The following is a 99,113-nucleotide window of genomic DNA, read 5'->3' as shown; positions in this document are numbered from 1 at the left end:
ACAACGCGGATGATGCGCCTGCGCGAGCGGGCCAAGCGGTGCGGGCCCGACCGGCAACGCGGATGATGCGCCTGCGCGAGCGGGCCAAGCGGTGCGGGCCCGACCGGCAACGCGGATGATGCGCCTGCGCGAGCGGGCCAAGCGGTGCGGACCCAGCGGTGCGAGCGGGCCGGCGCACCGGGCGGGCGAGCAGTGCGGGCGCCCCTGGCCGAGCGAGCACGCCGGCGCGGCAAGGAAACCGCCTCAGCGGGTCAGGCGTGCCTCCGCCGCGTCCCAGTCGCCCGCTCCCGATGGCTCATACCGATGGACCTCCTGCGTCTCCCGCACCAGAGCCCGCATCGCCGCCAGATCCGGCAGGTCCTCCCCCAACGCCCGAGCCTGGACCAGCACGTTCCCCAACGCCGCCGCCTCGACCGGGCCCGCCAGTACCGGCACCCCGCACGCATCCGCAGTCAGCTGGCACAACAGCGAGTTCCGCGCCCCACCCCCGACGATGTGGACCACGTCGACCGTACGGCCCGTCACCGCGGACGCCGCCCGAAGCGTCCGGCGGTACGCCAACGCCAGACTGTCCAAAATGCACCGGACCACCTCCGCCCGCGACGACGGCGGACGCTGACCCGTAGCCGAGCAGGCCGCCGCGAGACGGGCTGGCATGTCCCCCGGTGGCAAGAACTCCGGCGCGTCGATGTCCACCACCGCCGCCAAGCCCGGTGAATCGGCTGCCGCGCGAAGCAACCCCGGAAGGTCCGAAGTGGACCACGTCCGCAGACTCTCCGACAGCACCCACAGGCCCATCACGTTGCGCAGGAACCGGATCGTGCCGTCGACGCCGCCTTCGTTCGTGAAGTTCGCCGCCAAAGCCGCGTCGCTCAGCTCCGGCGCGGGTAGCTCCAAACCCGCCAGGGACCACGTGCCCGACGAGATGTAGGCGAAGTTCGTCCCCGGGGACGCCGGGACCGCGACCACCGCCGACGCCGTGTCGTGCGAACCCACCGCCACCACCGGCAGCCCGGACAGCTCCGCCGCTGTACCCACCATCGTGCCGGGGTCGCGCAACGGCGGCAGCAACCGGGGCGGGATCCCGACCTGTGAAGCAAGCGACGTAGCCCACGTCCGCGCGCGCACGTCGTACAGCTGGGTCGTCGACGCGTTGGTGCGCTCCGCACCGACCGAACCCGTCAGCCAGTAGTTCAGCAGGTCCGGGATGAGCAGCATCGTCCGCGCCGCGTCGAGCCGGTCGCCCTCGGACACCAGCTGGTACAGCGTGTTGAACGGCAGCTGCTGCAACCCCGTGACGTCGTACAGCTTGCGGGCGGACACCGACTCGGCCACCGCGGCCGGCACCCCGTCGGTCCGCGAGTCGCGGTAGTGGACGGGGTTGCCGAGCAACGCGCCCCGCTCGTCCAGGAGGCCGTAGTCGACCGCCCACGAGTCGATCCCGACGCCGTCCAAGGGACCGGCTTCGCGGATCCCCGCCAGGGTCTCGCGGTAGAGACCCAGGACGTCCCAGTACAGCACCGGGCCCGCCCGCACTCCGCCGTTCGCGAACCTCCGTACTTCGGACACCTCCAGGACCGACGGCCCCACCGTCCCGGCCATCACCCGCCCGCTGGACGCGCCGAGGTCGACGGCCGCGACTCGCTTCACGCGCGCACCACGGTCAGCTCCAACCCGAGCAGGTCCGCGACGGCCGTCAGCTCGGCGACTCGGTGACCGGTGCCGAGCGCCCAGTGGTGGGCGATCCCGCTGGCCGACCACGCGTCGGTCCACTCCCCCGGGTCGCACCCGAAGTCGACGCGGGACGTCGTGTTGCCGATCCGCAGCAGCGGGCCGGGCACGACCGTGCCTTCGGACGCGACGAGCTTGAACGTCCCGTCGAGTCCCTGCGCCAGCCCGCACAGCGTCACCGGCCCGTGCTTGACGTCGAACTCCACCGACACGCCCCAGCCGCGCTTGCCGTGGTAGACGCCGAGGCCGCGCAGCAGCGGCTTGCGCGCGCTGATGCCGAGGTGGGCCGGCCCGTCGTGGCCCATCTCGACGACGTCGTCCCGGAAGTTCAGCGCCTGCAGCTCGGTGAACGAGCCGCCCGCGCCGAGCCGGTCCATGACCAGCATCGCCAGCGACGTCCGCAGCTCGTACTCGCCGACCGCCGGGATGCCGCGCGCGGTGAGCAGCGACGCGCCGAGGATGAACCCGGCGCCGACGCGTTCGTGCGTCTCGCCGTCGAGACCGCGGTGGTAGTAGGCCAGCGAATCCAGGTCGAAATCCGAAACCAGCCGGTCGAGTGCCACGGAAACCCTTGCGCCCCAAGCGAAGTCTTCGTCCACCACGGACTCGTCCACGGTGAACACGTCGCGGGCCAGCGCGACCCGGGCCGCGGTCTCGTCGTCGGTGACCTTCTCGACGCGCACGCGCAGGTCGTCGATCTCCAGGATCTCGACGTGCCCGCCGAGCTGGCCGGACACCAGCGTCGGGTCGGTCGAGACGTCCATCATGCCCGGGTAGAGGTGCCCGAGCAGGCCGTGCCGCCCGTGCCGCAGCGCCGCCCGGACGCCCGCCGCCTTGATCCACCGCTCGATCCGCGTCCACGCCCGCGGGTCCTCGAGGTAGCCGGACACCGAGCGGAACTCGACGCCGACGCGGCGGAACGCGTTCGCCATCTCCGGCAGCGGGCAGGCCCCGCAGTAGGCCAGCCACGCGCCGGTGTCGAAGGACTCGTGGTCCATCGCCTCGGTCGGCTGGAGGTTCAGCAGCAGCACCGGCGCGCCCGAACGTTGCGCTACCGGCGCCAGCATGCTGGACGTCAGGTACGTCGTGAGGAACCCGACGATCAGGTCGCACCCGGCCACCCGCAGCTTCTCCGCGGCGGCCGCGCCCTCCTGCGCGTCCGACACGAAGCCGACGTCGACGACCTCGCAGTCCATTTCGGACAGTCGGTCGGACACGCGCCGCGCCGATGCCCGCAGCTGCGGCAGCAGGGCCGGGAACTGCGGCCAGTAGGCGCCCAGGCCCCCCGCGACGAGGCCGACGCGGGTCCGGCGCGGGGTGATGCGGTCGAGCGTCATGACTTCTCCTTCAGCGCAGGAACGCGGCGGCCACCCCGGCGTCCACCGGGACGTGCAGGCCGGTGGTGTGGGTGAGGTCGCCGCCGGTCAACGCGAACACCGCCGCCGCGACGTGCTCGGGCAGCACCTCGCGCTTGAGGATGGTCCGCTGGGCGTAGAACTCGCCGAGCTTCTCCTCCTCGACGCCGTACACCGCGGCACGTTGCGCGCCCCAGCCGCCGGCGAAGATGCCGGAGCCCTGGACGACACCGTCGGGGTTGACGCCGTTGACGCGGATGCCGTGGGCACCCAGTTCGGCGGCCAGGAGCCGCACCTGGTGGGCCTGGTCGGCCTTGGCCGCGCCGTAGGCGACGTTGTTCGGGCCCGCGAACACCGAGTTCTTCGACGAGATGTAGACGATGTCGCCGCCGATCCCCTGGTCGATCATCGCCTTGGCCGCCGCGCGAGCGACGAGGAACGAGCCCTTGGCCATGACGTCGTGCTGCAGGTCCCAGTCGCGTTCGGTGGTCTCCAGCAGCGGCTTCGAGATGGACAGCCCGGCGTTGTTGACCACCAGGTCGATGCCGCCGAAGGCGAGCACGGTGGCGTCCACCGCGGCCTGCACGGCGGCCGCGTCGGTGACGTCGGCGGTCACCGCGACACCACCGATCTCCGCGGCGACTTCCGCAGCGGCGTCGCCGTTGAGGTCGGCGATCGCGACGCAGGCACCTTCGGCCGCGAGCCGCAGCGCGATGGCCTTGCCGATGCCCGACCCGGCGCCCGTCACCAAGGCGATCCGCCCGGCCAGGGGCTTCGGCTTCGGCATCCGCTGCAGCTTCGCCTCTTCCAGCGCCCAGTACTCGATCCGGAACTTCTCGCTTTCGGCGATCGGGGCGTAGGTGGAGACCGCTTCGGCGCCGCGCATGACGTTGATCGCGTTGACGTAGAACTCCCCCGCCACGCGCGCGGTCTGCTTGTCCTTGCCGAAGGAGAACATCCCGACGCCCGGCACCAGTACGATGGCCGGGTCGGCGCCGCGCATCGCGGGCGAATCCGCGACGGCGTGCCGCTCGTAGTAGGCGCGGTACTCCTCGCGGTAGGAGGCGTGCAGCTCCTTCAGCCGCGCGACGACGTCGTCCAGCGGCGCGGTCGCCGGGAGGTCCACGACCAGGGGCCGGACCTTGGTGCGCAGGAAGTGGTCCGGGCACGACGTGCCGAGAGCGGCCAACGCGGCGAGCTTCTCGCGGGCCAGGAACTCCAGCACGACGTCGCTGTCGGTGTAGTGCCCGACCTGCCGCTGGTCGGTCGAGGCGAGCCCGCGGACGACGGGCGCCAACGCGGCGGCACGGGCGTGCCGCTCGGGTTCGGGCAGCGCCTCGAAGCCCGGGACGACCGGGCCGAACGGCTCGGCGACCCCCCGCGAAGCGAGGAACGCTTCGGCGGTCCGGATGATGTCGAGGGAGTTGCGCTCGCACTCTTCCGAGGTCGCGCCCCACGCCGTGATGCCGTGCCCGCCGAGGATGACGCCGATGGCCTGCGGGTTCGCGGCCTTGACCGCGGCGATGTCGAGGCCCAGCTGGAAGCCGGGCCGCCGCCAGTCCACCCACGCGACGCGGTCGCCGAAGCACTCCTTCGTCAGCGCGGCGCCGTCGGCGGCGGTGGCCAGGGCGATGCCGGAGTCCGGGTGCAGGTGGTCGACGTGCGGGGCCTCGACCAGGCCGTGCATCGCGGTGTCGATCGACGGCGCCGCGCCGCCCCGGCCGTGCAGGCAGTAGTCGAACGCGGCGACCATCTCGTCTTCGCGCTCGACGCCCGGGTAGACGTCCACCAGGGACCGCAGCCGGTCGAGCCGCAGCATGGCGAGCCCGGACTCCTTCAGCGTGCCGAGGTCGCCGCCGGATCCCTTGACCCACAGCACCTCCGTCGGCGCGCCGGTCACCGGGTCGGTGACGGCGCCCTTGGCGGAGGTGTTGCCGCCGGCGTAGTTGGTGTTGCGCGGGTCGGCTCCGAGCGCGTTGCTGCGCGCGATGAGCTGCTCCGGCACGGTCATCGTCATGCTCCCCATCCGGCCTGCGTGCCGCCGGCGCGCTCGGCCACGATCTTTTCCTGGTAGCCGCTGCGGTGGTAGGCCGCGACGGGGTCCGGGTCGAGCCCGGAGTCCTCGCGCAGCTCGGCCAGCAGCGGCCGGACGTCGGTGTTGTAGGCGTCCATCAGCACGGCGTTCGCGCCGAGCACGTCCCCCGCCTGCTGGGCCACGCGCAGCGCGGGGCGGTCGACGAGCAGTGCCTTGGCCGTGGCCTCCTGGACGTTCATCACCGATCGGATGATCGCCGGGATCTTGGCCTCGATGTTGTGGCACTGGTCGAGCATGAACGCGATGCCGTACGCCGGGTCGAGCGCGTCGCCGCGGACGATCTCGTACATGATCCGGAACAGCTGGAACGGGTCCGCCGCCCCGACCATGAGGTCGTCGTCGGCGTAGAAGCGCGAGTTGAAGTCGAACGCGCCGAGCTTCCCGGCCCGCAGCAGGAACGCCACGATGAACTCGATGTTCGTGCCGGGAGCGTGGTGGCCGGTGTCGATGCACACCGTCGCCCGCTCGCCCAGCTCGATGCAGTGCGCGTACGACGTGCCCCAGTCCGGGACGTCGGTGGCGTAGAACGCGGGCTCGAAGAGCTTGTACTCCAGCAGCATCCGCTGGTCCGGGCCGAGCCGGTCGTACGCCTCGCGGAGCGCCTCGGCCAGCCGGTCCTGGCGGTCGCGGATGTCGTCCTGGCCCGGGTAGTTGATGCCGTCGGAGAACCACAGCTTGAGGTCGCGCGAGCCCGTCGCGTCCATGATGGAGATGGCTTCCAGGAGGTGGTCGGTGGCCTTGCGGCGGATGCCGGCGTCGGGGTTGGTGACCGAGCCGAGCTTGTAGTCCTCGTCCTGGAACACGTTGGTGTTGATGGCACCGATTTCGACACCCGCGTCACGCGCGTACGCCGTCAGGGCGCCGTAGTCGTCGACCTTGTCCCACGGGATGTGCAGCGCGACCACCGGGGCGACCCCGGTGAAGCGGTGCACGGTCGCGGCGTCGGCGATCTTCTCTTCGGGTGTCCGCGGGACACCGGGTTGGGGGAACACCTTGAACCGGGTGCCCGAGTTCGCGTACGCCCACGACGGCGTTTCGATGCGCTGGGCCCGCAGGGCCTGTTTCACGGCCGTCAAGTCGCCCACGGCGATCACTGTCCTTCCGCGACGGTGGGGGGTTCGAGGTGGAAGACCTCTTCGAGCAGCTGGAAGCCTTCGTCGGGCGGACGGGAGTCGAGGCCGGTGAAGAACTCCGCCATCTCCGCCTGCCAGCGGGCGTTGACCTCGGTCTTCGCCATGGCCGCCTGCGCGGCGTCGAGGTCGTCGGCTTCGACGTAGCCGATCAGGAGGCCGTCCTCGCGCAGGAACAGGGAGTAGTCGCGCCAGCCGGTGTCGAGCAGTGCCTGCCGCATCTCGGGCCACACCGCGCGGTGCCGCTGCGCGTACTCGGCTCTCCGGTCCGGCTTCACCTGCAGGCTAAAGCAGTAACGGGGCACAGTCAGTCCTTTGTGGAACCCGCGGCCGGACCGGGGCGGCGATCCGGTCCGGCCGCGGAGACTCGTCAGAAGTTGAACTTGTCGATGTTGTTCGCGTCGAACGTCGTCGGCGGGCCGAGGACGATCTCACCGCTCGCGCCGATCTTGTAGTCGCCGAGCTTGCCCGCCTTGAACGTTTCACCTTCCTTGCCGCTGATCTGGCCGGAGCTGAGCGCGACGCCCGCGTAGGCGGCGAGGTAGCCGATGTCGGCCGGGTTCCACAGCGCGAACTGCTTGACGGTGCCGTCCTTGACGAAGGCGCGCATCTGGTTCGGCGTGCCGAGCCCGGTCACCGCGACCTTGCCCTTGTAGCTGGACGAGCTGACGTAGCGCGCGGCCGCCGCGATGCCCACGGTGGTCGGCGAGACGATCACCTTGAGGTTCGGGAAGGACTGCAGCAGGCCCTGGGCCTCCTGGAACGACTTCTGGTCGTCGTCGTTGCCGTAGGCGACCTTGTCCAGCTTGATGTTCGCGTACTCCGGCTTGGCCAGCTCCTTCTTCAGGACCTCGATCCAGGCGTTCTGGTTGGTCGCGTTCGGCGTCGCCGACAGGACCGCGATCTCGCCGGAGCCGCCGGAGAGGTCCTTGGCCTGCTTGGCCAGCGCCTCGCCGATGCCCTGGGTGGTGGCCTGGTTGATGAAGACGTCGCGGCAGTCCTTGGCGGCGTCGGAGTCGAACGCGACGACCTTGATGCCGGCGCTGCGGGCCTGGTTGAGCGACGGGCACACGGCGTTCGGGTCGTTCGCGGCGATGCCGATCACGTTCTGCTGCTGCTGGATCAGCGTGTTGATGTAGCTGACCTGTGACGACGCGCTGGCGTCGTTCGGCCCGACGAGCTTGTACTCGCCCTTGAGCTCTTCGAGCGCGGCCTTGCCCCCGCTGACCTCGATGTCGCTGTAGGGGTTGTTGAGCTGCTTGGGCAGGAAGGCCATCTTGACGCCTTCCTTGGCCGCGGCGTTGGGGTTCGCCGTGGCGGACGGCTGCTGCGCGCCGGAGCCGCTGCTGTCGTCCTTGGTGGTGCCGCCGCAGGCGGCCAGCACGAGCACCAGCCCGGCCGACACTGCGCCGGTGAGGAACCGTCGGGACATCTTCGTCACCTTTCTGGGGAAACCGGAGCAGTCGCCCGGCTCCGGCGGCGTAGAGCCGTCCGGGCCGAGGAGACGATGTTGGGCAGCAGGACCGACACGATGAGGAGCACGCCGGTCACGATGTTGAGTGCCTCGTTGGAGACGTCCTGCAGGCGCAACGCGTTCTGCAGGGACGCCAGCAGGACCACTCCGGCGAGCACGCCGGGCAGCGTGCCCTTGCCGCCGAAGATGGACACGCCGCCGAGCAGCACGGCGGCCACGACGGCCAGTTCGATGCCGTAGCCGTTGTCGGCGCGGGCACTGGAGTAGCGCAGGGTCCACAGGATCCCGGCGAGCCCCGCGACCGCGCCGCTCACGACGTACAGCCAGAACTTGAGCCGTCCGGTGCGGATCCCGGCGAACCGGGCCGCCTGTTCCCCCGCGCCGGCCGCGAAGACGCCGCGGCCGATCGGGGTCGCGTGCAGCACGACCCCGAAGATCAGGGCCACCACGAGCAGCGGGACCAGCACGTTCGGGATCGGCCCGTCGCCGATGGTCCCGGTGACCCAGGTGGTGTAGGCCCGCGGGAAGTCCGCGACCGCGCCGTCGCCGAGCACGACGAACGCGAGCCCGCGGTAGAGGGCCAGGGTGCCGATCGTGACGGCCAGGGACGGCAGCTTCAGCACGGTGACGAAGAAGCCGTTCAGCGCGCCGAGGACCGCGCCGAGCAGGATGCAGAGCGGGATGATCGTCTCGATCGACAGGCCCGCGTCCCACAGCGACCCCATCACCGCGGACGTCAGCCCGAGCGTGCTCGCCACCGAGAGGTCGATCTCGCCGGTCACGATGATGAACGTCATCGGCAGCGCGACCAGGGCGATCGGCAGCAGGTCGAGCAGCAGGAAGGTGAAGTTGCGGCTGGTGCCGAAGTTGTCGACGGCACCGGAGGCGATGATCAGCACGATGACCGTCACCAGGACGACGGCGGCGTCCCAGCTCAGCAGCCGGCCGAGCCGGTTCCCTTGGTCAGACATGGGAGTCCCTCTTCTTCAGTGCCTTGGCGACCCGGACCGCGACGAGCCGGTCGGCGCCGATGGCCAGCAGGATCAGCGCGCCGACGATCGCCTGCTGCCAGAACTGGTTGATGTCGAGCACGGCGAGGGCGCTGCCGATGACCGTCAGCAGCAGCGCGCCGAGGCCCGCGCCCCAGACCGAGCCGCTGCCGCCGAACACCGCGACCCCGCCGACGACCGCCGCGGCGACCACGTTCAGCTCGTAGCCGGTGCCGGCGGCCGCGTCCACGGTGCCGAACCGGGCGGCGAACAGGACTCCGGCCACGCCGGCGAGCGCGCCGCTGACCAGGAACGCCGCGGTGGTGTTGCGGCCGACCCGGATGCCGGCCAGCTGCGCGGCCTGCGGGCTCGACCCCATCGCGTACAGCTCGCGCCCCGCCGGGTAGCTGCGCAGCACGATCCCGGCGACGACCAGGACGAGCACGGCGATCAGCACCAGCCACGGCACGCCGAGCACCGACGAGGTGCCGAAGTCCAGGAAGGACGCGGGCAGCTTGTCGGCGTTGATCTGCTGGCCGCCCGCCCAGAAGAAGCTGACGCCGCGGAAGGCGTAGAGCGTGCCCAGCGTGACGACCAGCGCGGGTACCTGGCCGAAGCGCACCAGCGAGCCGTTCACGAGTCCGCAGACCGCGCCGACGCCGAGACCCACGAGCAGCGCGACGATCACCGGCAGGCCGGGGTTGTCGCGCATGAGCGAGCCGACGGCGAAGGCGGCGAGGCCGAGCACCGAGCCGACCGACAGATCGATGTTGCGGGTGATCATCACGATCGCCTGCCCGACGGCGAGCACGGCCAGGATCGCCGTGCCGAGCAGGATGTCGCGGATGCTCTGGCCGGACAGGAACCGCGAGTTCTGCGTCGCGGTGAACACGACCAGGACGATCAGGGCGAGGACGATGCCGGATTCGCGGGCCTTGAAGACGTTCGCGGTCCACGACTGTCGCTTGTGGACGGTCGGTTCCCCGGTCACGGGGGCCTCCTTGGTCACGGTCATGCGGCGGCTCCCTGGCCCATCGCGGCGAACATGACGGCGTCTTCGGTCGCGTCGGCGCGCGGGAGCTCGGCGACGAGCCTGCCCTCCCGCATCACGAGCACGCGGTCGGCCATGCCGAGCACCTCCGGCAGCTCCGAGGACACCATGACGATCGCGACGCCTTCGGCCGCGAGGGCCGACATCAGCCGGTGCACCTCGGCTTTCGTGCCGACGTCGATCCCGCGCGTCGGCTCGTCCACGATCAGCACCTTCGGCGCCATCGCGAGCCACTTGGCGAGCACGACCTTCTGCTGGTTGCCGCCGGAAAGCGTGCCGACGGGGTCGCCGAGGCGGCGGTACTTGGTGCGCAGGCGCTCGGTCCAGTGCCGGGCCTCCTGGCGTTCGCTCGCGCCGGTCAGGAAGCCGAGCTTCGAGAGCGCGCGGGACCGCGGCAGCGTCACGTTCCGCTCGATCGAGAGGTCCATGATCAGGCCCTGCTGGCGCCGGTCTTCGGGGACCAGCGCCATCCCGGCGGCCATCGCGGCCCGCGACGAGTGCGCCTTGAGCTTCTTGCCGCCGATCTTGACGACGCCGGCGTCCCGTTCGTCCACTCCGAACACGGCCTGGACGACTTCGGAACGCCCGGACCCGACGAGCCCGGCGAACGCGACGATCTCCCCCGCGCGCACCGAGAAGGAGATGTCGCGGAAGACGCCTTCGCGGGCCAGGCCTTCGACCTCGAGGACGACCGCGCCGGGCTCGACGTCCTTTTTGGGGAACAGGGCGTCGAGGTCGCGGCCGACCATGCGCTTGACCATGTCGTCGACCGTGACGTCGGCGACCAGGTCGGTGGAGACGTGCTTGCCGTCGCGCATGATCGTGACGCGCTGGCAGAGCTCGGTGATCTCCTCGAAGCGGTGCGAGATGAACATGATCGCCGCACCTTCCTGGCGCAGCGTCCGCGCGACGGTGAAGAGCCGGTCGACCTCGACGCGGCTCAGCGCGGCGGTCGGCTCGTCCATCACGAGCACGCGGGCGTCGGCGCTGAGCGCCTTGGCGATCTCCACGATCTGCTGGTCGGCGATCGACAGCCCGCGCGCCGGGCGGGCCGGGTCGATCCGGACGCCGAGCCGGGTGAAGAGCCGTTCGGCCTCTTCCCGGATCGCCGCGCGGTCGATGCGGCCCATGCTCTTGCGCGGGTGACGGCCCATCACGATGTTCTCCGCGACCGACAGGTCGGGGAACAGCGTCGGCTCCTGGTAGATCACCGCGATGCCGGCGGCCTTGGCGTCGGCCGGTGAGCCGAACTCGACCGGCCGGCCCTGCAGCAGCAGCGTGCCGTCGTCGGGCTTGTGCACCCCGGCGAGCATCTTCACGATCGTGGACTTGCCGGCGCCGTTCTCGCCGACGAGCGCGTGGGCTTCGCCGGGGTAGAGGCCGAAGCTCACCCCGGCGACCGCCGCGACGGCGCCGAACGACTTCGTCACGCCGCGCACCTCCAGCAGAGGCGGTCGGTCCGAGTCCTGCCGCGTCATCGCGACCTCCGGATTGAAAGGTTTCACAAATCTGGTGCGGTGACGCTACTATGCGAGCGAAGAACAAGTCAATGAATCAGCCGAACCGTGGCCGAACGTCTTCAAGGCCGGACTGTTCGTGGCGATGTTACGTTTCAATGAGGGGGTTCCATGTCGGTCCAGGAGTCCGGTGCCGAGCCGAAGTCGGCAGGCATGAAGGACGTCGCCGCCGCCGCGGGCGTCTCCCTCGGCACGGTGTCCAACGTGCTCAACCGGCCCGACCGCGTCAGCCCCGCCACCCGCGTGAAGGTCGAGACCGCGATGGCCGAGCTCCGGTTCGTCCGCAACGAGTCCGCGCGGCAGCTGCGGGCCGGGCGCAGCCGCGTGCTCGCGTACGTGATGCTCGACGGCAGCAACCCCTTCTTCACCGACGTCGCGGCCGGCATGGAAGACACCGCCGACGCCGGCGACCTCTCGCTGTTCCTCTGCAACAGCGCCCACCAGGCCACGCGCGAGGCGGCCTACCTCGGCCGGCTCGAACAGCAGCGGGTGCAGGGCATCCTCATCACCCCGGTCGACCCGGACGCCCCGCTGCTGCACGAGATCGCGCACCGCGGGACGCCGGTGGTCGTCGTCGACCGGACCCCCGGCGGCACCGCGCACTGCTCGGTCGCGGTCGACGACGTCTACGGCGGCGAGATCGCCGTGCGGCACCTGGTCGAGCAGGGCCACGACCGCATCGCGTTCATCGGCAACCACACGACGGTCGGGCAGGTCCGCGACCGCAGGCTGGGCGCGTTGCGGGCCCTGCGCGCGGCCGGTCTCGGCCCGGACCACCTCGTCGACCTGACGACGACGGCCCTGACCGTGGCCGACGGGCGCGGCGCGGGCGAGCGGCTGGCGGGGCTGCCGGCCTCGATCCGCCCGACCGCGGCGTTCTGCGCCAACGACCTGGTGGCGCTCGGCCTGCTGCAGACGTGCGCGAACCTCCGCATGCGCGTCCCGGAGGACATGGCGATCGTCGGGTACGACGACATCGAGTTCGCGGCGGCGGCCGCGGTGCCGCTGACGTCGGTCCGCCAGCCCCGCCGGCGCCTCGGCCGCACGGCGGCGGAGCTGCTGCTGGCGGAGTCCGAACCGGATCACGAGCACCGGCAGGTCGTTTTCACCCCCGAGCTGGTGGTCCGCGCCTCGACTCTGCGCTGAGAGCCAACCCTTTGATCGCTTGTCACGTCTGAGTGGTGAGAAGCGATTCCCGGGTAGGACACCGAGCACGGAGGTCGTCGATGGCCGAGGAGAAGCCGCGCCTGACGCGGCGTGGGTTCCTCGCCGCCGGCGGGGCCGCGCTGCTCGGGGTGGCCGCCGTCGGCTCGGCCGGACACGCCGCTCCCGGTCCGGACAGCGTGCGGCTGGGCGATTTCTGGCTCTTCGGGCGGTATTCCGACGGCTGCACCGACCTCGGCTTCGACGAGATCGACCTCTCCCCCGTGCAACTGCCCCACTGCGTGACCCCGCTGTCGTGGACCGGCTGGGACCCGGCGTCCTGGCAGGACCGGTGGATCTACCGCAAGCACTTCACCGCGACCGCGGCCGAGCGGTGCGCCGCCCGCTTCGACGGCGTCATGACGAACGCGGCGGTGTTCCTCAACGGCACCCTCGTCGCCACCCACGAAGGCGGCTACCTGCCCTTCGAGGTGGGTCTGCCCGGGGTCGTGGACGGCGACAACGTGCTCGCCGTGGTCGTCGACGGGCGGTGGGCCCTGGACGTGCCGCCCAACCTGCCGAACAGCGCGGGCCCGTCGGTGATCGACTTCTACCAGCCGGCCGGGATCTACCGCCCGGCCACGGTCGGCCCGGTGCCGCGGACCCGGCTGGCCGACGTCTTCGCCCGGCCCGACGACGTGCTCTCCCCCGCCCGGTCGCTGCACGTGGAGTGCACGCTCGACGCGCCGGCCGCGGCCCAGGTCAGTGCGTCCGTGCGGCAGGCGGGACGCGAGCTGGCCCGCGGTGGCGCGCCGGTCCCGCCGGGCAGCCGCACGGTGGCGTTCGACATCGGCGGGCTCGGCGCGGCCCGGCTGTGGGACGTCGAGGATCCGGCGCTGTGCGAGGTCGTCGTCACCGTGCGGTCCGGGCCCGTGGTGCTCGACCAGCGGACGGTGCGGATCGGGTTCCGCGAAGCCGCGTTCACCCCGGACGGGTTCTTCCTCAACGGGCGGCGGCTCAAGCTGTTCGGTCTCAACCGGCACCAGTGGTACCCGTTCGCGGGCGGGGCGATGCCCGACCGCGTGCAGCGGCGCGACGCCGAGATCCTGCGGCGCGAGCTGAACTGCACCATGGTCCGCTGCTCGCACTACCCGCAGTCGAGCGCGTTCCTCGACGCCTGCGACGAGCTGGGCCTGCTGGTGTGGGAGGAGATCCCCGGCTGGGGCCGGATCGGGGACGCGGCCTGGCAGCAGCAGAACTTCCGGGACGTCTCGGGGATGATCACCCGGGACCGCAACCACCCCAGCATCATCGTGTGGGGCACCCGCGTGAACGAGGCCAACGGCACGACGGCGATGTACGACCGGACCGGGCGGCTCGCGCGGAAGCTCGACCCGTCGCGGCCCACGAGCGGCGCGCTGGCCAGTTCGACGGGCGCGCGGTACGCCGGCAGCGACGTCGAGATCCTGGCCTACAACGACTACACCGCCCGCCGCGGCGCGCCCTTTCAGCTGCGCCCGCCGCACGCGGGAGTCCCGTACCTGGTCACGGAGACGATCGGCACCATCGCCGGCTCCCGCGCCTACCGCCGGACCGACCCCGACGCGACCCAGCAGCTGCAGGCCGAGCTGCACGCGAAGGCCCACGACCTGGCCGCGGCCGACGACCGCTACTGCGGGCTGTTGGCGTGGTGCGCGTTCGACTACCCGTCGGGCTGGCAACGCTCGGTGGGCGGGTCGAAGTACTGCGGCGTCTCGGACTTCTTCCGGATCCCCAAGCCCGCGGCGGCGTTCTACGCCTCGCAAGGCGACCCGCGGGCGCGGGCGGTCGTCGAACCCGGCTTCGCCTGGGACTTCACGGCGTCGCCGTCCGGGCCGGGGCGGGCCGCGACGATCTGGTCGAACTGCGACCGGCTCCTGCTGTTCCTCGACGACCGGCCCGTCGGTGCGGCGCGCAGCCGGCGGACGGAGTTCCCGCACCTGAAATACCCGCCGTTCGCCGTCGACCTGACGGTGCCGCGCGGGCAGCGTCCCCAGCTGCGCATCGACGGTTACGCGGGTGACCGGCTGGTCGTCTCCCGGCGGTTCAGCGGCGACCGGAGCCGGGACGTGCTGGGCTGCCTCCCGGACGACACCCAGCTCCGCGCGGACGGCGGCGACGCGACCCGGGTCGTGGTGTCGGCCTTGGACCGGTTCGGGACGATCCGCGCGGGCGCGACCGGCCCGGTGACGCTGACGCTGACCGGCCCGGGCGAGCTGGTCGGAGACACCAGGATGGACCTGGGCGCGACGGGCGGCGCGGCGGCGGTGTGGCTGCGGCCGTTCGCGGGCCCACCGGGGACGCTGACGCTGACCGCCCACCACGACACCCTGGGAACGGCGACCGCGACGGTGACGACGACGGCGAGTGGCTCGGAAACCGGGCCGCGCACATGACCGGCCGCAGCGAGGTCTCGGGCATCGCCGCCGGGGGCCCGCCGCGACTTCGCCGCCGGCCGAGCGGTGGGCTCGCCGCGGACCGAGCGGTGGCTCGCTATGGGGGCCTCGTCGCCCACCGCCTGGCGGTCCACCTCGCCGACCAGCCGCAAGCTCGCGGCGACCTCCCCGTCACCCGCCGCCGGTGAGGATCTCCGCCAGGACCGCCGCCTGGCTGATCGGGGGCGACCCGCTCGCCGTCAACAGCGTCACCGGGCCACCCGCCGCCAGCTCTCGCAGCCGCTCCAGCGCCGCCGCTCGGTGGGGCTCCCGCAGCTCCGCCCGGTATCGCGAAGCGAACTCCGCGAACCGCTCGGGGTCGTGGCCGTACCAGGTGCGCAGCTCGTCGGAAGGGGCCAGCCCGCGGTACCAGCCGTCCAGGACCACCGCCGTGCGGGCGGTGCCGCGCGGCCAGAGGCGTTCGACGAGCACGCGGACGCCGTCGGCGGGCCCGGCCGGGTCGGCCAGGCGCGCCACCCGGACGACCGTCGGCTGCATGCGCGCATTCTGCGTCGCGCCCGGCCGCGCCGCCACTCCGGAAGGCGGGTGACCTGGTGCGCAACCGCGTGACGCCCACCGGAGCGATCGTCGACGTCCCGCTGCGCGGCGCCTGGACCGGCAACCGGGGCGTCCTGCACGAGGGCCGCGAGATCGTCCGCTTCCACGGCGGCGACCTGTGGATCACCTGCGCGCTCGCGTTCCGGGGCCGGTGGCGCGAGCAGTGGCTGCCGAACCGCTACACGCACCTGTACTTCCACGACGAGGCCGTCTCGTTCGCCGCCGGGCACCGGCCCTGCGGCGAGTGCCGCCGCCCCGCGTACACCGCCTACCGCGACGCCTGGCCCGGCACGCCGTCGGCGACCGCGATGAACCGGCGGCTGCACGCCGAACGCCTGGTCCGCGGAACGCACGACAGGCGTCTCCACGAAGTGGGCTGGGCCGATCTCCCGGACGGCGTCTTCGTCCTCCGTGGCGACCACCCCGAGCTCAAGGTCGACGGGCACCTCACCCCGTGGACGACTTCGGGCTACGGCCGGAAACAGTTGCTGCCCACGGCAGGGACCGTCCCGGTGCTGACCCCGCCGGCCACGATCGCCGTCCTGCGGGCCGGCTACCCCGTGCAGATCGACGACAGCGCCCGCTGAACGCGCGAAGGGCCACCACGGCGACCGGGGGTGGAAGGTCGCCGGGGTGGCCCTACCCCCAGCTCGCGCCGCCTGAGGGAGCGGCAGCCCGCCGATCCGTGCCGGCGAGGTGAGCCGACCGCGGACATCGTCGGGGTGATGTCCGTCGACCGCGCCAGCATCATCGATCAAGCTTGCACCCCGCTTGCAGTACGGTGGTCCCCCGGCCGGGTGAACGGAGGTGACGGGGTGGAGTTCCGCGTCCTCGGCACCGTCGAGGCGACGGCGGACGGCGCCCCGGTCGACCTCGGTTCCCGCAAGCAGCGGCTCGTCCTCGCCGTCCTGCTCCTCGAAGCCGGCCGCCCGGTGTCGCTCGACCGGCTCGTGGATCTGCTCTGGCCCGTCGCTCCCCCGGCGAGCGCGCGCAACACCGTCCAGGCGCTGGTTTCGCGACTCCGAGCGGTGTTCCGCGCCGCCGACGGCCCCGAGCTGGCCACCGAAGGTCCTGGGTACGTCCTGCGCGCCGACTCCGCAGCGATCGACGCCCACCGGTTCACCGCGCTCGTCCGGCGAGCCCGCGAAGCCGGCGACGAAACCGCCGTGACGCTGCTCGACGAGGCGCTCGCGCTGTGGCGGGGCGACGCCTTGGCCGGCACCGCCTCCGCCGACCTCGCCGACCGGCTGCTCGCGGGGTTGCGCGAAGCCCGCTGGAGCGCCCTGGAAGACCGGATCGACGCGCAGCTGCGGCTGGGCCGCGGCCGGGACGTGCTCGCCGAGCTGACGACGCTGGTCGCCGCGCACCCGCTGCGGCAGCGGTTCGTCGGCCAGCTGATGCTCGCCCTGCACCGCGAAGGCCGCACCGACGCCGCCCTCACCGCGTACCGCGGCCTGCGGACCCGCCTCGCGACCGACCTCGGCCTGGACCCGTCGCCCGAGCTGGCCCGCCTGCACGACGCCGTCCTCGCCGCCGACCCCGCCCTGGAGACCGTCCCGGTCCGCCCGGCCCAGCTGCCGCACGACGTCCGCGGCTTCACCGGCCGTACCGCGGAGCTGGCCCGGCTCGACGAGCCCGCCGACGCCGGCCTCGACATCCGCGTGCTCACCGGCACCGCGGGCGTCGGCAAGACCGCGCTGGCCGTCCGGTGGGCGCACCGCGTCCGCGACCGCTTCCCCGACGGCCAGCTCTACCTCGACCTGCGCGGCTTCGACCCCGACCACGAGCCGCTCACGCCGGCCGTCGCCGCCGCGCAGCTGCTGCGGGCCCTCGGCGCCGACCCGCGCGCGATCCCGCCGGACCCGGCCGGCCGCACGGCGCTGTGGCGCTCGCTGCTGGCCGACCGCCGGGTGCTCGTCCTGCTCGACAACGCCCGCGACAGCGCACAGGTGACGCCGCTGCTGCCGCCGTCGGGCACCGTGCTGGTGACCAGCCGCCAGCGGCTCGGCGACCTGATCGCCCGCACCGGCGCCCGCCCGGTGCCGCTGTCCGTGCTGCCGGCGGACGACTCCCGGCAGCTCCTCGAAAACGTCCTCGGCGAGCCCGCCGTGGCGGCCGAACCCGCGGCCGCCGCGGAACTCGCGCGGCTGTGCGGGCACCTCCCCCTGGCCCTGCGGCTGGCCGCGGCCAACCTGGAAGCCGGGGACGGGATCGCCGAGCTCGCCCGCGAACTCGCCGACGGCGATCCGCTGTCCGGGCTGAGCGTCGACGGCGCCGAGGAAAGCGCCGTCACGACGGCGTTCTCGGTGTCCTACCGCGCGCTGCCCGCCGAGCACCGCGTGCTGTTCCGGCGGCTCGCGCTCGTGCCGGGCCAGACGTTCACCGTGCCCGCGGCCGCGGGCCTCGCGGACGTCACCGAGGGGCGGGCCGGGCAGCAGCTCAAGGCGCTGGCCGCGGCCCACCTCGTCGAACGGCACCTGCCCGGGCGCTACCGCTTCCACGACCTGCTGCGCAGCTACGCCACCGGCCGGGTCGCGGCCGACGACTCCCCCGCCGACGCCGGGGCGGCCCGGCGGCGGCTCCTGGACCACTACCTCACGACGGCCGACGCGGCCGGGCGGCGGCTGATCCCGCACTTCCTCCGCCTGCCGCGGCCCGATCCCGAGCAGGTCTTCGACGGCACCGAGGACGCGCTGGCCTGGCTGGACACCGAGTGGCCGAACCTCGCGGCCGCCGTCGAACACCCCGCGGCCCGCGAGTACGCCTGGCACCTGGCCGACGCGCTGCGGGCGTTCTTCCACCACCGCGGTCACCACACCGAGTGGATCGACACGGCGACGACGGCGCTGGCCGCGGCCGAAGCCGCCGGGGACCGGCAGGCGCAGGCGGCGATGCGCCTGTCCATCGCGCTCGCCGGCGTCAACAACGGCCGCTACGCCGACGCCCGCACCCACCTGACGACCGTCCTGGACGGAGGGCTGGCGGCGGACTGGCCGGCCGGGCGCGCGGCGGCGCTCAACAACCTGAGCGCGGTCCACCAGCGGCTCGGCGACCCGCATGAGGCCATCGCGTGCGGCGAGGAGTCGTTGCGGCTGTGCGAGGAACTGGCCATTCCGGGGGTCACGATGGCGCTGGCCAACCTCGGCTTCGCGTGCGGCCAGGTCGGCGACCTCGACGCGGCCCTGCGCCACTTCGGCCGCGCGCTGGAGATCGCCGAACGCGACAATGCGCGGTTCAGCGTGGCGGTGGTGCTGGTCGACCTCGCCCACATCCACCGCGACCTCGGGAACGCGTCCGCCACCGAACTCTACGAGCGCGCGCTGACGGCCAACCGCGAACTCGGCTACCAGTACGGCGAAGCGGCGGCCCTGTCCGGACGCGCGGTCCTGGAGGCACGGGCGGGCGACGGAACGCGGGCACTGGCCGACGCGGCCGAAGCGGTGGAGCTGACCCGCCGCATCGGCGACCGGGGCACCGAGGCGTCGGCGCTGGCGGCGCTCGGCGAGGCTTCTCTGCGGCTGGGCGCGCCGGCGGCCGAGCCCTTGACCGCGGCGCTGGAGATCGCCCGCGAGACCAGCTTCACGTGGTGCGAAGCGGCGGCGTTGACGGGCTTGGCGGAGGCCGCGCTGGCGACCGGGGACGCCGGCCAGGCCCGGCTGCACGGCGAGGCGGCGGCGAAGCTCGCGGCCCAGGCGGGGTACCGTCCGCTCGAGACGCGAGCGGCACAGGTTCTCGCGAAGCTGCCCGGCTGAAGAACGCGGTGCCGAGTCGGCCGCCGGGAACGCGCCGGGCGGCCCCAACAGCATCCCCGCGGTCAGCGGCGGCGGGCCACTCTTGCAAGTCGGCCCATCGCGATCGAGACTGCCGGGATGGACCAGGACCTCGTCGACCGCGCCCGGCAGCACTCGCTCGGTGATCTGCTTCGCCGGACCGCCTTGCGCCTCCCGGGCAAGCTCGCCGTCGTCGACGGTGACGTCAAGCTCACCTTCGCCGAGTTCGAAGCCGCCGCCAACGCTGTGCCCACGCGCTCGCCGCGCGGGGACTGCGCAAGGGTGACCGGCTGGCGCTGCTGAGCCACAACTGCTGGCAGTACGGCGTCCTCGCCTTCGCCACCGCGAAACTCGGGGTCCTCCTCGTGCCGGTCAACTTCATGCTCGGCGCCGACGAGATCGCCTTCATCCTCCGCCACGCCGAAGTCCGAGCGTTCATCCCCGAGGACGCTCTCGAAGCGACCGCCGCCAAAGCCCTCGAACTGGCGGAGCTGACCGACGTCGTCCGCGCCCGGATCCCGAAGAGCAGCGGCGGTGCGTGGGAGGACATCGGCACCTGGCTGTCCGAAGGGGACACCGCGGCGCCCGACGTCCTCGTCGCCGACGACGACCCGCTGCGGATCATGTACACCTCCGGCACCGAATCGCGCCCGAAAGGGGTGCTGCTGTCGAGCCGGTCGCTGCTCGCGCAGTACGTCTCGTGCGTCATCGACGGCGGCATGAGCGCGGACGACGTCGAGGTCCACTCGCTGCCGCTCTACCACTGCGCCCAGCTGGACTGCTTCTTCTCCGTCGACGTCTACCTCGGCGCGACCAGCGTGATCCTGCCCGGCCCGGACCCCGCCGCGCTGCTCGCCGCCGTCGAGCGGGAGCGCGCGACGAAGCTGTTCGCGCCGCCGACGGTGTGGATCTCCTTGCTGCGCCACGAAAACTTCGACCGGACCGACCTCTCCAGTCTGCGGAAGGGGTACTACGGCGCGTCCGCGATGCCCGTCGAGGTGCTGCGCGAGCTGCGCCGGCGCCTGCCCGACGTCGCGCTGTGGAACTTCTACGGCCAGACGGAGATGGCGCCGCTGGCCACGATCCTGCGCCCGCACGAACAGCTCGACCGCGCCGGCTCGGCCGGGCGGCCGTCGCTCAACGTCGAGACCCGGATCGTCGACGACGAGGACAACCCCGTGGCGCCGGGCGAGGTCGGCGAGATCGTGCACCGGAGCCCGCACGCCACGCTCGGCTACTACCGCGACGAGGCCAAGACCGCCGAAGCGTTCCGCGCCGGCTGGTTCCACTCCGGCGACCTCGGCGTCGTCGACGAAGACGGCTACCTGTCCGTCGTGGACCGCAAGAAGGACATGATCAAGACCGGCGGCGAGAACGTCGCGAGCCGCGAAGTCGAAGAAGCGCTGTACCTGCTCGACGGCGTCGCCGAAGTCGCCGTGTTCGGGATCGGCCATCCACACTGGATCGAAGCGGTGACGGCCGTCGTCGTGCCGCGCGAAGGCGTCGTTCTCGACGCTGCGCGAGTGGTCGACCACGCAAAGGCACACCTCGCCGGTTACAAATGTCCCAAGTACGTCGTGTTCGCGGACCGGCTTCCCAAGAATCCCAGTGGGAAGATCGTCAAACGGGAACTGCGGGAGCGGCACAAAGGACTCGCGACCGAGGGCTGAGCCACCGAAAACTCCTTGCGTGCCAGGGAAGACCACGGATACCGTCGGGTCACCGGCGCCGCTTTCCGAGGAACGCGGGACGACTGTCCCACCAGGGCCGACCGGCCCGGAAACGAGATAGCCAAAAGCCATGGCGCGCGACGTCCGTCGGGTCTAGTAATGAGGCCGTTCCTCGTTCCCGAACCCCGAAAGGATCCTCCCGTGTCCGTTTTCCTCGCCGTTCTGCTCGCCCTGGGCGCCGGGCTGTTCGTCGGCAGCCGCGTCCACAGCGCCCGCGAGGCCCGCGCCAACTACTCCGCCTACCGGGCCCGCACGGCCAAGGGGTTCGGGGAGATGATCCGGTCCGGGGTTTCGGCCCTGCTCGCGGTGGCCGGCGCCCTCGTCCTGCTCTTCATCCTGCTCAACGTGCTCCAGCAGGCCTAATTCACCGAACCCGACTCATGGCGGGTTGTTGCCGCCCCGGCGGCAGCGCACGCTTCTCCTGGCCCCGACCGGCGGGGCCGGGAAAGGACTCCCCCATGAGATCGAGGGTGCTTTCTGCTGCGCTCAGTGCCGCTGTCGGCCTGCTGGGCGCAGTCGTCGTCGCCGCGCCGGCCGAGGCCGCCGCGGTCTGCGGTGACCAGGTCGTCGGCAACGGCGGGTTCGAGAGCGGTACCACCCCGTGGACCCAGACCAGTGGCGTGATCTCCGCCGCCACCTCGGCGGAGCCCGCGCACGGCGGGACGATGGACGCCTGGCTGGACGGCTACGGCAGCACGCACACCGACACGCTGTCCCAGGCGCTGACGCTCCCGGCCGGCTGCGCTTCGGCGTCGCTGACCTGGTGGTCGCACATCGACACCAAGGAGACGTCGACGACCACGGCCTACGACAAGCTCGTCGTGCAGGCCGGGACCGACACCCTCGCGAGCTATTCGAACCTCGACAAGAACACCGGCTACGTCCAGCGCACCGTGGACGTGTCGCGCTACCTCGGCCAGACCGTGACCCTCAAGATCACCGGCACCGAGGACTCGAGCCTCGCGACCAACTTCCTCCTCGACGACTTCTCGCTGACCACGACCGGCACGAGCAACCCGCAGTCGCCGGTCGTGACGTCGCCGGGCGCGCAGTCGAGCGCCGTCGGCCAGGCCGTGTCGCTGCAGGTCCAGGCCAGCGACCCGCAGAACGACGCGCTGACCTACACCGCGACCGGGCTGCCCGCCGGGCTGGCGATCGGCGCGAGCACCGGCAAGATCACCGGCACGCCGACCACCGCCGGGACGTCGTCGGTGACCGTCACGGCCAAGGACCCGGCCGGCAACAGCGGCAGCGCCACGTTCGCCTGGACGATCACGACGGCGCCCGCGGACTCCACGCGGACACCGATCAACCCCGCCTACACGGTGAACCTCACCTCGAACACCGCCGGCACGACGTGGACCGGCCACCAGAGCGTGAGCTTCACCAACGGCTCGGCGTCCACGCTGCCCGAGGTCTACCTGCGGCTCTGGGACAACTACCACGGCAGCTGCCCGACGACGCCGATCACGGTCACGAACGTCACCGGCGGCACGGCGTCCGCGCTGAGCGTCGACTGCACCGCCATGAAGATCACGCTGCCCAGCCCGCTGGCGCAAGGGCAGTCGGCGACGATCGGGTTCGACCTGAGCATCGTCGTGCCCAGCGGCGCCGACCGGTTCGGCCACGACGGCGCGTACAACATGATCGGCAACGCGCTGCCGGTGCTGGCGGTCCGCGACGGCGCGGGCTGGCACCTCGACCCCTACACCAACAACGGCGAGTCCTTCTACACCGTGATCAGCGACTTCGACGTCACGCTGGTGCACCCGACGTCGCTGCTGACCCCGGCCACCGGCTCGTCGACCGAGACGACCAGCGGCACCACGACCACCACGCACGCGACCGCGTCGAAGGTCCGTGACTTCGCGTGGGCCGCCGGGCCGTTCGCCAAGATCACCACGACGTCCGGCAAGGGCGTGCGGGTGAACGTCTACTCGGTCAGCGGGATCTCCACGAGCAGCGCCAACCAGATGCTGACGCTGGCCGCCGACTCCATCGACGTCCACTCGGGGCGCTTCGGCGACTACCCGTACGGCGAGGTGGACGTGGTGCTGGACAACAACTTCTGGTTCGGCGGCATGGAGTACCCGGGCTTCGTGCTCGACCTCGTGTCCACGACGGCGCTCCCGCACGAGCTGGCGCACCAGTGGTTCTACGGGATCGTCGGCGACGACGAGTACAACTCACCCTGGCTGGACGAGAGCTTCACCGACTACGCCACCGACCTCTACCGCGGGGTCACCGGCAGCGGCTGCGGCATCACGTGGCAGTCGAGCGCGGAGAAGCTGACGAACTCGATGGCCTACTGGGACGCGCATTCGTCCCGGTACTCGACCGTGGTCTACAACTACGGCAAGTGCACGCTGCACGACCTGCGGCGGCTGATCGGCGACACGGCGATGGCGAACCTGCTGAAGTCGTACGCCCAGTCGCACTGGTACGGCGTGTCCACGACGGCCGAGTTCAAGGCCGCGGCGCAGGCGGCGGCCGGGTCGACCGACCTGACGTCGTTCTGGGCCACGCACCGCGTCGAGGGCTAAACCGGTTGGATCCCCGCCCCTGCGTCCGGCACGCTGGGCGCATGGGCGGGGAACGACTTTTCTGCGACATCGCGCTGGCGGCGCGGATCGAACGCGCCGAAGCGCGGCTGACGGCGGAAAGCAGCGACGCCGCGCGGGCACGCCGGGGTGACGCGGTCGGGTTCGCGCGGCCGCTCGCCGGTGGCGTCGCCAGCTTCGCCGAAGCGGACTCGCCGTTCAACAAGATCATCGGGCTCGGCTTCGACGGCCTGCCGGACGCACTCGACGAGGTCGAAGCCGCTTTCGCCGAGCTGGGCGCGCCGGTGCAGGTCGAGCTGTGCCAGCTCGCCGACTCCTCGGTCGGCGCGTTCCTGACCGGGCGCGGCTACCGCCTCGAGTCGTTCGAGAACGTGCTGGGCCGGCGGCTCGACGACGCCGATTTCCCCGGCGACGTCCGGCTCAGCCGCGACGACGAGCTGGAGCTGTGGCTGTCCGAGGTCGCCGACGCCGTCGCGGTGGCCGACACCGAAGGCCTGCCTTCGCACGAGGACTTCCCGCGCGAGACCGTCGTCAACGCGATGCGGGACATGGCCGGGGTGACGCGGTACGCCGCGTGGCGCGACGGCGAGTTCGCCGGCGGCGCGAGTTTCCGCGTCACCGACGGGATCGCGCAGTTCACCGGCGCGGCGACCGTGCCGGCCCACCGCCGCCGCGGCGTGCAGACGGCGCTGCTGCGGGCCCGGCTCGCGGCGGCCACCGCGGCCGGGTGCGACGTCGCCGTCGTCACCACGCAGCCGGGGTCGAAGTCGCACCAGAACGTGCAGCGGCAGGGGTTCGACCTGCTCTACGCCCGGGCGATCCTGGTGAAGGGCACCTCGGCGACGAGGTCGTCCGGGGCGGAGAGCCGCCAGGCCTCGTAGATCAGCTCGGCGACCTCGTCGGGCTCGACGCCGTCGAGGTACACCACGACCCAGCCGAAGCCGCCCGCGGTGAACTGCACCTCGAAGACGTCCGGGCGTTCGGAGACCAGGGCCAGCTGCTCGGAGATCGTCTGCTTCAGGCCGAGGGTCCGCGTCCGCGGCCAGTAGTACCCGAAGCGCTTGCCACGCACGCTGAACGACGAGTAGTCGCGCGCTTCGGACCGTTCGACGTCCGCCAGCTCGCCGAGCACCCGTTCGAAGTCCTGCACCGGCCCACCGTAGCGCGCCGGTAGCGTGCGGGACATGACCGTGCCCATGGCCCGCCTCACCGGGCACTCCGTCACCGAGTGGCGTCCGATGGCGGGCGATCTCCGCGAAGCCGTCCTCGACGACGGCCGCGTCGTGGTGGTCAAGCGCGGGCACGGCCCGGGCGCGATCGCGGCCGAGGCGGCGGGCCTGCGCTGGCTGGCTTCGGCGGAGGCGGTCCCGGTGCCGTCGGTGGCCGGCCACGACGAGAACCTGCTGGTCGTCGACCGGGTCACCACGGGCCGGTCGTCGGCGCCGGCGGCCGAACGGCTCGGGCGGGGTCTGGCCCGGCTGCACGCGGCCGGGGCGCCGGCGTTCGGCGCGGCTCCCCCGGGCGGGCCCGCCGACGCGTGGATCGGCCGGGCGCCGATGGCGAACGTGCCCGGGGAGGACTGGGCCTCCTGGTACGCGTCGCACCGCGTGCTGCCCTACGTCCGGCGGGCGTTCGACGCGGGGACCTTCGACGCGGACGACGTGACGCTGTTCGAGCGCGCGTGCGAGCGCATCCCGGCGTCGGCCGAACCCCCGGCGCGGCTGCACGGCGACCTGTGGACCGGCAACGTCCTGTGGGACGGGCGCGAGGCGTGGCTGATCGACCCGGCCGCCCACGGTGGGCACCGCGAGACGGACCTGGCGATGCTGCACCTGTTCGGCTGCCCGCACCTCGGCAGCGTGCTGGGCGCGTACGAGGAGGTCGCGCCCCTGGCCGAGGGCTGGGCCGGGCGGATCGGGCTGCACCAGCTGTTCCCGCTGCTCGTGCACACCGTCCTGTTCGGACGGTCGTACGCCGGGCAGGCGGTGGCCGCGGCGCGCTCGTTCTAGCAGTGCCCGAGCATGCTTTCGAGGGCCGTCTTCTCCGGGACGGTGATCGTGAGGGCGTAGGCGTTCTTGACCACGATCCAGTCGGTGGCGTAGGTGCACCAGTAGGAGACCAGCGGCGGTTTCCACTGGTCCGGCGCCTTGTCGCTCTTCTGCTCGTTGAGGTTGTCGGTGACGGCGTGCAGCTGCGGGCGGGTCAGGTCGTTCGCGAACTGCTCGCGGCGCTCCTGCGTCCACGACTTCGCGCCGCTGACCCAGGCCTGGCCGAGGGGCACCATGTGGTCGATGTCCACATCGGACGCCTTCTTCCAGGTCTCGCCGTCGTAGGCGCTGACCCAGGTGCCGGACTTCGCGGCGCACTGCGCGTCGGTGGTGACGTCCTTGCCGTCGCGCTTGAGGACCTGTTCGCGGGTGTCGCAGGCGCCCTCGACCTTGTCCCAGTGCGGGAACTTGTCGCGGCTGTAGCCGTCCATGGTGCCGCGCACGGCGACCTTCAGCTTCGCCAGCTCGGCCCGCGCCTCGGCGGGCGCGACCGGCGCCGCGGCGGCGGTGCCGGTGCCGGTGGGCTGGGCCCCGGTGGACCCGGACGCGAGTCCGTCGGGCACCTTGCAGCCGGTGAGGGACGCGCCCGTGAGGACGGCCAGCAGGACGAGCGCTCGGGTGCGCGGCATCGTGAACCCCTTTCACGTCTACCGGGAGGTGCCCAGGCGACGCGGCGGGGAAACGGTGCAGATGGCCTAGTTGGCGCGAAACTCACGAGCCGTGGAAGACCTGTGCGACGAAAACGGCGGCGATCACGCCCACGGTGACGAGCAGGCCCAGCACGAAGAGCAGGCCCCACGGCACCTCCCGGATCGGCCGTTGCCGGGGGAAGACGGCCGTCCCCCGCTTCGGCAGCACCCGCGGCCCGGGCACCTCCTCGACAGCGGGTGCGGGCGGATCGGGCGGCAGCGGCACGACGGCGGGCAGTACGGGGAGCGCGGACCGGATGGGCAGCCGGGCGGGAAAGCCATCGGCGAGCAGCGCGGCCCGCGGCGGGGCGAGGTGGGCGAGGGAGAGGGCGTAGCAGGCGTCGAGGACGTCGTCGGCCGACCAGACGGTCCGCCACCGGTTGTGCTGCCCGATGATCCGCCGAAGTCCCCGGGGATCGGCGAGCACAACGGCGACGCCGGGGATGGAGGCTTCCGGCCAGAATGGGTCGGGGGCGTGGTGGTCCGGGTCCGGCTCGCGCCAGACCGAATCCGGGTCTCGCTCACCTGGTCCCGGGAGAAGCGACTCCGCCGGGGGTTCTCGGGGCTCGGGGACTGCGGCGGGCAGACCCTGCGCCGAGTTGTGCTCGGCTGGCTCGGCCACTCGGTCTTGCTGCTCCGGTACCGCGCCACTCTCGCCCGGCTCCGCTGCCCGGTCTCGTTGCTCCGGCACCGCGGCCGCCTCGGCCGCAGCCACCTCAGCCGCAGGCGGACCCGCCGCGAAGTCGCGCTCACCCGACTCGGCCACCCGATCTTGCTGCTCCGGCACCACGGCCGCCCCAGCCGCAGGCGGACCCGCCGCAAAGTCGCGCTCGGCCGGCTCCTCCACCCGATCCGCAGCCCCAGCCGCCGCCTGACCGGCCGCCGAACCGTTCTCGCCTGGCTCCGCCACCCGATCTTGCTGTTCCGGCACCACGGCCGCCCTAGCCGCAGGCGGACCCGCCGCAAAGTCGCGCTCGGCCGGCTCCTCCACCCGATCCGCAGCCCCAGCCGCCGCCTGACCGGCCGCCGAACCGTTCTCGCCTGGCTCCGCCACCCGATCTCGTTGCTCCGGCACCGCAGCCGCCCCAGCCACAGGCAAGCCCGCCGCCGAGTCATGCTCCGGCACTGCAGCCGCCGGCTGTCCCGCCACCGAACCGCCCTCGCCCGGCTCCGCCACCCGGTCCTGCCGCTCCGCCACCGCCACCACCGCCGGCGACCCCGACTCCGGAACCACCGCCACCAGCCCCGTCACATACCTCCCACCGTCATGCGCCGCCAATGCCCCTTTTGCCGCCGCCACTCCGGCCTCGGCTCGCTCCGCCGGTCCCGGCGACAGGCCCGGTGAGTGCGCCGCGATCACCACCACCCCCGACCGGGTGAACACCAGCGCGTCCACGAAGCGAGGCCCGAGACGGCTCGGCAGCGTGATCCCAGCCAGTGCCAACCCCGTCAAATGTGCTGGTCCCGGCCCCCAGGAACGCAGCAATCCCACCAGGTGCGCCGCCGCGGCGGGTAGGCGCCGCTCGTCGCCAGTGCGCTGGAAGCTCACGAGCACCGCCGGTCACTCCCTCCCGGGAAAACAACTCCCTCGACGGTAAGAGCCCGACCCGTCGCCGCCCCAGCAGCCGAACGAGTGGTCGAACGCCACCGTGCGTGACCGGGGGCATGCTGGAGCCGGCACCCGCACCCGCACCCGCACGAGGGAGACCCCGATGCCCCCAGCCGCCTACCAAGGCCGCGCGCTCGACGTCGACCGGCCGTTCTACCGGCGGCTCGCCCAGGACGAAGGCCGGCGGCTCACCGAGTCCTTCGAAATCCCCGTCCGCTCCGGCCGCGCCTGGCGGGTCCCCCGAGGGCACCTCTGCCGGCTCAGCACCGTCGAAGGCCCGCAGGTCGGCGACCTCAACCTGTGGCACGCCGACGACCCCCGCGAGCGCTTCTGGGCCGCGCGCACCCGGCAGCTCCAGCGCGCCCACGTCAGCACCTTCGACCGGCTCTGGTCGACACTCCCCTTCCTCCGCCCGCTCGCGACCATCACCGCCGACACCCTCGAGGACCACGGCGAGGACTCCGACGGCGGCCGCGTGCACGACCTGCTCGGCACCCGCTGCGACCCCTACGTCAACCGGCTGCTCACCGGCGAGGACTTCGACTTCCACTGCCACTCGAACCTCGTGCGCGCGGTCGCGCCGTTCGGGCTGACCGAGTTCGACGTGCACGACGTCCTGAACGTCTTCCAGTGCACCGGTCTCAACGACGAAGACCGGTACTTCATGAAGGCCTGCCCGGCGCGCCCGGGCGACCACTTCGAGTTCTTCGCCGAGGTCGACCTGCTGTGCGCGCTGTCCACCTGCCCGGGCGGCGACCTCTCCGTCCCGCTCTGGGGACCGGGCGCCCGCGACCCGATCGACGTCTGCCACCCGATCGGCGTCGAGGTCTTCGAACCCCGCCCCGACCTGCTGGAAGGCTGGCGAGAACCGGAGCGCGCGGCCTACCGCGGCCTGCACGGCGTCCGGCTGCCGGAGTGGGCCGACCTACCCGATCGGACGGGTCGGCGGGCCGGGACGGCGAGGTAGCCTGGCCGGAAGTCATCGCCGACGCGTCATCGGGAGTGCCCGTGGTCCTCACTCGCCGGCCCTCGCCCTCCCGGGTGGCCGACGACGGCGGCGCCTGGCCGGACACCGGCCTCACCCAGCCCGCCGGCCTGTACAGCGCCGCGGCACCGGCGGCCGAGCCCGAGGGGCTCGCCATCGCCAAGTTCCACGCCCCCGAGATCATGTTCGGCGACGGTGCCCTCACCGAAGCCGGCCACGTCGCCGCGCGGCTGGGCGCGCGACGCCCGATGCTCGTCACCGACGCCGGGCTGCTCACGACGCCGTGGGTCGACGAGCTGATCGGGCACCTGCGTGCCGCCGGGCTGACGCCGACGGTCTGGGCGGACCCGACGCCGAACCCGAAGGACCACGAGATCGCGGCCGGGCACGCGCGCTACGCCGAGGCGGGCTGCGACGTCATCATGGGCCTCGGCGGCGGCTCGGTGATCGACGCGGCCAAGGGCGTCGCGCTGCTGGCCGCCAACGGCGGCGACATCCTGGACTTCGAAGGGGTCGACCGCAGCCGCCAGCCGATCCCGCCGATGGTGATGATCCCGTCGACGGCGGGCACCGGCGCCGACGTCTCGCAGTTCTGCATCGTCACCGACACCACGCACAACACCAAGATCACCATCATCGGCCGCACCCTGGTGCCCGACGTCTCGGTGACCGACCCGCGGCTGCTCACCACGATGCCGGACTGGCTGGCCGCGGCGACCGGGCTCGACGCGCTGACGCACGGCATCGAGGCGTTCGTGTCGAAGGCGCACAACCCGCTCACCGACCATCACGCGCTCAACTCGATCGCCCTGGTGCACGGCAATCTCGTGCGCAGCATCGACCGGCGGGGCGAGCGCTCGCCCCGGATGCTGATGGCCCAGGCCAGCCTGGAGGCCGGACTGGCGTTCACCAACGCGATCCTCGGCGCCGCGCACGCGATGAGCCACCAGGTCGGCGGGCTGCTCGACCTGCCGCACGGCGTGATCAACGGGGTGCTGCTCCCCCACGTCGTCCGGTTCAACGCCCGCGCGCACCCCGAGCGGTACGTGCCGATCGCCCGCGCCCTCGGGCTCGCGCCGGACGGGACGCCGCCGGAAGAGGCCGGTCTCGCCGTCGCCGACCAGGTACGGGCACTGGCCGACGACGTCGGCGTGCCGAAGGGGCTGGGCGAGCTCGGCGTGACCGCGGCCCACGTGCCCGTGCTGGCGCGCAACACCCTGCACGACGCGTGCCTGGCGACCAACCCGCGGACGGCCGACGTGGCCGAGATCGAAGCCCTGTTCCGGGCGGCCCTGTGACCCGCGCGCCGCTCGGCGACCACGACCGGCCCGGGTACCTGGCCGAGCTGACCGGCGTCCGCTCGGGCAAGCGGTCGTTCTACCCGGCGTACGTGACGTCCATCGAGCGCCTCGAGGGCGTGATCCACGCGCTGGACCGGATTTCGCGGACGCTCGTGCGGTCCGTGGAGCAGCAGGACAACCTGCTGCGCGCGACCGTCCGGACGGCGGCCGAGCACGTCGACGCGGAGTACGCGCTGTTCGCCGTCGCCGACTCGGTCCTGCCGGAGGCCGAGCCGCGGTGCACGATCATCGGGCCCGGCGGCCGTCAGCTGTCCACTGTGGACCCGATGCCCGGCTACGTGCGCAGCTGCCTGACGCGGATGCTCGCCGGCCGGCTCGACTTCGAGGCGCCCGACAGCCAGCCCGGCCGGCACCTGCGCGTGCCGGTGACGCTCGACCGCGAGGTCGTCGGCGGGCTGCTGCTGTGGGCGCCGCACGGGCGCGAGATCGACACGACCGACGAGGCCGTGCTGCGGATCCTGGCGAGCCAGAGCGTGGTGGCGCTGCACAACTCGTCGCTGCACCGGCGCAGCGAACGCGCCCAGCAGGAGCTGCTGGCCGCCCGCCAGCGCGAGGTGATCGACTCGGAGCGGCACCGGATCGCGCGCGAGCTGCACGACAGCGTCACCCAGTCCGTGCTGTCGGCGGGCATGCAGGTCGAGCTGTGCCGGACCGAGGCCACCGGCGAGGCGGCGGAACGGCTGACCGTCGCCAAGGACCTCACGCGCGGCGCGGTCGACCAGCTGCGGTCGGTCATCCACGCGCTCAGCCACGACCGGGACGGCCCGCACACCAGCCTGCCCGAGCTGCTGGAACAGCTGACCAGCGTGCACCTGCCGACGGAGCTGGTGGTGGAGCTGCGGATCGGCGGCAAGCCGGTCGACCTGCCCGCCGCGGCCGAGCACTCGCTGTTCCGGATCTGCGGGGAGGCGTTGTTCAACAGCGCGGTGCACGGCCACGCGCGTCGCGCGCTGATCCGGCTGAACTACCGCACCGACGAGGTGGTGCTGGCGGTGTCCGACGACGGCTGCGGCGAGCCCGAGGTGCTGCGCCGGGTGCTGCAGGTGGCCGGCGGGCACGACCTCGACGGCGCCCACCGCGGCCTGGCCAACATGGACGCCCGCGCCCGCGAGCTGGGCGGCACGTTCTCGGTGCGGCGGTCGCGGATCGGCGGCGTCAAGATCGTGGTGGGGGTGCCCCTTGGCTGAGCCGATCACGATCGTGCTGGTCGACGACCACGCGATCCTGCGCCAGGGCCTGCGGTCGGTCCTGGAGCGCGACCCGCTGTTCCGCATCGTGGGCGAAGCGTCGACGGCGTCGGAAGCCCAGGCGGTGATCGCCGCCCACCGGCCGGCGGTGGTGCTGCTGGACCTGAAGCTGTCGATGTCGTCCGACTCCGAGGGTCTGGTGCTGTGCCGGTCGTTGACGGCGGCGTACCCGGCGCTGGCGGTGCTGGTGCTGACGACGTTCCTCGAAGACCACCTGGTGATGGAGGCGGTCCAGGCTGGCGCCCGCGGGTACGTCGTCAAGGACGTCGACACGACGGCGCTGGCGAACGCGATCAAGGCGGTGTCCCGCGGCGAGAGCGCGTTCGACTCGCGGAGCGTGACGTCGGTGGTCCGGACGCTCTCGGGGCGGCCCCAGCCGGACGTGCAGCGGCTGACCGACCGGGAGCTGACGGTGCTCAAGCTGCTGGCCCAGGGGTTGTCGAACCAGGCGATCGGCGCCGAGCTGTTCATCTCGCCCACGACGGCGAAGTTCCACGTCGGGAACATCATGCGGAAGCTCGAGGTGGGCAGCCGGGCGGAAGCGGTGTACGCGGCCTCGAAGCGGGCGTTGATCTGAGCGTGCCCGGGGTCGTGAGTGAGAAACAGGGTTAGAACACTGTTTCTCACTCACGACCGACGTCGAGGACCAGCCAGCCGCCGTGGTGCTCGAAGACCGTGAACGGCACCCCCGATGCCCGGCCCCACTCGCGCAGTGCCGCGGCGTCGAAGCACCGCACGTGGCCGAACGCCGGGTTCGGCTCGCGCTCGAACGGGACCGCCACCACCACCCGGCGCCGCGCCACCCTGAGCATCTCCCGCAGCACCGCCCTTCCGTGCTCCGGCGGCACGTGCTCCAGGAGGTGGATCGCCGTCACCGTGTCGACGCTGTGCGAAGCCAGCGGGACCGCGGCCGCGTCGCAGGCCAGGACCGGCAGCGGAGTCCCGAACCACGACGACACCCGGGACAGCAGCCCCATCGAGCCAGGTGAAATGTCCGACGCGATCGGCCGCAACCCGCGGGAAGCCATCTGCAGCGGCAAAAACCCGAAGCAGGACCCCAGATCCAGCACCAAACGCCCGCGCACCAGCTCCAATGCCCGCGAGTGCACCGGGGCGAACGATGCGATCGCGCCCACGGGACCCGGGCGCCGCAAGGCCGCCAACGTGTTCGCGTAGAACACCGTCCACGCCAGCAGCGGGTCGTGGACCGTCGTGCGCACCACCCCCGTGAAGAGCTCCTCGAAGTGCGCCGCGAGGAACCCCAGCTCGGCCGCCAGGTGGCCGGCCAGGTCGTCGTCCAGTTCGTCACCGCGGTAGCGGTGCGACACCACCGTCCGCCGCCCCAGCGAGTACACCCGGAAATGCGACGTCACGTGCGAAGGCGCCAGGCGGGCGGTCAGCGCGTTCGGCACCGCCACGCCGTCCTCGTGGCAGACCAGCAGCTCGCCGCTCTCCCACCAGCCGCGGTGACCCGGGGCCAGCGGGTCCAGGATCGCGGTCATCGGCCGGTCCTGGCGAAGTCGGTGGCCGCACTGTCCAAACCGGACAGGTCGCGCACCACGCGGACGCGGTCGCAGAACTCCGCGTACGCCGGCAGGTCGCACGGGCCGAGCCCCCACGAGTAGCGCGGCTCCTGCGTCAGCCAGATCGTCTCGCGGGCCCGGCGGGTCAGCTCCTCGAACGCCGGCAGGTTCGGGTCGTTGCCGTTGCCGCGGCCGTCGCCGAGCACCAGCACCGTCGTGCGGCGGGTGACCGATGAGCCGTACTCGTCGAGGAACGCGCCGAAGACGCGCCCGTAGTCGGAGTTCGCGTCGATGTCCAGGACGTCACCGCCGAACACCAGCCCCAGCGCCTCCTCGACGTGGTACTGCCCGAACAGCCCGGTGATCTCGGCCAGGTCCGCGACGAACGCGAAAGTCCGCACCGGCCCGAACATCCCCTGCAGCCGGTGCACCAGGTGCAGCGTGAACCGGGCGGTCGCGCGCACCGAGAGGCTGACGTCGGCGAGCACGACCAGCCGCGGCTTGTCCTCGGCCTTCGCGACCGTCACCGGCCGGAACGGGACGCCGTCGTAGCGCAGGTTCCGGCGCATCGTCCGGGCCGAGTCGACGCGCCCGCGCGCCGCTTCGCGCTTCCGGTGCGTCGGGGCGCCGCGCAGGCTCCGCACGAGGCGCCGCACCGCGGCTTCGAGCTGGTCCTGCTCGCGGCCGCCGAGCTCGCCGACCGGTGCGACGCGGCGGCCTTCCACCGTGTGCTGCAGCGTCATCAGGTACTCGAGGTGGCGCTTCAGCGCTTTCGGCAGGCCGACCAGCACCCCGGCGAGGCGGGCCCGGACGGCCGCGGCGTCGTCCTCGTCGCCACCCGGGTCGGCGGCGTCGTCGAGCCAGCCGAGCAGCGCGTCCTGCTCGGTGAGGCTCAGCTCGGTGTCCAGCCGGGTCCCAGGCGCGGCGCTCACCGCGCCCGGGTCGGCGCCGTGCGTCCGGTCGACGTCGAGCCGGACGGAGTTCGAGTCCGGCAGCGAGCCGACTTCCTGCCGGGAGAACACGACTTCGTCGGTGGTGTCGCCGTCGAGGACGATCGGGTTCAGCTCGGGGTGCGGGCTGTAGCGCTCGACGAGCTTCGCGCGGTCGAACAGGTCGCCGACCTCGGCGTCCGGGCTCTCCATGTCCGCGCGCGGCGGCCGCTGGCCCAGCTCGTCGGCGAGGGTGAACCCGCCGAGGTCGCGCGCCCGGCGCCGCGCCGGCTCATCGGAGAACCGGACGAGCGCGAAGAAGGCGTCGAAGAGCTCGTCGAACCGGTCGTCGTCGCGGTGGTCCTTGACCAGCGACGTCCGCAACACCTCGCGAAAGAGGCCGCGGTCGGCGAGGATCCCGGGCGCGGCGGACCCGGCGAGCGCGTCCAGCGTCTCGGACACCGAGACCCGGACGCCGTCCGCGCGCAGCAGCCGCGCGAAGCGGTGGACGGTCGCCTCCATCACGCCCGCCGGTGCCGGCCGAGGTTCGCCGTGAACGACCGCGAGCCCTGGCTGGTGCTGACCTGCCGCACGCGGGCGTGCTCGTCGGCGGGCGCCTGCTTCTCGCCGTAGTAGCCAGGTCCGTGACGCCCGGGGCGGTCACGTTCCCCGCGCAGCGCCGCCCCTTCGTTCTCCGCCTCGACCCGCTCCCCCGCGACCAGCCGAGGCAGGGCACCCGCCGCGCGTTCGACGTCCTTGTCGTACTTCGCGACCACCGAGATCGTGTCTTCCAGCAGGCCGGGTTCCAGTTCGGTCGCACCCAGGACGGCCAGGGTGCGGGCCCAGTCGATGGTCTCGGAGATGCTCGGCGGCTTGCGCAGGCCGAGCGTCCGCAGCCCGTGGACGACGTCGACGAGGTGCTCGGCGAGCGCGTCGGCCAGCCCGGTCTTCTTGCTCCGGATGATCTCCAGCTCCCGCGCCGCCGACGGGTAGTCGAGGAACAGGTGCAGGCAGCGGCGTTTCAGCGCGGCGGAGAGGTCGCGCGTGTTGTTGGACGTCAGCACGACGTACGGCGGGTGCCCGGCGACGAACGTCCCCAGCTCGGGGACCGACACCTGCTGCTCGGCGAGCATCTCCAGCAGCACGGCCTCCAGGGCTTCGTCGGCCCGGTCGACCTCGTCGACCAGCAGCACGACCGGCTCCGGCGACCGCACGGCTTCCAGCAGCGGCCGGGCGGCGAGAAAACGCTCGGAGAAGAAGACGCTGTCCTGGGCCGCGATCCGGTCCACGGCCTCGCGCAGGTCGGCCGCGTCGTCGACGATCTGGCCGATCTTCTCCCGCAGCAGCTGCGTGTAGAGCATCTGCTTGCCGTAGTCCCAGTCGTAGAGGGCCTTGGTCTCGTCCTGGCCCTCGTAGCACTGCAGGCGCAGCAGCCGCCGCCCGGTCGCGGCGGCCAGCGCCTTGGCCAGCTCGGTCTTGCCGACGCCGGCGGGGCCTTCCAGCAGCACCGGCTTGCCCAGCTCGGCCTGCAGGAACACGGTGGTGGCCAGCCGCCGGTCGGCGAGGTAGCCGACCTCGGCCAGCCGCGCGGCGACGTCGTCGACCGAAGCGAAACTCGTCACGGGTGTCCCTTTCGAAGCCGGGACCCGCGGGTGCTCGGAGCACCCGCGGGCCGGGTTTTCCGGAGATTCAGGAGAGGAAGTCGTCCAGGTCGCCGTTGAAGCAGTGGTCGACCACCGGGCGGACGGTTTCGAAGGTCGTCTCCTTCGGGTTCCCCGGCGTGCAGGAGTCACCGAGGATGTGGTGGGACACGCGGTCGACGTCGTGGTCGTCGCCCTTGATCACGGCCGCCTGCTCGTAGTACTTCGTCGGGCCGGTGCCGAGCCGGTTCTTCGGGTGCGTGTCCGGCGTGACGTCGGTGAACTTCTCCGGGATGCCGACGTCGCGCAGCAGCCGGATGGCGGCCGCGACCGCCGCGTCGGCGGCCTTCACCTCCGTCATGCCGGTCGTGTCGACGCCGAGCGCGCCGGCCAGCTTCGCGTAGCGCTGGTAGGCGACGGGGAGGTTCCACGCCCACACCCGCGGCAGCGCGATGGCGTTGTTCAGGCCGTGGTGGGTGTCGTAGAACGCGCTCACCGCGTGCGAAACCGAGTGGATGACGCCGAGGCCGCCGGAGTTGAACGCCTGCCCGGCGGTGTACTGGGCGTACATCATGCCTTCGCGGGCTTCGAGGTTGTCGCCGTGCCAGGTCGCGGCCCGCAGGTGCTGCCCGACGAGCTCCGCCGAGTACAGCGCGTTGCCCAGCGACGGGATGAAGTTCAGCCGGGAGACGTACGGTTCGGACGCGTGGGCGAGGACGTCGAACCCGCACTGGGCGGTGAAGTGCGACGGGCAGTCGTAGTACAGCACCGGGTCGTCGACCGCGAGGGTGACGACGGACGCGTCGTCGAAGGCGACGTACTTGTGCGGGTTGTCCGGGTCGGTCGTGGTGTCGGTGATGACGTAGGCCCACGACGTCTCGGACCCGGTGCCCGCCGTCGTGGACACGGCGATGTGCGGCGGGTTCTTGGGGTTCTCGCTCTTGTTGAAGCCCTCGAACTCGTTGATGTTGCGCCCGTCGTGCGCGACCGAGATCCGCGCGCCCTTGCAGGCGTCGTGCGAGGACCCGCCGCCGATGGAGACGAAGCCGTCGCAGCCGTTCTCCTGGTACAGCGCGACGGAGTCCATCACGTTGTAGTCCTTCGGGTTGGACTCGACCTGGTCGTAGAGCACCGAGTCGAGGCCGTGGTACTTCAGCGACTCGAAGATCTTGTGCACGATGCCGGTGCCGCGCAGGCCCGAGGTCATCACCAGCGGCCGCTTCATGCCCATCTTCAGGGCCTCCGGGCCGATCATCTCGTGCGCGCCCGGGCCGAGCAGCGCCCGCGGCATCGGGTGGAACTCCTTGAGCGGGAACGGTTTGATCAGTTCGTCGACCTGCATGATGCGTCCCTTCACGAGCGGCTGGTGCCCGGCCGACGCTATTTGCGGTGCGGTACCGGCGAAACAGCTCACGGCGGAAACCGTCCGGGCGGGGCGGGGGAACCGTCCGGACGGAGCGGGCGGGCACCTGCCCGATCGGAGAGGTCCACCGCGCTTGCGCGCCGTGTGATGATGGAAATCCGGGGACACCGATCGGCTCGACGAGGAGTGCGAGTGGACCTGCGGACCGAGATCGCGCAGTCGTGGCGGCGGGCGGAGCTGTCCGGGCTCTCGCCGGCGTCGTCGGTCGACCGGCTGGACGTCACCGACGTCGACAGCCGCAGCCGGCTCCTGCGGGCCGCCTCGCCGGTGCTCGACGAGCTGGCCCGGCAGCTCGCCGGTACGCGGTTCTGCGTCGTGCTCGCCGACGACGAGTGCCGGATCGTGGCCCGGCGGTTCTCCGAGCGGTCGGTCGAGGTGGCGCTGGAGAACATCAGCGCGGTGCCCGGCTGCCAGTTCCTCGAGGAGCGGACCGGGACGAACTCCCTCGCCACGCCGTTCGAGACCCGCCGCGGCGTCTCCGTCGACGGCGACGAGCACTTCCTCGAAGCCATGAAGCAGTTCACCTGCTACGGCCACCCCGTCGTGCACCCGACGACGCGGCGGCTGGCCGGCGTCCTCGACATCACCGGCCCGGCCGGCGACGCGAACCCGTTGCTCGGGCCGTTCCTGCGGCGCGCGGTCGCCGACATCGAACGGCGGCTGCTCGACGGCGCCAAGCTCGCCGAGCAGCAGCTGCTGGCCGCGTTCCAGTCGGTGCAGCACCGGGCGTGCGCGGTGCTGGCGCTCGGCCAGGACGTCGTGCTGGCGAACACCGCGGCGACCGAGCTGGTCGACACCGCCGACCACCGGCTGCTGCGCGAGCTGGGCCGCACGCAGCGCGGTCTCGGCCGCCTCCGGCTGACGTCGGGCACGCCGGTCGAGGTGCGCGTCGAAGCGGTGTCGGCGAGCGCCGGGCTGCTGTTCGAGCTGGCGCCGGTGCGGACGTCGAGCCCGGTCGTGTCGCCGCCGCCGAGCTCGCACGGCCTCTTCCCCGCGCAGATCGACGAACGCCTGCGCGGCGCCGGACGCGCGCGGCGGCGCGTGCTGATCTCGGGCGAGCCGGGAGCCGGCCGGACGACGGCGGCCCGGGTCGTCGCCGGGGACGAGCCGGTGCACGAGTTCGACGCCTCCGACGTCGTCGCCGGAGCGGCCGAGTGGTGCGCGCGGGTGGAGGCCGCGGCGTCGTCGCGGGGCTTGCTGGTGATCGACGGCATCCAGTTGCTGCCCCCGCTCGCGGCGGTCCGCCTGGCGCGGCTCCTGGACACGTCGACGGCGTGGTTCGCGCTGCTCAGCGGCCCGTTTTCGGAGCTGCGCGGCGAGCAGGCGACGCTGGCGGCCCGCGTGCACCGGCGGATCGAGCTGCCCCCGCTGCGCGAGCGCCGCGACGAGATCCCGGCGATCGCCCGTGCGCTGCTCCGCGATTTCCGCGGCTCGCTCCGGCTGACGCCGGGGGCGCTGGAGCTGCTGGGGTCCCAGCAGTGGCCGGGCAACCTGCGCGAGCTGGCGGGAGTCCTGGCGAGCGCGGCCGACCGCCGCTCGGCCGGCGACCTGGCGGCCGCGGACCTGGGCTGCGCGGACACGGCCCCGGGAGCGGCACTGAGCGGCTGGGAGCAGGCGGAGTACGACGTGATCGTCCGGACGCTGCGCGCGTGCGACGGCAACAAGGTGCGGGCGGCGAAGCAGCTGGGCATCAGCCGCTCGACGCTCTACAACCGGATGCGGGCGCTGCGGGTCCGCTGAGCACCGGTGTCCGGGATTCGGACACTTCACGGAACCGGCGGCTGCACACAATCGAGGGCACGAAGGTGCACCGCCGCACGTGGAGGAGATGGCCGTGAAGACCAAGGCAGCCGTACTGTTCGATGCCGGGAAGCCGTTCGAGATCATGGAGCTGGACCTCGACGGCCCCGGCCCCGGCGAGGTGCTCATCAAGTACACCGCCGCCGGGTTGTGCCACTCGGACCTGCACCTCATCGACAACGACCTCGTGCCACGCTTCCCGATCATCGGCGGCCACGAGGGAGCCGGGATCATCGAGGACGTCGGCCCCGGCGTCACCAAGGTCCAGCCCGGTGACCACGTCGTCTGCAGCTTCATCCCCAACTGCGGCACCTGCCGCTACTGCTCGACCGGCCGCCAGAACCTGTGCGACATGGGCGCCACCATCCTCGAGGGCCACCTGCCGGACGGCACCTTCCGCTTCCACGGCGGCGGCCAGGACTTCGGCGCCATGTGCATGCTCGGCACGTTCTCCGAGCGGGCCACCATCTCGCAGCACTCGGTCGTCAAGGTCGACGACTGGCTGCCGCTGGAGACCGCCGTGCTGGTCGGCTGCGGCGTCCCGACCGGGTGGGCCACCGCCAACTACGCCGGCGGCGTCCGCGCCGGGGACACCACCGTCGTCTACGGCATCGGCGGCATCGGCATCAACGCCGTGCAGGGCGCCGCGCACGCCGGCGCGAAGTACGTCGTCGCGGTCGACCCTGTGGAGTTCAAGCGGGAGGCGGCACTCAAGTTCGGCGCCACCCACGCCTTCGCGACCGCCGCCGAGGCCGCCGAGAAGGTCAACGAGCTGACCTGGGGCCAGCTGGCCGACCAGGCGCTGATCACCGTCGGCACGGTCGAAGAGGACGTCGTCAGCGAGGCGTTCAACGTCGTCGGCAAGGGCGGCACCGTCGTCATCACCGGCCTCGCCAACCCGGAAAAGCTCACCGTGCACGTCTCCGGCGGCGTGATGACGCTGTTCGAAAAGACGATCAAGGGCACACTGTTCGGGTCGGCGAACCCGCAGTACGACATCGTCCGGCTGCTGCGGCTCTACGACGCCGGCAAGCTCAAGCTCGACGAGCTGGTGACCCGCAAGTACACCCTCGAGCAGGTCAACGAGGGCTACCAGGACCTGCGCGACGGCAAGAACATCCGCGGCGTCATCGTCCACTCCGCATAGCCGGTGCTCCGAAGTCCACAATGGACCTCGACATCGCGTACCGGCTGAACCCGCTGGTGGCGCTGCGCCCCGAGCCGTTCGGGGCGCAGGCCTACCACGCGGGCAAGCGAGAGCTGTCCTACCTGACGTGCCCGGAGCTGGTGCGGTTCGTCCGCGCGCTGGCGATGCACGCCTCGCTCCGCGACGCACTCGACGCCGCGGAGCTGGGCGGCACCCGGCGGGCGCGGATCCTCGCCGACCTGGAAGCCCTGGCCGACACGGGCCTCATCGTCGCCGACCCCTAGGGACGCGGCGCGTTGCGCAGGTTGGTGCGCGCCAGGTCGACCATCTTGCCGACGCCGCCGTTGAGCACCGTCTTCGTGGCGCCCAGGGCGAACCCGCGCACCATCTCGCCGGTGATCCGCGGCGGGATCGACAGCGCGTTCGGGTCGGTCACCACCTCGACCACGGCCGGGCCGCGGTGGGCGAACGCCTTCTCCAGCGCGCCGCGGACGTCGGCCGGGTCCTCGACCCGCTCGGCGAAGATCCCGCACGCGGCGGCGATCGCGGCGAAGTTCACCGGCGCGTGGTCGGTGCCGAAGTCCGGGAGGCCGTCGACGAGCATCTCCAGCTTCACCATGCCGAGCGTGGCGTTGTTGAACACCACGACCTTGACCGGGACGTCGTAGGCGGGCAGCGTCAGCAGGTCGCCCATGAGCATCGCGAGGCCGCCGTCGCCGGAGAGCGACACGACCTGGCGGCCCGGCTGGGACAGCTGCGCGCCGATCGCGTGCGGCAGCGCGTTGGCCATGCTGCCGTGCCGGAACGAGCCGATGACCCGGCGGCGGCCGTTCGGCGTCAGGTACCGCGCGGCCCAGACGTTGCCCATGCCGGTGTCGACGGTGAACACGGCGTCGTCCGCCGCGACCTCGTCGAGCACCGAGGCGACGTACTCCGGGTGGATCGGCCGGCGCTGCTCGATCTTCCCCGTGTACGCGCCGACGACCTTCTCCAGCTTCCGCACGTGCTCGCGCAGCATCCGGTCGAGGAACACGCGCTCGGTACGGGGCCGCAGCAGCGGGAGCAGCGCGCGCAGTGTCTCGCGCACGTCGCCGTGCACCGCCAGCTCCAGCGGCGTCCGCCGGCCGAGACGTGAGGCGTCGTGGTCGAGCTGGATCGTGCGGGCCTGCGGGAGGAACTTGTCGTACGGGAAGTCCGTGCCCAGCAACAGGATCCGGTCGGCTTCGTGCATCGCGTCGTAGCAGGCGCCGTAGCCGAGCAGGCCGCTCATGCCGACATCGAACGGGTTGTCGTACTGGATCCACTCCTTGCCGCCGAGCGAGTGCCCGACCGGCGCGGCGAGCTTCTCCGCCACCGCCATGACCTCGTCGTGCGCGCCGCGCGTTCCCGCGCCGGCGAAGAGCATCACCTTCTCGCCCGAGTTCAGCAGGTCCGCGAGCTCCTGGACGACCTCCGCGGACGGCACCGCGGGCGACGGCGTCACCAGCGGGAGGCGTTCGGTCAGCGGGCCGGTGGCCTTGCGGTCGGCGAGGTCGCCCGGGATGGTCAGCACCGCGACGCCGCCCTTGCCGACGGCGGCCTGGGTGGCGATCCGCAGCAGCCTCGGCAGCTGCGCGGGGTCCGCCACGACCTCGCTGAAGTGGCTGCACTCGGCGAAGAGCCGGTCCGGGTGGGTCTCCTGGAAGAAGCCGGTGCCGATCTGGTTGGACGGGATGTGCGACGCGATCGCGAGCACCGGCGCGCCCGAGCGATGGGCGTCGAACAGGCCGTTGATCAGGTGCAGGTTGCCGGGCCCGCAGCTGCCCGCGCACACCGCGAGCTTGCCGGTGACCTGCGCTTCGGCCGCCGCGGCGAAGGCGGCCGTCTCCTCGTGGCGGACGTGCACCCACTCGATGCCGTCGGTGCGGCGGACCGCGTCGACGATCGGGTTGAGACTGTCGCCGACGATGCCGTAGATGCGTTCGACGCCCGCGTCCCGCAGGGTCCTGACCAGCTGTTCTGCCACGGTTGCCATACCTCCAGCGTGGACCGTGCCGACCGATGCGTCCAATGCCTGATGGGATGAACATCCATACACTGGAGGCATGGACGTCCAGACGCTGCGGCTCTTCCGCGAGGTCGCCGGCGGCGCGACCGTCACGGAGACCGCGGCCGGCGCGCACCTGACCCAGCCGGCGCTCTCGCGCGCCCTGCGGCGGCTGGAGCACGACGCGGGCGCCGAGCTGTTCCGCCGGTCCGGGCGCATGCTGCGGCTGACCCCGGCCGGGCACGCCTTCAGGCGGCACGTCGACCTTGTGCTCGACCAGCTCGACCAGGGCCTGCGGGAGGTCGGCGAGATCGTCGCGCCGGGCACCGGGGTCGTGCCGCTGGCCTTCCTGCACACGTTCGGCACCTGGCTCGTGCCCTCGGTGCTGCGCGGCTTCCTGCGCGAGCACCCCGGCGCCCGCTTCGAACTGCGGCAGCACGGCGAGGCCGGGCTGGAAGCGGAGCTCCTCGACGGCACCGCGGACCTCGTCCTCACCAGCGGCGACCCGGGGCACCCGCAGCTGCACTGGGACCGCCTGCTCGTCGAGCCGCTGCGGCTCGCGGTCCCGCCGCACCACCGGCTCGCCGGGCGGCGGCGGGCCCGCCTCGCCGACCTCGCGGACGAGACGTTCATCCTGCTGCGCCCGGGTTACGCCCTGCGCGAAACGACCGAGCGCCTGTGCGCCGAAGCCGGGTTCACCCCGCGCATCGGGTTCGAGGGCGCCGAAGTCGAGACGCTGCGCGGGCTCGTCACCGCCGGGCTCGGCGTTTCCGTGCTGCCGCTGCCGCATGCGGCGGAATCCCCGGCGCCGCACCTGGAGCTGACCGATGTGGACGCCGCGCGCGACATCGGCCTGGGGTGGGCGGCCGGGCGGACTCTCCCGCCGCTGAGCGAAACCTTCCGGCGGTACGTCCTCGCCGCCGGCCTCGACCGTCCACAAGGGACGATGTGAGAATGGCCGTACGACCACGCAAAGTGACCGCCGGTGTGACAGGGTGGTGACATGGCCGCCACGCTGAGATCCTTCCTGACGTCCTGGACCTCCGTAACCCCCGTGCTCGGCCTGCTCGTGCTGGCGCTCGCCTGGGGCCGCGACCTCGGCCCGTTCTTCGTGGCCCTCGTCGCGATCGCGCTCGGCGCGACGGTGCTGGCCGCGGTGCACCACGCCGAGGTCGTCGCGCACCGCGTCGGCGAACCGTTCGGGTCGCTCGTGCTCGCGGTCGCCGTCACCGTGATCGAGGTCGCGCTGATCGTCACCATGATGGTTTCGGGCGGCCCGGAAGCGGGATCGCTCGCGCGGGACACCGTGTTCGCCGCGGTGATGATCACGACCAACGGCATCGTCGGCATCTCCCTGCTCGTCGGCGCGCGCCGCTACGGCGTCACGCTGTTCAACTCCGAAGGCAGCGGCGCCGCGCTGGCCACGGTCGCGACCCTGGCCACGCTGAGCCTGGTGCTGCCGACGTTCACCTCCAGCACCCCCGGTCCGGCGTTCTCGACGGCGCAGCTGACCTTCGCCGCGATCGCGTCCCTGGCGCTGTACGCGACGTTCGTGCTGACGCAGACCATGCGCCACCGCGACTTCTTCCTCCCGGTGGCGGCCGACGGCGAGGTCAAGGAGGACGACCACGCCGAGCCGCCGACCAACCGGGCGGCGCTGGGCAGCCTCGCGCTCCTGCTGGTGGCGCTGGTCGCGGTGGTCGGCCTCGCGAAGGTGGAGTCGCCGGCGATCGAGGCCGGCGTGCGCGCGGCCGGGTTCCCGCAGTCGTTCGTCGGTGTCGTGATCGCGTTGCTGGTGCTGCTCCCGGAGACGCTGGCGGCGACGCGCGCGGCCCAGCGCGACCGGATGCAGATCAGCCTCAACCTCGCCTACGGTTCGGCGATCGCGAGCATCGGCCTGACCATCCCGGCGATCGCGCTGGCGTCGGTGTGGCTGCCGAGCGAGCTGCTGCTCGGCCTCGGTTCGACGCAGATCGTGCTGCTGGCGCTGACGGTGGTGGTGAGCGTGCTGACGGTCGTGCCGGGCCGGGCAACGCGCCTGCAGGGCGGCGTGCACCTGGTGCTGCTGGCCGGGTTCCTGGTGCTGGCCGTCAACCCCTGACGCGCGCCTCGACCTCGAGGGCGAACCGGTTCTACCCGCCCGACGCGGAGAGCGGCAGCCGGAGGTCGTCGCGGCTACCGTGAGCCGATGCGGATCGTCTCCCTGCTGCCCGCGGCGACCGACCTGGTCGCGGTGCTGGGCGAGCTGCCGCGGCTGGTCGGCCGGACGCACGAATGCGACTGGCCGCCGGAGCTCGTCTCCCGGGTCCCGGTGGTGACGCGGGCGGAGTTCGACCCGGACGCGTTGTCCAGCCGGGAGATCTCCGAGGCGACGCACCGCGGGTCCGGGCTGTACACCCTCGACAGCGCGCGGCTGGCCGACCTCGCTCCCGACGTCGTGTTCACGCAGGACCTGTGCGAGGTCTGCGCGGTGTCGTACCGGCAGGTGTCCGAAGCGGTCCGCACGCTCGACACCGGCCCGCTGGTGGTGAGCCTCGAACCGGCCACCCTGGACGGCGTCCTCGACTGCCTCCGCCAGGTCGGTGAGGTCCTGGGGGTGCCGTCGCGAGCCGAAGCCGAGATCGCGGCCCTGCGGACGCGGCTGGACGCACTCCCCCGCACCGGCGCGCGGCCGCGGGTCGTCGCCCTGGAGTGGCTGGATCCGCTGTGGCCCGCGGGGCACTGGGTGCCCGAGCAGATCGCGCTCGCCGGCGGCGAACCGCTGCTGGCCTCGCCTGGTGAGCACACCCGGCCGGTGCCGTGGGAGGCGGTGGTCGAGGCTCGGCCGGACGTGCTGTTGCTGATGCCGTGCGGGTTCGCGCCGGACCGCACCCTCGCGGAGGCGCCGCTGCTGGCGAACCTGCCCGGCTGGGCGGACGTGCCGGCGGTCCGCGCGGGCGAGGTGTGGATCCTCGACGGCCCGGCGTACTTCAACCGCCCCGGACCCCGGGTGGTCCGGGGCGCGGAGATCCTGGCAACCATCCTCGGTGGCGGGACCCCACCGCCCGAAGAGGCCCGGCGGCTCACGTCCTCCGCGTGATCAGGAAGCCAACTCGCGTGATCAGCGGGTCCACACGGCCAAGCCGGGCAGCCGCCGCCGTGTCGACCCTCCACTCACGCGTGTCGACCCTCCGATCACGCGCGGCGGGTCATCTCCCCCGCGTGACTTCGATGCCCACCACGCACGTGTCGTCGTCGGTGTCGGCCGTGCTGTACGTCAGCAACGTGTCCAGCTGGTGCTCCAGCCCGCCCTCGTGGCCCTTCACCAGGCTCACCAGGCGCGACACCGTCTCCTGGACCGGCCGGTCGCGGCGCTCGATCAGGCCGTCGGTGTAGATCAGCAGGATGTCGCCCTCGTCGAGCTGGAGCTCCTCCTCCTGGTACACCACGTCGCGGACCGCGCCCAGCAGGGAGCCGCGCAGCAGCGGGAGGGTCGTCGCGCCGCCGTCGCGGTGGCGGACGATCGGGGGCAGGTGCCCCGCGCGGGCCCAGCGGAGCTTGCCCGTCGCCGGGTCGTACACCGCCGCGACCGCCGTCGCCGTCACGTGGTCGGTCAGGTGGTAGGCCACCAGGTTCAGCCACGTGAGCAGCTGCGCGGGCCCGGCGCCGGTCGCCGCCAGGCCGCGCAGGGCGTTGCGGAGGCTCACCATCCCGGTGGCCGCGTCGATGCCGTGCCCGGCGACGTCGCCGACGCACAGCAGCACCTCGCCGGTCGGCAGCGCGACCGCGTCGTACCAGTCGCCGCCGACCAGGTGCTCCTTCTCGGCCGGCCGGTAGCGGACCGCGGCCCGCAGGCCCGGCATGTCGATCGGGCCCTTGGCCGGCGGCATGATCGCGTGCTGCAGCTGCAGGGCGAGCCGGTTGCGCTCGATCGCCTCCTGCTCGGTCTCGGCCAGCCTGTCCCGCGTCGCGGCCAGCGCCACCTCGGTCCAGTGCTGCGCCGAGACGTCCTGGTAGGCCCCGCGGACCGCGACGAGCTCGCCCCGGCCGTCCACGACCGGCTCGGCGACCACCCGGATGTGCCGGGCGACGCCGTCGGAGCGCTGCAGCCGGAACGCCGTCGACGCCGGGCGCCGGTGGTGCAGCACCGCGCGCAGGAACCGGCCGATCGCCTGCGCGTCGTCGGAGTGGGCGTGCGCGGCCAGCTCGTTCAGCGACAGCGGCGTCGCGGTCGGCGGCAGCCCGTAGAACGCGAACAGCTCGGTGTTCCAGGTGATCGCGCCGGTCACGACGTTCTCTTCGAAGCCGCCGATGCGGCCGAGCCGCTGGGCGTGCTGCAGCAGCACGGCGAGCTTCGCCGCGTCGTCCTGGATGCGCAGGATCAGCAGCACGTTGCCGGCGAACCGCGTCACGCTGATGTCGGTGAGGACGGTCAGCGGCACCTGGTCCACGAGCGTGGTGATCGCCATGTTGTCGGCGCGGAACGGCTCCCCGGTCGCGTACACCCGCTGGATCTTGTCCAGCAGGCCACTCTCCCCGGCCGCGAGCGGGTACGTCTCCAGCAGCCGCGCGCCGACGAGCCTGCTGCGCGGCCGCCCGCCGGGGTCGGCGAACCGGACGTTGGCGTGGTGGATGCGGAAGTCGCTCAGCCGGCCGCCGTCGAGGCACGGCGAGAGCAGCACGGCCGGGTCGTGCAGCCCGTCGACGAAGTCCACCAGCTCGGAGAGGAAGTCCCCCGCACCGCCGGTGGCCACCGGGGCGAGGACGCCGTCCCAGGTGTCGAGCGTGTGCGCGCACAGCTCCGCCAGCGCCTCCAGCTGCCGGCGCTGGCGGCCCGGCTCGGCGGGCAGCGGGTCCGGCCAGCACATCTCGACGACGCCGATGATCCGGCCGCCGGTGCCGGTCGGCACCGCGACGCGGCCGCCGTCGGCGAGAGTGTGCTGCCCGATCGACGGCAGCCCGCCACCGGACAGGGTCGGGTACCAGACCGTGTCGCGCTCGAACAGCGCGTTGCGGGCCGGGGTCGCGACGCCGGGCGGGACGTAACGCCAGCGCGCCGCCTCCTCGGCCGAGAACCCGGCCGACCCGGCGAGCGTGAGCGACCCGTCCGGCCCGGCGAGCCACACCGCTACCGCGGTCGCGCCGAGGGGCCGCAGCGCGTGCTCCAAAATGGACTCCGCGACGCGCTGGGTGTCCCCCGCCGCGAGCACGCCGCTTTCGGCGGTGCGCAGCCGCACCGCGACGGACTCCTCGCCCTCGGCGCGCGCCAGGAACTCCTGCGTCACCTCGGTGATCCGGTCTTCGGCGGCCTCGCCGACGACCTCCGCGGCGAACTCCAGCGGGGTCAGCCCGGCCCGCGCCGCCAGCGTGTCCAGCTGCCGGGCGGCGTCGGCGGGCGTGCAGTGCAGGCGTTCCATCAGGACGCCCTTGGCGAGCTCGATCAGCGCGCGGCCGTCGGCGACGGCGTGGGCGTGGTCGACCTCGCCGCGCAGACGCGCGACGGTGTCGGCGAGGCGGGCGAGGTTGGCCGACACCTGCGCGGCCGGCACCGGGACGACCTGCTCCTCGACCGGCCGCTCGTCGCCGATCACGCCGTCACGTGCCGCTTGATGCGGGCGATCAGGTCGTCCGCGTCCACCGGCTTGGTGACGTAGTCGGTGGCCCCCGAGGCGAGGCTCTTCTCGCGGTCGCCGGGCATCGCCTTCGCCGTGACCGCGACGATCGGGATGGCGGCGTGCTCGGGCATCGCGCGGATCTTCGCCGTCGCGGTGTAGCCGTCCATCTCGGGCATCATGACGTCCATCAGGATCAGGTCGATGCCGGGGTGCGCGGCGACGGTCTCGACGCCCTTGCGGCCGTCCTCGGCGTGCAGCACCTGCATGCCGTGCAACTCCAGGATTCCCGTCAGCGCGAAGACGTTGCGCGGGTCGTCGTCGACGATCAGCACCGTGCGCCCGGCCAGGGTCGTGTCCACATCGGCCACCGGCACCGGCGCGGCCGGCTCGTCCGGGCGGACCAGCGGCAGCACCGCCCCGGGTTCCTCCGCCGACAGGTGCAGCGCGATCCGTTCGCGCAGCTCGTCGAGACCGGACAGCACCTCCAGCGACTGCACGTCCGCGCGGGACTGCACCAGCTGCTCCAGCTCGCCGTCGAGCCGGCGGCTGTTGTGCGCGAGCACCGGCACCAGCCGCAGCGCGCTGTCGCCCTGCATCGCGTCGAGGAAGCCGAACGCCGTGCGGTCCGGCAGGTCCAGGTCGAGCACGACGCAGTGGTAGGCGTCGGTGGCGAGCGCGGCCGCGGCCTCCTGCGTCCCGACCGCCGTGACGACCTCGACCTCGGCGGGCGAGATCCCGATGTCGCGGCTGTCGGCGAGGTCCGCGGCGGCGCTCTCGGCGACGAGCGTCAGCAGCCCGTGCTGACGCTCCTCCACGACCAGCAGCCGCCGGTGGGCTCGTGGCACCGAGGCCGTCAGGGCGCCTCCGGCGTCACCGATCGTGATGGCCGTGCCGGGGTGCTCGCCCGCGGGGAGCGTCGCGAAGTCCGGCCGCGCGACCGGCAGCGAGAACGTGAACGAGCTGCCCTCGCCGGGCGTGCTCTCGGCGGTGATGAACCCGCCGAGCAGCTGGGCGATCTCGCGGCTGATCGACAGGCCGAGGCCGGTGCCGCCGTACTTGCGGCTGGTCGTGCCGTCGGCCTGCTGGAACGCGCCGAAGATCGACTCCAGCTGGTGCTCGGCGATCCCGATGCCGGTGTCGATGACCCGGAACGCGACGGCCGGGCCGTGCACGCGCATCGGCCGCGGCAGCCGGTCCGGGTCGACGGGCTCGATGTGCAGCTCGATCCCGCCGACCTCGGTGAACTTGACCGCGTTGGACAGCAGGTTGCGCAGCACCTGCCGCAGCCGCGAGTCGTCGGTGAGCAGCTCGGGCGGCGAGCCGGGGGCGACGGTGATCCGGAAGTCGAGGTTGCGCTGGGAGGTCATCGGCCGGAACGTCGCCTCGACGTAGTCCAGCAGGCCGCGCAGCGACACCTGTTCCGGGGTGACGTCCATCTTCCCGGCCTCGACCTTCGACAGGTCGAGGATGTCGTTGATCAGCTGCAGCAGGTCCGAGCCCGCGGAGTGGATGATGCCCGCGTACTCGACCTGCTTCGCGCTGAGGTTGCGGGTCGGGTTCTGCGCGAGCAGCTGGGCGAGGATCAGCAGGCTGTTGAGCGGGGTGCGCAGCTCGTGGCTCATGTTGGCCAGGAACTCCGACTTGTACTTCGACGCGATCGTCAGCTGCTGGGCGCGTGCCTCCAGCTCTTGGCGCGCCTGCTCGATCTCGAGGTTCTTCGTCTCGATGTCGCGGTTCTGCGTGACGAGCAGCGCCGCCTTCTCCTCCAGCTCGGCGTTCGACGACTGGAGCTCCTCCTGGCGCGCCTGCAGCTCCTCGGACCGCGTCTGCAGCTCGGCGGTCAGCCGCTGGGACTCGCCGAGCAGCTCGTCGGTGCGGGCGTTGGCGACGATGCTGTTCACGTTGACGCCGATCTGCTCCATCAGCAGCTCGAGGAACGCCCGGTGCGCCGCGGTGAAGCCGTGCACCGACGCCAGCTCGAGCACGCCGAGGACCTGGTCCTCGACGACGATCGGCAGCACGATCAGGCTGGCCGGCACGGTGCTGCCCAGCCCGGAGGAGATCGTCGCGTAGCCGGGCGGGACGTCGTCGACCGCGATCGGCCGCCGGCTGCGCGCGGCCTGCCCGACGAGGGACTGGCCGATCCGGAACCGGATCGCGGGGCCGTCCCCGACAGCGCCGGATTCCGGGTGGCCGTACGCGCCGACCAGCCGCAGCTCGGGGACCTCGGCGGTGTCGTCGGCCAGGTAGAACGCGCCGAACTGGGCGTTGACCAGCGGGACCAGCTCGTCCATGACCGCGGCCGCGACGACGGCGAGGTCGCGGCGGCCCTGCATCAGCCCGGTGATGGTGGCCAGGTTCGACTTGAGCCAGTCCTGCTCCTGGTTCGCCCGCGTCGTCTCGCGCAGCGACCCGACCATCGAGTTGATGTTGTCCTTCAGCTCGGCGACCTCGCCGGAGGCGTCGACGGTGATCGAGCGGGTCAGGTCGCCCTCGGCGACCGCGCTGGTGACCTCGGCGATCGCGCGGACCTGCCGGGTGAGGTTCCCGGCCAGCTCGTTGACGTTCTCGGTGAGCCGCTTCCAGGTGCCGGACACGCCTTCGACCTCGGCCTGGCCGCCGAGGCGGCCTTCGCTGCCGACCTCGCGCGCGACACGGGTGACCTCCGCGGCGAACGCCGAGAGCTGGTCGACCATCGTGTTGATCGTGGTCTTGAGCTCCAGGATCTCGCCGCGGGCGTCGACGTCGATCTTGCGGGTCAGGTCGCCCTGGGCGACGGCGGTGGTCACCTGGGCGATGTTGCGGACCTGCCCGGTGAGGTTGTTCGCCATCGAGTTGACGTTGTCGGTGAGGTCCTTCCACGTGCCGGCGACGTTCGGCACGCGCGCCTGGCCGCCGAGCATGCCCTCGGTACCGACCTCGCGGGCCACGCGGGTGACCTCGTCCGCGAACGCCGACAGCGTGTCGACCATCGTGTTGATGACGTCGGCCAGCGCCGCGACCTCGCCCTTGGCCTCGACGGTGATCTTGCCGGACAGGTCGCCGCGCGCGACCGCCGTCGCGACCTGGGCGATCGAGCGCACCTGGCCGGTCAGGTTGGACGCCATCACGTTGACGTTGTCGGTGAGGTTCTTCCAGGTCCCGGACACGCCGCGGACGGTCGCCTGGCCGCCGAGGTTGCCCTCGGTGCCGACCTCGCGCGCCACGCGGGTCACCTCGTCCGCGAACGCGGAGAGCTGGTCGACCATCGTGTTGATGGTGTCCTTGAGCTCGAGGATCTCGCCGCGGGCGTCGACCCGGATCTTCTGGGACAGGTCACCGCGCGCGACGGCGGTGGTGACCTGGGCGATCGAGCGGACCTGCGCGGTGAGGTTGTCGGCCATGACGTTGACCGACTCGGTGAGGTCCTTCCAGGTCCCCGAGACGCCCTTGACGTCGGCCTGGCCGCCCAGCCGGCCTTCCGTGCCGACCTCGCGGGCCACGCGCGTGACCTCGTCCGCGAACGCCGACAGCTGGTCCACCATCGTGTTCAGCGTGTCCTTGAGCTCCAGGACCTCGCCGCGGGCGGTCACGTTGATCTTCTGCGACAGGTCGCCCTTCGCCACCGCGGTGGCGACCTGGGCGATGTTGCGGACCTGGTCGGTCAGGTTGCCCGCCATGAAGTTCACCGAGTCGGTGAGGTCGCGCCAGGTGCCGGAGACGCCCTTGACGTCGGCCTGGCCGCCCAGGCGCCCTTCGGTGCCGACCTCACGCGCCACGCGCGTCACCTCGTCGGCGAACGACGACAGCTGGTCCACCATCGTGTTGATCGTGCTCTTGAGCTCGAGGATCTCGCCCCGGGCATCGACCGTGATCTTCTGCGACAGGTCGCCCTTCGCCACCGCCGTCGTCACCTGCGCGACGTTGCGGACCTGGTCGGTCAGGTTCCCGGCCATGAAGTTCACCGAATCGGTGAGGTCGCGCCACACGCCGCCGACGCCGGGCACCTGGGCCTGGCCGCCGAGCCGGCCCTCGCTGCCGACCTCCCGCGCCACGCGCGTGACCTCGTCGGCGAACGACGACAGCTGGTCCACCATCGTGTTGACGGTGTCCTTCAGTTCGAGGATCTCACCACGCGCGTCGACGTCGATCTTCTGCGACAGGTCACCCTTCGCCACCGCGGTCGCCACCTGCGCGATGTCGCGGACCTGGGTGGTGAGGTTGCCGGCCATGGCGTTCACCGAGTCGGTGAGGTCCTTCCAGGTGCCGGAGACGCCCGGGACCTTCGCCTGCCCGCCGAGCTGCCCCTCGCTGCCGACCTCGCGCGCGACGCGGGTGACCTCGGAGGTGAACAGCGACAGCTGGTCGGCCATGCCGTTGAAGACCGTGGCGATCTCGCCGAGCAGGCCGTCGGCCCCGCCGGGCAGCCGGATGCCGAAGTCGCCGTCGCGGACCGCGGTCAGGCCGGCGAGCAACCGGCGCAGCTCCTGCTCCCCCGCCTCGCCGACGCCCGAGGCGTCCGCCCCCGCACCCGGGCGCGTCCCCTCGACCATTGCCCCACCCATCCGCCACCCGTTTCTTCGCTTGTCGGCACCCCGGCGCCGTCCCGGTGTGCCCACCGGGATGGTCCAGCATAGTGCAGCTGCACTATGCTCAGCGGCAACGGTTGAGCAACCAGCCGCACCCGTGTCCGTGCGTGCTCTCCAGGCGGTGCTCCCGAGCCTTTCCTTTCCCCCCAGGCCATCCGGCCGCATTGACCCGTTCGGCTGAACGCCGTCCCGGGGACCGGTGACGCGAGCCCCGGTCGTTCCTTCCGATGTCCACAGTGGAACGTCTACTGTGGACTTAAGTGTGCGCGCCGCACCGACCGGGTACTCCCGCCGCATGGATGCCCAGAATCTCGTCGTCGTCGGCAGTGGACCGGCCGGTGTGTCCGCCGCCCGTGCCTACCGGGAAGCGGGTGGCAGTGGTCCGGTGCACCTGCTCACCGCGGACGCCGACCCGCCTTACGAGCGCCCGCCGCTGTCGAAGGAGTTCCTGCGCGGCGAGGCCGGGCTTGCGTCGCTGGACGACGGCTTCCTGGCGAAACACGACGTCACCGTCACGCTCGGCGACCCGGTCACCGAGCTGGGCGAGGGCCGGCTCCGCACCGCCTCCGGCACGGTCCACCGGTTCACCACCTGCGTGCTCGCCACCGGTGCGGAGCCCGTCCGGCCCGGGATCCCCGGCGCCGACCACCCCGACGTCCGGACCCTCCGCTCGGCCGCCGACTCCCGTGAGCTGCGCGCGGCCGCGTCCGGCGTGCGCAGCGCGGTCGTCGTCGGCGCCGGGTTCATCGGCTGCGAGGCCGCGGTGTCCCTCTCCCGGCTCGGGCTCCAGGTCACCGTCGTCTGCCAGGAGGACGTCCCGCAGGAGAAGCGGCTCGGTCACGAGGCGGGCGAACTCCTCCTGCGCTGGCTCAAGTCCGAGGGCGTGAGCGTGCTTCGCGGCACGAAACTGACGTCGATCGAGGGCGGTTACCGGATCCGCACCGACCTGGTGCCGATCCTCGACGCGGGCTTCGTCGTGCTCGCCACCGGCGTCCGGCCGCGGATCGAACTGGCCGAGGCGGCCGGGCTCACCGTCGAGCAGGGACGGATCCGCACCGACGAGCACCTGCGCACGAGCGCGCCCGGCGTGCTCGCGGCGGGCGACGTCGCGCTCGCCCACAACCCGGCGGCCGGCCGCGCGCTGGCCGTCGAGCACTGGGGCGAAGGCCTCGCGATGGGCGAGGTGGTCGGCCGGACCGCAGCGGGCGAAGACGCCGTGTGGGACGAGGTGCCGGGCTTCTGGTCGGTGGTCGGCGACCGGGTGCTGAAGTACGCGGCGTGGGGTGACGGCTTCGACCGCGCCCGCCCGCTGCCGCGCGACGACGGCGGGTTCACGGTCTGGTACGAACGCGACGGCAAGGCGGCCGGCGTCCTCACCCACGAAGCCGACGAGGACTACGAGCGAGGCCGGGAGCTGATCCGGCGCGGCGACCCGGTGCCCGCGTCATAGCCAGTCCTTCTTCTTGAAGAGCGCGTACAGCCCCACCGAAAGCACGAGCACGACGACCGTCGAAGCCCAGAACCCGCTCGTCGCGCCGTAGCCCGGGTACGGGACGTTCTGGCCGTAGAACCCGGTCACCGCGGTGGGCACCGCGATCACCGCGGCCCACCCGGTGACCTTCTTCATGACCAGGTTCAGCCGGTTGCTCTGCAGGTTCAGCTGCGTCTCCCGGATCGTGGTGACGAGCTCGCGCAGCGCTTCGGTCTGCTCCGCGGCCTGCCGGGCGTGGTCGTGGACGTCCTCGAAGTAGGGGCGGGTCAGCTCGTCGGCCAGCCGCAGGTCCGGGCGCATCAGCGAGCTGATCACCTCGCGCATCGGCAGCACCACCTTCCGCAGCGCGGTGAGGCTCTTGCGCAACCGGAACGAGCGCCGCTGCAGCAGCGACTGGTCCGGGCGGTCGTCGAACACCAGGTCCTCGAGGGCTTCGACCTGCTCGTCGAGCGCCTGCACGGCCTCGTACTGGCCGTCGACGACGACGTCGAGCAGGCCGTGCGCCAGGAACGGGACACCCGACTTCGCCAGCTCGGTGTTCTGGTCCCACCGGCGCACGACCGCGTCGATGTCGAAGCCGTCGTCCTTGCGCACGGTCACCAGCGCCCGCCGCGTGAGGAACGCGGCCAGCTCGGACGTCTCGACCTCGCCGGTCTCCGCGTCGAACCGGACGGCGTAGGCGGTCAGGAAGGCGTGCCCGTCGTAGCGGTCGAGCTTGGGCCGCTGGTGCTCCTGGACGGCGTCCTCCACGGCGAGCCGGTGCAGGCCCAGCTCGCCGGCGAGTTCGGTCAGGTCCGCTTCGGACGGTTCGCAGAGGTCGACCCACACCGCGGTGTCCGGCTCGGCCAGGAAATCGGAGACGTCCGCGACGGGAAAGTCTTCCTTGTGCAGCACGCCGTCGCGGTAGGCGCGGGTTTTCGTCATGGTCCGAGGATGCCCGACGGGCGAATTGTTCACACTCCCGCGTAACTCGCGGCGAAACGGGTAACCGTTGATCTTGTGAGTGCCTTGCTGGCGGAGACCCCTCCGAAACCCCTGCCGTTCCCCCGCACGACCGCGTCGGTCGGTGCCGAGCTGCGCTCGCTGCACGCCGCGGGCGAGCTCGACCTGCCCCTGCCCGGTGGTTCGCGGACCGCGGACCGCTGGGCGGCGCTGGCCGCGTTCGGCCGCCGCGACCTGACGCTCGCCCGGCTCGCCGAGGGCCACGCCGACGCCGTCGCCATCCTCGCCGAGGCAGGCCGCTCCCCCGCCGCCGGCGCGCTCTACGGCGTGTGGGCGGCGAAGTCGGGCGGCACCGGGGCCGTCCTGGAAGGCGGCGCGCTCACCGGGACGGTCCGCTTCTGCTCCGGGCTCTCCCTGCTCGAACGCGCACTGGTCGCCGCGGGCGACCGGCTGGTCGAAGTGGACCTCGCCGATCCGCGCGTGCGGCGGCACCCGGACGCGTGGCAGGCCGTCGGGATGGACGCCTCCGACAGCGGGGACGTGGAGTTCGACGGCGTGCCCGGCGCGCTCGTCGGGCCGCCCGGCTGGTACGTGGCCCGGCCCGGGTTCGCGCTCGGCGGGGCCGGCGTCGCGGCCGTCTGGCTCGGCGGAGCCGCCGGTGTCCTCGACGGTGCCCTCGCCCACCTGCGCGACCGGGGTGCCGCCGACGAGCACCAGCTGGCCCACGTCGGCGCGATGCACACCGCGCTGAGCTGCGCGGACGCCGTACTCGCGCTCGCCGCTCCCGGTGTGGTCGACGCGCTGCTCGCGGGAACCTGCCGCGCCGCCGCGGAGCGCACCGCCGTCGAGGTGCTCGAACGGGCGTTGAAGGTGACCGGGCCGACGCCGGCCTGCCGGGACCGGCGCTTCGCCCAGCGAGTCGCCGACCTGCCGGTCTACGTCCGGCAGCACCACGCGGAACGCGATCTCGCCGCCCTCGGCCGCACCGTCCTGGGCACGGCATGACCCCGGACTGGCCGGGCGAGCCGTTCGAGCACGCCCTCATCGTGGCCGCGCACCCGGACGACGAGACGCTCGGGGCGAGCGGCCTCCTGCAGCGCCTGCACGCCGCCGGGACCGCGGTGACGCTCGTCGTGGCGACCGACGGCGAGGCCGCGTTCCCCGCCTCCGGTGCCGGGGAACGTCGTGAGCTGGCCAGGACGCGCCGTCGCGAACTGGCGGATTCCCTGCGAGCACAAGGCCTTTCCACCGTCGAGCCGGTGTGGCTCGGGTTGCCGGACTCCGACCTGGCGTCCCACGCCGACGAGCTGACCTCGGCGTTGCGCCCGCACGCGGACGGACGCGACCTGTGCCTGCTGCCCTGGCCGGACGACCCCCACCCCGACCACCGGGCGGCCGCCCAGGCCGCGCTCGCCGCGGCGCCGGTGCCCGCGCAGTGCTGGTCGTACCCGATCTGGCTCTGGCGCCGGCTGCGCCCCGACGACCCGGCCATCCCGTGGCCCCGGGCGCGGTCCCTGCGACTCACGGAAGCGGAGCGGCACGCCAAGGCGGCCGCGATCGCGACGTTCACCTCCCAGCTCGAGCCCGGCCCGCGCGGCGAGGAGCCGATCCTGCCGGAGGAGGTGCTGGCCCACTTCGGCGGCGACACCGAGGTGTTCTTCCGCGAGCCGCCGCGGACGTCGGCGCCGGTGAGCCGGTTCGCGTCGCTGTACGCCGCCGCGGAAGACCCGTGGTCGGTGGGGACGAAGTGGTACGAGCGGCGGAAACGGGCGGTGGTCCTGGCCTGCCTGCCCGACGAGCACTACGACACGGTCGTCGAGCCCGCGTGCGGGGTGGGCGTACTGACCCGCGACCTCGCGGCGCGCGCCGGCCGCGTGCTCGCGTTCGACCCCGTGCCCGCGGCGGTGGAGCGCACCCGCGCCGCCGTCGCCGACCTATCCCATGTGGACGTCCACATCGGAGCGGTTCCGTCGGGGATCCCGGAAGGGCCGGCCGACCTGCTGGTCCACAGCGAGCTTCTGTACTACTTGGACGATCGCGAGCTCGACGAGACGATCGAGGCGTCGGCGGCGGCCCTGCGACTCGGCGGGCACCTGCTGGCCGTGCACTGGCTCCCGTGGGCGCCCGAAGCACCGCGCGATGCCCGGGACGCGCACGCGCGGCTGCTCGCGCACCCCGCGTTCGAGCCCCTGGTCGAGCACACCGACGAGCAGTTCCTGCTGCACGTGCTGAGGCGCCGGTGATCACGGCGGTCGGCGTCGTCGTGCCCGCGCGCGACGAAGCGACGCTGGTCGGTGCCTGCGTCCGCGCGGTGGATCTCGCGCTGCGGCGGCTGCCCGCCGGAGTCGCGCGCGCGGTCTGCGTCGTCGCGGACCGCTGCGGCGACGCGACGGCGGAGGTGGCCCGCGCGGCGTTCGGTGCCGTGCCCGGCGTGGTCGTGGTCTCCCGGTCGGCGTGGACCATCGGGGAGGTCCGCGACCTGGGCGTCACCCGGGTCCGCGCGCTGCTGGGCACCCCGGCGGCGCGGACGCTGCTGCTGAGCACGGACGCCGACTCGCGCGTGACGCCGGGCTGGGCGCGGGCGCACCTGGCCCGGGCCCGCCAGGGGTACCACGCGATCGCCGGGACGGCGGAGCTGTCGGCCCCGTTCAGCACGTCGGCCCGGGCCCTTTCGCGGTACGACGACGTCCTCGACCACGCGCGCACGACGGAGGGCCACGGGTCGGTGTACGGCGCGAACCTGGGCGTGCGCGCGGACGCGTTCGACGGGGTGGGCGGCTTCGGGCGCCGGGCGACGGGCGAGGACCACGACCTGTGGCGCCGGCTCGGCCAGGCGGGCTTCCGCCGCTGCTACGAGTCGGGCGCGCCGGTGGTGACGAGCGCGAGGCTGCACGGCCGGGCCCCGGACGGTCTCGCGGCGCTGCTGCGCACGTTGGCCGAGGACACGGTCGCCTGACGCCGCGTTTGTAGAGGTCCTTCGTAGAGGTTGTCGCTGTCGCGCCGGGCCGCCCGCCGCGAAGATCACTCCTGCCGCCGCTCCCGATGAGAAAGGCACCGGTGAGAGCAGCCTGGAGGATCCTTCTCACCGCGCTCGTCGCGGCGTCCCCGCTCATCGCGGTGCCCGCCGCGGCCGCGGAAGCGCGGACGCACATCGTGGTCGTCGAGCGGGTGCGCGACACCGTCGAAGTCGCCTGCGCGAAGCACGACGGCCTGATCTCGTGCGTCGCCGTGCACCGTCCCCGGCCCTACCTGACGCCGGTGGTCACAATCGGTCCAGCTCCGCTCGGACCTCGGCCACGCGCTCCGCACCGCCGTACTCCCGCAGCAGCTCCAGCGCGTCCGTGAGCACCTCGCGCGCCCGGTCGCGGTCCGCGCGGCCGACGTGCGCGCGGCCCAGCTCGGCCAGCGCCATCGCCTCGTACAGCCGGACCCCGGACTCGTGCCAGAGGTCCGCGCTCCGGCTCAGCTCCTCGACCGCGACGTCGAACCGGCCCAGCTCCCGGTGCACGATCCCGATCCGCATCCGGCCGTACGCCATGCCGCGCAGATCGCCGGTTTCCTCGCCGACGGCCACCGCTTCCGCCGCGTACGCCAGCTCGCGCGCGCGGTCGCCCTGGCGTCCGTACAGCACCGCCAGGTTTACCAGGTTGAGCGTCTCGACGTGCCGCAGCCCGAGCGACCGGTTGAGCGCCAGGCTCCGCTCGCCGAAGCCGATGGCCGCGTCGACGTCGTCGCCGAGGCCGTAGACGAAGCAGAGGTTGTTGAGGATGCCCGCCAGCTGACGCTCGTCGCCGATCGCCTCCCAGTCCGCGAGGCTCCGGCGGAGGAACGCGTGCGACCGCCGGAAGCCGGCCGCTTCGCCGCCGTGCGCGAGCTCGGCCTCGGCGACCCCGAGGTCGTTGCGCAGGGTCGCGGCCGCGACCGGGTCGACGCCGTCGACCAGCTCCAGGGCCACCTCGTCGACCTGGATGGCGTCCCGCCAGCGGGCCCGGGCGCGGTGGTATTCGTACAGGCCGAGCCCGACGGCGGCGATCGCCTCGGGCGGCACCCCGGGCGTCGCGGCGGCCTGCCGCACGACCGTGACGAGGTGCGCCTGGTGCCGGTCGAGCCAGGCGAACACCTCGTCGGCGGAGGCCGGTCCGGCGGCCGCCCACCGCCCGGCCGCCCAGTCGTGGCGGTGCGAGGCCGCGGAGACGAGCGCCATGCTCCGCCAGGCCATCGCCGCGCAGAGCTCGACGACGCGGGTGATCGCCGCGGCCCGCTCGCCGGCCGGCGCTTGTTCCCGGGCGTAGAGCCGGAGCAGGTCGTGCAGCCGGTACCAGCCGGGCGCGGGCGTGGTCAGGAGGTGCTCGTCGGTGAGCCGCTCCAGCAGCGCCTCCGTCTCCGGCTCGGGCGCGTCGAGCAGCCGGCTCGCGACGGGCACCGACAGCTCCGGGACGTCGAGCAGCGACAGGAGCGGGTACGCGCGGGCCGCGGTGTCGTCCAGCGCGCCGACGGCGAGCGCGAAGCTGGTCCGGACGCCGGTTTCGTCGAGCCGCCGGCGTTCGTCGTCGAGCCGGTGCGCGAGGTGGGCGACGGGCCAGCGCGGCCGGGTCGCCAGCCGCGCGCCGACGAGGTGCAGCGCCAGCGGCAGGTACCCGCACAGGCGCGCGACCGTCCGGGCGGCGGTGGGTTCGGCCGCGACACGCTCGGCCCCGATCTCGGCCGCGAGCAGGCGCAGCGCGTCGGGCTCGGGCAGGACGTCAAGCAGGACCTGGTGCGCCTGCGGCAGGTCGGTGAGCGCGACGCGGCTGGTGACGATCGCCGCCGAGCCCCCGGAGCCGGGCAGCAGCGGCGCGACGTGCGCGGCGTCGCGGGCGTTGTCGAGCACGAGCAGCAGGCGCTTCGGGGCGAGCAGCGTCCGGAAGCGGGCGGCGGCGGAGTCGAGCGACAACGGCGTCGGCGGCTCGCCCCCGAGCTCGCGGACGAGCCGGTCGAGCAGGTCGAGCGGATCCGGCGGGTCGGCGGCGTGTCCGCGCAGGTCGAGGTGCAGCGAGCCGTCGGGGAAGCGCCGGGCGAGCCGATGGCCGGCTTCGAGGGCGAGCGCGGTCTTGCCGACGCCCGCCATCCCGGCGATCGCCACGACGACGCCTTGACGTGCCTCGCCGAGCAGCCCGAGCACCCGCTCGAGCTCGGCATCCCGGCCGGTGAAGGCGGCAATGCCACCGGGCAGTTCCCGGGGGACGACTTTGGTACCGGCGGGCGTGCCGGGCCTGGTGGCCGCGGCGGCGAACTCCGCGCGTTCGTCGCCGGTGAGGCCGAGGGCGTCGGCGAGCCGGTCGAGGGTTTCGCGGTGCGGGTAGCGGCGGTCCCCGCGTTCGAGCGCGCCGACGGCCTGGCCGCTGAGCCCGGACTTCTCGGCCAGCGCCTCTTGGGTCAGCTCCGCGGCCCGCCGAAGCCGACGCAGCCGAGTACCGAACGACTCCATCCCCGCTCCCCTCCCCCGACGAGGATCACATGCCGGAGCGGGAGGACGCCAGGAGGCGGGCCGATCGGTACCCCCGGCGACGGGGCCCCGGCCACGCGGGCGGTCGCGACTCGGCTCGGCGGCGAGGGACGCGGAAGCTCCTGCCCTGCGGGCGGGCGCAAGTCGCCCCAGCGGCGCAGCCCACGCGAGGCAGGGAACCCGATCGGGGGTTCCCTTGTCCCACCGATCGTATATCATTTGAGATATCTTCTCGTACCGGCAGGCAGGAACCCCGGATGACCAGCATCGCGCGACCCGGCAAGATCATCGCGCTGCACCTCAACTACCGCTCGCGCGCCGCCCAGCGCGGCCGGGTCCCGGAGCAGCCGTCGTACTTCCTCAAGCCGCCGACGTCGGTGGCGGCGAGCGGGGCGGCGCTCGAACGCCCGGCCGGCACCGAACTGCTGGGCTTCGAAGGCGAGATCGCGCTGGTCATCGGCCGAACCGCCCGCCGCGTCACCCCCGAAGCCGGCTGGTCCCACGTCGGCGGCGTCACCGCGGCCAACGACTTCGGCGTGTACGACCTGCGCTACGCCGACAAGGGCAGCAACCTGCGGTCCAAGGGCGGCGACGGCTTCACCCCGCTCGGCCCGGCGGTGCTGCCCGCCGCCGACGTCGACCCCGCCGCGCTCCGGCTGCGCACCTGGCTCAACGGCGAGCTGGTCCAGGAAGACACCACGGCCGACCTGCTGTTCGGCTTCGGCCGCCTGGTCGCCGACCTCTCCCAGCTGATCACCCTCGACCCCGGCGACGTCGTCCTGACCGGCACGCCCGCGGGCGCCTCGGTCGCCGTCCCCGGCGACGTCGTCGAGGTCGAGGTCGACACCGCCGGCCACACCACCGGCCGGCTGGTCACGCCGATCGCCGCGGGCACCGTCCCGTTCGGACCGTACGGCGCGCTCCCCCGCTCCGACGATCAGCAGCGAGCCGACGCGTACGGAACGTCCACATCGGACTTCGAACTGACCGCGGAACTCAGGGCACGCATCGAATCCGTGGGCACCGCAACGCTTTCCGTCCAGCTCCGCAAGCGCGGGCTCGACGACGTCTTCATCGAAGGTCTGACGTCGACCCGCCCGGGCACGCGGCTGACCGGCCGCGCCCGGACCCTGCGCTACCTGCCCTACCGCGACGACCTGTTCAAATCCCACGGCGGCGGCTACAACGCCCAGAAGCGGGCGATCGACGCCCTCGGGCCCGGCGACGTTCTCGTCATGGAGGCCCGCGGCGAACGCGGCACGGGCACGGTCGGCGACATCCTCGCGCTGCGGGCGCAGGTGCGCGGCGCGGCCGGGATCGTCACCGACGGCGGGGTCCGCGACCTGGCCGCGGTGTCCGCTTTGGACATTCCCACCTACCACGCCGGGCCGCACCCGGCGGTGCTCGGCCGCCGGCACGTGCCGTGGGACGTCGACGTCGCGATCGCCTGCGGTGGCGCGGCCGTCTGCCCCGGCGACGTCATCGTCGGCGACGCCGACGGGGTGCTGGTCATCCCGCCGGACCTGGTCGAGGAAGTCGTCGACGCGGCGATCGAGCAGGAGCTGCGGGAGACGTTCATCGCCGAGCGGGTCGCCGCGGGCGAGCGCGTCGAAGGCCTCTACCCGATGGACGAGCACTGGCGCGGGAGGTACGCCGCATGGCTCGCGAAACGGTGAACGGCACCGCGATGAGCAAGTCGCGGATCGCCTACGAGTGGATCAAGGCCCGGATCGCCGACGGCACCTTCTCCCCCGGCTACCGGCTCGTCCTCGGCCAGCTCGCCCAGGAACAGGGCGTCAGCGTGGTCCCCGTCCGCGAGGCGATCCGGCTGCTGGAGGCCGAGGGGCTGGTGACGTTCGAACGCCACGTCGGCGCGCAGGTCGCCATGGTCGACGAGAGCGAGTACCAGCACACGATGCAGACCCTCGCCCTGGTCGAGGGTTACGCCGCCGCGCTGGCTGCACCCCACCTGCCGGCCGGGGCGCTCGAAGAGGCCCGGGCGCTGAACGCCGACCTGGCCGACTGCCTCGGGCACTTCGAGCCGGCCCGGTTCACCGCGCTCAACCGGGACTTCCACGCCGTGCTGTTCGCCGCCTGCCCCAACCCGCAGGTCCTCGACCTGGTCCGGCGCGGCTGGGACCGGCTCAGCGGGCTGCGCACCTCGACGTTCAGCTTCGTGCCCGGCCGCGCGCGGCAGTCCGTGGCCGAGCACGAGCAGATCCTCCGCCTGCTCGACGCGAGCGCTCCCGCCGCGGACGTCGAACAGGCCGTCCGCGCCCACCGGCTCGCCACGCTCGACGCCTTCCTCGCCCACCGCCATCCCTGACGCAGAAAGGGAACCCATGCGCTTCCGCTCCGACCCCCAGGCCATCCGCGGGTCGATCGCGCCGCTGATGACGCCGTTCACCGCCGACGGCGCCGTGGACCACGACGGCCTGAAGAACCTGGTGCGCTGGCAGCTCGCCTCGGGCACCCACGGCATCTCGATCGGCGGCTCCACCGGCGAACCGGGGTCGCAGACGATCGCCGAGCGCGCCGCAGCGATCCGCACGGTGGCCGCGGAGGTCGGCGACCGCGTCCCGTTCATCCCCGGCACCGGCTCGGCGAAGCTCGACGAGACGCTCGAACTCACCGCCGCCGCGCGCGACGCGGGGATCGACGCGGCACTCGTCATCACGCCGTACTACGCACGACCCACGCAGGACGCGCTGTTCGTCTGGTACCGCACGGTCTGCCGGGAGTTCCCGGACCTGCCGATCGTCGCGTACAACGTGCCGAGCCGGACCGCGGTCGACCTCGCGCCGGCGACGGTCGCGCGGCTGTTCCGCTCGTGCGACAACTTCGTCGGGATCAAGGAGACGACGAAGGACTTCGAGCACTTCTCCCGCGTGCTGCACCTGTGCGGGCGGGAGCTGCTGGTGTGGTCCGGGATCGAACTGCTCTGCCTGCCGCTGCTGGCGCTCGGCGGCGCCGGGTTCGTCAGCGCGACGGCCAACATCGCCCCGGCCGCCTGCGCGGAGATGTACACCGCCTGGCAGTCGGGTGATCACGAACGCGCCCGCGAGATCCACTACGGCCTGCACCCGCTGGTGGACCTGCTGTTCGTCGAGACCAACCCGGCCCCCGGCAAGTGGGTGCTGGAGCAACGCGGGCTGATCGCGTCGGGGCATGTGCGGCCGCCGCTGATCACGCCGACCGAAGCCGGTCTCGCCCGCATCCGGAACTTCATGGCCGAAGGCGAGAAGTACCTGACGCCGGCCGAAGGCTTCACCGTGAAGGGGAAAGCATGACCCACTACGTCCCGGAAGGACTGCCGGGCGAGCTGAAGCACTACATCGGCGGGGAGCTCGTCGACAGTGTGTCGGGCAAGACGTTCGACGTGCTCGACCCGGTGTCGAACACCCCGTACGTGACCGCGGCCGCGGGCCAGGCCGAGGACGTCGACCGCGCGGTCGCGGCGGCCCGGCGCGCGTTCACCGACGGGCCCTGGCCGCGGATGCTGCCACGAGCCCGCGCGCGGGTGCTGAACAGGATCGCCGACGCCGTCGAGGCGCAGGACGCCCGGCTGGCCGAGCTGGAGACGTTCGACACCGGCCTGCCGATCACCCAGGCCCTCGGGCAGGCCCAGCGCGCCGCCGAGAACTTCCGGTTCTTCGCCGACCTCGTCGTCGCGCAGGCCGACGACACCTACCAGGTGCCCGGGCGGCAGGTGAACTACGTGCACCGCAAGCCGGTCGGGGTCGCCGGGCTGATCACGCCGTGGAACACGCCGTTCATGCTGGAGAGCTGGAAGCTCGCCCCCGCACTGGCTTCCGGGTGCACGGTGGTGCTCAAGCCGGCCGAGTTCACGCCGCTGTCGGCGAGCCTGTGGGCCGCGATCTTCGCCGACGCGGGTCTGCCGGAGGGCGTGTTCAACCTGGTCAACGGCTTCGGCGAGGAGGCGGGCGACGCGCTGGTCAAGCACCCGGACGTGCCGCTGATCTCGTTCACCGGCGAGACCACGACCGGGCAGACGATCTACCGCAACTGCGCGGCCGGGCTCAAGGGCATGTCGATGGAGCTGGGCGGCAAGTCCCCGGCGATCGTGTTCGCCGACGCCGACCTCGACGCCGCGCTCGACTCGACGTTGTTCGGGGTCTTCTCCCTCAACGGCGAGCGCTGCACCGCCGGCAGCCGGATCCTCGTCGAACGCCCGATTTACGACGAGTTCTGCGCGCGGTACGCCGCGCGGGCGGCGAACATCGTCGTCGGGGACCCGCACGACCCGGCCACCGAGGTCGGCGCGCTCGTGCACCCGGAGCACTACGAGAAGGTGATGCGGTACGTCGAGCTGGGCAAGTCGGAAGGCCGGCTGCTCGCGGGCGGCGGCCGTCCGTCCGGTTCGGACGGTGGCAACTACGTGGCACCGACGGTGTTCGCCGACGTGCCGTCGTCCGCGCGGATCTTCCAGGAGGAGATCTTCGGGCCGGTGGTCGCGCTGACCCCGTTCGACACCGAGGAAGAGGCGCTGGCGCTGGCCAACGACGTCAAGTACGGCCTGGCCGCCTACCTGTGGACGTCGGATCTGCGGCGTGCGCACACCTTCGCGCAGTCGGTCGAAGCCGGGATGGTCTGGCTGAACTCGCACAACGTCCGCGACCTGCGGACGCCGTTCGGCGGGGTCAAGGCGTCCGGCCTCGGCCACGAAGGCGGCTACCGCTCGCTCGACTTCTACACCCACCAGCAGGCGATCCACGTCTCGCTCGGGCCGGTGCACACCGCCCGGTTCGGCAGCGTCCCGAAAGGACAGTCATGACCCCGCCGGACATCCTGCGCTGCGCGTACGCCGAGCTCGTCGTCACCGACCTGGCGGCGTCCCGCGCCTTCTACGTCGACGTGCTCGGGCTCGTGGTCACGCACGAGGATTCCGGCGCGCTGTACCTGCGGGCCTTCGAGGAGTACCTCCACCATTCCCTCGTGCTGCGCAAGGGATCCACGCCCGCGCTGGCCGTGCTCGCCTACCGCGTGCGGAGCGCCGCCGACCTCGCCTTGGCCGAGGAGTACTACCGTGCGCTCGGCTGCCGGGTCGAGCGCCGGGCGGCGGGGGCGACACGCGGGATCGGCGAGGCGGTGCGCGTCGTCGACCCGCTCGGGTTCCCGGTGGAGTTCTTCCACGAGGCCGAGCACGTCGAGCGGTTCACGCAGCGCTACGACGTCCACGGCGCCGGCGCGCTGTCGCGGCTGGACCACTTCAACCTGGACACCCCGGACGTCCCGGCGGCCCGGAAGTACTACGAGGGCCTGGGTTTCCGCGTGTCCGAGGACATCCAGGACGACGAAGGCACGGTGTACGCGGCCTGGATGTTCCGCAAGCCGACGGTCCACGACGTCGCCCTGACCGGCGGCGACGGCCCGCGGCTGCACCACATCGCGTTCGCGTCGCACGAACGGCACCAGATCCTGCACATCTGCGACCACCTGGGCGCGCTGCGCAAGCCGGGCATGATCGAACGCGGCCCGGGCCGGCACGGCGTGTCGAACGCGTTCTACCTCTACGTCCGGGATCCCGACGGGCACCGCGTCGAGATCTACACGCACGACTACTACACCGGCGACCCGGACAACCCGGTGATCACCTGGGACGTGCACGACAACCAGCGCCGCGACTGGTGGGGCAACCCGGTGGTGCCGAGCTGGTACACCGACGCGTCGGTGGTGCTGGACCTCGACGGCGCGGTGCGGGAGGTCGTCGCCCGGGCCGAGCCGCGTGAAGCCGACGTCACCGTCGGCGCGGACGGGTTCTCCTTCGGCGCCGGGGAAGCGGAGTTCAAGCTAGGCGAGCAGGTCTGAGAACCACGCGCGCGTGCGGTGCAGGACGTCGATCTGGTGGTCGCGTTCGCGGATCGAGTGGTTCTCGCGCGGGTAGACGACGTACTCGTGGTGTTTGCCGGCGAGGGCGCGGTGCAGGAGCTCCGCCTGCGACAGCGGGACGTTGGTGTCGCCCTCACCGTGCAGGATGAGCACGGGTGTGCGGATCTTCTCGGCGTGGGTGATGGGGCTGTTCTCCACGCCGCCCAGCGCGGCTTCGAACCGCGTGTGCTCGCCGGTGGCCGCGAGCACCGGCCAGTCGATCACGCCCGCGCCGACCAGGGCGGCGGCGAAGCGGTCGGTCTGCGTCACGGCCCAGGCGGCGAAGAAGCCGCCGTGGCTCCAGCCGCCGATCCCGAGCCGGCTCTCGTCGGCGATGCCCTCCTCCACGAGCAGGTCGATGCCGGCGAGGACGTCGGTGAACTCCGCGCCGCCGACGTCCCCCGCGACGCTGGCCGCGAAGGCGTGACCGTGGCCCAGGCCGCCTCGGGCGTTCGGGAGGAAGACCGCGAAGCCGGCCGCGGCGAGCCATTGGCCCGAGGGGTACCAGCCGAGGTGGAAGCGGTCGGCGTACCGGTCGTGGGGGCCGCCGTGCACGAGGGTGACCAGGGGAAAGGGGCCATCAGCCTTCGTTTTGCCCGGCGGGAGGACCAGGAGCCCGTCGAGGTCCAGGCCGTCCGGGGCTCGGTAGTCCAGCCGGTGCTGGGTGCCCCAGGTTCCGTCCGGGGCGATGAAGCCGAGGCGTCGCAGGTCGTGCGGTGGGCCGGCGTAGACGTCCTCGGGCTCGGTGGCGGTGCTCCTCACCAGGGCGATGGTCCGGCCGTCGCGGCTCGCGGTGAGGGACGTGCCCTGGACTTCGGCGATCCGCGGGAAAGCGGGCCCGAGGCGGCGGATGGTCGTGTCCAGGCCTTCGGCGAACAGGACGAGGGGTGGGCCGTCGTCGACCTGGACGAGTTCGGCCGGGCAGATCGTCATGCCTTCGGTGAGGTTGGCGCCGTCCGCGAAGACGGCGGTGCCGCCGACCGGGCCGGGCGGGGTCAGGCCGAGGTGCGCGAGGTGCCAGCCGGTGGCGTCGTGCCACCACGCCGGTGAGGACGCTTCGAGGGCCGGGGTGCCGAGGTCGCGGGTCTCGCCGGTGGCGGGGTCGACAAGGTGGAGGCCGGGTTCGAAGACACCCGGTTCGCGATCGGCGCAGGACCAGGTCAAGACGGCGAGGCTCGCGCCGTCCGGCCGGGCGGCGACTTCGCACACGTGCCGGTCGCCGAGGTCGCCCAGGGGACGGATGGCGGATGTCGCGAGGTCGAGCAGCCAGAGGCGGTCGGGGCGGGCTCGGGTATCCCAGGTCCGCCGCTCCCCGTCCGGCCGGACGGTCCGCACCCGCGGATCGGCCCCACGCTCGTCCGGGTCCGGCGCGATCAGCACCATGGCGTCCGGCAGCGGGACGTGCCCGCTGATGCCCGCGGGCCGGTCCGTCAGCCGCTCGGAGGCGCCGCCGGCGAGGCCGATCCGGTACAGCTGCGACGTTCCGCGGTCGTCCCGGTCCGACAGGAAGTACACCGAACCCGAGTCCGCCGCCCACCGCGGTGCCCGGTGCCCGGCCTCGCCGCCCGCGATCTCCTGGGCCGGCTCACCGCCGTCTGCCGGCGCGAGCCACAGCCCGCTCACCGGGTACTCCCCCTCCCGGCCGACCCGGGCCGTGACGTACACGACCCACCGGCCGTCCGGGGAGATCCGCGGTTCACGAGGTACCACCCGGTCCACCACGGTTTCCGCTGTCAGCACCCGTTCGCCCCCCCATCTCGTCCGACCAGTGTGCCGGAAGTGGCGGCCCGACGACGGTGCGCCCGCCTTCGCCGTGAGGCAGGATCGAGAGGTGACCATCGATCAGGCCGGGGTACCGGAAGCCCGTCCGGGCCCGGCTTTCCCCGAGCACGAAGCCCGCGTCGACGCCCTTCGGCGGCAGCTCACCGCCATGGGCGACGGCGCGACCATCCGGCTCGCCAAGCGGACGTCCAACCTGTTCCGCTCCCGGGCCGCCGCGAAACACCCCGGACTGGACGTTTCGGGCTTCTCCCACGTGCTGCGCGTCGACCCCGAGGCCCGGACCGCCGACGTCGAAGGGATGGTCACCTACGAGCAGCTCGTCGACGCGACGCTGCCGCACGGCCTGATGCCCCTGGTCGTCCCGCAGCTCAAGACCATCACCCTCGGCGGCGCCGTCACCGGGCTCGGCATCGAGTCTTCGTCGTTCCGCAACGGCATGCCGCACGAGTCGGTGCTGGAGCTCGAAGTGCTCACCGGGGACGGCGGGATCGTCGTCGCCACCCCGGACAACGAGCACGCGGCCCTCTTCCGCGGCTTCCCCAACTCCTACGGCACCCTCGGCTACGCGCTGCGCCTGAAGATCGTCCTCGAGCCGGTGAAGCCGTTCGTCGAGCTCCGCCACGTCCGCTACCACGACCGAGACACCTACTTCCGTGCCCTCACCGAGGCCTGCGACAGCGGCGAGCACGACTTCGTCGACGGCACGGTGTTCGGCCCGGACGAGCTGTACCTGACCCTGGCCAGCTTCGCCGACACGGCGCCCGCGACCAGCGACTACACCTGGCTGGACATCTACTACCGCTCGATCCGGCAGCGGGAGACCGACCACCTCACCGTCCGCGACTACCTCTGGCGCTGGGACACCGACTGGTTCTGGTGCTCCCGCGCGTTCGGCGTCCAGCACCGGCTGCCGCGGCTGCTGCTCGGCCGCCGGCTCCTGCGGTCGTCGGTCTACTGGAAGGCCGTGGCGCTCGAGCGCCGGTTCAAGATCGCCGAGCGGCTGCTCAAGCTCCGGCGGATGCCGCCGGAAGAGACGATCGTGCAGGACATCGAGGTGCCGGTCGGCCGTGCCGCGGAGTTCCTCGAGTTCTTCGAGCGGGAGATCCCGATCAGCCCGGTGTGGGTCTGCCCGCTCCGGCAGCGCCCGGGCGGCGTGCGCTGGCCGCTCTACGAGCTGGACCCCGAAGCGCTCTACGTCAACTTCGGGTTCTGGTCGGCCGTGCCGCTCGACCCCGGTGAGCGCGACGGCGTGCACAACCGGATGATCGAAGCCGAGGTCACCCGGCTGGGCGGGCACAAGTCGCTCTATTCGGACAGCTTCTACGCCGAAGACGAGTTCTGGCGGCTCTACAACGGTGACACCTACCGGGAGCTCAAGCGGACCTACGACCCGGACGAGCGGCTGCTCGGCCTCTACGAGAAATGTGTCCGCCGCCGGTGAAAGGAAAGAACGTGACCCAGGCAAGCACCCCGGTCGGCGAGGTCTTCGAGCGTCTGCTCGGCCCCCGCGCGACCGTCTCGATCACCGCCTACGACGGCAGCAGCAGCGGCCCGGCCGACGCGCCGGTCGCGATCCAGGTCCGTTCGCCGCTGGCGCTGGACTACCTCATGTCCTCCCCCGGCGACCTCGGCCTCGCCCGCGCGTACGTCGCGGGCGCGCTCGACGTCACCGGCGACCTCTACACGGCGCTGCACGCGCTCTCGGCCCAGGTCGACCAGCTCACCCCGGCCGACCGGCTGTGGCTGCTGCGCAAGCTCGGCCCCCGCCACCTGCGGGTCGTCAAGCCGCCCGCCGAGGAGCACCCGAGCCGGATCCGGCGCGGGATGACCGCGCTGCGGCACTCGAAGAGCCGCGACAGCGAGGCCATCGCCAGCCACTACGACGTGTCCAACCGGTTCTACGAGCTGGTCCTCGGCCCGTCGATGGCCTACACCTGCGCGGTGTACCCGGAGGCCGGCGCCTCGCTGGAGCAGGCGCAGGAGCACAAGTTCGACCTGGTCTGCCGCAAGCTCGGCCTCGAACCCGGGATGAAGCTGCTCGACGTCGGCTGCGGCTGGGGCGGGATGGTCGCGCACGCCGTCCGGCACTACGGCGTCGAGGCGCTCGGCGTCACGCTCTCGCGCGAGCAGGCCCAGTGGGCGCAGAAGAACATCGTCTCCCTCGGCCTGGCCGACCGCGCCGAGATCCGCCACCTCGACTACCGGGACGTCACCGAGACCGGGTTCGACGCGATCTCGTCGATCGGCCTGACCGAGCACATCGGCGCCCGCAACGTGCCCGGCTACTTCCGGTTCCTCGCGGCCAAGCTCAAGCCGCACGGGCGCCTGCTCAACCACTGCATCACCAACCCGGACGGCAGCGTCGCCCACCGCTCGCGCGGGTTCATCGACCGCTACGTCTTCCCGGATGGTGAGCTCGAGGCGCCCGGCGAGCTCGTCACGGCCATGCACGACGCCGGCCTGGAGGTCCGGCATTCGGAAAACCTCCGTGAGCACTACGCACTGACGCTGGCCGGGTGGTGCGCGAACCTCGACGAGCACTGGGACGAGGCGGTCGCCGAAGCGGGGGCCGGCCGGAGCCGCGTTTGGGCCCTCTACCTGGCCGCTTGCCGCCTGGCGTTCGAGCGCCGCGAGATCGAACTGCACCAGATTCTCGGGGTGCGGACCGACAGCGAGGGCGGCATGGGGATGCCGCTGCGCCCCGATTGGGGAGTTTGACCACCGGGGCTGGCCAGTCCGGACCGTCAATGGGAGGATGGTCCCGAGACCGGGTGTCCGAACGGGACACCCAGGCTCACTAAAAAAGAGTAGGTATGGGTATGGCTCAGGGCAGTGTCAAGTGGTTCAACGGTGAAAAGGGCTTCGGCTTCATCGCGCAGGACGGCGGGGGTCCGGACGTGTTCGTCCACTACTCCGAGATCCAGGGCAGCGGCTTCAAGTCGCTCGACGAGGGTCAGCGCGTGGAGTTCGAAATCGGCCAGGGCCAGAAGGGCCCCCAGGCCCAGCGCGTCAGCGTTATCTGAGCCACGAGGCACCGAAGGCCCTCGCCCCCTCCGGGGGGCGGGGGCCTTTCTCGTGGTCGGCCACACTGCGGGTTTACAACGGTCCGGTAACATGTGAAGGGTCGAGAGCCCTCGGACGCCGGTGCCCCGCCGGTTTCCCTCCCGACCTTGGCCAGCCGACCGCCCTTCCGGGTGGCGGAGCCCCGGCCCGCGGCGACACCGCGGGTCAGCACCGGGCCGATCGCCGACAGGAGCGGCGTAGCGCCCGGCCACCGCAGACCGCTGACCGCCGGGTGTTCCCGCTCCCCGGCTTCCCGCGCGTGAGCTTCGCTCCGCGCGTGCCGACCCCCGAAACGAGTAGTGCATGACAGCCTCCGTGAAGGCTCCCCGTCCCCCCGCGAAACCGGTGCTCTCCGGCCGTCAGACCGTGGCCGAGCTGATCACCATCCGCACGTTCCTGCTGGTCCCCTTCCTCGCGCTCGCCGCGGCCGTCCCGGTGTTCTGGGGCTGGGGCGTCAGCTGGCTCGACCTCACCATCGGCGGCGCGTTCTTCGTCGTCTCGACGCTCGGCATCACCGTCGGCTACCACCGTTACTTCACCCACGGCGCGTTCCGCGCGAAGCGGGCGCTGCGGATCGCGCTGGCCGTCGCCGGCGGCCTCGCGGCGCAGGGCCCGGTGATCGGCTGGGTCGCCGACCACCGCCGTCACCACGCGTTCTCCGACCGCGAGGGCGACCCGCACTCGCCGTGGCTGTTCGGCACGTCCCCGGCGGCGCTGGCCCGCGGCTTCTGGCACGCCCATATGGGCTGGCTCTTCGGGCGTGACAAGACCAACATCGACCGGTTCGCCCCCGACCTGGCGGCCGACCGCGACATGCGCGTCGTCGACCGGCTCTTCCCGCTGTGGATCGTGCTGAGCCTGCTGCTGCCGCCGCTGCTCGGCGGCCTGATCACGCTGTCGTGGTGGGGCGCGCTGACCGCGTTCCTCTGGGCCGGCCTGGCGCGGATCTCGTTCCAGCACCACGTGACGTGGTCGGTGAACTCGGTCTGCCACATGATCGGCGAGCGCCCGTTCGCCAGCCGCGACCGCTCGGCGAACTTCTGGCCGCTGGCGATCCTGTCGATGGGCGAGTCGTGGCACAACACCCACCACGCGGACCCGACGTCGGCCCGCCACGGTGCGCAGCGCGGCCAGATCGACATCTCCGCCCGGGTGATCTGGGCGTTCGAGAAGCTCGGCTGGGCGTGGAACGTCCGCTGGCCGACCGCGAAGCGGCTGGCCGCGCTGGCCCGCTGACGAAAGCACGCCGAAAGTCCTTGCCCCCGCGGCCGTACCGGGTGACCGTCGCCGGATGGACACCGTGGCGCTGACCTTCGACGACGGCCCGTACCCCGCGACGACGCCGGCGCTGCTGGCCGCGCTCGGCGGGGTGCGGGCCACGTTCTTCCTGTGGGGCGAGCACGCCGCGGCGCACCCGGACCTGGTCCGGGCGATCGCCGCGGCGGGGCACACGATCGGCAACCACACCTGGACGCACCCACACCTCACCGGGCTGTCCGCCGAGGCCCGTGACCAGGAGATCCGGCGGACGCAGGACCTCCTGGTCACGCTGACCGGACTGCGCCCGGCGCTGTTCCGGCCGCCCTACGGCGACACGGACGACGCCGTCCGGACGACCGCCGCCGAGCACGAGCTCACCGAGGTGCTCTGGACCGTCGACACCCGCGACTGGGCGGGCGCCCCGGCGGACGAGGTCGAGGCCGCGGCGTCGCGAGCCGAGCCGGGCGGGGTCGTCCTGATGCACGAAGGCCGCCCGGCGACGGTCGAAGCGGTACCCCGGATCCTCGCGGCCCTCGCCGCCCGCGGCCTGCGCCCGGTCCCGATCAGGGGTTGATGCGCAGGTACGCCGGCTTCGGCCGGAGGTTCTCGTCGAACAGGCAGGCCGCCCCCTCGCCCGGGAAGACGTCCGGGACCCAGGAGTGCCGGTCCGTGAAGCCCCACGTCGTGAACTCCACGCACCGCCGGACCGCCTGGCAGCCGTCCCACAGCCGGTCGAAGTAGCTCGCCTGCGTGTCGAGCTTCGCCGCGTCCGGCGGGGTCGGGATGCGGACGTCGGCCTCGGTGATGGCGACGTCCACGCCGAGCTTCGTCAGCCGCGTCAGGTTCTCGCGGTACTCCCCCGGGAAGCCGTACTGGATCGACAGGTGCGCCTGGACCCCGACGCCGCCGATCGGGACGCCCTGCCGCTTGAGCGTCTTCACCAGGTCGTACACCGCGTCGCTCTTCGGGTTGCGGCCTTCGATGTTGTAGTCGTTGATGTAGAGCGTCGCCGACGGGTCAGCCGCGTGCGCCCAGCGGAACACGTCCGCGACGAACCCGTCGCCGAGCTTCTGCCGGAAGACCGTGTCACGCCGCGTGCCGTCCTCGTTGAACAGCTCGTTGACGACGTCCCAGGCGCGAATCTTTCCCTTGTACCGCTTGACTTCCGTGGTGATGTGGTCGCGCAGGACGCGTCTCAGCTCGTCGGCGGGCAGCGCGGCCACCCAGTCCGGCAGCTGGGAGTGCCAGACGAGCGTGTGGCCGCGGACGGTCTTGTGGTGCGTTTGCGCGTACCGGACGATCGCGTCGGCGCCCGACCAGTCGTACTGGCCGCGCACGGCTTCGACCGTGCCCCATTTCATCTCGTTCTCGGGCGTCACGTTGTCGAATTCACGGGTCAGGACGGCCCGGTAATCGTTTTCGTCCGCCAGGTACGCCGCCGCCACCGCACTGCCGACGTAGCGGTGCGTGATGTCTTTCAGCGGAACAGCCGCCGAAGCCGCGGGCGCCTGCCACACGGCAATGCCCGCGACGACCGCGACCGTCACCAGAGCGCGTTTAATAGGAATACTTCTCAGCATCTGTTTTCCTCCGTTTTCCGAAAGTTTCGAGGAGTGTCAATTCGGGTTTCGATGACCTAGAATCTCCTTCATGACAACGAAGTCAGATGATCCCGAGCCTGCCGACCCCCGGGTCACCATCGCCCGGATCGCCGCCGAGACCGGGGTTTCCGTCCCGACTGTTTCGAAGGTGCTCAACGGCCGTCCCGACGTCGCCGAAAGCACCCGCGCCCGCGTGGAAGCGGTCATCGGGAAATACGGTTACCGCCGTCGCGCCGACGAACGGTCCCGCCGTTCGCGACTGCTGGAACTGATGTTCCACGAACTCGAAAGCACGTGGGCACTCGAAATCATCCGCGGGGTCGAGTGCGTCGCCCGCGAAAACGGAATGGCGGTCGTGCTCGCGGAATCGTCGGGCCGCCACACGCCGGGGCAGAGCTGGCTGGAAAGCGTCCTGGCGCGGCGGCCGGTGGGCATCGTTTCGGTGTGTTCGGATTTCACCGGCGGGCAGCTGGCGAAGCTGCGCGCCCGCGACATCCCGCTCGTCGTGGTCGACCCGGCCGGCGCGCCGGGCCCGGAGACGCCCTCGATCGGGGCCACGAACTGGCAGGGCGGCCTGACCGCGACCCGCCACCTGGTGGAGCTGGGGCACCGCCGGATCGCGATGATCGGCGGCCCGGACGGAGTGTTGTGCAGCCGAGCCCGCATCGACGGCTACCGCACAGCGCTGGAGACGGCGGGTCTGGCCTTCGACCCGGCCTTGGTCCGCCGCGGCGACTTCCACGTCCGATCGGGCTACCGCGAGCTGGCATCATTGCTGACCCTCCCCGACCGCCCGACAGCGGTGTTCGCGGGCAGCGACCTGCAGGCACTGGGGGTGTACGAGGCAGCCCGCGACGCGGGGTTGCGCATCCCGGACGACCTGAGCGTGATCGGCTTCGACGACCTCCCGGTGGCCCGCTGGCTGACGCCCGAGCTGACCACGATCCGCCAGCCACTGCAGGAGATGGCGGCCGCGGGGGCAAGGCTGGCGATCTCGCTGGCGCGGGGGACGCACCCCGAGAGCCACCGGCTCGAGCTGGCGACGAGTCTGGTGGTCCGGCACAGTACGGCTGCGCCGGCGCACCAGGTGGTTTCGGCCGGCCGGGGATAACTGCGCGCCGATGGACTTCGGCAGCCCCGCTCATCCCGGCCACCGCATGCTCTCCGGCGGTCCCAGGTAACTAGGCCTCAGCCCGCCCGTGTCGACCACCAGCTTCCGGACCACCACCGCCGGGTCGACCATCCACACCTTCAGCACGTGCGGCCCGGCCGCCTCCACCACGTGGCGCGTCGAGGTCAGGTTCACGTTGTCCGACGTCGTCCGCTCCCACTGGCGGTTCATCGTCATGTCATCCGCGCCGGTCGCGCGCGTGATGTTCACGACCTGCGGTGCCGCGTCGTCGAACGACACCGCGTACCTCAGTCCGTCGCCCGGCAACACGTTGCTGCGCGGGGACAAGTGGGCCCACACCGTCACCGGGCCCGCCGTGAACAGCGTCATCCGGTACTCCAGCCGCGGCCCCGCGCCCACCGCCCGGCTCGCGGCCGTCACCGGGAACGGCGTCATCCCCAGATCCGGCACCAAACGCCACGACGCGTCCGGCGCACCGACGTTCGCGCTGCAGTGCTCGGCCTCCATCGACACGTACCCGCCGGCCTCGACGAACCCGCGTCGCCACGACGGCGGCGCCGACGGGTTGCGCACCACCGCGTCCACCACCACCGACTCCCCCGCGCCCGACACCGTGATCGGCACGGTCGTCGCGCCTCGGGGCGCCCGGCTCCAGTCGATCCGCACCGTCATCCGCAACTCCTCCCCCACCCGGCCGCCGCGCGGCTCGACCCGCACCCACGGCGCACCGGCGGAAACCGTGCACCGGAACGGCGTCCAGCCGCGGTTGAACACGTCGATGTACTGCGGTGGCGCGCTCTGGTACGGGCTGAACTCCGGCAGCACCGGACGTCCCGCGGCACCCGGCCACGCCTCCGACGCCCCGTCGACGGCGACGCCCAGCGAAGCCTCGACCGGCAGCGAAAGCCGCTTCACCGCCGGGAAGATGACGTCCGGCAGCGCGACGTTGTTCAGCTCCGGCTGCTGCCAGGGCGCGTTCGGGCCGTAGCGGGCGACGTCGCCGTAGTCGATGTGCGGCTGCGTCTGGAACCCGTTCCACTTGCCGCCCGCGATGCCGGTGTTGTACTTCTCCGCCAGCGCGAGGTCGTCGGCGAACCGGGCCTCGGTGACGGCCGCCAGCCCGTTCGCCGAAGCCCGCCCCTGGGCCGCGTAGAGCAGGTTCGTGAACTCCGCGCGCCGCAGCGCGTAGAGGTTCGCCGACGCCGTGACCTCGTACCCGACCAGTTCGTAGAAGGCGTCCCGATAGCCGGACGGCAGCCGCGCCGAGATACGCGACGTCCGCGTCGCCAGCGCCTGCCATTCGTCGGTGACCCGGTCCAGCTCGCCGTAGTTGACCAGGCTGAACGGCGTCGCCTGGTCGTCGTAGACGATCGTGCCGTCCGGCTGGAGCGTGATGCGCCGGTTCAGCAGCTCGGGCTTCCGACGGGACTGCAGCTTCCCGTAGTCGTGCAGCACACCGGCGATGTCCGACGCCAGAGCCGAACCGAAGTTCTCCGCCGCGAACTCACGCTCCCATGTGGACAATTGCGAAGCAGGCAGTGCCGCGGGGTCCCACGCGTAGTCTAAGAAGAACTGCAGGGGCAGCTCGTTGCCCTTCATGTCGCCGACGTTCGCGACCCACAGCCGGTCGTTCCCGTACGACGAAGCCTGGTGCAGCTGCTCCCACGTGTTCGCGATCAGCGCCGTGTCGACCCACTTGTAGTTGCGGCCGCCGCCGACGTAGTCGAAGTGGTAGTACAGCCCGTACCCGCCCGGGTGCGGCGGCAGCGAGAGGTCCGGGTGCTTGCGGATGTTGCCCCAGTTGTCGTCGGTGAAGACCACGATGACGTCGTCGGGTGGGCGCAGGCCCTGCGCCCAGTACCGCAGGACCTCCTTGTACAGCGTCCACACCTGCGGAACGTCCGTGCTCAGCTCGCGCGCCAGGATCTCCCGCTCGGCGGCGATGATCTCGCGCATCAGCTCGATGCCGTCGCCGTCGGGGAGGCTGACGTCGCCGTTTCCGCGCATGCCCAGCGTGACGACGCCTTCGAAGCCCTCGCGGGCCATCCGGCGGATGCCCTCGGTCCAGTAGGCCTTGATCGCTTCGCCGTTGCGGCGGAAGCTCCACTCGCCGGTGCCGCCGTACGGGTCGTGCCCGGGTGTCGCGTGCCGGTTCCACTCCTCGATTCCGCGCATCATCGGCGCCTCGTGCGAGGTGCCCATCACGACGCCGTACTCCTTGGCGGTCGCGTGGTTGAGCGGGTCGTCCTCGGCGAACGCGCGGCCCCACACCGCCGGCCACAGGTAGTTGGCCCGCAGCCGCAGCATCGTCTCGAAGACCTTGGCGAAGAAGAGGTGGTTGAAACCGCCCGGATAGCCCGGAGCGAGACCCGGCCCGAAGTACGCCGGGGCCCAGGTGCCGAGCGCGGGGTTCTCGTCGTTGATGAAGAACCCGCGGTACTTCACGTGCGGTGTGCCCAGGCTGAACCGCTCGCCCGGCAGGTGCAGCTCCGTCTTCCGGGCGGGCGGGACGTCGGCCCACCAGTACCAGGGCGAGACGCCGATGCGCCGCGAGACCTCGTAGACACCGTAGATCACGCCCCGCTGGTCGCTGCCGGTGAGCACCAGCCGTCCGTCGACGACCTGGCTGAGCGACGTCTCCCACTTCCCGGCGATGCCGCGGACGTCGAGCCGGCCGGCCGCGACCAGCGAGTCGACGAGCGGACTGTGGCCGAGCGTGCCGATCAGCACCACCGGCCCGTCGGCCGGAACCACCTCGGCGACGACGGGACGGACGCCGGTGACGCGCTCGACGTCGGCGGCCAGGTCGCCGGCCACCCGCCGGACCCCCGGCAGATCACCCGCCCCCACCACGATCGTCGCGGCCTTTCCCCGCGACACCAACGGGAACCCGGTACCGGCTTCGGCGAGGCTGGGCAGGGCGGCGGACCCCGCCCCGGCCAGGGCCATCAACTGCAAGAACGCACGGCGGTGGACCTCGGACGGCACGGCAGACCTCCTGAGTCAGCCCTTCACGGATCCGGTCAGCCCGCCGACGATGCGCCGTTCGGCGAGCACGAAGAACGCGAGTGCCGGGATCATCGACAGCGCGGTGAACGCGAGCACCCGGGCGGTGTCCTGGGAGTACTGGGTCCGGAACGTCGCGACGCCGAGCGGGAGCGTGAAGTGCGCGGAGTCGTTGAACACCAGCAGCGGCAACAGGTAGGCGTTCCAGCTGGTGACGAAGGCGAGCACGCCGACCGTGGTGAGCGCCGGCGCCGACAGCGGCAGCAGGATGCGCCAGAAGAACCCGAGCCTGCTCGCGCCGTCGAGCACGGCGGCGTCCTCGAGCTCACCCGGGATGGCGTGCATGAACGGGCGCAGGATCACGATCGTCACCGGCAGCGAAAACGCCGCTTCCGGGATCGCCACGCCCCAGAAGCTCTCGAGCATGCCCAGCTCGCGCAGCCACAGGTACAGCGGCAAGGTCGCCACGGTGAGCGGGAACAACAGGCCGAGCGTGAACAGCGTGTACAGCGCTTCACGGCCCTTGAACTGGTACCGCGACAGCGCGAACCCGGCCATCGACCCCAGGCCGACGGCGACGGCGGTCGCGATCACCGCGATCAGCGCGCTGTTCCCGAGGAACCCCCAGAACGCGCCCGAGCCGAGGACCGAAGCGTAGTTGTCCATGACCCACGGGCCGGGCAGCCCGGCCGGGTCGTTGTTGATCTGCGCGTTGGTGCGGAACCCGCCGAGCACGACGAACAGCAGCGGCACGACGGTCACGCCGAGCACGACGATCGCCGCGAGGTACCCGATCGAGAGGCCGAACTTGCGTGACCGCATCAGCCCGCCATCCTCGTCAGGGCGCCCTGGGTGTCCCGGCGCAGCGCGAATCGCTGGTACAGCAGCGCGAACAGGAAGCAGATGACGAAGAGGATGACCGCCACCGCCGAACCGAAACCGAACTCGTAGCGCTTGAAGCCGTGGTCGACCAGGTAGGTCGCCATCGTCGTCGACGCGTTCGCCGGCCCGCCCAGCGTCATGATCCACACGACGTCGAACAGCTGCAACGAGCCGATCACCGACAGGAAGATCCAGATCCGGATGGTCGGCCCGAGCAGCGGCAGCACGACGTGCCGGGTGGTCTGCCACGCCGACGCGCCGTCGAGCGCGGCGGCCTCGCGCAGCTCGGCGGGCACCCCCTGCAGGCCGGCGAGCAGCAGGATGATGCCGAAGCCGATGTACTTCCAGGTGATCACCGCGAACATCGTGTAGAGCACGATGCCCGGGTCGGCCAGCCACTGGTGGACCAGGCCGCCGAGCCCGGCCCCCTTCAGCACCTGGTCGGCGAACCCGTCCGGCTGGAGCATGAGCACCCAGATCACCGCGGTGATCGCCTCGGAGAGGACGTACGGCGCGAACACCAGGGAGCGCAGCACCGCGCGTCCCCGGAGCTTGCGGTTGAGCAGCATCGCCAGGCCGATCGACAGCGGCAGCTGCACCACGATCGACAGCCCGGCGATGATCAGGTTGTGCACGATCGCGCCCTGGAACACTTCACCGCTGAAGGCGTCGACGTAGTTGTCGAGACCGATGAAGTCGTCGAGCGGGCCGAAGCCGTTCCACTGGAACAGGCTGTAGAACGCGGCGATCCCGATCGGTACCAGGACGAAGCCGACGAACACCAGCAGGGCCGGCCCGAGCAGGATCGTCAGCTCGAGCCGCTTGCCCAGGCCGGAACGCTTCGCACGGCGGCCCGCCGCCGGTGCGGACGGCCGGGCAGCCGTCCGCACCGGCGTCGTCGCCGTGGTCACTTGTTGCCCGCCGCGGCCTGGTTGACGGCCGTCACGATGCCTTCGGGGGTGCCCTGGCCGGCGAACATGTTCGCCACCGCGTCGTTCAGCGCGGCGCCGACCGCGGTCGGGAACGCCCGGTCGAAGTACATCTGCAGGTACGGCGACTTCGTGCCGTAGTCGTAGACGGCTCGCAGCGTGTCGGTCTTCAGCGACTTCGCGGCGACGGTGTTGACCGGCAGGCCGGCCCCCTGCGCGGCGAGCTGCGTCTGCACCGGCTCGCTGCCCAGGTACTGCAGGAAGTCCGCGCACGCCTTGGAGGCGCGAGTCGTGCAGGCGAAGCCGTCACCACCGCCGAGCACGGCCGCCGGGTCGCCCTGGCCGCCCGCCACCGACGGGAACGGGAACCAGCCGACCTTCGAGTCGAGCTGCTTGTCCTCGGTCAGTGCCGACATCGTGCCGGGCTCCCAGTCGCCCTGGAGCTCCATCGCGGCCTTGCCGTTGGCGACGAGCCCGGCGGAGCTGCCCGCGCCCTGCTGGGCCGGCGTGCCGGCGAACCCGGTCTGGAACGGCTGGGTGGCCAGGAAGCTCTTCAGGTCCTGACCGGCCTTCGTCCAGCACGGGTCCTCGAGCTTGACCGCCTTGACCGACTGCTTGAGCACGTCGACCGAGCATTCGCGGATGGCGAAGTAGTTGAAGTAGAAGGCGTCGGGCCAGCGGTCCTTGCCGCCGACGGAGATCGGCGCGATGCTCTTGGCCTTCAGCTTGGTGACCGCGGCGTTCAGGTCGTCCATCGTGACCGGCGGAGAAGTGATCCCGGCCTGGGTGAACAGGTCCTTGCGGTACCAGAAGCCGACGAAGTGCTGCTCGAACGGGACCCCGTACTGCTTGCCGTCGACCTGCCAGTTCTCGCCGAACTTGCCGGTGGTCTGGGTGATCCACGACTTCGTGGCGTCGGTGATGTCGGCGACCTTGCCCGAGGTGATCTGCGAGGCCAGGTCACCGGCGCCCCAGGACTGGTAGACGTCCGGCGGCTCGGCGCCCTGCAGGGCGAGCGGGACCTTGGTGGGGAAGTCCTCGTTCTGCAGCGGCTGGGCCTTGATCGTGACGTCCGGGTGCGCTTGGTGGTAGTCGGTGACGACCTTCTCCCAGATCGACTTGATCGGGTCGGTGGTGCCGTTGTGCCACCAGGTGAGGGTGACCGGACCGCTCGGCTGCGCGGGTGCGTCGCTCCCCCCGCTGCACGCGGAGAGCGCGAGCGGAACGACGGCCGCCAGGGCGGCGAGAACGGGGATCCGGCGTTTGACAGACATCGTGGGTCCACTCCTGACGACTTCGGCCGAGTAGGACGGGGCGCGACGGCACCCGGGTTGGCGAAGAGTTTGCTCCCGGGCAAATCGGATGTCAATCGTTGTCGATAACGTTTTACATGGCTAGTCTGAGCCCCATGCAGCCCAGTTCGAGGGTGACCATCCGTGACGTCGCGGCCCACGCCGGCGTCTCGGTGGCCACAGTTTCCAAGGTGATCAACGAGCGCTACGGCGTCTCCGCCGCGACGCTCGCGAAGGTCCGCGCGGTGATCGAAGAGCTCGGCTACGAGGCGAGTCTCGTGGCGCAGAGCCTGAGAAACCACCGGACCAACGTGATCGGGATCCTGGTCGCCGACCTCGAACCGTTCTCCACCGAGCTGCTCAAGGGCGCCGCGGACGCCATCCGCGGCAGCGGGTTCGAGCTCGTCGTCTACTCCGCCGGTGGGCGCACCGGCGACCCGAAGGGCTGGGAAAAGCGTTACCTGTCCAGGCTTTCCGGCACTCTCGTCGACGGCGCCGTGCTGGTCACGCCGGCCGTCTCGCTCGAAGCCGTGCCGGGCACGCCGGTCGTCGCGGTCGACCCGCACACCGGGCCGTCGCACCTGCCCACCATCGACTCCGACAACCTCCGTGGCGCGCAGCTGGCCACCGAGCACCTCCTCGACCTGGGCCACCGGCGGATCGGGTTCCTCGCCGGCCGGCCCGACCTCGAATCGGCGTCGCTGCGCAAGGCGGGCTACCTGCGGGCACTGGAAGCCGCGGGCGTGCCGGCCGACGAGAACCTGATCCGGATCGGCGCCTACGACCCGGAAGTCTCCGCGGCCTCGGCCCACGACCTGCTGACCGGCCCGGACCGCCCCACCGCGGTGTTCGCCGCGAACGACATCTCGGCCATCGCGACCGTCGGCGCGGCCCGCGAGCTGGGACTTTCCGTGCCCGACGACCTTTCCGTGGTCGGCTTCGACAACGTCCCCGAGTCCGCGCTCTGCAGCCCGCCACTGACCACAGTGGACCAGCCGATCCGGGAGATGGGGCACCGGGCGATCAGCATGCTCATCGCGCTGATCAACGGCGACGAGGTCGAGCGCACCCACGTCACCCTCGACACCGGCCTGGTGGTGCGCAGTTCGACCCGGGCCCTCCCCTGAACCCCCCTCCTGACGAAGGGCAGAACGCCTTGACCACGCAGCCTGCCGCGGCCCCCGAGCCGTGGCGCGACCCCGCGGCCGACCCGGGCGAACGCGTCCGCGCCCTGATGGGGCGCATGACCCCGCGCGAAAAGATCGCCCAGCTCTACGGTGTCTGGGTCGGCATCGACGCCGGCGGGGAGATGGCGCCGCACCAGCACGACTTCGTCGACGCCGCGGTCGACCTCGACGACCTCGTCCGCCACGGCATCGGGCAGCTGACCCGCGTCTTCGGCACCCGGCCGGTCGACCCGCTGATCGGCGCGCACAGCCTCGCGCGCACGCAGCGCCAGATCGTCTCCAGCAACCGGTTCGGCATCCCCGCCGTCGTGCACGAGGAATGCCTGACCGGCTTGGCCGCCTGGCAGGCGACGATCTACCCGGCCCCGCTGTCCTGGGGCGCGACGTTCGACCCGGATCTCGTGCGGCGGATGGCGGCGCAGATCGGGCTGACCATGCGCGGACTGGGTGTGCACCAAGGCCTCGCGCCGGTCCTCGACGTCGCGCGGGACCTGCGCTGGGGCCGCGTCGAAGAGACGATCGGCGAGGACCCGTACCTGGTCGGGACGATCGGCGCCGCGTACGTCGCCGGGCTCGAGTCGGCCGGGGTGATCTCGACGCTGAAGCACTTCGTCGGGTACTCCGCTTCGCGCGCCGGGCGCAACCTGGCCCCGGTTTCGGCCGGGCCGCGCGAGGTCGCCGACGTCCTGCTCCCGCCGTTCGAGCTGGCGCTGCGCGCGGGCGCCCGGTCGGTGATGAACGCCTACACCGACACCGACGGCGTCCCGTCCGCCGCCGACACGTCCCTGCTGACCGGCCTGCTGCGCGACACCTACGGGTTCACCGGCACGGTCGTCGCCGACTACTTCTCCGTCGCGTTCCTGCACCGGCTGCACGGCGTCGCGGCCGACCGCGGCGACGCGGCCGGCCAGGCGCTGACCGCGGGCATCGACGTGGAACTGCCCACCATGGACTGCTACGGCGAGCCGCTGCTCGCCGCGGTGGAAGGGGGCGCGGTCGACGCCGCCGCCGTCGACCGTGCCCTCGAACGGGTGCTGCGGCAGAAGTGTGAGCTCGGGCTGCTCGACGCGGACTGGGCACCGGAGGTGCCCGAGGAGGTCGACCTCGACGACGCTCCTTCGCGGGCGTTGGCGCGTGAGGTGGCCGAAAAGTCGATCGTGCTGCTGCACAACGACGGGACCCTGCCCCTCTCCCCCGGCACCCCCGTCGCCGTCGTCGGACCGCGCGCGGACACGGCGGGCGCGATGCTCGGCTGTTACTCGTTCCCGCTGCACGTCGGCGTCCACCACCCGGACGTCCCGTTCGGTGTCGCGGTGCCGACGGTGGTGGAGGCGCTGCGGTCGTCCTTCGACGTCACCTACGCGCTGGGCGTCCCGGTCGTCGGGGGCGACGACGCCGGGATCGAGGAAGCCGTGGCGGCCTGTGCGTCTTCCTCCGTCTGCGTGGCCGTCCTCGGTGACCGCGCGGGACTGTTCGGCGGCGGGACGTCCGGGGAGGGCTGCGACGCGCCGGACCTGCGGCTGCCGGGCCGGCAGGAAGAACTCCTCGAAGCCCTGCTCGCCACCGGCAAGCCGGTCGTGGTGGTCCTGCTCTCGGGACGCCCCTACGAGCTTTCGCGGCAGATCGACCGGCTGGCCGCCGTGGTCAGCGGGTTCTACCCCGGCGAAGAGGGCGCGCCGGCGCTCGAAGGTGTCCTCAGTGGACGGATCGACCCGTCCGGCCGGCTGCCGGTGAGCTTCCCGGCGGCCGGGGCCAGCCAGCCCTCGACGTACCTCGCGGCGCCGCTCGGCCGCCGCAGCGAGGTCAGCACGGTCGACCCCACGGCGTTGTTCCCGTTCGGGCACGGGTTGTCCTACGCGCCCGCGACCTGGGTGGACGTGAGCGCGACGGGTTCGCTGTGGCCGACCGACGGCGTGTGCCGGGTCCGGGTGACGCTGCGCAACGACCACTCGCGGCCCGCGACGGAAGTCGTCCAGGTGTACCTGCACGACCCGGTGGCGGAGGTCGTGCGCCCCGAGCGCCAGCTGATCGCGGCGCGCCGGGTTTCGCTGGAGCCGGGCGCGACGGTCGTCGTCGACATCGGCCTGCACGCGGACCTGACGTCGTACACGGGCCGGTCGGGCCGGCGGCTGGTCGAGCCCGGCGACGTCGAGCTGCGGGTCGGGACGTCGAGCGAGCAGTTCGTGGCGACCCTGCATTGCACGCTCACCGGGGACCGCCGTTACGTCGGCTTCGACCGCGTCCTGGCGCCGGAGTTCGGGTCATGAGACGGACCGCGGTCATCGTCGTCCTGGCCGTGTTGACCGCGTTGTTCGTCGGCGCGTCCGGGCACCCGCCCGCGTCGCGCTGGGTGGCGACCTGGACGTCGATGCCGCAGCTGACCGAGCCGTCGAACCTGCCGCCGGCGCCATACACGGGCACCGACCGCGTGCTGGACAACGCTTCCCTGCGCCAGACGGCGCACGTGTCGGTGGGCGGCCCGCGGATCCGCCTGCGGTTCTCGAACGCCTTCGGCGGGGCGCCGCTGCCGTTGACCGCCGTCTCGGTGGCCCGTCCGCTCGACGGGCGCGCGGGGGTTCCGGCGGTGGCTCCCGGCAGCGTGCTGCCGGTGACGTTCCACGGCAAGCCGTCGGCGACGGTTCCGGTGGGCGCGCAGGTGGTGTCGGACCCGCTGCCGTTCCCCGTGCGGCCCTTCGAGAACATCACGGTGACGGCGTACCTGGCGCACGGTCAGGGTTCGCTGTCGATCACCTCCCACCCGGGCTCCCGCACGACGTCCTACCTGGTGCCGGGCAACCAGGTCGCCGCCGCGGACCTGACCGGCGCGACCCCGGTGGACCACTGGTACTTCCTGAGCGGCATCGAGGTGCTCTCGCCGGCGTCGGCGGTCGCGGTGATCGGCGACTCGCTGTCCGACGGCCGCGGTTCGACGACCAACGGCAACGACCGCTGGCCGGACGTGCTGGCGTCGCGGCTGTCGTCGGCGGTGGTCAACCAGGCCGCGGGCGGCAACCGGGTGCTGCAGGACGGCCTGGGCCCGAACGTCCTGGCCCGCCTGGACCGCGACCTCCTGGCGCAGAGCGGGGTTTCGCGGGCGATCGTGTTCGAGGGGATCAACGACCTCGGCACGGCGGTCCCCGAGACGGCCGCGGCCACGGCGTCGGACCTGATCGACGCGTACGACCAGATCCTGACCCGCGCCCACGCGGCGGACATCCAGGTGTACGGCGCGACGTTGACCCCGTTCGGCGGCAACTCCGCCTACGACAACCCTTCGCGCGAGGCAGCCCGGATTTCGGTGAATACCTGGATCCGCGGCCATTTCGACGCGGTCCTCGACTTCGACCGCGTGGTCCGCGACCCGTCATCGCCGACGCGCCTGCTGCCCGCGTACGACGTCGGCGACCACCTGCACCTCAACCCGGCCGGGTATCGCGCTTTGGGCACGAGCGTTCCCGCGGGGCTATTCCGGAATGACTGACGGAATGCCCACTGGCCGGAAAGTGGACAATTCCTGGACGCCATTTCCGCGTCGGCATCACTGATCGCTCACCCCGGCCTGACGGACCGTGATCACAGGTCCAGTCAACCGGGAGAGCGTTGTCTCGCGCCGGATATCTGTTGGGACACAAGCGAGTCTCGAACCCGGGGGTCTGTGTCGGGGATCACGGTCGTTACCCCTATAGTGTCGCCGTCTCCGCTGATCCCCATCCGCAGTCGTCGCTCCCGAAAAGGGGAAAACATGTCCGACGTCATCAACAGCATCTTCGGTCGCGCCCAGAACGAAACGCCCAGTTCAGAAGGTTACGGCTACGGCACCGCCGCCACCGAGACCGTGGCGGCCGACACCACCGAGACCGTCGAGCCGGCCGAGGACACCACCGAGACCGAGGACGCCGTCGACGAGACCACCGACGTGGACGAAGCCGACGACTCCGCTGACGACGCCGCCGCCGAGGACACCGACTCCGTCGAGGCGGAGACCGAAGAGGACGTCACCGACGAGGCTTCCGACGAAGCGGTCGCGGACGAGGTCGCCGACGAAGAGTCCGACGAGGACACCGACTCCGCCGACACCGCCGATGAAGCTGTCGCGGTGGAGTCCGAGGCCGCCGAGGAGGCGCCGGTGGCGGTCGCCACCGACGAGGCCCCCGTGGCCGAGGAAGCCGGTTCCCGGCCCGCCGCGGGCAACCGCGGCAGCACCACCGTCGCCGACGGCGTCGTCTCCAAGATCGTCATCCGCGTCGCCCGCAAGGCCGAAGGCGTGTACGAGCTCGACGAGGCCGGCACCTCCGTCGAGGTCGAAGGCGAGGTCGCCACGATCGCCGTCACGCTGGTGGTCGAGTTCGGGCGCGCGGTCAAGGCGCTGGCCGAGCAGATCCGCGTCCAGCTGGTCGAAGCCGTCGAAGACTACCTGGGCCTGGAGGTCGCCTCCGTGGACGTCCACGTCGCCGACATCCACTTCCCGGACGCCGACTGACCGCCCGCTCGGTCCCGGGGCGGCATCCCCGGGACCGGGCACCCGTCACCGGCGCACGGCGTACCGCAGGTGGAGTACGCCGCGATCCGCCAGCTGCCGCACCAGGTCCAGCTCGACCCGGTCCCCGTCGCCGAACAACCGGCGGCCGCCGCCGAGCAGCACCGGCACCACGTGCAGCTCCAGCTCGTCCAGCAGTCCCGCTTTCAGCAACGCCTGCGCGGCGCCCGCGCCGTGGACCATGACCCCGCGGTCGCCAGCCGCCTCGCGCGCTTCTTCCGCGCACGCCACCACATCCGTGTAGAACCGCGCGCTCCCGGGCGGCACGTCGGACGGGTCGACGTGGTGGGTCAGCACGTGGATCGGGACGCCATCGTGGTGATCGCCGCCCCAGCGGCCGGCCAGCTCGAACGTCCGCCGGCCGGAGATCAGCGCGCCCGTCGCCGTCGCTTCGGCGTAGACCTGCCCACTCGGCCCGTCGCCATCGCGGTCGTCGAGCCAGTCGAACAGCCGGAAGCCACCGCGTCCCATCTCCTGGCCCGGCCGGTCGTCGGGTCCGGCCACGAAGCCGTCGAGCGACGTGGACATGTACAGCCTGATCGGTCCGGTCATCGGTTCCTCCGTGTCGTCGTCACCAGTACGTCGAACGGGAGACGCCCGGATCGACCGCCCGGCGAGATGATCTCTCCACCGCCGGGGTGAAGACTCGTCATGAGCCACCGGGCGCCGGTCGGCGCGCTCATCGCCATCCGGAACGGCCTGTCGGTACCCGTGGCGATCACGGGCACGGGAGTCCACCTGCCGCCGGAGATCGCCACCAACGCCGAACTCGCTGCCACGCTGGACACTTCGGACGAGTGGATCATCAGCCGCACCGGCATCCGCACCCGCCGCCGTCTCGCGCCGGACCGGGCGACGTCGGACATGTGCGTGGCGGCGGCCCGCCCGGCACCGGCCGCAGCCGGCGTCACGGCCCGCGACGTCGACGCGATCATCGTGGGGACGTACACCCCCGACCAGCCACTGCCGTCGACGGCGCTGATCGTCAAGGACGCACTCGGCGCGGATCGCGCGCTGACCCTGGACATCACGCAGGCGGCGTGCGCCAACGGCGTCCAGGCGCTGTTGCTGGCCGCGCACCTGCTGCAGACGCCGGCGGCCCGGACGGTCCTGGTGCTGGCGGCGGACTGCGCGTCCCGCGTGACGAACCCGGAGGACCGTACGACGAGGGTGTTCTTCGGCGACGCGGCGGGCGCGGCGGTCTTGACGCACGCGTCGTCACCGCAGGGCGGCCTCCTGGGCTGGGACTTCGGCTCGGAGCTGTCCCGCGACGTCGAAATCCCGGCAGCGGGCTCGTATTTGAAGATGAACGGCCGGGCAGTCTGGAACACGGCGACCCGCTGCCTCCCGGACAGCATCCTCCGCGCGACGGACAACGCGGGCGTGCCGGTGGAGGAGGTCACGCACTTCTTCCTGCACCAGGCGAACACGGGTTCGGCGGGCGTGTTCACGGCGTTGCACGAGAGGTTCGGAGCGGGCGCGGTGTCGACCGGCGACACGTACGTGGTGTCGTCGATCGGCGCCGGTTTCCAGTGGGGCACCTTGTGTTTCCGCCACGCTATGCCTCCTCACCGCGGGCCCGGCTGATCACCTCCTCCAGCCGCAGCGGGCTGGCCGGGTGGTGGGACAGGCACAGCGGCGTCGCCACCTGGCGGAACCCGAACGCCTCCCCCGCCACGTAGAACTGGGCGCGCTCCAGGCGGGAGATGTCGGCGACGGGACTTCCCTTGGCCCGGGCCAGCTCGTTGGCCGCGGCGATCTGGGCCGGGCTGTTCAGGCGGCCGAAGAACTGCGTCATCGCGTTGCCGACCACCTGGTTGTGCAGGCCCTTCGGCGCCTGGGTGGCGAACAGCAGGCCCAGACCGTACTTGCGGGCCTGCGACGCGAGCACGATCGTGCTGCGCGTGCTCGCCGTCAGGCTGCCCGACGACGCCATCGTCTGGGCTTCGTCCATTACGAACAGTGCCCCCAGCGGCCGGTCGCCCGCCGGGTTGCGCTTGATCCACGCGAACAGCTCCATCTGCAGCTGATTGACGAAGTTCTGCCGCTGCTCGTCGGCCTGCAGACCGACGAAGCTGATCACCGACACCCGGGCCCGCTTGCCGGCCGCCGGGGTCAGCAGCACGCCCGGGTCGACCGGTTCGCCGCCGCCCGCGAAGAGCGGGTCGTTGACCATCGCCGCCTTGAGCACCTCGGCCAGCGCGGCCGCGATGCGCGGGGCGTCGTTGAGGTTGCTGACGTCGTCGGGCAGTTCGGTCAGCAGCTCGATGAGCTCGGGCAGGCTGCGCGACCCGGTCCGCGCGTGCCGGACGACCGCCTGCCGCAGCACCGCGAGGCCGATGTTCGTCTTCGCGGTGGTCCCGGTCAGCCGTGCCTGCGGCGCGAGGGTCGCGACGGCCACCTCGACCGCGGCCGCGAACTCGTCGGAGTCGTCGAGGACGCCGCCGAAGTCCGGCAGCGGCTGGAACGCCAGCGGCCGCCCGGTGGCCCGGCCCGGAGTCCAGACGACGACGTCGGTTTCGGCCAAGTAGCGTTTCGCGAGCTGAGCGTCGTCGGGTCCCCAGCCGTCGGGCGGAGTGGGCCAGGCGTCGCCGAGCCGGGCGAGGTCGTTGTTCGGGTCCAGGACGATCGCGGAGACCCCCAGCAGAGCGCACTCCTCCACGATCCGCCTGAGCAGCACGGTCTTCCCCGAACCGGACCCGGCGAAGACGGCGGCGTGCTTGCGGAGGGCGGAGAGCTCGACCCGCACCGGCTCCCCCGAGCCGACGACGCTGCCGAGCGTGATCTCCCCTTCAGCCGGCGGAGTCACCGTCACCGGCGGCGTCACGGTTGCCGGCGGCGGGTGGGTTCCTTCGGCGGGCTGCCCCGACGGCTTCTCCGGGAGCACCGCGGAGAGCAGGTCGGACCGGCTCGCGGGCCGCCGGTCGATCAGCCACTCGTGCAGCTCGCGGCCACCGGTGCCGAGCATCGTCTTCAGCGCCCAGAAGGTCCGCACATCCGTGTCGGTGAGCCGGATCGTCCGCCCACCGGCGGCGGTGAACTTCTCGACCTCCTCCCGCGTCTTGGCTCCGCGTCCCCAGACATCCCGCAGGATGACGAGATGCCGGTTGTCCGCCCCTTGCAGTTGCCCGGCGGCGGACCGGGCCTTCCGGAACCGGCTCAGCGCGGCCCGCGGATCCCGGGCCGCGATCGCCCGGAACGCCCAGTGCTCCTGCAGGTCCGCGGCCTCGTCAAGGGTCCGGGACAGCCAGGCGTGCACCTCACTGCGCCCGTTCTGGCGCTCACAGGACCATTCGAGGTCGTCGTCCCCGACCTCGGTGACCCAGCAGCGCAGGGCAGCGGAGAGGAGATCGGGCATCGCCTTGTCCACGGCCTTCTCGGCGAGCAGCTTCTCGGGTTCCGCTTCGGCCTGGAGCTTTTCGAACTCGGTGTCGAGATCGGCGAACCGATCGGTCTCGACCGCGGTGCGCACCGCGACGACCGGCACCACGGCTTGCTCATCGAAGGAAGCGAGTTCCTTGATCTGCCCGGCACGCAGGCACAGTTCGATGTGCGCGCCGATGCGCTTCAACAGCTGCCGAGGTGTCCACTGCTCCCAGAGCCCCGCGAACGCCTCGGACGCGACCGGCCAGGTCGGGTGCGGCGGAGTGAACCCCATGGCCTGATAAGCCACTCCGAGCCGCTTCGCCACCAGCGCCCGGCCGACTTCGGGGTCCAGGATCCGCCCGAGAGTCACCTGCTCCCGGAAGCGGTCCGGGACGGTGCCGGCCGCCTTCGTCTTGATCTGCTCCCAGGTGCTGGGCAAGCAGGCCAGAACAGTGAGGGTCTTGTGGGTGACCTCTCGCAGGCCCATGAGCCCGTCGGCGATCTTCGCCACGAGCAGGTCATCCGCGACGCCATCCTTCATCATGCCCTGCGTCGATCGGGCGACGAGGGTGTCGAGCTGGTCCACGGCGATCACGACCGGCCCCGTGAGCGCGAGCAGCCGCGTGATCTCCTGGACGAGCACTCGGGCGGGTTTCGGCCGCGAGTAGATGTTCCACTGGCGGGCCTCGGACGTCAGCTCGGTGTCGCCGTCGAGGTAGTCCTCACCGATGTACTTGGCGCCGCGGTCCCGGCTCGCGATCAGCACCAGGGCACGTGCGGTGTCCCCGCACTCGTCGGCGACCATCTCATCCAGGGACGCCACCCCATCGACGAATGCCTCTACGTCTTCAGGTGTGAGCCCGCGTCCGCGCCTGATCCTCGCCTCCACATCGGCATCGACGTGGGCACGCAGGCACACTCGCAGCAGGAACTTCTTCAGTTGCGACTCGCCCGAATCATCCGGGCGGGCCAGCCCCCGGCGCAGCGCCTCTGCCGTGTTCTCCCAGAACGCCTCGGCCGCGGTGACGTCGTCGAGGAAGAAGTACCCGCGCGCGCGGTGCGCCCGCCGCCGGACGAGACCCAGCAGGTGAGTCTTGCCGACACCCTTCTGCCCCTGCATCACGAGCCCGATCGGGCTCGGCCCGTCGCTGGCCACGGCGTCACGGATGCCCGTGTCGAGCGCGGCGAGCGCGTCGTCGTGCAGGCCGTCGACGTGGTACGGCGAGTCCCGCCAGACGTGGTCCGGCGTATCCGCCCAGTCGAAGCTCAGCGTCGCCAGTGCTTTGAGCTCGTCCATCATGACGCCTCGAAAGCGACGAAATGGTTGTCTTCGCCGGCGATGCGGATCGCCGCCTCGTGGTCGGCCGCGGTGAGCGCCTTGCGGTTGTCCTCCGGGACGAGGTGCACCTTGCCGGCGCGGCTCAGCTCCTTGAGCACCGCGTCGACCTCCGCCGCGGGTGCGCCGAGCTTCGGGCGCAGGTCCACCAGGCCGACCCAGCCCCGGGGTTCCCGCACCAGTTCGCGGTAGGCGACGCGGATGCGTTCCTCGAGATCTTCGACCGGCGCGGCCTCGACCGGACTCCCGCCCGACACAAAGACATCCGCCAGCCGCAGCTTCCGGCTGCGCAAGAACTCGTCGAAGCCCCCGAGCACGACGTAAAGCGCCGAGCAGAGAGTGCTCAGCGGCCGGGGCGGCGGCGGTGTCCCGGTCCCGATCTCCTGCTCGCACCACGCCCATCCGCTGTCGGTCAGCTGGTGGACGAACGAGCGCCCGACCTTCTCGCTGGCGACGTACCTGCTGTCATTCAGCTGGGTGCGGTCCTTGCCGGTGAGGGTGAAGCCCACCCGTTCCTGCAGTTCCTTGTTCGGCACCTCCCGGCCCAGCACCATCAGCGTGAACATCGCCGCGGTCTGCTTGTGGTTCAAGCGATCGGTCATCCGAGATCCTTCCGGTGGTTCGGCTTCGTCGTGGTTTGCGCGCGGGCATCCAGCGTCCGCAGGAGCCAGTCGATCGAGCGGCGGACCCTCGGCGGGGCCGCGTGGTGGTCGTCGCCGCCGGGGAAGCGCGGCTTCACCGCCACCGCCAGGTCCGCCGCCAGTTCGCGGGTTCGTCCGCTGTCGCCGCCGCCGACCGCCGGCTGCAGAGCCGTGACCAGCTCGTCCACCAGGTCCCAGCGGGAGGGGCGCAGCCGGGAGTCGCGGGCCTGGCCGAGCACTTCGGCGAGGTCTACGTCGTCGTCCGTGTCGATGAGCTGGGTGAAGCCCTTCAGCTGGCCGACCAGGTCGCGGGCGACTCCGTCCAGGCCGCGCGTGCCGCCGAGGCGCAGGTAGCGGAGATTGCCGACGTAGCCCGGCAGCCCGGCCGCGTCGGTGCCCGCGGTGAGGATCGGGATGACGCGCCGGTCCTGGCCGAGGGTGCGGTGCAGGAACAGCTCGACCTCGGCCGCCTGCCAGCGGCTCACCTTGCCGTCGACGAGCAGGCACAGGTGCCGCGCGTCGTCTTCGGCCCGTGCCAACAGGGACCGGTCGCCGGAAAGCGATTTCACCACCCGGACGCCCTGCTTCTTCAGCGCGGCGACCAGCCCGTCCGCCGTGCCGACCGCCGGACGCGGGATGCTGACCCGCAGGTCGTGCTTGAACTCGCGCCGGCTCGCGCGCACGGCGGCCACGTAGGCGTCGCGGTTCTCGGCCAGCAGGTCGGTGCGGTCGAGCCGGCTGGCGATCACCGCCGCGACGGTCTCGAGTGCGAACCCGATCTGGTCGGCGCTCGGCGTCTGTTCCGACAGCACCGGCAGCTGCTCGCCGAAACTCCAGTACGACACGTACGGCAGGGTGAGGTGACGGGCCATCGTCGCGGGCTCCACCGTCTGGTCGAGCCACGGCCGGTACAGCTCGGCCGTCTCGTCGACGACGATGCGGCGCCAGGTCTCCGACCGGTCGTACTCCTCCCGGTTGTCGAACCGCGACAGCACCGGCAGGACGGTCAGCCGCGCGCGGTCGAACGGCAGGAGGTTGCGCGCCGCGTCCGCGCGCCGCGCCGCCTCCATCGCGCCGAAGATGCTCTGGCGGTTCGCGGTGAACAGCAGGACGAGGTGGTCCGGCAGGTGCGCCGTGCAGATCCCGCCGATGTCGGAGATCCCGGTGCGGCTGTCGATGAGGACGAAGTCGTAGCGCGCGACCCACTGCTCGCGGCACTTCTCGAGGTACTCGCCGAACCCGTCGTCGTACAGCCGGTCCCAATCGATCTCCTGCACCTGCGTGACGTAGCCGGGCTCTTCGCTGCCGGCCGCGAGGAAATCGAGCACGCCGACGTCCGCCAGCCGCTGGACGTGCGCCTCCGGCTTGAACCGGCCCTGCCGGAAGTCGTCGACGAGGTCGACCACGCCCCCGCTCGGGCGCGTGGCCAGCCGCGGCCGGAAGTAGTCGCCGAGGCCGGGTGCCTCGAGGTCCCAGTCCAGGCAGAGCACGCGGTGACCCCACCGGGCGAGCAGCACGGCGATGTTGGCCAGGGTGAAGCTCCGGCCGACGCCGCCCTTGTAGGAGTAGAAGGTGAAGATCGATCCCGGCATCGGTCAGAACCTCGGCATCCGCGCCCGCTTCGGCGGCTCCGGGGCCGGGGTGCGCACCGGCCAGTCGTCCCGCCACTCCGGCGCTCGTTCGATCAGTTCCTCCAGCTCCGCCGCGATCTGCTTGATCTGCTGGTTGAACTCGAGGTAGGCCGGCGCGGTCTGGAAGTGTTCGAAGGGGTGGTTCCACTGCTGCAGGTCACGCGGGCGCCGCGCGTGGGCCCAGTCGGGGAAGTTCCGGGAGTCGCAGAAGATCACCGGGTAGATCAGAGGCCGCCCGTGTTCCCGCCGCGGGCCGGCGGTCAGCGCCTCCCGCTCCTCCATCGACGCCCACTCGGCCAGGCACCATTCGTCCCGGAAGTACTTCGGCGAGCAGACCGGGAGCAACACGCGCGAGCGCTGCAACGCCGAACTCAGTTCCGCCGGCCAATCGGCTCCGACGCGCACCTGGTCGTCGAAGAAAATCTTGACGTCCTCGTACCGATTGTTGTCGAGCACTTCCAGGAGGCGGGGGTGAAAATGGTGGCGAATCCACGCCGATATGTCACTCGCCGCACGCCGGTAGCTGATGAACACGTCGAACTCGTACACGCGTGCCGACGCTCCTCACCGCTCCCCACCAGGCGGATCCGATCCTAGATCGGCCGCACACCGGCAAAGAAGACGGGAAACCTGACAGATCCAGGACAATAACTGGCCATACCTCAAGTGCCGCCGGAGAATGCATCTTGACAAATCTTCCGGGCCCGGATAGATGACAGGCACCAGTAGAGCACGATGCCGCGAAGCATTTCCGCGACACCGATCTCCCGGATCGGTGAATCACCGACCGATCCCCGAAAGGAACCGATGCCCGACCACGAGGCGCCCCGGGTGTTCTTCAGCTATTCGCACGACACCGAGGACCACAAAGCCCAGGTCCGGACCTTCGCGACCTTCCTGCGCAGCCGGATCGGCCTCGAGGTCGTGCTCGACCAGTGGCACGACCACATCCGCATCGACTGGTCGCTGTGGGCCACCCGGAACCTCACCGCGGCCGACTTCATCATCGTCGTGGCGTCTCCGCTGTACCGGGAGCGAGCCGACGGCGACGCGCCGCCGGACGAAGGACGCGGGGCCCAGTTCGAGACCGCCATCATCCGCGACAAGCTGACCAAGGACCACCGCGAAGGCACGCGCCGGGTCCTCCCGGTGGTCCTGCCCGGCGGATCGATCGACGACATCCCCGCCTTCCTCGCTCCTTACTCCACCACCCGGTTCGAGATCGGGGCGTTCACCAACGAGGGTGTCGCCGAGCTGCTCGCCGCGATCACCGGGCGAGGCAAGTACCCCATGCCGGCGCGCGGCCGGTGGCTCGACGGCGAATCCCCGGAGTTCCACCCGACCCCTGCGAGTGAACTGCGGTGGACAGGCAGCAGTTCGGGCGTGCAGCGAATGGCGGCCTCGATCGACGGCAGGCGGTACGAGGACAGCATCGTCTTGCGCTCGGGCACCGCACCCGGGTTCGTCGAAGTCGACCTCGGCGGCCACTACCAGCGGTTCTCGACCATCGCCGGGGTCCTCGACGACGCGGCCGACCGCTTCCAGGTCGGCCGCTTCCGCGTGCTCGTCGACGGCAAACCCCGGTCAGAGCACGAAGTGGCCATCGGGAAGCCGGCCGCGATCGACCTCGATGTCACCGGTGCGTTGAAGCTCCGGCTCGAGATGTCGCGGCCGGCCGTTACGGCGTCGCCCTTCGGCTCCGCGGCCGTCGTCGTCACGCGGCGGCGGGGGCGGCCGCCCGAGCTCGCGCTCGGGGATCCCACGGTGACCTAAGGCGTGATGACCACCTTCAGCGCCGAGTTCGCGGCCGCGTTGGCGAACACCTCGTACGCCTCCTCCATCTGGGCGAACGTGAACCGGTGGGTTCCCATGCGCTCGGCCGGGATGCGGCCGGAGGCCACCATCTTCAGCAGTGTCGGGATCGATGCCGTGTCCACCAGGCCCATCGTCAGCGTCAGGTTCTGGATCCACATCTCCTGCATCGGCAGCTCGACCGGGACGCCGTGCACGCCGATGTTCGCGATGCGTCCGCCCGGGCGGACCAGGGATGCCGCCGTCAGCAGGGTCTCCGGGTAGCCGACCGCTTCGATCGCGACGTCCACGCCGAGGCCGTCCGTCAAGCCGAGCACGTCCGAGCGAGTGTCCGGACCCGCTTCGAACGCGTCCGTCGCGCCGAACTCCAGGGCCTTCTCCAGGCGGAACTTGTTGGAGTCCACCGCGATCACCTTCGACGCGCCCCACAGGCCCGTCGTCAGGATCGCCGCCAGCCCGACCGCGCCCGCGCCGACCACCGCCACCGTGTCGCCCGGGCGGACGCGGCCGGCCAGGACACCGACCTCGTACCCCGTCGGCAGCGAGTCGGCCAGGAAGATCGCCTGTTCGTTCGTGACGCCGTCGGGGACCGCGTACAGCGACGTGTCCGCGTAGGGCACGCGCACCAGCTCGGCCTGCGTTCCGTCGATGAGGTGGCCGAAGATCCAGCCGATCCCGCCGACCGTCTGGCAGTGGGACGGCATCCCGCGCCCGCAGTACTCGCAGCGCCCGCACTGGGTGATGGCCGGGACCAGCACCCGGTCGCCGACCGCGAACGCCCGGACCGCGTCGCCGACCGCGGTCACCGTGCCGACCGCTTCGTGGCCGAGGATCCGGCCGTCGGTGACCGCGGCGACGTCGCCCTGCAGGATGTGCAGGTCGGTGCCGCAGATCGTGGTCGTGTCGACGCGCACGACCACGTCGGTCGGTTCCTGGACGGCGGCGTCCGGGACGTCTTCCCAAGCCTTCGCACCCGGACCGTGGTAGACCAGCGCCTTCATCGTCGCCTCCGTCGGCCGCCCGGCTCCCGTGGCCGGGCCTCGGCCGCCCTCGACGCTAGAACCGGGGACGCCGCCCGGCTGTCGCAATTTGAGATTCAGGCATAGCGGGCCATGACGCCGCAGGACGTCGATCGCCAGCACGTTTCCGCGGATTCCGGCCTCCGCACCCCGTCAAGCCGACGCGCGGCACGCCTCGAGGTCGACCGCGCGCAACGCCGCGCCCACACCCGCCAGGGCCGCCGCGTTCATCGACAACGACGTGACACCCAGCCCGACCAGCACCGGCGCCAGCGCGGGATCGGCCGCCGCTTCGCCGCACACCCCGACCGGTTTCCCCGCCGCCGCACCGGCTTCCGCGACCATGCCGACCATGCGCAGCAGTGCCGGCTGGTGCGGGTCGTTCAACGCGGCCACCGCGCCGAGCTGGCGGTCCGCCGCGAACACGTACTGCGCCAGGTCGTTCGTGCCCAGCGACACGAAGTCGACCTCGGCCAGGATCTCCGCGGCGCACAACGCCGCCGCCGGGATCTCGATCATCACACCCACGCGGGCGATTCCGGCCGCACGCGCTCGCGAAGCGAACCAAGCCGCCTCCGCTGCCGTCGCGACCATCGGGGCCATCACCGACAGCTCGACGCCCGTGTCGCCCGCCGCCGCGGCGATCGCGGTCAGCTGGCGGTCCAGCAGTGCGGGCCGGTCGAACGCGACCCGCAGCCCGCGGACGCCGAGCGCGGGGTTCGGCTCCGCGCCCATCGGCAGGAACGCGAGCGGCTTGTCCGAACCGGCGTCCAGGGTCCGGACGACGACGGGCTTCCCGCCGAACGGCTCCAGCACCGCCGCGTAGGCCGCTCGCTGCGACGACTCCGTCGGCTCGGAAGTCGCCGACAGGTAACAGAACTCCGTGCGGAACAGCCCGATCCCTTCCGCTCCGGCCGCGGCGGCGGCGCGGGCGTCCGACGCCGAGCCGACGTTGGCCAGCAGCTTCACGCGGTGGCCGTCGGCGAGCCGGCCGACCCCGTCCCACTCGGGGCGGGACGTCCTCGCCGGGGCGACCACCTCGCCGTCGGACGGCGCAACCGTGCCCGCCGAACCGTCGACCACCAGCCCGGGCCCGGCGAGGCCGAGCACGCCGGCGCACGCGACGACGGCGGGAATCCCCAGCGCCCGAGCCAGGATCGCGGTGTGGCTCGTCGGGCCGCCCTCTTCCGTCACCAGCGCGAGCACGAGGTCCGGGTCGAGCCCGGCGGTGTCGGCCGGGGCCAGGTCGCGCGCCACCAAGACGCTCGGCGACGTCAGCTCCGGGACACCGGGCGGGGCCAGGCCCGACAAGGAGGCGACGATCCGGTCGCGCACGTCGGCGACGTCCGCGGCGCGTTCGGCCATGTACCCGCCGGCCGCCCGCAGCGCCGTCATGAACTCCCCCGCCGCCTCCCACACCGCGCGCGGTGCCGGCAGCGAACCGTCGAGAACGCGCTTCTCCGCGGACGCGACCAAAGCGGGATCCGACGCCATCGCCGCCGTCGTCTCCAGGACCGATCGGGCATCGCCGGACACGGAACGGGCACGATCGGACAGCGACGCCGCGACCGACTCGGCCGCGGGCCCGATCTTGCCCGCTTCCGCCCGAAGATCGTCCGGCACCGGCAAAGACGCGGGTTCCCGCAGGTCAGCGACCACGATGACGCGCGGACCGGCGACCCGGCCGGGGCTGACTCCGACTCCGGACAACTGCATGACAAGACCTCCGGGAGAAAAAGATCTAGTAACCAGGGATTGACACTACCGTAACAACGGGCACAATCAAACTGCAACGGGCAAACATCGGAGAGGAACGGGCATGTACGCCGCCGAACGGCATCAGCTCCTGGCACAACGCGCACGGCGCGACGGCCGGGTCGACGTCAACGACGTCGCCACCGAACTCGGTGTCGCCCCCGAGACCATCCGCCGCGACCTCGGCGTCCTCGAACGCCAGGGCGTCGTCCGCCGCGTCTACGGCGGTGCCGTCGCGGTCGACCGCCTCGACTTCGAACCCGAGGTCGCACAGCGGGACCAGACCAACGCCGCCGAGAAGGACGCGATCGCCCGGGCCGCGCTGGACCTGGTCCCCGACCGCGGCTCGATCCTGCTCGACGCGGGCACCACCACGAGCAGGCTCGCGACGCTCCTGCCCGCCGACCGCGAGCTCACGGTGATCACCAACTCGATCCCGGTCGCGTCGATCCTCGCCACCCGCCCGGGCATCACGCTGCACATCCTCGGCGGCCGCGTCCGCGGGACGACGCTCGCCGCCGTCGAAACCTGGACGCTGCACGCGCTCGACGGCCTGCTCGTCGACGTCGCCTTCCTCGGCGCCAACGGCTTTTCCGCCGAGCACGGCTGCACGACACCGGACCTGGCCGAGTCCGCGGTGAAGGCCGCCGCGGTCGCCGCCGCCCGCAAGCGGGTGCTGCTGGCCGACCACAGCAAGTACGGCACCGACCAGCTCAGCCGGTTCGCGCGGCTGGCCGAGATCGACGTCCTGGTCACCGACAGCGGCCTCGACGCGGGTGCCGTGGCGGAGCTCGAAGAGGCGGGCCCGGAGGTGGTGCTGGCGTGATCGTCACCGTGACCCCGAACCCGAGCCTCGACCGGACCGCGCGCGTCGCCGAGCTGCGCCGCGGCGAGGTGATCCGCGCCG

General features: G+C 72.1%; 78 protein-coding genes (1 of these 78 only partly in view). 43 read left to right on the top strand and 35 right to left on the bottom strand.

Going from position 1 to position 99,113, the window contains the following annotated elements; all coding sequences use genetic code 11:
- Nucleotides 1-243: 243 nt before the first annotated feature.
- The 9 genes from ACZ7PG_RS37805 to ACZ7PG_RS37765 form a co-directional block, all read right to left on the bottom strand.
- The gene (locus ACZ7PG_RS37805; protein WP_470244715.1) at nucleotides 244-1,602 is read right to left on the bottom strand and encodes a rhamnulokinase; all 1,359 of its coding nucleotides are present in this window, start codon (nucleotides 1,600-1,602) and stop codon (nucleotides 244-246) included.
- Between the two features lie 44 nt (nucleotides 1,603-1,646).
- Complete coding sequence (locus ACZ7PG_RS37800) at nucleotides 1,647-3,068, bottom strand: arabinose isomerase (protein WP_470243982.1); 1,422 nt, start codon at nucleotides 3,066-3,068, stop codon at nucleotides 1,647-1,649.
- A 10-nt stretch (nucleotides 3,069-3,078) separates the two neighbouring features.
- Nucleotides 3,079-5,097 (bottom strand): bifunctional aldolase/short-chain dehydrogenase, encoded by a 2,019-nt coding sequence (locus ACZ7PG_RS37795; protein WP_470243981.1) that lies wholly within the window; start codon nucleotides 5,095-5,097, stop codon nucleotides 3,079-3,081.
- Nucleotides 5,098-5,099: 2 nt separating this feature from the next.
- Nucleotides 5,100-6,275, bottom strand: a complete 1,176-nt coding sequence (gene rhaI / locus ACZ7PG_RS37790; protein ID WP_470243980.1) for an L-rhamnose isomerase — start codon at nucleotides 6,273-6,275, stop codon at nucleotides 5,100-5,102.
- Entirely contained in the window at nucleotides 6,272-6,616 is a 345-nt protein-coding gene (locus ACZ7PG_RS37785; protein WP_470243979.1) for an L-rhamnose mutarotase, read from the bottom strand. Before ACZ7PG_RS37785 ends, rhaI begins: the two co-directional genes overlap by 4 nt.
- A 65-nt stretch (nucleotides 6,617-6,681) precedes the next feature.
- Nucleotides 6,682-7,743, bottom strand: a complete 1,062-nt coding sequence (gene rhaS / locus ACZ7PG_RS37780; RefSeq protein WP_470243978.1) for a rhamnose ABC transporter substrate-binding protein — start codon at nucleotides 7,741-7,743, stop codon at nucleotides 6,682-6,684.
- Nucleotides 7,744-7,748: 5 nt separating this feature from the next.
- On the bottom strand, nucleotides 7,749-8,756 hold the full coding sequence (locus ACZ7PG_RS37775; RefSeq protein WP_470243977.1) for an ABC transporter permease: 1,008 nt from the start codon (nucleotides 8,754-8,756) through the stop codon (nucleotides 7,749-7,751).
- A complete protein-coding gene (locus ACZ7PG_RS37770) occupies nucleotides 8,749-9,789 on the bottom strand; it encodes an ABC transporter permease (protein WP_470243976.1) in 1,041 nt (346 codons plus the stop codon). Before ACZ7PG_RS37770 ends, ACZ7PG_RS37775 begins: the two co-directional genes overlap by 8 nt.
- Nucleotides 9,786-11,303: a sugar ABC transporter ATP-binding protein gene (locus tag ACZ7PG_RS37765; protein ID WP_470243975.1), complete on the bottom strand. Its 1,518-nt coding sequence runs from the start codon at nucleotides 11,301-11,303 to the stop codon at nucleotides 9,786-9,788. Before ACZ7PG_RS37765 ends, ACZ7PG_RS37770 begins: the two co-directional genes overlap by 4 nt.
- Before the next feature lie 150 nt (nucleotides 11,304-11,453).
- Between ACZ7PG_RS37765 and ACZ7PG_RS37760 the strand changes: the two genes are divergently transcribed.
- Complete coding sequence (locus ACZ7PG_RS37760; protein ID WP_470243974.1) at nucleotides 11,454-12,488, top strand: LacI family DNA-binding transcriptional regulator; 1,035 nt, start codon at nucleotides 11,454-11,456, stop codon at nucleotides 12,486-12,488.
- A gap of 80 nt (nucleotides 12,489-12,568) precedes the next feature.
- Entirely contained in the window at nucleotides 12,569-14,920 is a 2,352-nt protein-coding gene (locus ACZ7PG_RS37755) for a glycoside hydrolase family 2 protein (RefSeq protein ID WP_470243973.1), read from the top strand.
- 171 nt (nucleotides 14,921-15,091) lie between these two features.
- Here ACZ7PG_RS37755 and ACZ7PG_RS37750 read toward each other — a convergent pair whose 3' ends face one another.
- A complete protein-coding gene (locus ACZ7PG_RS37750) occupies nucleotides 15,092-15,457 on the bottom strand; it encodes a DUF488 domain-containing protein (protein ID WP_470243972.1) in 366 nt (121 codons plus the stop codon).
- A gap of 56 nt (nucleotides 15,458-15,513) precedes the next feature.
- On the opposite strand from ACZ7PG_RS37750, the gene ACZ7PG_RS37745 reads away from it, so the two are divergent.
- From ACZ7PG_RS37745 to ACZ7PG_RS37715, 7 genes are all read left to right on the top strand, one after another.
- Nucleotides 15,514-16,104 (top strand): hypothetical protein, encoded by a 591-nt coding sequence (locus ACZ7PG_RS37745; RefSeq protein WP_470243971.1) that lies wholly within the window; start codon nucleotides 15,514-15,516, stop codon nucleotides 16,102-16,104.
- A 228-nt stretch (nucleotides 16,105-16,332) separates the two neighbouring features.
- On the top strand, nucleotides 16,333-19,269 hold the full coding sequence (locus ACZ7PG_RS37740; RefSeq protein ID WP_470243970.1) for an AfsR/SARP family transcriptional regulator: 2,937 nt from the start codon (nucleotides 16,333-16,335) through the stop codon (nucleotides 19,267-19,269).
- 117 nt (nucleotides 19,270-19,386) lie between these two features.
- Nucleotides 19,387-19,590, top strand: coding sequence for a hypothetical protein (locus tag ACZ7PG_RS37735; RefSeq protein ID WP_470243969.1), 204 nt, complete (start codon nucleotides 19,387-19,389; stop codon nucleotides 19,588-19,590).
- Nucleotides 19,560-20,957: a fatty acyl-CoA synthetase gene (locus tag ACZ7PG_RS37730; RefSeq protein WP_470244714.1), complete on the top strand. Its 1,398-nt coding sequence runs from the start codon at nucleotides 19,560-19,562 to the stop codon at nucleotides 20,955-20,957. Before ACZ7PG_RS37735 ends, ACZ7PG_RS37730 begins: the two co-directional genes overlap by 31 nt.
- A 201-nt stretch (nucleotides 20,958-21,158) precedes the next feature.
- Nucleotides 21,159-21,380 (top strand): hypothetical protein, encoded by a 222-nt coding sequence (locus tag ACZ7PG_RS37725; RefSeq protein WP_155543862.1) that lies wholly within the window; start codon nucleotides 21,159-21,161, stop codon nucleotides 21,378-21,380.
- Nucleotides 21,381-21,475: 95 nt separating this feature from the next.
- The gene (locus ACZ7PG_RS37720) at nucleotides 21,476-23,560 is read left to right on the top strand and encodes a putative Ig domain-containing protein (RefSeq protein WP_470243968.1); all 2,085 of its coding nucleotides are present in this window, start codon (nucleotides 21,476-21,478) and stop codon (nucleotides 23,558-23,560) included.
- A gap of 41 nt (nucleotides 23,561-23,601) precedes the next feature.
- Nucleotides 23,602-24,459, top strand: coding sequence for a GNAT family N-acetyltransferase (locus ACZ7PG_RS37715; protein ID WP_470243967.1), 858 nt, complete (start codon nucleotides 23,602-23,604; stop codon nucleotides 24,457-24,459).
- On the opposite strand, the gene ACZ7PG_RS37710 is transcribed toward ACZ7PG_RS37715, so the two are convergent.
- Entirely contained in the window at nucleotides 24,384-24,764 is a 381-nt protein-coding gene (locus tag ACZ7PG_RS37710) for an MmcQ/YjbR family DNA-binding protein (RefSeq protein ID WP_470243966.1), read from the bottom strand. The two genes, ACZ7PG_RS37715 and ACZ7PG_RS37710, sit on opposite strands and share 76 nt — an antisense overlap.
- On the opposite strand from ACZ7PG_RS37710, the gene ACZ7PG_RS37705 reads away from it, so the two are divergent.
- Nucleotides 24,763-25,587 (top strand): fructosamine kinase family protein, encoded by an 825-nt coding sequence (locus tag ACZ7PG_RS37705; protein WP_470243965.1) that lies wholly within the window; start codon nucleotides 24,763-24,765, stop codon nucleotides 25,585-25,587. The genes ACZ7PG_RS37710 and ACZ7PG_RS37705 overlap by 2 nt on opposite strands.
- On the opposite strand, the gene ACZ7PG_RS37700 is transcribed toward ACZ7PG_RS37705, so the two are convergent.
- Nucleotides 25,584-26,255 carry an HNH endonuclease family protein gene (locus tag ACZ7PG_RS37700; protein WP_470243964.1) on the bottom strand — a complete coding sequence of 224 codons (672 nt, stop codon included), beginning with the start codon at nucleotides 26,253-26,255 and terminating at the stop codon, nucleotides 25,584-25,586. The two genes, ACZ7PG_RS37705 and ACZ7PG_RS37700, sit on opposite strands and share 4 nt — an antisense overlap.
- 82 nt (nucleotides 26,256-26,337) lie before the next feature.
- The gene (locus ACZ7PG_RS37695; RefSeq protein WP_470243963.1) at nucleotides 26,338-27,870 is read right to left on the bottom strand and encodes a hypothetical protein; all 1,533 of its coding nucleotides are present in this window, start codon (nucleotides 27,868-27,870) and stop codon (nucleotides 26,338-26,340) included.
- 157 nt (nucleotides 27,871-28,027) lie between these two features.
- On the opposite strand from ACZ7PG_RS37695, the gene ACZ7PG_RS37690 reads away from it, so the two are divergent.
- Genes ACZ7PG_RS37690 through ACZ7PG_RS37675 form a run of 4 tightly spaced genes read left to right on the top strand, consistent with a single transcriptional unit; the run spans nucleotide 28,028 to nucleotide 32,094 of the window.
- Nucleotides 28,028-28,891, top strand: coding sequence for an urea carboxylase-associated family protein (locus tag ACZ7PG_RS37690; RefSeq protein WP_470243962.1), 864 nt, complete (start codon nucleotides 28,028-28,030; stop codon nucleotides 28,889-28,891).
- 41 nt (nucleotides 28,892-28,932) lie between these two features.
- Nucleotides 28,933-30,207 (top strand): iron-containing alcohol dehydrogenase, encoded by a 1,275-nt coding sequence (locus ACZ7PG_RS37685; RefSeq protein WP_470243961.1) that lies wholly within the window; start codon nucleotides 28,933-28,935, stop codon nucleotides 30,205-30,207.
- The gene (locus ACZ7PG_RS37680; RefSeq protein WP_470243960.1) at nucleotides 30,204-31,457 is read left to right on the top strand and encodes a sensor histidine kinase; all 1,254 of its coding nucleotides are present in this window, start codon (nucleotides 30,204-30,206) and stop codon (nucleotides 31,455-31,457) included. The genes ACZ7PG_RS37685 and ACZ7PG_RS37680 overlap by 4 nt, the downstream gene beginning before the upstream one ends.
- A complete protein-coding gene (locus ACZ7PG_RS37675) occupies nucleotides 31,450-32,094 on the top strand; it encodes a MadR family response regulator transcription factor (RefSeq protein WP_470243959.1) in 645 nt (214 codons plus the stop codon). Before ACZ7PG_RS37680 ends, ACZ7PG_RS37675 begins: the two co-directional genes overlap by 8 nt.
- A 46-nt stretch (nucleotides 32,095-32,140) precedes the next feature.
- Here ACZ7PG_RS37675 and mftM read toward each other — a convergent pair whose 3' ends face one another.
- The 4 genes from mftM to mdo form a co-directional block, all read right to left on the bottom strand.
- Entirely contained in the window at nucleotides 32,141-33,019 is an 879-nt protein-coding gene (gene mftM / locus ACZ7PG_RS37670) for a mycofactocin oligosaccharide methyltransferase MftM (RefSeq protein WP_470243958.1), read from the bottom strand.
- A complete protein-coding gene (locus tag ACZ7PG_RS37665) occupies nucleotides 33,016-34,491 on the bottom strand; it encodes a VWA domain-containing protein (protein WP_470243957.1) in 1,476 nt (491 codons plus the stop codon). The genes mftM and ACZ7PG_RS37665 overlap by 4 nt, the downstream gene beginning before the upstream one ends.
- Nucleotides 34,491-35,591, bottom strand: a complete 1,101-nt coding sequence (locus tag ACZ7PG_RS37660) for an AAA family ATPase (RefSeq protein WP_470243956.1) — start codon at nucleotides 35,589-35,591, stop codon at nucleotides 34,491-34,493. Before ACZ7PG_RS37660 ends, ACZ7PG_RS37665 begins: the two co-directional genes overlap by 1 nt.
- A 67-nt stretch (nucleotides 35,592-35,658) precedes the next feature.
- Nucleotides 35,659-36,951: an NDMA-dependent methanol dehydrogenase gene (mdo, locus tag ACZ7PG_RS37655; protein ID WP_470243955.1), complete on the bottom strand. Its 1,293-nt coding sequence runs from the start codon at nucleotides 36,949-36,951 to the stop codon at nucleotides 35,659-35,661.
- Nucleotides 36,952-37,164: 213 nt separating this feature from the next.
- Between mdo and ACZ7PG_RS37650 the strand changes: the two genes are divergently transcribed.
- The 3 genes from ACZ7PG_RS37650 (at nucleotide 37,165) to mftB (ending at nucleotide 40,263) form a co-directional block, all read left to right on the top strand.
- On the top strand, nucleotides 37,165-38,772 hold the full coding sequence (locus ACZ7PG_RS37650) for a sigma-54-dependent Fis family transcriptional regulator (RefSeq protein WP_470243954.1): 1,608 nt from the start codon (nucleotides 37,165-37,167) through the stop codon (nucleotides 38,770-38,772).
- A gap of 94 nt (nucleotides 38,773-38,866) precedes the next feature.
- Nucleotides 38,867-39,979: an NDMA-dependent alcohol dehydrogenase gene (locus ACZ7PG_RS37645; protein ID WP_470243953.1), complete on the top strand. Its 1,113-nt coding sequence runs from the start codon at nucleotides 38,867-38,869 to the stop codon at nucleotides 39,977-39,979.
- A gap of 20 nt (nucleotides 39,980-39,999) precedes the next feature.
- Nucleotides 40,000-40,263 carry a mycofactocin biosynthesis chaperone MftB gene (mftB, locus tag ACZ7PG_RS37640; protein ID WP_470243952.1) on the top strand — a complete coding sequence of 88 codons (264 nt, stop codon included), beginning with the start codon at nucleotides 40,000-40,002 and terminating at the stop codon, nucleotides 40,261-40,263.
- On the opposite strand, the gene ACZ7PG_RS37635 is transcribed toward mftB, so the two are convergent.
- Nucleotides 40,260-41,993, bottom strand: coding sequence for a pyruvate dehydrogenase (locus ACZ7PG_RS37635; RefSeq protein ID WP_470243951.1), 1,734 nt, complete (start codon nucleotides 41,991-41,993; stop codon nucleotides 40,260-40,262). The genes mftB and ACZ7PG_RS37635 overlap by 4 nt on opposite strands.
- Nucleotides 41,994-42,063: 70 nt before the next feature.
- Between ACZ7PG_RS37635 and ACZ7PG_RS37630 the strand changes: the two genes are divergently transcribed.
- The 3 genes from ACZ7PG_RS37630 (at nucleotide 42,064) to ACZ7PG_RS37620 (ending at nucleotide 45,084) form a co-directional block, all read left to right on the top strand.
- A complete protein-coding gene (locus ACZ7PG_RS37630; RefSeq protein WP_470243950.1) occupies nucleotides 42,064-42,957 on the top strand; it encodes a LysR family transcriptional regulator in 894 nt (297 codons plus the stop codon).
- Between the two features lie 51 nt (nucleotides 42,958-43,008).
- On the top strand, nucleotides 43,009-44,106 hold the full coding sequence (locus tag ACZ7PG_RS37625; RefSeq protein ID WP_470243949.1) for a calcium:cation antiporter: 1,098 nt from the start codon (nucleotides 43,009-43,011) through the stop codon (nucleotides 44,104-44,106).
- A gap of 87 nt (nucleotides 44,107-44,193) precedes the next feature.
- Complete coding sequence (locus ACZ7PG_RS37620) at nucleotides 44,194-45,084, top strand: cobalamin-binding protein (RefSeq protein ID WP_470243948.1); 891 nt, start codon at nucleotides 44,194-44,196, stop codon at nucleotides 45,082-45,084.
- Nucleotides 45,085-45,193: 109 nt separating this feature from the next.
- Here ACZ7PG_RS37620 and ACZ7PG_RS37615 read toward each other — a convergent pair whose 3' ends face one another.
- Both ACZ7PG_RS37615 and ACZ7PG_RS37610 read right to left on the bottom strand, forming a co-directional pair.
- A complete protein-coding gene (locus ACZ7PG_RS37615; RefSeq protein WP_470243947.1) occupies nucleotides 45,194-47,575 on the bottom strand; it encodes a SpoIIE family protein phosphatase in 2,382 nt (793 codons plus the stop codon).
- Nucleotides 47,572-52,131 carry a HAMP domain-containing protein gene (locus ACZ7PG_RS37610; protein WP_470243946.1) on the bottom strand — a complete coding sequence of 1,520 codons (4,560 nt, stop codon included), beginning with the start codon at nucleotides 52,129-52,131 and terminating at the stop codon, nucleotides 47,572-47,574. The genes ACZ7PG_RS37615 and ACZ7PG_RS37610 overlap by 4 nt, the downstream gene beginning before the upstream one ends.
- A gap of 331 nt (nucleotides 52,132-52,462) precedes the next feature.
- Here ACZ7PG_RS37610 and ACZ7PG_RS37605 point away from each other — a divergent pair, with 331 nt between their 5' ends.
- Nucleotides 52,463-53,617, top strand: coding sequence for an NAD(P)/FAD-dependent oxidoreductase (locus ACZ7PG_RS37605; RefSeq protein ID WP_470243945.1), 1,155 nt, complete (start codon nucleotides 52,463-52,465; stop codon nucleotides 53,615-53,617).
- Here the strand turns inward: ACZ7PG_RS37605 and ACZ7PG_RS37600 are convergent.
- Complete coding sequence (locus ACZ7PG_RS37600; protein WP_470243944.1) at nucleotides 53,612-54,583, bottom strand: magnesium transporter CorA family protein; 972 nt, start codon at nucleotides 54,581-54,583, stop codon at nucleotides 53,612-53,614. The two genes, ACZ7PG_RS37605 and ACZ7PG_RS37600, sit on opposite strands and share 6 nt — an antisense overlap.
- Nucleotides 54,584-54,658: 75 nt before the next feature.
- Between ACZ7PG_RS37600 and ACZ7PG_RS37595 the strand changes: the two genes are divergently transcribed.
- From ACZ7PG_RS37595 to ACZ7PG_RS37585, 3 genes are read left to right on the top strand one after another with little or no spacing between them, the layout of a single operon-like run.
- On the top strand, nucleotides 54,659-55,606 hold the full coding sequence (locus ACZ7PG_RS37595) for an acyl-CoA dehydrogenase family protein (protein ID WP_470243943.1): 948 nt from the start codon (nucleotides 54,659-54,661) through the stop codon (nucleotides 55,604-55,606).
- A complete protein-coding gene (locus ACZ7PG_RS37590; protein WP_470243942.1) occupies nucleotides 55,603-56,844 on the top strand; it encodes a bifunctional PIG-L family deacetylase/class I SAM-dependent methyltransferase in 1,242 nt (413 codons plus the stop codon). Before ACZ7PG_RS37595 ends, ACZ7PG_RS37590 begins: the two co-directional genes overlap by 4 nt.
- Nucleotides 56,841-57,557, top strand: coding sequence for a glycosyltransferase family 2 protein (locus ACZ7PG_RS37585; protein ID WP_470243941.1), 717 nt, complete (start codon nucleotides 56,841-56,843; stop codon nucleotides 57,555-57,557). The genes ACZ7PG_RS37590 and ACZ7PG_RS37585 overlap by 4 nt, the downstream gene beginning before the upstream one ends.
- Before the next feature lie 306 nt (nucleotides 57,558-57,863).
- On the opposite strand, the gene ACZ7PG_RS37580 is transcribed toward ACZ7PG_RS37585, so the two are convergent.
- Complete coding sequence (locus ACZ7PG_RS37580; RefSeq protein WP_470243940.1) at nucleotides 57,864-60,068, bottom strand: ATP-binding protein; 2,205 nt, start codon at nucleotides 60,066-60,068, stop codon at nucleotides 57,864-57,866.
- A 275-nt stretch (nucleotides 60,069-60,343) separates the two neighbouring features.
- Between ACZ7PG_RS37580 and ACZ7PG_RS37575 the strand changes: the two genes are divergently transcribed.
- From ACZ7PG_RS37575 to hpaD, 5 genes are read left to right on the top strand one after another with little or no spacing between them, the layout of a single operon-like run.
- Nucleotides 60,344-61,762 (top strand): fumarylacetoacetate hydrolase family protein, encoded by a 1,419-nt coding sequence (locus ACZ7PG_RS37575; protein ID WP_470243939.1) that lies wholly within the window; start codon nucleotides 60,344-60,346, stop codon nucleotides 61,760-61,762.
- Nucleotides 61,744-62,412: a GntR family transcriptional regulator gene (locus ACZ7PG_RS37570; protein WP_470243938.1), complete on the top strand. Its 669-nt coding sequence runs from the start codon at nucleotides 61,744-61,746 to the stop codon at nucleotides 62,410-62,412. The genes ACZ7PG_RS37575 and ACZ7PG_RS37570 overlap by 19 nt, the downstream gene beginning before the upstream one ends.
- A 16-nt stretch (nucleotides 62,413-62,428) precedes the next feature.
- On the top strand, nucleotides 62,429-63,376 hold the full coding sequence (dapA, locus tag ACZ7PG_RS37565; protein ID WP_470243937.1) for a 4-hydroxy-tetrahydrodipicolinate synthase: 948 nt from the start codon (nucleotides 62,429-62,431) through the stop codon (nucleotides 63,374-63,376).
- A complete protein-coding gene (gene hpaE / locus ACZ7PG_RS37560) occupies nucleotides 63,373-64,881 on the top strand; it encodes a 5-carboxymethyl-2-hydroxymuconate semialdehyde dehydrogenase (RefSeq protein ID WP_470243936.1) in 1,509 nt (502 codons plus the stop codon). The genes dapA and hpaE overlap by 4 nt, the downstream gene beginning before the upstream one ends.
- Nucleotides 64,878-65,915, top strand: coding sequence for a 3,4-dihydroxyphenylacetate 2,3-dioxygenase (gene hpaD / locus ACZ7PG_RS37555; RefSeq protein WP_470243935.1), 1,038 nt, complete (start codon nucleotides 64,878-64,880; stop codon nucleotides 65,913-65,915). Before hpaE ends, hpaD begins: the two co-directional genes overlap by 4 nt.
- Here the strand turns inward: hpaD and ACZ7PG_RS37550 are convergent.
- Nucleotides 65,898-67,715, bottom strand: a complete 1,818-nt coding sequence (locus ACZ7PG_RS37550) for a S9 family peptidase (protein WP_470243934.1) — start codon at nucleotides 67,713-67,715, stop codon at nucleotides 65,898-65,900. The two genes, hpaD and ACZ7PG_RS37550, sit on opposite strands and share 18 nt — an antisense overlap.
- A 91-nt stretch (nucleotides 67,716-67,806) precedes the next feature.
- Here ACZ7PG_RS37550 and ACZ7PG_RS37545 point away from each other — a divergent pair, with 91 nt between their 5' ends.
- From ACZ7PG_RS37545 to ACZ7PG_RS37525, 5 genes are all read left to right on the top strand, one after another.
- A complete protein-coding gene (locus ACZ7PG_RS37545) occupies nucleotides 67,807-69,198 on the top strand; it encodes an FAD-binding oxidoreductase (RefSeq protein WP_470243933.1) in 1,392 nt (463 codons plus the stop codon).
- Entirely contained in the window at nucleotides 69,180-70,475 is a 1,296-nt protein-coding gene (locus tag ACZ7PG_RS37540; protein WP_470243932.1) for a class I SAM-dependent methyltransferase, read from the top strand. Before ACZ7PG_RS37545 ends, ACZ7PG_RS37540 begins: the two co-directional genes overlap by 19 nt.
- 101 nt (nucleotides 70,476-70,576) lie before the next feature.
- Nucleotides 70,577-70,780, top strand: a complete 204-nt coding sequence (locus tag ACZ7PG_RS37535) for a cold-shock protein (protein ID WP_004558414.1) — start codon at nucleotides 70,577-70,579, stop codon at nucleotides 70,778-70,780.
- A gap of 343 nt (nucleotides 70,781-71,123) precedes the next feature.
- Nucleotides 71,124-72,056, top strand: coding sequence for an acyl-CoA desaturase (locus tag ACZ7PG_RS37530; protein ID WP_470243931.1), 933 nt, complete (start codon nucleotides 71,124-71,126; stop codon nucleotides 72,054-72,056).
- A 55-nt stretch (nucleotides 72,057-72,111) separates the two neighbouring features.
- Entirely contained in the window at nucleotides 72,112-72,654 is a 543-nt protein-coding gene (locus tag ACZ7PG_RS37525) for a polysaccharide deacetylase family protein (RefSeq protein ID WP_470243930.1), read from the top strand.
- On the opposite strand, the gene ACZ7PG_RS37520 is transcribed toward ACZ7PG_RS37525, so the two are convergent.
- Nucleotides 72,644-73,627, bottom strand: a complete 984-nt coding sequence (locus tag ACZ7PG_RS37520) for an endo-1,4-beta-xylanase (RefSeq protein ID WP_470243929.1) — start codon at nucleotides 73,625-73,627, stop codon at nucleotides 72,644-72,646. The two genes, ACZ7PG_RS37525 and ACZ7PG_RS37520, sit on opposite strands and share 11 nt — an antisense overlap.
- A 103-nt stretch (nucleotides 73,628-73,730) precedes the next feature.
- On the opposite strand from ACZ7PG_RS37520, the gene ACZ7PG_RS37515 reads away from it, so the two are divergent.
- Nucleotides 73,731-74,792, top strand: a complete 1,062-nt coding sequence (locus ACZ7PG_RS37515) for a LacI family DNA-binding transcriptional regulator (protein ID WP_470243928.1) — start codon at nucleotides 73,731-73,733, stop codon at nucleotides 74,790-74,792.
- Nucleotides 74,793-74,822: 30 nt separating this feature from the next.
- On the opposite strand, the gene ACZ7PG_RS37510 is transcribed toward ACZ7PG_RS37515, so the two are convergent.
- From ACZ7PG_RS37510 to ACZ7PG_RS37495, 4 genes are read right to left on the bottom strand one after another with little or no spacing between them, the layout of a single operon-like run.
- Entirely contained in the window at nucleotides 74,823-77,801 is a 2,979-nt protein-coding gene (locus ACZ7PG_RS37510; RefSeq protein WP_470243927.1) for a glycosyl hydrolase 115 family protein, read from the bottom strand.
- Nucleotides 77,802-77,816: 15 nt separating this feature from the next.
- On the bottom strand, nucleotides 77,817-78,641 hold the full coding sequence (locus ACZ7PG_RS37505) for a carbohydrate ABC transporter permease (protein WP_470243926.1): 825 nt from the start codon (nucleotides 78,639-78,641) through the stop codon (nucleotides 77,817-77,819).
- Entirely contained in the window at nucleotides 78,641-79,612 is a 972-nt protein-coding gene (locus ACZ7PG_RS37500) for a carbohydrate ABC transporter permease (protein WP_470243925.1), read from the bottom strand. Before ACZ7PG_RS37500 ends, ACZ7PG_RS37505 begins: the two co-directional genes overlap by 1 nt.
- Nucleotides 79,609-80,904, bottom strand: coding sequence for an extracellular solute-binding protein (locus tag ACZ7PG_RS37495; RefSeq protein ID WP_470243924.1), 1,296 nt, complete (start codon nucleotides 80,902-80,904; stop codon nucleotides 79,609-79,611). Before ACZ7PG_RS37495 ends, ACZ7PG_RS37500 begins: the two co-directional genes overlap by 4 nt.
- 134 nt (nucleotides 80,905-81,038) lie before the next feature.
- Here ACZ7PG_RS37495 and ACZ7PG_RS37490 point away from each other — a divergent pair, with 134 nt between their 5' ends.
- The 4 genes from ACZ7PG_RS37490 to ACZ7PG_RS37475 all read left to right on the top strand — a co-directional run bounded on the left by ACZ7PG_RS37490 (nucleotide 81,039) and on the right by ACZ7PG_RS37475 (nucleotide 86,589).
- Nucleotides 81,039-82,049, top strand: coding sequence for a LacI family DNA-binding transcriptional regulator (locus ACZ7PG_RS37490; RefSeq protein WP_470243923.1), 1,011 nt, complete (start codon nucleotides 81,039-81,041; stop codon nucleotides 82,047-82,049).
- Nucleotides 82,050-82,078: 29 nt separating this feature from the next.
- Nucleotides 82,079-84,376, top strand: a complete 2,298-nt coding sequence (locus ACZ7PG_RS37485; protein WP_470243922.1) for a beta-xylosidase/alpha-l-arabinosidase — start codon at nucleotides 82,079-82,081, stop codon at nucleotides 84,374-84,376.
- A complete protein-coding gene (locus ACZ7PG_RS37480) occupies nucleotides 84,373-85,590 on the top strand; it encodes an SGNH/GDSL hydrolase family protein (protein WP_470243921.1) in 1,218 nt (405 codons plus the stop codon). The genes ACZ7PG_RS37485 and ACZ7PG_RS37480 overlap by 4 nt, the downstream gene beginning before the upstream one ends.
- Before the next feature lie 261 nt (nucleotides 85,591-85,851).
- Complete coding sequence (locus tag ACZ7PG_RS37475; protein WP_470243920.1) at nucleotides 85,852-86,589, top strand: Asp23/Gls24 family envelope stress response protein; 738 nt, start codon at nucleotides 85,852-85,854, stop codon at nucleotides 86,587-86,589.
- Between the two features lie 45 nt (nucleotides 86,590-86,634).
- On the opposite strand, the gene ACZ7PG_RS37470 is transcribed toward ACZ7PG_RS37475, so the two are convergent.
- Nucleotides 86,635-87,198, bottom strand: coding sequence for a dihydrofolate reductase family protein (locus ACZ7PG_RS37470; RefSeq protein WP_470243919.1), 564 nt, complete (start codon nucleotides 87,196-87,198; stop codon nucleotides 86,635-86,637).
- Nucleotides 87,199-87,297: 99 nt separating this feature from the next.
- Between ACZ7PG_RS37470 and ACZ7PG_RS37465 the strand changes: the two genes are divergently transcribed.
- A complete protein-coding gene (locus ACZ7PG_RS37465) occupies nucleotides 87,298-88,233 on the top strand; it encodes a 3-oxoacyl-ACP synthase III family protein (protein WP_470243918.1) in 936 nt (311 codons plus the stop codon).
- Here the strand turns inward: ACZ7PG_RS37465 and ACZ7PG_RS37460 are convergent.
- Genes ACZ7PG_RS37460 through ACZ7PG_RS37445 form a run of 4 tightly spaced genes read right to left on the bottom strand, consistent with a single transcriptional unit; the run spans nucleotide 88,205 to nucleotide 94,154 of the window.
- A complete protein-coding gene (locus tag ACZ7PG_RS37460; RefSeq protein WP_470243917.1) occupies nucleotides 88,205-91,309 on the bottom strand; it encodes an ATP-binding protein in 3,105 nt (1,034 codons plus the stop codon). The genes ACZ7PG_RS37465 and ACZ7PG_RS37460 overlap by 29 nt on opposite strands.
- Nucleotides 91,309-91,950 carry a hypothetical protein gene (locus ACZ7PG_RS37455; RefSeq protein WP_470243916.1) on the bottom strand — a complete coding sequence of 214 codons (642 nt, stop codon included), beginning with the start codon at nucleotides 91,948-91,950 and terminating at the stop codon, nucleotides 91,309-91,311. The genes ACZ7PG_RS37460 and ACZ7PG_RS37455 overlap by 1 nt, the downstream gene beginning before the upstream one ends.
- On the bottom strand, nucleotides 91,947-93,581 hold the full coding sequence (locus tag ACZ7PG_RS37450) for a CATRA system-associated protein (RefSeq protein ID WP_470243915.1): 1,635 nt from the start codon (nucleotides 93,579-93,581) through the stop codon (nucleotides 91,947-91,949). Before ACZ7PG_RS37450 ends, ACZ7PG_RS37455 begins: the two co-directional genes overlap by 4 nt.
- Before the next feature lie 3 nt (nucleotides 93,582-93,584).
- Entirely contained in the window at nucleotides 93,585-94,154 is a 570-nt protein-coding gene (locus ACZ7PG_RS37445) for a TIR domain-containing protein (RefSeq protein WP_470244713.1), read from the bottom strand.
- A 273-nt stretch (nucleotides 94,155-94,427) separates the two neighbouring features.
- On the opposite strand from ACZ7PG_RS37445, the gene ACZ7PG_RS37440 reads away from it, so the two are divergent.
- Nucleotides 94,428-95,393 carry an SEFIR domain-containing protein gene (locus ACZ7PG_RS37440; RefSeq protein ID WP_470243914.1) on the top strand — a complete coding sequence of 322 codons (966 nt, stop codon included), beginning with the start codon at nucleotides 94,428-94,430 and terminating at the stop codon, nucleotides 95,391-95,393.
- Here ACZ7PG_RS37440 and ACZ7PG_RS37435 read toward each other — a convergent pair.
- Nucleotides 95,390-96,433 (bottom strand): alcohol dehydrogenase catalytic domain-containing protein, encoded by a 1,044-nt coding sequence (locus ACZ7PG_RS37435; protein ID WP_470243913.1) that lies wholly within the window; start codon nucleotides 96,431-96,433, stop codon nucleotides 95,390-95,392. The two genes, ACZ7PG_RS37440 and ACZ7PG_RS37435, sit on opposite strands and share 4 nt — an antisense overlap.
- A 171-nt stretch (nucleotides 96,434-96,604) precedes the next feature.
- Entirely contained in the window at nucleotides 96,605-98,167 is a 1,563-nt protein-coding gene (ptsP, locus tag ACZ7PG_RS37430; protein ID WP_470243912.1) for a phosphoenolpyruvate--protein phosphotransferase, read from the bottom strand.
- A gap of 103 nt (nucleotides 98,168-98,270) precedes the next feature.
- Here ptsP and ACZ7PG_RS37425 point away from each other — a divergent pair, with 103 nt between their 5' ends.
- Together ACZ7PG_RS37425 and pfkB are read left to right on the top strand one after the other, a co-directional pair.
- Entirely contained in the window at nucleotides 98,271-99,032 is a 762-nt protein-coding gene (locus ACZ7PG_RS37425) for a DeoR/GlpR family DNA-binding transcription regulator (RefSeq protein WP_470243911.1), read from the top strand.
- Nucleotides 99,029-99,113, top strand: partial view of a 1-phosphofructokinase gene (gene pfkB, locus ACZ7PG_RS37420; RefSeq protein ID WP_470243910.1) — the start only. It continues 860 nt past the right edge of the window; the window shows 85 of its 945 coding nt (coding positions 1-85); it begins with the start codon at nucleotides 99,029-99,031; the stop codon falls past the right edge of the window. The genes ACZ7PG_RS37425 and pfkB overlap by 4 nt, the downstream gene beginning before the upstream one ends.

This window comes from Amycolatopsis sp. NPDC114504 (assembly GCF_055633595.1).
Note: the sequence above shows the minus strand (reverse complement) of the source record. Positions and strands in the feature narration are given on the sequence as shown.

What these genes read in the sequence shown, in the direction of transcription:
- ACZ7PG_RS37750 (WP_470243972.1), bottom strand. Translation starts at nt 15,457, where the DNA reads ATGCAGCCGACGGTCGTCCGGGTGGCGCGCCTGGCCGACCCGGCCGGG.
- ACZ7PG_RS37470 (WP_470243919.1), bottom strand. Translation starts at nt 87,198, where the DNA reads ATGACCGGACCGATCAGGCTGTACATGTCCACGTCGCTCGACGGCTTC.
- ACZ7PG_RS37570 (WP_470243938.1), top strand. Translation starts at nt 61,744, where the DNA reads ATGGCTCGCGAAACGGTGAACGGCACCGCGATGAGCAAGTCGCGGATC.
- ptsP (WP_470243912.1), bottom strand. Translation starts at nt 98,167, where the DNA reads ATGCAGTTGTCCGGAGTCGGAGTCAGCCCCGGCCGGGTCGCCGGTCCG.
- ACZ7PG_RS37540 (WP_470243932.1), top strand. Translation starts at nt 69,180, where the DNA reads ATGTGTCCGCCGCCGGTGAAAGGAAAGAACGTGACCCAGGCAAGCACC.
- ACZ7PG_RS37720 (WP_470243968.1), top strand. Translation starts at nt 21,476, where the DNA reads ATGAGATCGAGGGTGCTTTCTGCTGCGCTCAGTGCCGCTGTCGGCCTG.
- ACZ7PG_RS37690 (WP_470243962.1), top strand. Translation starts at nt 28,028, where the DNA reads ATGCCCCCAGCCGCCTACCAAGGCCGCGCGCTCGACGTCGACCGGCCG.
- ACZ7PG_RS37440 (WP_470243914.1), top strand. Translation starts at nt 94,428, where the DNA reads ATGCCCGACCACGAGGCGCCCCGGGTGTTCTTCAGCTATTCGCACGAC.
- ACZ7PG_RS37530 (WP_470243931.1), top strand. Translation starts at nt 71,124, where the DNA reads ATGACAGCCTCCGTGAAGGCTCCCCGTCCCCCCGCGAAACCGGTGCTC.
- mftB (WP_470243952.1), top strand. Translation starts at nt 40,000, where the DNA reads ATGGACCTCGACATCGCGTACCGGCTGAACCCGCTGGTGGCGCTGCGC.
- ACZ7PG_RS37635 (WP_470243951.1), bottom strand. Translation starts at nt 41,993, where the DNA reads ATGGCAACCGTGGCAGAACAGCTGGTCAGGACCCTGCGGGACGCGGGC.
- ACZ7PG_RS37795 (WP_470243981.1), bottom strand. Translation starts at nt 5,097, where the DNA reads ATGACCGTGCCGGAGCAGCTCATCGCGCGCAGCAACGCGCTCGGAGCC.
- ACZ7PG_RS37465 (WP_470243918.1), top strand. Translation starts at nt 87,298, where the DNA reads ATGAGCCACCGGGCGCCGGTCGGCGCGCTCATCGCCATCCGGAACGGC.
- ACZ7PG_RS37765 (WP_470243975.1), bottom strand. Translation starts at nt 11,303, where the DNA reads ATGACGCGGCAGGACTCGGACCGACCGCCTCTGCTGGAGGTGCGCGGC.
- ACZ7PG_RS37480 (WP_470243921.1), top strand. Translation starts at nt 84,373, where the DNA reads ATGAGACGGACCGCGGTCATCGTCGTCCTGGCCGTGTTGACCGCGTTG.
- ACZ7PG_RS37760 (WP_470243974.1), top strand. Translation starts at nt 11,454, where the DNA reads ATGTCGGTCCAGGAGTCCGGTGCCGAGCCGAAGTCGGCAGGCATGAAG.
- rhaS (WP_470243978.1), bottom strand. Translation starts at nt 7,743, where the DNA reads ATGTCCCGACGGTTCCTCACCGGCGCAGTGTCGGCCGGGCTGGTGCTC.
- ACZ7PG_RS37475 (WP_470243920.1), top strand. Translation starts at nt 85,852, where the DNA reads ATGTCCGACGTCATCAACAGCATCTTCGGTCGCGCCCAGAACGAAACG.
- ACZ7PG_RS37590 (WP_470243942.1), top strand. Translation starts at nt 55,603, where the DNA reads ATGACCCCGGACTGGCCGGGCGAGCCGTTCGAGCACGCCCTCATCGTG.
- ACZ7PG_RS37805 (WP_470244715.1), bottom strand. Translation starts at nt 1,602, where the DNA reads ATGGCCGGGACGGTGGGGCCGTCGGTCCTGGAGGTGTCCGAAGTACGG.
- hpaE (WP_470243936.1), top strand. Translation starts at nt 63,373, where the DNA reads ATGACCCACTACGTCCCGGAAGGACTGCCGGGCGAGCTGAAGCACTAC.
- ACZ7PG_RS37705 (WP_470243965.1), top strand. Translation starts at nt 24,763, where the DNA reads ATGACCGTGCCCATGGCCCGCCTCACCGGGCACTCCGTCACCGAGTGG.
- ACZ7PG_RS37455 (WP_470243916.1), bottom strand. Translation starts at nt 91,950, where the DNA reads ATGACCGATCGCTTGAACCACAAGCAGACCGCGGCGATGTTCACGCTG.
- ACZ7PG_RS37505 (WP_470243926.1), bottom strand. Translation starts at nt 78,641, where the DNA reads ATGCGGTCACGCAAGTTCGGCCTCTCGATCGGGTACCTCGCGGCGATC.
- ACZ7PG_RS37665 (WP_470243957.1), bottom strand. Translation starts at nt 34,491, where the DNA reads ATGGAGGCGACCGTCCACCGCTTCGCGCGGCTGCTGCGCGCGGACGGC.
- ACZ7PG_RS37620 (WP_470243948.1), top strand. Translation starts at nt 44,194, where the DNA reads ATGCGGATCGTCTCCCTGCTGCCCGCGGCGACCGACCTGGTCGCGGTG.
- ACZ7PG_RS37425 (WP_470243911.1), top strand. Translation starts at nt 98,271, where the DNA reads ATGTACGCCGCCGAACGGCATCAGCTCCTGGCACAACGCGCACGGCGC.
- ACZ7PG_RS37700 (WP_470243964.1), bottom strand. Translation starts at nt 26,255, where the DNA reads ATGCCGCGCACCCGAGCGCTCGTCCTGCTGGCCGTCCTCACGGGCGCG.
- mftM (WP_470243958.1), bottom strand. Translation starts at nt 33,019, where the DNA reads ATGACCGCGATCCTGGACCCGCTGGCCCCGGGTCACCGCGGCTGGTGG.
- ACZ7PG_RS37735 (WP_470243969.1), top strand. Translation starts at nt 19,387, where the DNA reads ATGGACCAGGACCTCGTCGACCGCGCCCGGCAGCACTCGCTCGGTGAT.
- ACZ7PG_RS37575 (WP_470243939.1), top strand. Translation starts at nt 60,344, where the DNA reads ATGACCAGCATCGCGCGACCCGGCAAGATCATCGCGCTGCACCTCAAC.
- ACZ7PG_RS37535 (WP_004558414.1), top strand. Translation starts at nt 70,577, where the DNA reads ATGGCTCAGGGCAGTGTCAAGTGGTTCAACGGTGAAAAGGGCTTCGGC.
- ACZ7PG_RS37715 (WP_470243967.1), top strand. Translation starts at nt 23,602, where the DNA reads ATGGGCGGGGAACGACTTTTCTGCGACATCGCGCTGGCGGCGCGGATC.
- ACZ7PG_RS37515 (WP_470243928.1), top strand. Translation starts at nt 73,731, where the DNA reads ATGACAACGAAGTCAGATGATCCCGAGCCTGCCGACCCCCGGGTCACC.
- ACZ7PG_RS37610 (WP_470243946.1), bottom strand. Translation starts at nt 52,131, where the DNA reads ATGGTCGAGGGGACGCGCCCGGGTGCGGGGGCGGACGCCTCGGGCGTC.
- ACZ7PG_RS37800 (WP_470243982.1), bottom strand. Translation starts at nt 3,068, where the DNA reads ATGACGCTCGACCGCATCACCCCGCGCCGGACCCGCGTCGGCCTCGTC.
- ACZ7PG_RS37495 (WP_470243924.1), bottom strand. Translation starts at nt 80,904, where the DNA reads ATGTCTGTCAAACGCCGGATCCCCGTTCTCGCCGCCCTGGCGGCCGTC.
- hpaD (WP_470243935.1), top strand. Translation starts at nt 64,878, where the DNA reads ATGACCCCGCCGGACATCCTGCGCTGCGCGTACGCCGAGCTCGTCGTC.
- ACZ7PG_RS37600 (WP_470243944.1), bottom strand. Translation starts at nt 54,583, where the DNA reads ATGACGAAAACCCGCGCCTACCGCGACGGCGTGCTGCACAAGGAAGAC.
- ACZ7PG_RS37770 (WP_470243976.1), bottom strand. Translation starts at nt 9,789, where the DNA reads ATGACCGTGACCAAGGAGGCCCCCGTGACCGGGGAACCGACCGTCCAC.
- ACZ7PG_RS37755 (WP_470243973.1), top strand. Translation starts at nt 12,569, where the DNA reads ATGGCCGAGGAGAAGCCGCGCCTGACGCGGCGTGGGTTCCTCGCCGCC.
- ACZ7PG_RS37775 (WP_470243977.1), bottom strand. Translation starts at nt 8,756, where the DNA reads ATGTCTGACCAAGGGAACCGGCTCGGCCGGCTGCTGAGCTGGGACGCC.
- ACZ7PG_RS37525 (WP_470243930.1), top strand. Translation starts at nt 72,112, where the DNA reads ATGGACACCGTGGCGCTGACCTTCGACGACGGCCCGTACCCCGCGACG.
- ACZ7PG_RS37580 (WP_470243940.1), bottom strand. Translation starts at nt 60,068, where the DNA reads ATGGAGTCGTTCGGTACTCGGCTGCGTCGGCTTCGGCGGGCCGCGGAG.
- ACZ7PG_RS37450 (WP_470243915.1), bottom strand. Translation starts at nt 93,581, where the DNA reads ATGCCGGGATCGATCTTCACCTTCTACTCCTACAAGGGCGGCGTCGGC.
- ACZ7PG_RS37630 (WP_470243950.1), top strand. Translation starts at nt 42,064, where the DNA reads ATGGACGTCCAGACGCTGCGGCTCTTCCGCGAGGTCGCCGGCGGCGCG.
- ACZ7PG_RS37460 (WP_470243917.1), bottom strand. Translation starts at nt 91,309, where the DNA reads ATGGACGAGCTCAAAGCACTGGCGACGCTGAGCTTCGACTGGGCGGAT.
- ACZ7PG_RS37710 (WP_470243966.1), bottom strand. Translation starts at nt 24,764, where the DNA reads ATGTCCCGCACGCTACCGGCGCGCTACGGTGGGCCGGTGCAGGACTTC.
- ACZ7PG_RS37605 (WP_470243945.1), top strand. Translation starts at nt 52,463, where the DNA reads ATGGATGCCCAGAATCTCGTCGTCGTCGGCAGTGGACCGGCCGGTGTG.
- mdo (WP_470243955.1), bottom strand. Translation starts at nt 36,951, where the DNA reads ATGCAGGTCGACGAACTGATCAAACCGTTCCCGCTCAAGGAGTTCCAC.
- ACZ7PG_RS37435 (WP_470243913.1), bottom strand. Translation starts at nt 96,433, where the DNA reads ATGAAGGCGCTGGTCTACCACGGTCCGGGTGCGAAGGCTTGGGAAGAC.
- dapA (WP_470243937.1), top strand. Translation starts at nt 62,429, where the DNA reads ATGCGCTTCCGCTCCGACCCCCAGGCCATCCGCGGGTCGATCGCGCCG.
- ACZ7PG_RS37625 (WP_470243949.1), top strand. Translation starts at nt 43,009, where the DNA reads ATGGCCGCCACGCTGAGATCCTTCCTGACGTCCTGGACCTCCGTAACC.
- ACZ7PG_RS37490 (WP_470243923.1), top strand. Translation starts at nt 81,039, where the DNA reads ATGCAGCCCAGTTCGAGGGTGACCATCCGTGACGTCGCGGCCCACGCC.